Source organism: Candidatus Allofournierella merdavium (assembly GCF_944382735.1).
In the GTDB taxonomy this organism is placed as follows: Bacteria; Bacillota; Clostridia; order Oscillospirales; family Ruminococcaceae; genus Allofournierella_A; species Allofournierella_A merdavium.
Map to the genome: position 1 here is coordinate 1 of NZ_CALWND010000009.1, position 115,343 is coordinate 115,343.

95 protein-coding genes and 2 pseudogenes (1 of these 97 running past the window's edge) are annotated in these 115,343 nt (G+C 64.8%); 52 read left to right on the forward strand and 45 right to left on the reverse strand.

The genetic code is table 11. The features are described 5' to 3' along the window. Positions 1-245: pseudogene (locus ACH2A7_RS08685) on the reverse strand (suppressor of fused domain protein); the annotation flags it as partial. A gap of 501 nt (positions 246-746) precedes the next feature. On the opposite strand from ACH2A7_RS08685, the gene ACH2A7_RS08690 reads away from it, so the two are divergent. From ACH2A7_RS08690 to ACH2A7_RS08715, 6 genes are all read left to right on the forward strand, one after another. Continuing rightward, positions 747-1,364 carry a TetR/AcrR family transcriptional regulator gene (locus ACH2A7_RS08690; protein WP_394961418.1) on the forward strand — a complete coding sequence of 206 codons (618 nt, stop codon included), beginning with the start codon at positions 747-749 and terminating at the stop codon, positions 1,362-1,364. Between the two features lie 189 nt (positions 1,365-1,553). Then, on the forward strand, positions 1,554-2,990 hold the full coding sequence (locus ACH2A7_RS08695; RefSeq protein WP_394961419.1) for a DUF6138 family protein: 1,437 nt from the start codon (positions 1,554-1,556) through the stop codon (positions 2,988-2,990). A gap of 105 nt (positions 2,991-3,095) precedes the next feature. Continuing rightward, a complete protein-coding gene (locus ACH2A7_RS08700; protein WP_394961421.1) occupies positions 3,096-5,528 on the forward strand; it encodes a DUF6892 domain-containing protein in 2,433 nt (810 codons plus the stop codon). 11 nt (positions 5,529-5,539) lie between these two features. After that, positions 5,540-6,544 carry a hypothetical protein gene (locus ACH2A7_RS08705; protein WP_394961422.1) on the forward strand — a complete coding sequence of 335 codons (1,005 nt, stop codon included), beginning with the start codon at positions 5,540-5,542 and terminating at the stop codon, positions 6,542-6,544. A gap of 9 nt (positions 6,545-6,553) precedes the next feature. Beyond that, the gene (locus ACH2A7_RS08710; protein WP_087171877.1) at positions 6,554-6,802 is read left to right on the forward strand and encodes a hypothetical protein; all 249 of its coding nucleotides are present in this window, start codon (positions 6,554-6,556) and stop codon (positions 6,800-6,802) included. Positions 6,803-6,860: 58 nt separating this feature from the next. Continuing rightward, a complete protein-coding gene (locus ACH2A7_RS08715; protein WP_394961423.1) occupies positions 6,861-9,995 on the forward strand; it encodes a suppressor of fused domain protein in 3,135 nt (1,044 codons plus the stop codon). Between the two features lie 167 nt (positions 9,996-10,162). Here the strand turns inward: ACH2A7_RS08715 and ACH2A7_RS08720 are convergent, their stop codons facing one another. Then, positions 10,163-10,798: a helix-turn-helix domain-containing protein gene (locus tag ACH2A7_RS08720; protein ID WP_394961424.1), complete on the reverse strand. Its 636-nt coding sequence runs from the start codon at positions 10,796-10,798 to the stop codon at positions 10,163-10,165. A gap of 1,325 nt (positions 10,799-12,123) precedes the next feature. On the opposite strand from ACH2A7_RS08720, the gene ACH2A7_RS08725 reads away from it, so the two are divergent. The 7 genes from ACH2A7_RS08725 (at position 12,124) to ACH2A7_RS08755 (ending at position 21,980) form a co-directional block, all read left to right on the forward strand. Beyond that, on the forward strand, positions 12,124-13,584 hold the full coding sequence (locus ACH2A7_RS08725; RefSeq protein ID WP_394961425.1) for a C69 family dipeptidase: 1,461 nt from the start codon (positions 12,124-12,126) through the stop codon (positions 13,582-13,584). A 442-nt stretch (positions 13,585-14,026) separates the two neighbouring features. After that, positions 14,027-15,346: a 6-phospho-alpha-glucosidase gene (locus tag ACH2A7_RS08730; RefSeq protein WP_394961426.1), complete on the forward strand. Its 1,320-nt coding sequence runs from the start codon at positions 14,027-14,029 to the stop codon at positions 15,344-15,346. A 1-nt stretch (position 15,347) separates the two neighbouring features. Next, positions 15,348-16,898, forward strand: a complete 1,551-nt coding sequence (locus tag ACH2A7_RS08735; RefSeq protein WP_394961428.1) for a hypothetical protein — start codon at positions 15,348-15,350, stop codon at positions 16,896-16,898. A gap of 22 nt (positions 16,899-16,920) precedes the next feature. Beyond that, positions 16,921-18,720 (forward strand): PTS transporter subunit EIIC, encoded by a 1,800-nt coding sequence (locus tag ACH2A7_RS08740; protein WP_394961429.1) that lies wholly within the window; start codon positions 16,921-16,923, stop codon positions 18,718-18,720. Between the two features lie 215 nt (positions 18,721-18,935). Beyond that, positions 18,936-19,727, forward strand: a complete 792-nt coding sequence (locus tag ACH2A7_RS08745) for a LemA family protein (protein WP_394961431.1) — start codon at positions 18,936-18,938, stop codon at positions 19,725-19,727. A 10-nt stretch (positions 19,728-19,737) separates the two neighbouring features. Next, positions 19,738-20,694, forward strand: a complete 957-nt coding sequence (locus ACH2A7_RS08750) for a DUF3137 domain-containing protein (RefSeq protein ID WP_394961432.1) — start codon at positions 19,738-19,740, stop codon at positions 20,692-20,694. A gap of 47 nt (positions 20,695-20,741) precedes the next feature. Then, positions 20,742-21,980: a tetratricopeptide repeat protein gene (locus ACH2A7_RS08755; RefSeq protein ID WP_394961433.1), complete on the forward strand. Its 1,239-nt coding sequence runs from the start codon at positions 20,742-20,744 to the stop codon at positions 21,978-21,980. 241 nt (positions 21,981-22,221) lie between these two features. Here ACH2A7_RS08755 and ACH2A7_RS08760 read toward each other — a convergent pair whose 3' ends face one another. The 17 genes from ACH2A7_RS08760 to ACH2A7_RS08840 all read right to left on the reverse strand — a co-directional run bounded on the left by ACH2A7_RS08760 (position 22,222) and on the right by ACH2A7_RS08840 (position 43,780). Continuing rightward, positions 22,222-23,580 carry a methyl-accepting chemotaxis protein gene (locus ACH2A7_RS08760; RefSeq protein ID WP_394961435.1) on the reverse strand — a complete coding sequence of 453 codons (1,359 nt, stop codon included), beginning with the start codon at positions 23,578-23,580 and terminating at the stop codon, positions 22,222-22,224. Positions 23,581-23,888: 308 nt separating this feature from the next. Beyond that, positions 23,889-24,800: a hydroxymethylglutaryl-CoA lyase gene (locus tag ACH2A7_RS08765; protein ID WP_394961436.1), complete on the reverse strand. Its 912-nt coding sequence runs from the start codon at positions 24,798-24,800 to the stop codon at positions 23,889-23,891. A 109-nt stretch (positions 24,801-24,909) separates the two neighbouring features. Then, positions 24,910-26,100: a CaiB/BaiF CoA transferase family protein gene (locus ACH2A7_RS08770; protein ID WP_394961438.1), complete on the reverse strand. Its 1,191-nt coding sequence runs from the start codon at positions 26,098-26,100 to the stop codon at positions 24,910-24,912. A 455-nt stretch (positions 26,101-26,555) separates the two neighbouring features. After that, positions 26,556-28,076 (reverse strand): sodium:solute symporter, encoded by a 1,521-nt coding sequence (locus ACH2A7_RS08775; RefSeq protein ID WP_394961439.1) that lies wholly within the window; start codon positions 28,074-28,076, stop codon positions 26,556-26,558. Positions 28,077-28,539: 463 nt separating this feature from the next. After that, entirely contained in the window at positions 28,540-29,532 is a 993-nt protein-coding gene (argF, locus tag ACH2A7_RS08780; protein WP_394961440.1) for an ornithine carbamoyltransferase, read from the reverse strand. Positions 29,533-29,561: 29 nt separating this feature from the next. Beyond that, the gene (locus ACH2A7_RS08785; RefSeq protein ID WP_394961442.1) at positions 29,562-30,947 is read right to left on the reverse strand and encodes a dihydroorotase family protein; all 1,386 of its coding nucleotides are present in this window, start codon (positions 30,945-30,947) and stop codon (positions 29,562-29,564) included. 73 nt (positions 30,948-31,020) lie between these two features. Beyond that, the gene (locus tag ACH2A7_RS08790; RefSeq protein ID WP_394961443.1) at positions 31,021-32,247 is read right to left on the reverse strand and encodes an FAD-dependent oxidoreductase; all 1,227 of its coding nucleotides are present in this window, start codon (positions 32,245-32,247) and stop codon (positions 31,021-31,023) included. 14 nt (positions 32,248-32,261) lie between these two features. Then, on the reverse strand, positions 32,262-33,461 hold the full coding sequence (gene preA, locus ACH2A7_RS08795) for an NAD-dependent dihydropyrimidine dehydrogenase subunit PreA (protein ID WP_394961445.1): 1,200 nt from the start codon (positions 33,459-33,461) through the stop codon (positions 32,262-32,264). A gap of 55 nt (positions 33,462-33,516) precedes the next feature. After that, positions 33,517-34,014: a 3-isopropylmalate dehydratase gene (locus ACH2A7_RS08800; protein WP_394961446.1), complete on the reverse strand. Its 498-nt coding sequence runs from the start codon at positions 34,012-34,014 to the stop codon at positions 33,517-33,519. Positions 34,015-34,039: 25 nt separating this feature from the next. Then, a complete protein-coding gene (locus ACH2A7_RS08805) occupies positions 34,040-35,293 on the reverse strand; it encodes a 3-isopropylmalate dehydratase large subunit (protein WP_394961447.1) in 1,254 nt (417 codons plus the stop codon). 99 nt (positions 35,294-35,392) lie between these two features. Then, positions 35,393-35,968: a CD3072 family TudS-related putative desulfidase gene (locus tag ACH2A7_RS08810; RefSeq protein ID WP_394961448.1), complete on the reverse strand. Its 576-nt coding sequence runs from the start codon at positions 35,966-35,968 to the stop codon at positions 35,393-35,395. Positions 35,969-36,055: 87 nt separating this feature from the next. After that, positions 36,056-37,444, reverse strand: a complete 1,389-nt coding sequence (locus tag ACH2A7_RS08815) for an MmgE/PrpD family protein (RefSeq protein ID WP_394961449.1) — start codon at positions 37,442-37,444, stop codon at positions 36,056-36,058. A gap of 23 nt (positions 37,445-37,467) precedes the next feature. Beyond that, positions 37,468-38,628, reverse strand: coding sequence for a 2-methylaconitate cis-trans isomerase PrpF family protein (locus ACH2A7_RS08820; RefSeq protein ID WP_394961451.1), 1,161 nt, complete (start codon positions 38,626-38,628; stop codon positions 37,468-37,470). A 16-nt stretch (positions 38,629-38,644) separates the two neighbouring features. After that, positions 38,645-39,571 carry a carbamate kinase gene (gene arcC / locus ACH2A7_RS08825; protein WP_394961452.1) on the reverse strand — a complete coding sequence of 309 codons (927 nt, stop codon included), beginning with the start codon at positions 39,569-39,571 and terminating at the stop codon, positions 38,645-38,647. 108 nt (positions 39,572-39,679) lie between these two features. Beyond that, positions 39,680-40,510 carry a nitrilase-related carbon-nitrogen hydrolase gene (locus tag ACH2A7_RS08830; RefSeq protein WP_394961454.1) on the reverse strand — a complete coding sequence of 277 codons (831 nt, stop codon included), beginning with the start codon at positions 40,508-40,510 and terminating at the stop codon, positions 39,680-39,682. Positions 40,511-40,513: 3 nt separating this feature from the next. Further along, the gene (locus ACH2A7_RS08835; protein WP_394961455.1) at positions 40,514-42,166 is read right to left on the reverse strand and encodes a cytosine permease; all 1,653 of its coding nucleotides are present in this window, start codon (positions 42,164-42,166) and stop codon (positions 40,514-40,516) included. Positions 42,167-42,718: 552 nt separating this feature from the next. Further along, positions 42,719-43,780 (reverse strand): LacI family DNA-binding transcriptional regulator, encoded by a 1,062-nt coding sequence (locus tag ACH2A7_RS08840; protein ID WP_394961456.1) that lies wholly within the window; start codon positions 43,778-43,780, stop codon positions 42,719-42,721. 320 nt (positions 43,781-44,100) lie between these two features. Between ACH2A7_RS08840 and ACH2A7_RS08845 the strand changes: the two genes are divergently transcribed. Then, on the forward strand, positions 44,101-45,282 hold the full coding sequence (locus ACH2A7_RS08845) for a M20 family metallopeptidase (protein WP_394961457.1): 1,182 nt from the start codon (positions 44,101-44,103) through the stop codon (positions 45,280-45,282). A 44-nt stretch (positions 45,283-45,326) separates the two neighbouring features. Then, entirely contained in the window at positions 45,327-45,851 is a 525-nt protein-coding gene (locus tag ACH2A7_RS08850; RefSeq protein WP_394961458.1) for a hypothetical protein, read from the forward strand. Positions 45,852-45,955: 104 nt separating this feature from the next. On the opposite strand, the gene ACH2A7_RS08855 is transcribed toward ACH2A7_RS08850, so the two are convergent. From ACH2A7_RS08855 to ACH2A7_RS08865, 3 genes are all read right to left on the reverse strand, one after another. Further along, a complete protein-coding gene (locus tag ACH2A7_RS08855) occupies positions 45,956-47,020 on the reverse strand; it encodes a hypothetical protein (RefSeq protein ID WP_394961459.1) in 1,065 nt (354 codons plus the stop codon). Between the two features lie 351 nt (positions 47,021-47,371). Then, on the reverse strand, positions 47,372-49,633 hold the full coding sequence (locus ACH2A7_RS08860; protein WP_394961460.1) for a family 65 glycosyl hydrolase domain-containing protein: 2,262 nt from the start codon (positions 49,631-49,633) through the stop codon (positions 47,372-47,374). Positions 49,634-49,808: 175 nt separating this feature from the next. Then, a complete protein-coding gene (locus ACH2A7_RS08865; RefSeq protein ID WP_394961461.1) occupies positions 49,809-50,798 on the reverse strand; it encodes a LacI family DNA-binding transcriptional regulator in 990 nt (329 codons plus the stop codon). A gap of 258 nt (positions 50,799-51,056) precedes the next feature. On the opposite strand from ACH2A7_RS08865, the gene ACH2A7_RS08870 reads away from it, so the two are divergent. The 4 genes from ACH2A7_RS08870 to ACH2A7_RS08885 all read left to right on the forward strand — a co-directional run bounded on the left by ACH2A7_RS08870 (position 51,057) and on the right by ACH2A7_RS08885 (position 55,907). Then, positions 51,057-52,325, forward strand: a complete 1,269-nt coding sequence (locus ACH2A7_RS08870) for an extracellular solute-binding protein (protein WP_394961462.1) — start codon at positions 51,057-51,059, stop codon at positions 52,323-52,325. A 63-nt stretch (positions 52,326-52,388) separates the two neighbouring features. Next, positions 52,389-53,708: a carbohydrate ABC transporter permease gene (locus ACH2A7_RS08875; protein ID WP_394961463.1), complete on the forward strand. Its 1,320-nt coding sequence runs from the start codon at positions 52,389-52,391 to the stop codon at positions 53,706-53,708. Beyond that, positions 53,705-54,589 (forward strand): sugar ABC transporter permease, encoded by an 885-nt coding sequence (locus tag ACH2A7_RS08880; protein ID WP_394961464.1) that lies wholly within the window; start codon positions 53,705-53,707, stop codon positions 54,587-54,589. The genes ACH2A7_RS08875 and ACH2A7_RS08880 overlap by 4 nt, the downstream gene beginning before the upstream one ends. A 16-nt stretch (positions 54,590-54,605) precedes the next feature. Further along, entirely contained in the window at positions 54,606-55,907 is a 1,302-nt protein-coding gene (locus tag ACH2A7_RS08885) for an alpha-amylase family glycosyl hydrolase (protein ID WP_394961465.1), read from the forward strand. 129 nt (positions 55,908-56,036) lie between these two features. On the opposite strand, the gene ACH2A7_RS08890 is transcribed toward ACH2A7_RS08885, so the two are convergent. Further along, the gene (locus ACH2A7_RS08890) at positions 56,037-57,041 is read right to left on the reverse strand and encodes an NAD-dependent epimerase/dehydratase family protein (RefSeq protein ID WP_394961466.1); all 1,005 of its coding nucleotides are present in this window, start codon (positions 57,039-57,041) and stop codon (positions 56,037-56,039) included. Next, positions 57,038-58,756 (reverse strand): alpha amylase N-terminal ig-like domain-containing protein, encoded by a 1,719-nt coding sequence (locus ACH2A7_RS08895; RefSeq protein WP_394961467.1) that lies wholly within the window; start codon positions 58,754-58,756, stop codon positions 57,038-57,040. Before ACH2A7_RS08895 ends, ACH2A7_RS08890 begins: the two co-directional genes overlap by 4 nt. A 192-nt stretch (positions 58,757-58,948) precedes the next feature. On the opposite strand from ACH2A7_RS08895, the gene ACH2A7_RS08900 reads away from it, so the two are divergent. From ACH2A7_RS08900 to ACH2A7_RS08910, 3 genes are read left to right on the forward strand one after another with little or no spacing between them, the layout of a single operon-like run. Continuing rightward, positions 58,949-60,193, forward strand: a complete 1,245-nt coding sequence (locus tag ACH2A7_RS08900; RefSeq protein WP_394961469.1) for an HAD-IA family hydrolase — start codon at positions 58,949-58,951, stop codon at positions 60,191-60,193. Further along, entirely contained in the window at positions 60,190-60,888 is a 699-nt protein-coding gene (gene deoC / locus ACH2A7_RS08905; protein ID WP_394961470.1) for a deoxyribose-phosphate aldolase, read from the forward strand. Before ACH2A7_RS08900 ends, deoC begins: the two co-directional genes overlap by 4 nt. Then, a complete protein-coding gene (locus tag ACH2A7_RS08910; protein ID WP_394961471.1) occupies positions 60,885-61,718 on the forward strand; it encodes an aldo/keto reductase in 834 nt (277 codons plus the stop codon). The genes deoC and ACH2A7_RS08910 overlap by 4 nt, the downstream gene beginning before the upstream one ends. A gap of 71 nt (positions 61,719-61,789) precedes the next feature. On the opposite strand, the gene ACH2A7_RS08915 is transcribed toward ACH2A7_RS08910, so the two are convergent. The 4 genes from ACH2A7_RS08915 to ACH2A7_RS08930 all read right to left on the reverse strand — a co-directional run bounded on the left by ACH2A7_RS08915 (position 61,790) and on the right by ACH2A7_RS08930 (position 67,346). Beyond that, positions 61,790-62,854, reverse strand: a complete 1,065-nt coding sequence (locus ACH2A7_RS08915; RefSeq protein WP_394961472.1) for a hypothetical protein — start codon at positions 62,852-62,854, stop codon at positions 61,790-61,792. A 2-nt stretch (positions 62,855-62,856) separates the two neighbouring features. After that, positions 62,857-63,477, reverse strand: coding sequence for a hypothetical protein (locus ACH2A7_RS08920; protein ID WP_394961473.1), 621 nt, complete (start codon positions 63,475-63,477; stop codon positions 62,857-62,859). 103 nt (positions 63,478-63,580) lie between these two features. Further along, positions 63,581-64,708 carry an Ig domain-containing protein gene (locus tag ACH2A7_RS08925; RefSeq protein ID WP_394961474.1) on the reverse strand — a complete coding sequence of 376 codons (1,128 nt, stop codon included), beginning with the start codon at positions 64,706-64,708 and terminating at the stop codon, positions 63,581-63,583. Between the two features lie 223 nt (positions 64,709-64,931). Beyond that, on the reverse strand, positions 64,932-67,346 hold the full coding sequence (locus ACH2A7_RS08930; RefSeq protein ID WP_394961476.1) for an NPCBM/NEW2 domain-containing protein: 2,415 nt from the start codon (positions 67,344-67,346) through the stop codon (positions 64,932-64,934). A gap of 290 nt (positions 67,347-67,636) precedes the next feature. Between ACH2A7_RS08930 and ACH2A7_RS08935 the strand changes: the two genes are divergently transcribed. Genes ACH2A7_RS08935 through ACH2A7_RS08945 form a run of 3 tightly spaced genes read left to right on the forward strand, consistent with a single transcriptional unit; the run spans position 67,637 to position 72,769 of the window. Beyond that, entirely contained in the window at positions 67,637-71,290 is a 3,654-nt protein-coding gene (locus ACH2A7_RS08935) for a hypothetical protein (protein WP_394961477.1), read from the forward strand. Between the two features lie 30 nt (positions 71,291-71,320). Next, entirely contained in the window at positions 71,321-72,010 is a 690-nt protein-coding gene (locus tag ACH2A7_RS08940) for a VWA domain-containing protein (protein WP_394961478.1), read from the forward strand. Positions 72,011-72,040: 30 nt separating this feature from the next. Continuing rightward, positions 72,041-72,769 carry a PP2C family serine/threonine-protein phosphatase gene (locus tag ACH2A7_RS08945; protein ID WP_394961479.1) on the forward strand — a complete coding sequence of 243 codons (729 nt, stop codon included), beginning with the start codon at positions 72,041-72,043 and terminating at the stop codon, positions 72,767-72,769. A 57-nt stretch (positions 72,770-72,826) separates the two neighbouring features. On the opposite strand, the gene ACH2A7_RS08950 is transcribed toward ACH2A7_RS08945, so the two are convergent. The 6 genes from ACH2A7_RS08950 to ACH2A7_RS08975 form a co-directional block, all read right to left on the reverse strand. Next, positions 72,827-73,660: an energy-coupling factor transporter transmembrane component T family protein gene (locus ACH2A7_RS08950; protein WP_394961480.1), complete on the reverse strand. Its 834-nt coding sequence runs from the start codon at positions 73,658-73,660 to the stop codon at positions 72,827-72,829. Beyond that, positions 73,650-75,362, reverse strand: a complete 1,713-nt coding sequence (locus ACH2A7_RS08955; RefSeq protein ID WP_394961481.1) for an ABC transporter ATP-binding protein — start codon at positions 75,360-75,362, stop codon at positions 73,650-73,652. Before ACH2A7_RS08955 ends, ACH2A7_RS08950 begins: the two co-directional genes overlap by 11 nt. Before the next feature lie 131 nt (positions 75,363-75,493). Beyond that, positions 75,494-76,042: an ECF-type riboflavin transporter substrate-binding protein gene (locus ACH2A7_RS08960; protein WP_394961482.1), complete on the reverse strand. Its 549-nt coding sequence runs from the start codon at positions 76,040-76,042 to the stop codon at positions 75,494-75,496. A gap of 90 nt (positions 76,043-76,132) precedes the next feature. Next, entirely contained in the window at positions 76,133-76,987 is an 855-nt protein-coding gene (locus tag ACH2A7_RS08965; RefSeq protein WP_394961483.1) for an S-adenosyl-l-methionine hydroxide adenosyltransferase family protein, read from the reverse strand. Positions 76,988-77,104: 117 nt separating this feature from the next. Next, complete coding sequence (locus ACH2A7_RS08970) at positions 77,105-77,755, reverse strand: hypothetical protein (RefSeq protein ID WP_394961485.1); 651 nt, start codon at positions 77,753-77,755, stop codon at positions 77,105-77,107. A 3-nt stretch (positions 77,756-77,758) separates the two neighbouring features. Then, entirely contained in the window at positions 77,759-78,067 is a 309-nt protein-coding gene (locus tag ACH2A7_RS08975; RefSeq protein WP_394961486.1) for a DUF4176 domain-containing protein, read from the reverse strand. A 419-nt stretch (positions 78,068-78,486) separates the two neighbouring features. Here ACH2A7_RS08975 and ACH2A7_RS08980 point away from each other — a divergent pair, with 419 nt between their 5' ends. The 5 genes from ACH2A7_RS08980 (at position 78,487) to ACH2A7_RS09000 (ending at position 83,760) form a co-directional block, all read left to right on the forward strand. After that, complete coding sequence (locus tag ACH2A7_RS08980; RefSeq protein ID WP_394961487.1) at positions 78,487-80,088, forward strand: extracellular solute-binding protein; 1,602 nt, start codon at positions 78,487-78,489, stop codon at positions 80,086-80,088. Positions 80,089-80,161: 73 nt separating this feature from the next. Beyond that, complete coding sequence (locus ACH2A7_RS08985; protein WP_394961488.1) at positions 80,162-81,121, forward strand: ABC transporter permease; 960 nt, start codon at positions 80,162-80,164, stop codon at positions 81,119-81,121. 13 nt (positions 81,122-81,134) lie between these two features. Next, on the forward strand, positions 81,135-82,007 hold the full coding sequence (locus ACH2A7_RS08990) for a carbohydrate ABC transporter permease (RefSeq protein WP_394961489.1): 873 nt from the start codon (positions 81,135-81,137) through the stop codon (positions 82,005-82,007). Positions 82,008-82,020: 13 nt separating this feature from the next. Continuing rightward, the gene (gene murQ / locus ACH2A7_RS08995) at positions 82,021-82,941 is read left to right on the forward strand and encodes an N-acetylmuramic acid 6-phosphate etherase (RefSeq protein ID WP_394961490.1); all 921 of its coding nucleotides are present in this window, start codon (positions 82,021-82,023) and stop codon (positions 82,939-82,941) included. A 66-nt stretch (positions 82,942-83,007) separates the two neighbouring features. After that, a complete protein-coding gene (locus tag ACH2A7_RS09000) occupies positions 83,008-83,760 on the forward strand; it encodes an alpha/beta hydrolase (RefSeq protein ID WP_394961492.1) in 753 nt (250 codons plus the stop codon). 6 nt (positions 83,761-83,766) lie between these two features. Here the strand turns inward: ACH2A7_RS09000 and ACH2A7_RS09005 are convergent, their stop codons facing one another. Together ACH2A7_RS09005 and ACH2A7_RS09010 are read right to left on the reverse strand one after the other, a co-directional pair. Further along, complete coding sequence (locus ACH2A7_RS09005) at positions 83,767-84,639, reverse strand: MurR/RpiR family transcriptional regulator (RefSeq protein WP_394961493.1); 873 nt, start codon at positions 84,637-84,639, stop codon at positions 83,767-83,769. Between the two features lie 17 nt (positions 84,640-84,656). After that, positions 84,657-85,844, reverse strand: a complete 1,188-nt coding sequence (locus ACH2A7_RS09010) for an anhydro-N-acetylmuramic acid kinase (RefSeq protein ID WP_394961494.1) — start codon at positions 85,842-85,844, stop codon at positions 84,657-84,659. A gap of 123 nt (positions 85,845-85,967) precedes the next feature. Here ACH2A7_RS09010 and ACH2A7_RS09015 point away from each other — a divergent pair, with 123 nt between their 5' ends. The 7 genes and pseudogenes from ACH2A7_RS09015 to ACH2A7_RS09045 all read left to right on the forward strand — a co-directional run bounded on the left by ACH2A7_RS09015 (position 85,968) and on the right by ACH2A7_RS09045 (position 93,110). After that, positions 85,968-87,113 (forward strand): exo-beta-N-acetylmuramidase NamZ domain-containing protein, encoded by a 1,146-nt coding sequence (locus tag ACH2A7_RS09015; protein ID WP_394961495.1) that lies wholly within the window; start codon positions 85,968-85,970, stop codon positions 87,111-87,113. A 17-nt stretch (positions 87,114-87,130) separates the two neighbouring features. Next, positions 87,131-88,684: a beta-N-acetylhexosaminidase gene (gene nagZ, locus ACH2A7_RS09020; RefSeq protein WP_394961496.1), complete on the forward strand. Its 1,554-nt coding sequence runs from the start codon at positions 87,131-87,133 to the stop codon at positions 88,682-88,684. 13 nt (positions 88,685-88,697) lie between these two features. Then, a complete protein-coding gene (locus tag ACH2A7_RS09025) occupies positions 88,698-89,627 on the forward strand; it encodes a BadF/BadG/BcrA/BcrD ATPase family protein (protein WP_394961497.1) in 930 nt (309 codons plus the stop codon). 28 nt (positions 89,628-89,655) lie between these two features. Further along, the gene (locus tag ACH2A7_RS09030; RefSeq protein ID WP_394961498.1) at positions 89,656-90,147 is read left to right on the forward strand and encodes a GNAT family N-acetyltransferase; all 492 of its coding nucleotides are present in this window, start codon (positions 89,656-89,658) and stop codon (positions 90,145-90,147) included. 82 nt (positions 90,148-90,229) lie between these two features. Next, on the forward strand, positions 90,230-91,282 hold the full coding sequence (locus tag ACH2A7_RS09035) for a M42 family metallopeptidase (RefSeq protein ID WP_394961499.1): 1,053 nt from the start codon (positions 90,230-90,232) through the stop codon (positions 91,280-91,282). Positions 91,283-91,336: 54 nt separating this feature from the next. Continuing rightward, a pseudogene (gene fucI / locus ACH2A7_RS09040) lies at positions 91,337-92,335 on the forward strand (L-fucose isomerase); the annotation flags it as partial. 358 nt (positions 92,336-92,693) lie between these two features. Further along, positions 92,694-93,110 (forward strand): hypothetical protein, encoded by a 417-nt coding sequence (locus tag ACH2A7_RS09045; protein WP_394961589.1) that lies wholly within the window; start codon positions 92,694-92,696, stop codon positions 93,108-93,110. A 67-nt stretch (positions 93,111-93,177) separates the two neighbouring features. On the opposite strand, the gene ACH2A7_RS09050 is transcribed toward ACH2A7_RS09045, so the two are convergent. Next, positions 93,178-94,170 (reverse strand): LacI family DNA-binding transcriptional regulator, encoded by a 993-nt coding sequence (locus ACH2A7_RS09050; protein ID WP_394961500.1) that lies wholly within the window; start codon positions 94,168-94,170, stop codon positions 93,178-93,180. A 349-nt stretch (positions 94,171-94,519) separates the two neighbouring features. Between ACH2A7_RS09050 and ACH2A7_RS09055 the strand changes: the two genes are divergently transcribed. The 6 genes from ACH2A7_RS09055 to ACH2A7_RS09080 all read left to right on the forward strand — a co-directional run bounded on the left by ACH2A7_RS09055 (position 94,520) and on the right by ACH2A7_RS09080 (position 100,513). Further along, complete coding sequence (locus tag ACH2A7_RS09055) at positions 94,520-95,683, forward strand: ABC transporter substrate-binding protein (RefSeq protein WP_394961502.1); 1,164 nt, start codon at positions 94,520-94,522, stop codon at positions 95,681-95,683. A gap of 84 nt (positions 95,684-95,767) precedes the next feature. After that, a complete protein-coding gene (locus ACH2A7_RS09060; RefSeq protein ID WP_394961503.1) occupies positions 95,768-96,610 on the forward strand; it encodes an ABC transporter permease in 843 nt (280 codons plus the stop codon). Continuing rightward, positions 96,607-97,428: an ABC transporter permease gene (locus ACH2A7_RS09065; protein WP_394961505.1), complete on the forward strand. Its 822-nt coding sequence runs from the start codon at positions 96,607-96,609 to the stop codon at positions 97,426-97,428. Before ACH2A7_RS09060 ends, ACH2A7_RS09065 begins: the two co-directional genes overlap by 4 nt. Then, positions 97,404-98,165, forward strand: coding sequence for an ABC transporter ATP-binding protein (locus tag ACH2A7_RS09070; RefSeq protein WP_394961506.1), 762 nt, complete (start codon positions 97,404-97,406; stop codon positions 98,163-98,165). The genes ACH2A7_RS09065 and ACH2A7_RS09070 overlap by 25 nt, the downstream gene beginning before the upstream one ends. A gap of 16 nt (positions 98,166-98,181) precedes the next feature. Next, positions 98,182-98,943 carry an ABC transporter ATP-binding protein gene (locus tag ACH2A7_RS09075; protein WP_394961508.1) on the forward strand — a complete coding sequence of 254 codons (762 nt, stop codon included), beginning with the start codon at positions 98,182-98,184 and terminating at the stop codon, positions 98,941-98,943. Positions 98,944-99,028: 85 nt separating this feature from the next. Next, entirely contained in the window at positions 99,029-100,513 is a 1,485-nt protein-coding gene (locus ACH2A7_RS09080) for a lactate racemase domain-containing protein (RefSeq protein WP_394961509.1), read from the forward strand. A gap of 119 nt (positions 100,514-100,632) precedes the next feature. On the opposite strand, the gene ACH2A7_RS09085 is transcribed toward ACH2A7_RS09080, so the two are convergent. The 3 genes from ACH2A7_RS09085 to ACH2A7_RS09095 all read right to left on the reverse strand — a co-directional run bounded on the left by ACH2A7_RS09085 (position 100,633) and on the right by ACH2A7_RS09095 (position 102,177). Beyond that, positions 100,633-100,830, reverse strand: a complete 198-nt coding sequence (locus ACH2A7_RS09085) for a hypothetical protein (protein ID WP_394961510.1) — start codon at positions 100,828-100,830, stop codon at positions 100,633-100,635. Continuing rightward, the gene (locus ACH2A7_RS09090) at positions 100,827-101,840 is read right to left on the reverse strand and encodes a FeoB small GTPase domain-containing protein (RefSeq protein WP_394961511.1); all 1,014 of its coding nucleotides are present in this window, start codon (positions 101,838-101,840) and stop codon (positions 100,827-100,829) included. Before ACH2A7_RS09090 ends, ACH2A7_RS09085 begins: the two co-directional genes overlap by 4 nt. A 124-nt stretch (positions 101,841-101,964) precedes the next feature. Continuing rightward, positions 101,965-102,177: a FeoA family protein gene (locus ACH2A7_RS09095; RefSeq protein ID WP_394961513.1), complete on the reverse strand. Its 213-nt coding sequence runs from the start codon at positions 102,175-102,177 to the stop codon at positions 101,965-101,967. A gap of 243 nt (positions 102,178-102,420) precedes the next feature. On the opposite strand from ACH2A7_RS09095, the gene ACH2A7_RS09100 reads away from it, so the two are divergent. Then, positions 102,421-103,194, forward strand: coding sequence for a MurR/RpiR family transcriptional regulator (locus tag ACH2A7_RS09100; RefSeq protein WP_394961515.1), 774 nt, complete (start codon positions 102,421-102,423; stop codon positions 103,192-103,194). A 155-nt stretch (positions 103,195-103,349) separates the two neighbouring features. Here ACH2A7_RS09100 and arcC (ACH2A7_RS09105) read toward each other — a convergent pair whose 3' ends face one another. From arcC (ACH2A7_RS09105) to aguA, 4 genes are all read right to left on the reverse strand, one after another. Then, entirely contained in the window at positions 103,350-104,276 is a 927-nt protein-coding gene (gene arcC, locus ACH2A7_RS09105; RefSeq protein WP_394961516.1) for a carbamate kinase, read from the reverse strand. A 142-nt stretch (positions 104,277-104,418) separates the two neighbouring features. Then, positions 104,419-105,450, reverse strand: coding sequence for a putrescine carbamoyltransferase (ptcA, locus tag ACH2A7_RS09110; RefSeq protein ID WP_394961517.1), 1,032 nt, complete (start codon positions 105,448-105,450; stop codon positions 104,419-104,421). A gap of 121 nt (positions 105,451-105,571) precedes the next feature. After that, positions 105,572-106,945: an APC family permease gene (locus ACH2A7_RS09115; protein ID WP_394961518.1), complete on the reverse strand. Its 1,374-nt coding sequence runs from the start codon at positions 106,943-106,945 to the stop codon at positions 105,572-105,574. Between the two features lie 104 nt (positions 106,946-107,049). Continuing rightward, positions 107,050-108,141, reverse strand: a complete 1,092-nt coding sequence (aguA, locus tag ACH2A7_RS09120) for an agmatine deiminase (protein ID WP_394961519.1) — start codon at positions 108,139-108,141, stop codon at positions 107,050-107,052. A 539-nt stretch (positions 108,142-108,680) separates the two neighbouring features. On the opposite strand from aguA, the gene pyrB reads away from it, so the two are divergent. The 8 genes from pyrB to ACH2A7_RS09160 all read left to right on the forward strand — a co-directional run bounded on the left by pyrB (position 108,681) and on the right by ACH2A7_RS09160 (position 114,969). After that, positions 108,681-109,592: an aspartate carbamoyltransferase gene (gene pyrB, locus ACH2A7_RS09125; protein WP_394961521.1), complete on the forward strand. Its 912-nt coding sequence runs from the start codon at positions 108,681-108,683 to the stop codon at positions 109,590-109,592. Continuing rightward, positions 109,593-110,018 carry an aspartate carbamoyltransferase regulatory subunit gene (locus ACH2A7_RS09130; RefSeq protein ID WP_394961522.1) on the forward strand — a complete coding sequence of 142 codons (426 nt, stop codon included), beginning with the start codon at positions 109,593-109,595 and terminating at the stop codon, positions 110,016-110,018. Positions 110,019-110,271: 253 nt separating this feature from the next. Beyond that, the gene (prmA, locus tag ACH2A7_RS09135; RefSeq protein ID WP_394961524.1) at positions 110,272-111,189 is read left to right on the forward strand and encodes a 50S ribosomal protein L11 methyltransferase; all 918 of its coding nucleotides are present in this window, start codon (positions 110,272-110,274) and stop codon (positions 111,187-111,189) included. 3 nt (positions 111,190-111,192) lie between these two features. Further along, positions 111,193-111,912 carry an RsmE family RNA methyltransferase gene (locus ACH2A7_RS09140; RefSeq protein ID WP_394961525.1) on the forward strand — a complete coding sequence of 240 codons (720 nt, stop codon included), beginning with the start codon at positions 111,193-111,195 and terminating at the stop codon, positions 111,910-111,912. A gap of 106 nt (positions 111,913-112,018) precedes the next feature. Further along, the gene (locus ACH2A7_RS09145) at positions 112,019-112,291 is read left to right on the forward strand and encodes a hypothetical protein (RefSeq protein ID WP_394961527.1); all 273 of its coding nucleotides are present in this window, start codon (positions 112,019-112,021) and stop codon (positions 112,289-112,291) included. A gap of 57 nt (positions 112,292-112,348) precedes the next feature. Next, positions 112,349-113,047 carry a TVP38/TMEM64 family protein gene (locus tag ACH2A7_RS09150; protein ID WP_394961528.1) on the forward strand — a complete coding sequence of 233 codons (699 nt, stop codon included), beginning with the start codon at positions 112,349-112,351 and terminating at the stop codon, positions 113,045-113,047. A 292-nt stretch (positions 113,048-113,339) separates the two neighbouring features. After that, positions 113,340-114,209: a DegV family protein gene (locus ACH2A7_RS09155; protein WP_394961530.1), complete on the forward strand. Its 870-nt coding sequence runs from the start codon at positions 113,340-113,342 to the stop codon at positions 114,207-114,209. 70 nt (positions 114,210-114,279) lie between these two features. Continuing rightward, complete coding sequence (locus tag ACH2A7_RS09160; RefSeq protein ID WP_394961531.1) at positions 114,280-114,969, forward strand: L-2-amino-thiazoline-4-carboxylic acid hydrolase; 690 nt, start codon at positions 114,280-114,282, stop codon at positions 114,967-114,969. A 125-nt stretch (positions 114,970-115,094) separates the two neighbouring features. On the opposite strand, the gene ACH2A7_RS09165 is transcribed toward ACH2A7_RS09160, so the two are convergent. Beyond that, on the reverse strand, positions 115,095-115,343 hold the 3' end of the coding sequence (locus ACH2A7_RS09165; protein WP_394961533.1) for a glycerate kinase. It continues 987 nt past the right edge of the window; 249 of the gene's 1,236 nt are visible here — the last part of the coding sequence; the start codon falls outside the window, past its right edge — the gene reads right to left on this strand; it ends in the stop codon at positions 115,095-115,097.

Here is a 115,343-nt window from a genome sequence, read left to right on the forward strand (position 1 = left end):
TCATCTCCATAAAGCACGGTCATCCCGTAGGTGACCAGGTGCTTATAGCCTTTCGGAGAACTGTATACGGAAAAGCCATCCAGATACTCATCGCCGCCGAGGGCCGCCCTGGACGTCAGAAGCGTCCCGAAGTGTTCCGGCTGTTGCCCCGGATACAGCGCTTCAAAAGCGTCATCAATGGCCTGCCAGCCGGGCGCATAGGTTTCATCCTCTTGCATGCGCTTTAGAAATTCTTCCTTTGTCATCGTGTCATCCTCTCTCTTGGGGGTATAAAAAAGCGCCCTGCGGCGCACTGCCGTGCAGGCAGGCGGACACAAGGCGCAAAAAGGCCGCACGGGAAGGACCGCATTCGTTTGCCGATGCGGTGTTTTCCGCAGCCAATATTACTTTTTTGTGCTGCGATGCAGCGAGGGGAGGAACTGTGGCGTTTGTGTGCATTGTTTTGCTCCGACAGGTGTATATTTTTGCGGAACGGGACTGGATTTAAAATAAATTATACCATAGATGAAGGCGCATTTGATGAATTTTTGTGGTAAGACCCGAAGTGTTCCTGCTTGTTTTACGAATGGAGCAGAAGGTCGGACGCAAACCCGTGTACTCTGATCGGCACTGTGGGCATCCCGAAAGCAGCGCACTGCATCCCCCGGCGTATTTTTAAGGAACAGTCTTGCAATTCGGTCCAGTTTCGCTATAATACAAATAAATACTGTTTTTTGATTTTGTATTTTAAATGGCGGTGACGGCTTGTGGCAAGAAAGGCGTATTCCGATGAGGAGAGAGAACAGGTAAAGCAGGCCCTGATGGCCACCATGATCCGGTGCATCGCGGACCGGGGCTTGATCCACAGCAGCATTGATGTTCTGTGCAAAAACGTAGGGATCTCCAAGACCTTCTTCTACAGTTTCTTCTCCTCCAAGGAGGAACTGGTGCTCCACGCCCTGCGCTACCAGCAGCCCAAGCTGCTGGACTATGCCAGGTCCCTGATGGAGGACCCCGGGCTCAGCTGGCGGGCGGGGGTGGAGACCTTTCTGAAAAACTGCTGTTACGGAGCCAAAAGCGGAGTCGCTGTCCTGTCCATTGAGGAGGAGCAGCAGGTGCACCACTGCCTTTCCGAGGAGAATTTCCAGGCCTTCCGACAGGACCAGGTGGTTTTTTATGGGAAGCTGCTTTCCATTTTTGGCCTCCCTTTGGACAGTATTGACCCCCGGCTGTTCGGCAATCTGGCCCTCAGCATGATGATGGTGCACAAGGCCATCCCGGACACCATGCCGTTTCTGTTCCCGGAGGTGGCAGAGGACATGGTGGACTTCCAGATCAGGGCGCTGGTGGACGAGATGGAGCGGGTAAAAGAGGATGCGCGATAGAGGAAAGCAAATGGATAGAGATCGGTACCCCTGCTCAAACGGACGGGAAAGACAGAAGAATATCGTCGGGTACAGAGCCTTGGGATACAGGTCCTGGTTCTGTGCGGCCTTTTCACGCCCTGCGTCAGACTGTCCAAGTGACAGTGCGGCGCAGGACATTTTTTATTGTTTGGAAAGAGGTAGACTTATATGAATTTGCCAAAACGAAATAGTGCGGACGGACGCTGTTACTGGATGAAGCCCGAGGTACAGGAGGAACTGCAGCCGCTCTTTGACCAGTGCATCCAGGACGCCATCGACGGCAGGATCACGCGGCTTGATTCCCTCTGGCCGCCGGTAGTGGTCAGCAGTCAAGGTGCGCCCTTTGAGGTGCACACTCTGGTGAGAAAATGGACCGAAGCGCAGCGAGCCGAGACTCTCGATGCGGAAAAGGCCATTGCTTTCAGCGAAAACCTGCGCCGCCAGAGCCGGTGGGGTGAAATTGACCACTATTTACTTAATATGCTGAAACGGGAGCTGCAGGAGAAATATTTTGCCGTGACAGGCAATGAAGATGATCACTTCTGGGATCGGGAGTATTCCCTGAAACCAGGTATCCGTGCAGAGGAGGTCCCGGAGCCGCTGCTGCGTTTCGCCTGCTATGTGGCGGTGAGCTATAAGGTATATGGTATGGACTTTCAGTATCTGGACACCAATTACCTCTTTGGACTGGTGGAGAAAGTCCGTCCTGATATGGTGAAAAAGCTCCGGGAAAATGGGACCGGCAGGCTACCGATCTCTCTGCAAAAGAGAAAAACAGAGCACTTCACCGCGTCGGCCAACGATGCCTTTGCCGTTATCCGGATCACTGCCAGGGACAACACGGAGGAATGCTGCCGTGAAGTGCTGAACTACCTGTGTGAGGTTCTGGAGCAGGAGGATTTTCCCCGCAGCTATGCGGTGGAGTTCAAAGGGCCGGAAAAGAGGTATCTTCCCATCACAGGCCTGCCCAAAAAGGGAATAAACCAGCTCTTTGCCTGTGCCGTGCAGTACCCCGGCCTCCACTCCCTGATGGAACGGTACGCCCGGCTTGCCATGCGGCAATATGAGCAGTACACCAATCTCAGCGATGAGCAGTGCGCGCTCCCCGGAAGTTTTGCCGTGTTCGCCCTGGGAATGCTGGGGCAAGAGTGGCGGCAGCTGGTATGGGATTATCTCGATCTCTGTGATGATGAGCACTCCCACTTACAGGAAAAATTCCTCCGGGAGTATGTGAAACAGTTCGGATTTACCGCCGATACCGTCCCTGTATTTGTCCGTGGGGTGCTGTCCATGCAGAACATGAAGTATTCCAAGGACTATGCCGCGTGGATGGCAAACGCAGAAAGCTTGGATGCTCTGCTGGAGGCAAAAATCCACCTGTTCGAGATCGTTCCAAGCGGTTTTTCCTCCGACGAGGATGACGATGATGACGAGGACGAGGAACCCGCCGAAGAAACAGAAGCCAGCCCGGAGGAAGTGCTGCAATACGCATGGGAAACGGTCTGCTATGTGATCTGGGGCAAAGCCAGCGCCAAGGGCGGCAAGAACGTGGTGGAAACCGCCCCGGAGGAACTAAAGGAGCGGTATTCGGAAATTTTTCGGTAGGACGAAATGGAGGAGGCCATCCGGGAACGGGACTGGTAATTCTTCCGTGCTTTGACCACAGGATTGTCGCTGTGATGCAGGAATCGGACAAAGGAGAAACTACCCATGGCAGAGTTCAAACACATCATAGAGGATGCGCTGGACATTCTGAAATTTGACGGAGCCGTACAGGACACGCTGGCCCGGCTTCGAGAAAAATGGGGCCCACAGGTCCCGGCGCTGCTGGATGAACGCTTCGATGCCGTCGGTGTCCAATATATGAAACTGCCCCATGAAAAAGGGGCGGCGGCGTTGGGGCAGGAACTCTCTGCCTTCGGCTGGGCGTTGTATAACCTGGACGATGAGGACGAGTATCTGTTTGCCTTGATCCCAGAAGAAGAACGCAACGAATGGGAACGCTACTGCAAAAAGCAGGGGCAATATTGTCACCTGATGAAACAGCAGAGGCGAAAATGGGGCGACCATGCCAAGGAGCAAGATCCTGGTGCGCTGATGCCCTGCGAGGAATACATACTCCAAGATGAGTACGATTATTTCTTCAATTCTCTGGCGGGTGATTTTGCGGCGGGCGAGTGGAAAAATCAAAACGCGGAAGAATGGAAAAATGGCTGTGTGGCTGATCTGCGTTGCCGTCCACCCCAAGTAACCCGCTCCCACAGCTTGCCGCGCCTTGGGTGCCTCACCTATTCCCCGGAACATGAACTCTATGCCGCGTCCAGAGCCGCTGGTGGCGGAACCATCGGCCGGGCATTGCTGAGCAAGGATCCGGCCACCCTCAACTGGGCCGAACCGTCCCCCATCGGGTACGACGGCCCGCCCCGCACCCTTTGCTGGGCGGACCATTCCTTCTGGGTGGGGGATCCCACCAACGCTACACGGATCGAACTGACTGACCGGGGCACCTGCCGGGATGTGAAAAACTGGACTCTGCCGGAAGACGGATGGAGCACCAAATACCATTGCGGCATTGTGGCGGACGGGCTGGGCCGGGTCTACTTTTCCAACGAGTGGTACAAGGGGCAGATCTACCGCTGGGAAAAGGGCAAGGTGACAAAACACACCTTCCCTTTATACGGATACGACCATCTCTCCGAGGCCGTTCCCGTTCCCGGCACAGGCCGCATTACCATGATCCACGCCGTCAGCGGCAAGGGGCGGGTGGAAGAATGCCTGCTGGACCTGGACATGGACACCGGGCGGTGCCGCGTCGCTCCCCTGCCCGGTATGGGCGAGGGGCTGAAACTGCGCCGGTTTGCCGGGGACTGGCTGCTGGTGCAGGGAAACGGTGAGATTCTCTCCGATGACTTTGCCCAGCTTGTCAACAGCAACACCCGTGAAGTGCTGCGCATCCGTCCGGGAATGTTCGGCGGGGAGAAAATGCAGCACATCGGAATACTCACCGACGGCACGATGGTCATCGTCACCCGGCGGGATGGGGTCGGGCCGGTGTTCCGTTACCCCATCGACTTCTGGGGCTTTTTGCGCTCGGCCAATAAGCCCAAAAAGCTGGAATGGCGGGAGTACAAAGAAGTGTACCCGAATCTGCCCGTCTTTCTGCCGCCCAGGGCCACGGAGCGAAAAATCGTTCTCAAAAAGGACAGCCTGACCATTCTGGGGTCGGCCTTTATGCCGCCGTTTACCCTGTCGCAGCTGGCGGAAAAGCTGGGGCCCGCCCGCATTGTCCTGCAAAACGGAACACGGAAAAGCCCAATTACAGGCCGAGAGAGTTCCTATACCCAGGCCCTTGCTTTGTGGGACGAGCTTGGACTACAGGGCTGGTTGGATGAAGATGAGCAGACCATCAAAACCCTTGGCGTCCGAGTGGCGGCCCAGGGCGAGTATGCGGTGCGGCAGCCATTTGACGGAGCGGTCTGGATCGGGTCCAGGGACTACCGGGAGGCCAGCTGGAAGGAGTTCGCCGGATTTGCCCACACCCTCAAATTGGGCGGCTTTACCGTTTATACCCGCCTGCCGGGCCCTGTCCCGGAAGAGCGGTCCGCCCAGAGAACAAAGCTGGAGGCCCTCTCCGCCATGGTGCAGATCAGCTGGAAAGAGCCGGAGAAAAAGATGGCGAAAGTGCAGAAATACAAGCTGCCCAAGCCGACGGAATCCGTGCTGCACTTTGATACCTTCAACTTCAAGCTGGCGGTCATGGAAGTGCTGATGTACGAAAAAGGCTTGCTGGCCCCGAAACTGGATGCCCATGGGTTTGCCAGAGAGTATCGCCGCCGCAAGATCGACCTGGACGCGGAAGGGTATGAACCCATCCCTGAGATTCGCAAGTGGCTGGAACAATACCCGATCCCGGCGCGGCTGGCCCGGGAGGTGACAGAGATCGAGATGGATGGCGGCAGCGAGATCTATACCCAGCTCTGCCCGTTCTGGGATGGCGAGGACGGCGCCTTTGATCTCAACACCATTACCGAGGCGGAACTGCGCCAGTTCCCCAGTCTCAAACATATAACTCTCATGTCCTCCAAGCCGGAACAGGTGCTGCCGGTGCTGGAACGGTGCGGTATCAAGGCGGACTTGCTGTGAGGTGCGCGGCTATGAACGAGAATTTATTTCGCCCACAATTTGATACATTGAAACTGTCCGATAAGCTCTGGCTGATGCAGACCCTGGGGGCTCGTTATGGCCTTGCCTTCAAGGAGCTGTACACCTTTGCCCGCTGGGGGCAGAGCTGCACCACCGGCCTGTTTGAAAAAGACGGCCGGGAGTTTGTTTTTGTCCCGGGCGACACCGTGACCCTTGGCTGGGAGAGCTTTGCCCAGGGGATGGACAAGGCCAGCCAGGAGGAACTGGCGGATTTTTTCGCGGAGATCGAATATGAGGGCACTGCGGAGGAATTTCTCCGGCAAGGCATGGCCCCGGTACGCCGGGTGGCCATCGGCCCCCTGTTTGTGGGTAGAAAACCGGAGGAGATCGGCTGGGAGAGCGTGCCCATGAACGACCCCCGCATCACCGCCCACCCGGACTGGCTGGATGCTTTGCGAAAGTGGGCGGGCCGGGACGGCCGGAGCTTTGAGATACACGAAACGGTCCGCTTTGAACGCAATGGCGACAGCTGGCGGGCGTGGCTGTGCCATCCGATGACCTACCCGGAGTTTCAGCGGTCCCTGTTGTGGGAGCTGGCAGCCAGCCTTCCCACGCCGGATGAGTGGGCCTATCTGTGCGGGGGCGGATGCCGCACCCTGTTCCCCTGGGGGGATGGGCTGGACTGCTCCCTGCATCTGCACCACTATGAAGGCGAGGAAGAGCAGGGCAAGCCATACGATATGGAGCAGCCCAACTTCTTTGGCCTGTCGATTGCTTACGACCCCTATAAACGGGAGCTGGTGGACGGGAAAACCCTGACCACCTGCGGCGGCGACGGCGGCTGCAATATCTGCGGCGGCATGGGGCCTTTGCTTGGGTATCTTCCCTGTTCCCCCCACTGTAAACCGGAGGCGCGGGAGGATAACGAAATACACAATGGCTATGACGTTTTCCGCCCTGTGATCCGGGTGCAGACATCCGGGTGGAGAATGGTATCGCCCGGAGATGAGAGGTGATATTACCAGATGATCGAAGCAATTATGAAAATCCATACCACTTCTTCTTCGGTTACATTTGTATGTGGCGATGTTGCTATTATTGGAAATGGTGAGTTTCGGGCTTCATCAGGAAAAGTGGATGGTTTTATCCTGTATGCCGACACTTTGCGGTATGAAAACGGAGCGAAGCTCTCACGGGATGAACAGGAAAATTTGAAGTGCCTGTATCAGCACTTTGTATTGAACCGTGAAGATTTCATAGACTGGGATATTTGAATGATGATTTACAGTAAAGCAACGACCGCATAGAAAGTCAAAACACGGAGGTACGGATATGGATTTGTTGCAACAGTGCCGGCAATGGTTTGACCAGAATGAAATTCAGAAGGTGATCGACACTCTGGAGGCCATCCCCGCCGGGGGGCGCACCCCGGAACTGGACAGCGAACTGGCCAAGGCATATATCGCCGTTGCCGATGCAGGAGAACGGGAGCCTTATGAAAAGGCGCTGGAACTTCTGGCGCCCCATGAGGAGCATTTTGCGGGCGATCACTGCTGGAATTACCGGATCGCCTGCGCCTATTATTACCTGGACGAGGAAGGCCCCGCCCTGCGGTACTTTGAAAAGGCGCTGGAAGCCCGCCCCGGAGACAAGGACACCCAGGAATACATAGACGATTGCCGCCATCGTTTGGCCCTGCCCCGGTTTACAAAGAACTTCCGGGAAAGGACCCGGGAGGCCTGGGCCGCCTTTGCCCGTATCGAGGGGACGCTGCGCCAGATCATGGACACCGACAAAATGCACGCCCGCGGCGAGGAACTGATCGAAACCTGCAGCCGGGCGCTGGAGATCGCTCTGAGTAACACCGCCTTTGAACTGGGCTTCAACGGGGAAAAATACGAGCTGATCCTCAGCCCGGAGGGTCTTCGCTCCCGCCTGTTCCCGCTGGTGTATTTCCAGCAGCAGGCCCCGGAATCGGTGCTTGCCCATTGGAATATCCGGGTGGGCCGCCAGCCCGCCCCAGGCTTTCTGCTGCGGACCGGAGAGATAGAGGTCCGGGCCGAGGATGTGCGGATGTGGGCAGAGAAAACAGAGGATCAGAGGGTGAGCCTGGGCCTTTACTGCGAGAAGTTGATTCCGCTTTTGAAAGAGGACACAGACAAGGTCTGGTGGGCGCTGTCCATGCTGGTGGATCAAACCGTTGGCGAGATTTCCTCAATCGCCTTTGTGGCCGGGTTTGATGTGTATGCCCGGCCGAAAGAGGAACCGGCCATGTGCCTTTCCCAGCTGCCGGAACTGCTGCAAGGTATGGGGCTCCCCCTCTGGCGGGATGGCAGCGACTATCTGGAAAACAGCTATGTGGCCTATGAGCGGGAGCCGGTGAAGGACCCGGATGCCGATTGGCGGCTGGATGTCTATGCCGGCAACTGCCGCCTGCCGGTGCTCATCAACGACTATATGGCCGCCCGCAGCGATATGGTGGACGAGTACCATAAAGATGGCATCGCGGCGGGGTTCCTCTGCTACCCCTTGGAAAGCTTTACCGGCGAGGAGCGAAGCAAAGCCATTCTGGACTTCCGGGATGCTCTGCGGGATGCCGTTCTGGGGGAGGCGGGAGTACAAGCCGTGACCTTCCTGGGTGATGCCACCGGCCTGTACTACGGGTATCTGGATTTCATCGCCTGGGATCTGCCCGCCGTACTGACAGCGGCGCAGGCCTTCTTTGGAAAAAGCGGCCTGCCCTGCGCTCACTTCCATGCCTTCCGGCGGAATGTGGGCGGTGTGCCGCTGCTGGAAGAGGAGGAACCGGCGCCTGCCGTTCACGAGGAAACCGGCTCCCTGCTCTCGGCGGAGGATATCGAAACGCTGGCATCCTTTGACGAAGGAACTGCCGGCTACTTTGGGAGAATGCTCCGCTGGCTGGAGGATTTTATCAAAAGCGGCGTGGAAGAAGGACGGTTCACCGAAAAACAGGCTCACCAGGATCTGCAGATCGCCCTCTGGTATGCCTTCGCCTGCAACAATCTGGATGATTATATCCATTATTACCAGGCGGCAGAGTGGATGAAGGATTCGGAGAAAAACGCCGCCGGCTGCGCCACCTGGTACTACCGCTATTCTGTGGCGCTGATGTACTGCGGCCGACTGGAAGAAGCGCGGGAATATGCGGAGCAGGGCGCCCGGGAGGAGCCGGATTACCCCTGGATCTGGCTGCAGGTGGGCAAGCTGCGGGCGCATTTTGGCGATACAGCCGGCGCGCTGGACGCTGTGACGCAGGGCCTGGCCCTGGAACCGGGCGACTATGAGTTCCTGACCCTGCAAAAAGAGATCAAAGCCGGAGCAACCCTGGAACAGATGGAGTACCACTGGATCGACCCGGATGCCGATCAGGCTCTCCAGCAGGGGCTGGGCCAGGATGTGGACGACAAACAGCGCGCCCTGGCCTGTATCCGGGTGGACGAAGCGGGCCTTGCCGCATTTTATGAGCTGTTCAGCCCGGAGTGGTGCGGCTATGAGAAGAATGCCCCCTGCTGTGAATTCCAATACCCGGTGAAGGAACAGCGGGTGGAGCTCTCCTTCCGCATGAACGAAGCCGGCCTCTCCAAGATGGGAACAGACTGGCTGCGGCAGTTCAAGGAACGGTTGGACAGCGGGGAATGGCTGACCCACACTCCCGAAGGCGAGCCGGAGGGAACCTTGATTGCGGTGTTTGTGGAGCAGAACTACCGTATCAGCCTTGTCTACCAGCAGCCGGGAGAGGATCAATATTTTCAGATCTTCCTGAACCCGGACGGCACAAAGGCGGATGCTATCTGGTCCTCAAGGAAAAACAGCGCGCCGGAGGTGTACACAGAGGAGGAGATGTCGGCGATCGAGCGGCACATTCAAAACACCTTCGGCGCCTTTGAGAATGTGTTCCATGAGCTGGTTTCCCCCGACATCCATGTGGACATCTGCGTGGTCCCTCCCACAGAGGAGCGGGACTATTACACACTGGTGACGATGGGCATGGGGGCCCACCGGATGAATGTGCCAAAGGAACTGGCGGAATACAAGCTGGAGCGGGCGGAGCTGGCCATCGCGCTGCCGCCGGACTGGAAACTGGATGCGGAATCCCTGAAGGAGGAGCGGTGGTACTGGCCCATTGGCTTCTTGAAGGTGCTGGCCCGCCTGCCCATTTCCGGCGATACCTGGCTGGGCTTTGGCCACACGATGGACAAGCAATCGCCCTTTGCGGAGAACACGGCTCTCTGCGGCGCAGTTCTGGTGGGCCCGCAGGATGTTGTATGGGAAGGCGGCGAGGTCTGCCCGTTGCCCGGCGGTGAGGAGGTCAACTTCTATCAGGTAATTCCTCTCTATCGGAACGAATTGCAGTATAAACTGGAGCATGACGCGGACGCTCTGCTGGAAAAGATGGCAGGCATCAGTTTTGTGGTCGATCCCGCTCGTCGGAATGCCGTCACCTGAGGAACGCTTGCGGAGAAGACAGTGGAGCAATAGGGATTCTGCCCGGATGTGGTCGGCCAAGGCCCGGAGGAATCCACCGTGGGCCCATTGGCCGCTGTGCTGCGGCAGTCCGCCGGCAGGCGACACTTAGAATCAGGCGGGAAAGAAGCAGCTCCAAAAGGTACAAATCATAGTTTTTTCCTTGGCTTTCTCGGTTTCGTCCCCACCGCCGTGATCATGGCATAATGCTCCTTGCTTTTCCGGGTAATGCTGTTGTAGTCCTCGGAGGTGAGGAACTCCAGCAGCCACTCCTTTGGTACCTTATAGGTGTGCTGGTAGGGGAACGCCTTGAGCCTGCCCTCGGTGCACCAGCGGCTGACGGTGCGGGAGGCGTAGCCGGTAACGCGGGCGATCTGGCGAGCATCCAGCACGTCGGGCTGGCGGGCCAGCAGCCGCTCGTACCAGCGGCGAATCCGCTGGCGGGTGGCGTCGGTGAGCAGGAGCGCGCCGTTCAGGCCGAAGGCCGGGGGCTTGTGGTTCGGGTAGTTCTTGTACCAGCCGCTGGGCGGGGTGTAGTACGCCGGCTCCGCCAGGCGGCGGCGCAGGTAGGCGGCCACGTCGGCCTTGGCGATCTTGTAGCAGCGGGTCTGCTTGCCGGTGTTCTCGCAGGGCACCAGCCCGCTCTGCAGCAGATACAGCGAGGTGCGGGTGCCGATGCGGCAGGCTTTGCGGAAGTCGGTGCGGCCCATGGGATCGGGATAGGGCGCCAGCAGGTCCTGGATCTCCCGCTCCAGGGCGTCCTGAACGGGGTTTGCTTTCTTCATCTTCGGTTCTCCTTTGTTTTGAATTTGGACCCGGAGAACCACTGTATTTTCCACTGAAATTATACAAATTGTTGAATAACGAAGAGATACTACACAAAATCGGCCCGAAATCTTGCATTTGGCGGAATCCGCTTTCCGGCGGCGGGGCGCAAACCCAGTGTTTATCCGGAATATCGGCCCCTAATTATCTTGCATGAAATCTTGCATTTTTCCAAAAAATCTTGCCAAACGGGGCCAAAACGAGGGATGCCGGTTTGATTCGTACCAAAGCCATTTTTCGGGCTTCGGCTCCTCGAAAACGGCTTGAACCCGCCAAAAATCCGGGGACAAACTGACCAGCTCTGACCCGCCCTGTTCCGCAAGAGCCTTTTCGGCGCAGGACTCGAAATCTCGTAGGGTGTTAACAGCACCGCCAGGGTTCAAATCCCTGCTACTCCGCCACGTCGCCGCAAGCGTTCGCTTGCGGCGGCTTTTTGTATTTTGCGCGACGTGACGCGCACGCTGGTATTTTAGGGCTATGCCCGCATATGAAAAAACGGCTTGGCCGCGGGATGTTCATTTGTAAAAAGTCACCGAGCGCTCGCTCCGCTGCGGTTCCTTTTCTCCCCCCAATTTTGCTGCCCAAACTTTCGGGGTCCGTTGTCTTGCGCCATACCGCTGCTTTGCGGCGGCGCGCCTTTTTTTAAGGCGCGCCGCCGACAACATTTTTCTTGCTTCAGGCGGCCACATCCGCCTTGACGATCTTGCAGCGGCGGGTCTGTCTGCCGGTGTTCTCACAGCTCACAGGGCGCAGCCGCTTTGCGGCGGGTAGAGCGAGGCGCGGGCAGCGCTGCGGCGGGTTTTGCGGAAGTTTGTGCGGCCCATGGGGGCGGGCCGGGGGCGGCAGCTTGTGTATCTGCCGCTCCAGGGCGCCCTGCGGGGGCTCGTCTTGAAGGAGGCTGGCGAAGGGGGGCTCGGCCCAAGATCTCCCTTTCGCTCATTTGCCTGTACTCAGTCATCCGAACAGCGCGGCGCCGGCCAAGAGAACAGCCGCTGCCTCCAGCAAATCCTTGAAAAACCGCGATAAACGGCCATTCGGGCGGCACATCCGCCGCCCCGGACCTTGCAAAGATACGGTTCGCAATACTCCTGGGACACAGGGCGGAAAATTGAAACCAGCGGCAACCCGGGGCTGGAAACAGCGCGGCATCCGTGCTATGATAAATGGGTCGCATAAGGGCGAAAAACCTGTTTTTTCGTCGATTCCCGGTTGCGGGAAATCTTCTGCGCAGTGAAAAAAGCTGTACACGATTCCAAACAGATGTACATAGAAAAAGGAGAACGATATGCCCTGTACCACGATTCTGGTGGGAAAACAAGCCAGCCATGACGGCTCCACCATCATTGCCCGCAACGACGACGGCGCCTTTGAGGCCAAGCGGCTGTTGACCCACCCCGCCCGGGAGGGCGCCGCATCCTACAAAACCGTCATCTCTCACCTGACTGTTGCGCTGCCGGAGAAGGCCCTGCGCTACACCGACTGCCCCAACGTGTCCAAGTCCAACGGCGTGTGGCCCGCCTGCGGCATCAACGGGGCCAACGTGGCCATGACCGCCACCGAGACGATCACCAGCAACGCCCGGGTGGTGGGCGCGGACCCCTATGTGCGGTATCAGGAAAAGAAGGGCCGCGGCAGCAAAGAGGTCCCCGGCGGCATCGGCGAGGAGGACCTGGTGACCCTGGTGCTGCCCTACATCCATTCTGCCCGGGAGGGGGTACTGCGCACCGGCGCGCTGCTGGAAGAGTACGGCACCTACGAGCCCAACGGCATGGCCTTCGCGGACGCGGATGAAATTTGGTGGCTGGAGACCATCGGCGGCCACCACTGGATCGCCCGGCGGGTGCCGGACGACCGGGTGGTCATCATGCCCAACCAGTTCGGCCTGGACCATTTCGACTTCGCGGACGCCTATGGGGAGCAGCGGGAGCACCTTTGCTCCAAAGACCTGCGGGAGTTCGTGGAAAAATACCGCCTGGCGCTGGACACCGGCGCCGGGTTCAACCCGCGGCTGGCCTTCGGCTCCCATTCCGACGCGGACCACATTTACAACACCCCCCGCGCCTGGTTCATGGCCCGGTATTTCCTGCCCCGGACGTACAAGTGGGACGGGGAGAACGCCGACTTCACCCCCGAGAGCAACGACATCCCCTGGTCCTTTGTGCCGGAGCGCAAGGTGACGGTGGAGGACGTGCGGTATCTGCTGGGCTCCTATTACCAGGGAACGCCCTACAACCCTTACGACAGGACCGCCGCCTGCAAGGGCAAGTACCGCACCATCGGCGTGCCCAACAGCGACGTCTGCGGCATCATGCAGATCCGCGGCTGGCTGCCCGAGGCGATTCAGGGTGTGGAGTGGCTGTCCATGGGGGGCAGCGGCTTCACCGCCTGCTTCCCGGTGTACGCCAATGTGACCGAGTTCCCCAAATACCTCAGCGGCACCACCGAAACGGTGTCCACCGACAGCATGTACTGGCACAGCCGGCTCATCGCCGCGCTCACCGACGCCCATTTCGGCAATGCCCTGCTGTTTGACGAGCGGTATGTGAACGCCGTGATGAACCGCGGCCAGCAGCTTCTGTACGAGTACGATGAGAAGGTGCGGCAGGGCGCGCCGGCGGAGATCTTGAAGGAGGCCAACCGCAAGATCGCCGCAATGGTGCAGGAAGAGTCGGACAAGGCCCTGGCCCGGATCCTCAAAAACGCCTCCGAACACATGAAGATCCGGTATCACCGGGGGGACAACTGACCGGACGATACACAAAAGAAAGCAGCACCGGCCGCCGGAACAGCGGGCCGGTGCTGCTTTCTTTTTGCTGTTTAGGGAAGAACGGCAGCCGCGTCCAAACCTTGTAAAACTACCGGGATGATGCGCCGGCAGAGAGCGGATCCCCCTGTTTTCGCAAGGCGTTTTCCCGACGGGGCGGACAACACAAGGCCCCGCCCACCGGCAGGGGGGCGGGGCTGCACACCAGCCGGGACAGGGTGGCGCAGGAGTGCGCCAGCAGTTCCGGGCGCTTGAGCACCCGCGGCATCATGGCCTTCGCGGCCTGCGAAAATATACAGTAAATTTTTTCTTCCTTTGAAAAAAATACGGAAAGCGCAAAACGTCTTTTACAATGGCGGCGGGTGTGTTATAGTCGACCCATCCCGAACAACAAACCCCGGCGGAGGAGCAAGGAGAAAACGGTATGAAAAGCTATCAACTGGTCATCTGCGGCGGCGGCAGCACCTATACTCTGCCCATGATCAAAACACTGTGCGACTTCAGGGAGGTGTTCCCCCTCCGGTCCATCGTGCTCTTCGACGTGGACCCGGACAAGCAGCACATGGTATACGAGGCCGCCAAAGTCATGGTGGAAGAAGCCATGGGCGGCGTGGAGGTGAGGGAGTGCTACACACTGGACGCCGCCTTTGCAGACGCCGACTTTGTGTTTATGCAGATCCGGGCCGGCGGCCTCAGGATGCGGGAGCAGGACGAGAAGATCCCCCTGCGCCACGGCTGCATCGGCCAGGAGACCTGCGGCGCCGGCGGGTTTGCCTACGGCATGCGCAGCGTGCCCCAGGTGGCGGAGATCGTCAGGGCGGTGCGGGCGCAGAGCCCCCGGGCCTGGATCATCAACTACTCCAACCCGGCCGCCATTGTGGCGGAGGCCACCAAGCGCCTTTTCCCCGGCGACCGGCGGCTGATCCATCTCTGCGATATGCCCATCGCCATCATGGACGCCTTTGCCGAGAGCCTGGGCATGAAGCGGCAGGACCTCACCCCCCGCTACTTCGGGCTCAACCACTTTGGCTGGTTCACCAACCTGTACGATCCCCGGGGCAAGGACCTGCTGCCCGCCATCCGCACCATGCTCAAAAGCGGCAGCGCGGCGCCCGAGGAACTGAAAGGCGACGCGGACTGGGTGGAGACCTTCGCCCAGCTGGGTGAGATGGTGCGGGACTTCGACGGCGAGGGGTATGTGCCCAACACCTACCTGCAATATTACCTCTACCCGGAAAAGATGGCCGCCCATATGGACCCCCGCTACACCCGGGCCAACTTCGTCATGGATCACCGGGTGGCGCATGTGCGGCAGATGTGCGAGTACATTGTGGAGCACGGCAGCATCCGGGGCTCGGGGCTGGAAAAGGGGGTCCACGGCACCTACATCGTGGAGCTGGCCTCCTCCATCATCCGCAACGAAAACCGCACCTTCATCATCATCACCCCCAACAACGGCATCATCCCCAACCTGCCCCCGGAGGCCATGGTGGAAGTGCCCTGCCTGGTCAACGCCAACGGCGTCACCCCCCTGCATATGGGAAACATCCCCACCTTCTACAAGGGGCTGCTGGAAAACCAGTACGCGTACGAGTGCCTGACGGTGGACGCCCTGCTGAACGGCGACAGGGACGCCGCCCTGAAGGCCCTGGTGCTCAACCGCACAGTGACGGATACCGGCAGGGCCAAGGGCATCCTGGAGGATCTGATCCGGGCCAACCGGGACTACTGGCAGGTGAAGTGAGATGGAGCACAAGGTTTATTTCAGCGATTATCACTCCAACATCCATTCCAACCAGCTGGACGACCTGGACCGCTGGTACGACTTCGCCAGGGATATGCTGGATTTCTGGGCGCCGGTGTACTATCCCTTTTTCATCAACGAAAACGCCGCCGGCTTTCACTTTGAGGACACCTGGCCCCCCGCCCGGTACGACGAGGACTTTTCCCGGCTGTGCCGGTATCTGGAGGAAAAGAAGGACGGCTTTGTCACCTTCCCCGCCTACGAGTGGCAGGGCAGCGGAGCCGACGGCGACCACAACGTGTTTTTCAAACACTACGACAGCCGGATGAAAATGCCCCTGACCTACCGGGAACTGGTGGAGCAGCTGCGCCCGGCGGAGTGCATCGGCATACCCCACCACACCGGGTACATGCCCGGCCACCGGGGCAAGAACTGGGCCACCAACGACGAGGCATTTTCCCCGGTGATGGAGATCTACTCCAGCCACGGGTGCAGCGAATCCAGCGACTGCGCCATTCCCCTCAACGTCCACATCCACATGGGCCCCCGCACCGAGCAGGGCACCGCCCTGTACGCCATCCGGCAGGGCATCAAGGTGGGGTTTATCGCCTCGGGGGACAACCATGTGTGCCCCGCCATCGCGGGCAACGGCTTTTTCGGGGTGGTGGCCGGCCGCTACGACCGCGACGAGATCTACAGCGCCATCCAAAACCGCCACACCTACGCGGTGACCCGGAGCCGGATGCTGCTGGACTACCAGGTCAACGGGGCCATTCTGGGCAGTGAGATCCCCTCCCGGGGCGAGAACCGCCTGCGGGCGGAGGTGGTGGCCGGGCAGGCGGTGGACCGCATCGAGCTCTACCAGAACGGGGTGGTGGCGCGGGTGTACACCCACGCCGGCACCTACGAGCGCACCAGGCACACCGGGCCGGTGACCTTCAAGTTCGAGCTGGAGGCGGGCTGGGGGCCCGACCGGCGCAACTTCCCCGACATCTGCCAAAAGACCTGGGACATCCAGGTGAAGACCCGGGGCAGGATCGAATCGGTGGAAAAGCTGTGGACCTCGCCGGGCAGCGCCATCCTCACCCAAAGCGAGGGGTGTCTGTCCATGCGGGTGGTGAGCAGGAAGGACCTGCCCGGCCAGGGCAAGCTGTCCCAAAAGAATTATTTCAGCCCCAACATTCAAAACCAGTCGGTGATCGTGGAGATCACCGATGACATCCGGCACAGCATCGAGGTGTGGATCGACGGGGTCAGACAGGAGATCCCCATCGCCCGGCTGCTGGAGGAGTCGGTGCTGTTCGCCCAGGAGCAGGAGGCCCGGCAGCTGCTCGAAGAGCGGTTCGGCTTTGGCGAGTACTACCGGGAAGACCCCTTCTGGCACAACGCCTACAAGGTGCTGGTGCACCGGGCCTGCCCAAAGGAGGCCTACCACATGACGGTGGAGGACGTTCTGCCCCCCCTGGAGCGGGAGGAGGACAGCTTTTTCATCAAAGTGCTGCTGAAAAGCGGAGAGGCCGGATGGGCCAGCCCCATCTGGATAAAAGCCTGAAAAAAGACGGAGGAGGATAACCATGAGCGAATTCAGAACCACAGCCGAAGCCATCATCCGGCAAGCGGGCGGCCTGAACAACATCGTCAGCGCCACCCACTGCATGACCCGCCTGCGATTGGAACTTCATGATGAATCCTTGCTCGACCAGGAGGGGATGCGCGGCGTCAAGATGGTCAAGGGCCTGAACAAGGTGGGAAACCAGTACCAGATCATCCTGGGCACTGGCATCGTGAACAAGGTGTACGCGGAAGTGGACAAGATCTTCCAGGAGAACAACAAGGTCTCGGAGAACGGAAAGTCCGGCGGCACGGTGCTGCAGAAGGTGTCCCGCCTGTTCGGCGACATTTTCATCCCGGTGATCCCCGTCATCGTGTCCAGCGGCATTTTGATGGGGGTGCGCACCTTCCTCACGGAGAGCGGCGTTCTGGGCACCACCGGCGCCTGGTACACCGTGCTCTCGGTGCTCATTGACACCGGCTTCACCTTCCTGCCCGCTTTGGTGGCCTACAGCGCCGCCAAAAAGTTCGGCGGCAACCCCCTGTACGGCTTCGTGCTGGGGCTGATGCTGCTCTCCAGCAGCCTGCCCGCCGGCGGCGCGGTGGGCAAAGGCAACGCCGAGCTGCTTCAGGTGCCCTTCTTTGACCTGTTTACCATCAGCGTCAAGGGCTACCAGGGCTCGGTGATGGTGGCCATCGTGGCCGGGTACTTCGTTTCCCTGTTTGAGCGGCTGTGGCGCAAGGTGGTGCCCAATGTGGTGGACATGATCCTGACCCCCATCCTCACCCTGGCCTGCAGCTTCTTCCTGATCCTGTTCGGCGTGGGCCCCGTCATTCAGCTGGTGGAGGCGGGCCTGCTCCAGTTCTTCCTCATGGTGCTGCAGCTTCCCATCGGGCTGGGCGGCTTCATCTGCGGCGCCCTGCAGCAGGTGCTGGTCATCACCGGCATGCACCACGGCCTGTGGTTCATTGACATCAACATGCTGGCGGAGACCGGCCGGAACTTCTACCAGCCCATCCGCAACGCCGGCATGATGGGCCAGGCGGGGGCGTGCATCGCCTTCGCGCTGCTGGGCATGCGAAGCTACTCCAGCCTGAAAGTGAAGGACATCCAGGACATCTGCCACGTCTCCTCCACCACGGTGTTCCGCTTTTGCAAGAAACTCAACGTCAGCGGGTTCAGCGAACTGAAATTCCTGCTGGACAGCGAGCAGGGCCGGGAGGTCATCGAGATCCGGGACAACTACGCCCTGTCCTCCAAGACCAACATCCACCTGACCAACATCACCAAGTCCTTCATTGCCACCCGGGACCTGATGACGGACCAGCAGATCGACACCGTGGTGGCGTGGATGCAGCAGGCGCGGAAGATCAACATCTTCGCCAACGGCAGCACCTCCCTCATCGGGCGGGACCTGGAGTACAAGCTGGACCGCATCGGGGTGACGGCCAAAACCTATGACGAAGACAACTCGCAGTATTTTGCCGCCATGAACGCCACCCCCGAGATGCTGTGCTTCGGCATCTCCTACTCGGGGCAGACCAAGTCGGTGCTTCGCAACCTGCGGTATGCCCGCGGGCAGGGCGCCAAGACCATCCTCATCACCAACGTGGACAACCGGGGCAGGTTTCAGGACCAATACGACCTCATTCTCTATGTGGCGAGCAACGAGGCCATCAACCGCCTGATCACCACCACAGCCCGGCTGACCATGCTCTATCTGGTGGATCTGATCTTCTACAGCTTTATCTACAGCGACTTCGACCGGTTCAACCGCATCCTGCTGAACAACCGGGTGCAAAACAAGGTGCCGCTGGACTGAGACAACAAAAGACAGGGAAGGGAGTGCGCCGCACCCCCTTCCCTGTTCGTTTGTGCGCCGGCGGCCGGCCCAAGGCAAACGGGGCACAAATCCCCACGAAAGCCTTGCCCCCTCGCCGGCTATCTATTATAATAGAAGAAACGGCGCCCGCCCGGGACACAAACGGGGCGGGCGTTTTGCAAGGCAGGACCAAGGTTCGGAAAGGGAGGAACAGGATGGGAACTGCGGGGATCGTTGCGCTGGCGGTGGCCGGCGTGGTCATACTGCTGGCGGCGGGGTATATCCTGGCGTACAACCGGCTGCAGCGGCTGGCGGTGAAGGTGGAGGAGGCGGGCTCCGGCATCGACGTGGCCCTGGAGAAGCGGTGCGACCTGCTGGGCGAGCTGCTGGCGGCGGTGAAGAAGTACCTCTCCCATGAGTACGAGACGCTGACCGGCGTGACGGCGCTGCGCAGCGGCACGGCGGGCGAGCAGCGCCGGCTGGATCAGCAGGAGGCGGCCTCGGCGGAGGCCATGCGCAGCATCGATCAGGAGATCGACCGGCAGAGCCGGAACGTGGAGGAGATCCGCCGCAAGCTGGAGCGGGGGCGCTTTCGCCAGGGGCGCGGGTCCCGGGGCCGGGAGCGGGCCCGGGAGCTGCGGGCCCAGGCGGACGCCAGCATGCAGCAGGCCCGGCAGGACCGCAGTTCGGCGGTGAACCAGAAGATCGGCACGCTGGCCTCCGCCCACCGGGACCTGAACGGCGTCTCCTCGGGCATCGACGCGCTGTACGAGCAGTATCCCCTACTGAACTCCTGGATCTCCCTGGACCAGTTCCAGCGGGCGGCGGTGAACGTGGAGGAGCATCTGCAGGCGGCCCGGCGGCTGTACAACGCCAACGTGTCGCTGTACAACCAGACGGTGCGCACCTTCCCCTGGATGATCGTGGCGGGCCTGTGCCACATGGAGCCCGCGGATTTCTACGAGGCCGAGGAGAGCAAGCGCACCTTCCAGGCCAACTTTGACTGAGGTGAGGCCCATGAGCGAGAAAGAGATGGAACAGCTGCGGCTGCGCGCCCGCAAGCTGGACCGCATCGCCATCGCCGTGTCGGCGGCGGCCTTTGTGGTGCTGGTGTCGGCGACGGTCCGGCTGGCTGTCGCGGCGGGGGAAAAGGTCACCACCTCGAACCTGGCCAGCCTGGCGGGCGGGGTGTTCCTGCTGCCCCTGCTGCTGGCGGTGGGGCTGTACGCGCTGCTGTATTTTGGGATGGTCCACGGCGCCTACCAGAAATTCAACCTGGCCTTTAAACAGACCTATGTGGTGGACACCATCCGCGCCATGGGCGGCTTCGAGGACCTGCGCTACGCCCCCGGCAAGGGGTTTTCCTACAACGAGGTGTGGGACAGCTGCGTGGTGGCCACCGGTGACGCGAAGTATTACGGGAGCGAGGACCTGCTCACCGGCGTTTACCGGGGGCTGCCCTTCGCCTGCGGCGACGTGGTCACCAAGTATCTCAAGCGCAGCGGAAAAAAGACCCGGGAGGAGACCATCTTCTGCGGGCAGATCATGCGCTTTTCCCTGCCCCGGGAGGCCAAGTGGAGCTTCGGCCATCTGCAGATCTTCGAGAAGGAACTGCTCAGCGACCTCAAGGGCCGCACCGCGCCCCACCGGGTGCAGGTGGAAAACGAGGCCTTCAACCGCCGGTTCCAGGTGTTCGCCGCGGACGAGCACAACGCCTTTTATCTGCTCACGCCGCAGATGCTGGAGCAGATCGTCCGGTTTGCCGACGCGGCGGGGAGCCAGACCGCCATGGCCTTTGTGGGGCGGTCGCTGTATGTGGCGGTGAACAACGACCGCAGCGTGTTTGAGGCGTCGGTGAAAAAGCCCGTCGCCGGGCAGCGGCAGGACATCCGGGCCGAGGCGGAACTGCTGTGCCGGGCCGGGGAACTGCTGGTGCTGGAGGCGGACGGCCTTTCGCAGCCGGCCCGCAACTGAACCACAACTGAACCATTCAAAATCACAAAGAAAGAAGCGAAGCGAACATGGGAAAATTTTTCAGTGACGAAGTGGAACAGGCCCTGCAGTACATCTACTACGACAACCGGCTGGGCGGCCGCCGGGGCCAGGAGGGCTTCGACCTGCTGGTGAAGGCCTCGGAGGCGGGCGACGGGGACGCGGACTGCGTGCTGGCCCGCTGCCTGAGCGGCGTGCAGTACGTCTGGTCGGGCCACCACTTCCCCGAGGACGACCAAAAGGTGATGAAGCTGCTGCACCGCTCCATCCAGCGGGGCAGCGCCCTGGGGGTGCTGGTGGGCAAGCGCAGCGGCGCCCTCACCCCGGTGTGGCAGTCCAAGTGCCCCATCACCCTGCAGCAGGCTTTCAAGCAGGTGCTGGACAAGGCGGCCGGCGGCGACGCCTTCTGCCAGTACACCATCGGTAACGTCTACTTCTGGTGGGATTTTCTGTCCATCGACGGCAAGAGCCGGCAGGACTTTGCCGACGAGGCGGCCTCCCACGCCTACATCGCCGAGAATGTGGCCAAGTGTGAGGACTGGTTCTGGCGGGCCTTCCGGGGCGGCATGTACCTGGCGGGCAACAACCTCTGCCACTACTACCAGAACGGCGACGGGGACTATGTGGCCCCCCAGCCGGAGAAGGCGGCGGGCATCTACCGGGAGGGCGCGGAACTGGGCTATCCCGTGCACCAGTTCTTCTACGCGCAGCAACTGGAGGAGGCCGGCGACAAGGCGGGCGGCGTGCAGTGGCGGCTGAAGGCCGCCGAGGGCGGCCAGCCTGGCCTGTGGTACAATCTGGCGCTGGCCTTTGAGAAGGGCGAGGTGGTGGAAAAGGACCCGGCCAAGGCCCTCTACTGCTACGAGCATGCCCTGGAAGAGGGAGAGAGCCTGGCCTACAGCGCCCTGGGGCTGGTCTACTTCTTCGGCAAGGGCGTCCCCGCGGACCCGGCCAAGGCATTCGGGTACTTCAAACAGGACCTGGAGGTGTGCAAGGACACCTTCAGCTGCCCCTACCTGGCCCAGTGCTATCTGGAGGGCTGGGGCACCGCCCCGGACTACCAGCAGGCCTATCAGCTTGCCTGGCAGACCAAGGACAAGGAGCGCAGCTGCTATGTGCTGGGGCGCATCTACTGCGAGGGGCTGGGCATGCCCCAGGACATCGCCATGGGGGTGGATTTCCTGAACCGGGCGCCGAACATCGCCCGGGCCCGGGAGGAGCGCGCCCACTACAAAAAGAGCCTGCTGGGCCGCTGGAAGCGGGTCTGAGCGCCCGCTGCGCGGCGCGGCGGGCAGGCCCGGCGCCGGGGAGGCAGTCCCCTGCCCTGCGGGCCTCACCGCGCCGATCCTGCCGCAGAGAGCCCGCAAAACCGCCGGGCCCCCGCGGCGCACCCTTCGGGACGCATGAAAAAACCGCTGACCGTTCACAGGTCAGCGGTTTTTGCGCGTTTGGGGGGATTTATGCCCCGCCCGCCGCCGGGCGGGGCCGCGCCGGGGTCCGGCCCGGGGCTCAAACCGACGCCGGACCGGTTTTGGAGCGGCTGAGCGCGCGCAGCTGTTCGGCCTGCTGCTGCAGCATCCGGCTGGTGGAGGAACTCTCCTGGGCGGAGGCGGCGGTCATCTGCACCACCTGGGAGACCGACTCGATCTCATTGTGGATGTTCAGGACCATATCGCTCTGTTCGGCCGCCATGTCCGAGATCTCGCCGGTGTGGGCCGCCACCATGTCCACGCTCTCCTTGATGGAGTTCAGGGCGGTGGCGGTGTCGCCGGCCACCTGGTTGCCGTTCTCGATGGCCTGCAGGCACTGGTCGATCAGTTCGCCGGTGCCCTTGGCCGCCTCGGCGCTCTTGCTGGCCAGGCTGCGCACCTCGTCCGCCACCACGGCGAACCCCTTGCCCGCCTGGCCGGCCCGGGCGGCCTCCACCGCCGCGTTGAGGGCCAGGATGTTGGTCTGGAAGGCGATGGAGTCAATGGTCTGCATCACCCGCTCGATGGCCAGGGAACTCTCCCGGATCCGGGACATGGCCCGCAGCATCTCCTGCATATGCCCGGCGCCCGCCTCCACCTGGCCCTGCATGTTCTGGGCCTCCTGGCGCATCTGCTGGGCGCGGCCGGCGGTGTCCTTCACCTTGTCGGTCATCTGGCCGGCGGCGTTGCTCAGCCGCTCCATCGAGGTGGCCTGCTCCGACGCGCCCCGGGCCAGGTTGTCGGACTGGTCCGCCAGGGTGTGCGCGTCGCTGTTCACCTGGTCGGCGATCTGATCCATCTGTTTCAGCAGCGCGCCCTGGCGGGCAAAGGCCTCCTGCTCCTCCCGGCGGCTGGCCTCCAGCTCCTCAAACAGCTTGTTCGCCTCCTGATGGCTCTTGTTGGCCTCGGCCAGGTAGCGAAGGGCGATCCGCAGGGTGCTCTGCATCAGCAGCGAACTCACCAGGATGGCCACCAGGCACTCCACCAGCAGGATGACGGGCGCCACCAGCGCCCCGCCGGTGACGCTCAGCAGCACCACCTCCGCCAGAAAGGCCGCCACGCTGAACCCGGTGCACAGCATCACCAGGCCGGGGTCCAGCAGCAGGGTGCTGAGGGCGATGGCGCAGATGTACAGGGGGGTGCTGGGCAGAAAATTGCCGGTGGACGAGGCCGACAGCAGCACGATCATGTTCACATACACCGCGTAAAGCCGGGCAAAGACCAGGGCGTTGCGCTCGCTGGCCCACAGCAGGGTGGGCACCACCAGCAGCGCGGTGATGGCAAGCAGGAAGAAGGCGTTGAGGAACTTGCCCTCCACCAGGTACATGGCGGCGAACAGCAGGCAGGCCCCGCCCAGAATTTTCGCGCACAGTTTCAGCGGTTTTACACGTTCGATCAAAGCGTATCCCTCCAGCGGTACGGCCGCGGCCTGCCGCAGCAGACGGCGTTCCGTTCAGTTGCTTCCATTATCCACCATTTGTGGAAAAAAGAAAAGGGGGCGCGCAAAAAAAGCCCGGTCGGCTGACCGGACTTTTTTGGAATGCAGGGTTTTGGGCGGGCAAAGCGGCGCGCAAGGGCGCCTTGCGCCATGCACGCGCGGGCGGGGGCACCACATCGGGCATTTTTTGCCTGCGGAAACCTTCCGCCGCGCACGCCCGGGCGGAGGGCCTCCCCCGGGAAGGCGGCGGCAACGCCCGGCCGCCGGCCTCAGCCCATGGTGCACTGGGGCTTCTGGATGTTGATCTGGTGGCCGGAGTAGTTGCCCGGCACCTTCTCCCGCAGGTATTTGGCGGTGTCCAGCAGCTTTTCAAAATCCACGCCGGTGTCGATGCCCATCTTCTGCGCCATGTAGACGAAGTCCTCGCTGGCGGTGTTGCCGGAGGCCCCGGGCGCGAAGGGGCAGCCGCCCAGGCCGCCCACCGTGGTGGAAACGCGGGTCAGCCCGCACTGCATCGCCACCAGGCTGCAGGCCATGCCCATGTTGCGGGTGTCGTGGATGTGCACCCCGAAGGTGACGTCGGGGAATTTTTCCCGCAGCGCCAGCACCGTGCGCTCCACCTGCACCGGCGTGGCCACGCCGATGGTGTCGCACAGGTCGATGTCGCGGATGCCCAGGTCATAGGCCCGCTGCACATAGTCCATCACCTGCTGCAGGGTCACCTCGCCGTCGAAGGGGCAGCCGAAGGTGGTGGCCGCGTCCAGCACCACCTTCATGTCCGGGTAGGTGGAGAGGATGGTGCCCAGCTCGGCAAAGGACTCGTCCAGCGTGCGGCGCACGTTGGCCATGTTGTGCCCCGGGCTCACCGAGATCACATAGCTGATCTCCCGCAGGCCGGCCTCGTAGGCGTTCTGGGCGCCCCGCAGGTTGGGCACCAGGGCGTAGGCCCGCAGGCCGGGGTATTTCTCCAGCACATACTGTGCCACCTCCCGGGCGTCCTGCATCTGGGGGATGGCCTTGGGGTGCACGAAGCTGGTCACCTGCACGGTGGTGCAGCCGGCGTCCACCAGCCGGTCGATGATCTCCTTCTTCAGTTCGGTGGGAATGAACTCCTTGATGCTCTGGAAGCCGTCCCGGGGGCCCACCTCCACCAGTTCCACCTTGTTGGGATATGTGTTCATCACAAAACGCCTCCTGTTGTTGTGCGCGGCGCGGGGCGGCCCTGCAAAGGGCCGCCCGCCGCCCTGTGTGCGAACGCGGGCCTGCCGTGCCCGGCGCGGGGCGGCGCCGTTACAGCACGCCCTCCTCCTTCAGCTGGGCCACCTGCTCGGGCGTGTAGCCCAGCTTCTCGCCCAGCACCTCGGCGTTGTGCTGGCCCAGCAGCGGCGCGGGGCGGCTGATGTCCACCTTCTTGTTGGTGAACTTCAGCTGGTTGCCCGTCACCTTCATCTTGCCGGCCACCGGGTGCTCCAGTTCCACGAACATCTGCCGGGCGTCGGCGATGTGGGGGTCGGACACCACGCGGTCGATGGTGTTGATGGGCCCGGCCGGGATGCCCACGGCCAGCAGCATATCCACCGTCTCGTCGATGGTCTTGTCCTGCAGCCACTCCTCGATGATGGGCTTGAGCTCGTCGTGGTGCAGCACCCGCTCGTTGTTGTCGGAGAAATGGGGGTTCTCCAGCAGTTCCGGCTTCTTCATCACGTCCACCAGCAGATCGAACAGCTTGTTGTTGCCGCAGGCGATGATCACATAGCCGTCCTTGGCCTTGAAGGAGTCGTAGGGATAGATGGACTCGTACCGGTTGCCGATGCGGCTGGGCACCCGGCCGGTGCACAGGTAGATGATGTTGATGATCTCCAGGGCGGACACCATGGAATCCACCAGGGACACATCCACCTTTTCGCCCTCGCCGGTCTTCAGCCGGTTCACATAGGCCGCCAGCACGCCCACGCAGCAGCTGATGCCGCCCATCACGTCCGAGATGGCGGTGCCGGTGCGGGTGGGCGGGGTGTCGGGCCAGCCGGTGGTGCTCATCAGGCCGCTCATGGCCTGGCCGATGATGTCGTAGCCCGCCCGCTTGGAGTAGGGGCCGAAGTGGCCGAAGCCGGAGACCGCGCCGTAGATGATGGCCGGGTTGATCTTTTTCAGGTCCTCATAGCCCAGGCCCAGCTTTTCCATCACGCCGGGGCGGTAGTTCTCCAGCACGATGTCCGACTGCTTCACCAGCTCGCGGAAGATCTCCTTGCCCTTTTCGCTCTTCAGGTTCAGGGTGATGCCCCGCTTGTTGCGGTTCAGGTTCATGAAATAGGCGCTCTCGCCGTTCACCAGGGGGAAATTGCGGCGCGCGTCGTCGCCGCGGCCCGGCAGCTCGATCTTGGTCACTTCGGCGCCCATGTCCGCCAGCATCATGCCGCAGTAGGGGCCCGCCAGAACGCGGGTGAGGTCCAGAACTTTTACTCCATCCAACAAACCTGCCATGATAAGGTCCCTCCAATCTTTACTTTCGCCGCGGTGCGGCGTTCATTCACAAAAGAAAACGCCCCTCGGCCTGTGCCGATGAAAATGCTGTATCATGAACGGCCGGCGCTGCGCCTGCCGCTTGCTCTCTTCGCCAATGGCCGGCCCAAAGGCCCGCGCCCTCCGGGCGCGTCCCCGCTGACCGGCGGTGCGGTCCGGGTGTGCGTGATGTTGTTGCGGCTTTCACCTTCCCGGTTCGAAAACGTGTGTGGCGCATCCGCGCCGTGCTCCGCGTGCGGGATCCGGCGGCGGGCGGGTACCGCCCGCCGCCGTTTCCGATGCAGGGGTCCGCAGAGCGCCCCGCGTTCCGTCGGGCGCTCTGGGGTGGGCGCCGGCGCGGCCCGAAAGGGCGGCGCCGGCGCGGGAGGTCGCGGGGGCCCCCATGACCGTTGGGGCCCCGTGCGGGAAAACGGGTGTTACTTCTCGGAACCGATCTCGATGTTCTCAGAGGCATAGGCGCCCTCCTCGGCCTCCTTGGAGAACAGGTCTTCCACAAAGGCCTCGGGCAGAGGCTGGGTGTACTTGCTCACCACGAAGAACACGATGGTGGAGACGATGGCGCCGGACACGAACGGCGGGCAGCCCAGGATGTAGTTGCCGCCGGGCATGACCATGTAGAAGAACAGGGTGCCCAGGCCGCCGGCCAGCATGGAGGCCACGCAGCCGGCCGTGGTGCCCTTCTTGGAGTACACGCCCGCGAACACGGGCACCACCAGGGTGCCGGCGATGACGCTGAACGCGTAGGAATTGAGGTAGGAGAGCATGGGCAGTTCCATGAACGAGCCCACGATGACCACCGCGATGATCACGAACATCGTGATGTTGGAGACCAGGATGGTCTGCTTTTCACTGGCGTCCTTGCGGATGAACTTCTTGTAGATGTCCACGCCGAAGGCGCTGCCGCTGGTCATCAGCACGCCGTCGATGGTGCTCATGGCCGCCGCGATGACGGCCACGATGACCACCGCGCCCAGAATGTTCGGGAAGAAGGTGAGCACCAGGTTCGGGAACACCAGGTCGGGGTTGTCGATGAACTGGTCGCCGAAGTAGGCGCGGCCCATGTTGCCGATGATCATGCTGCCGATCAGGATGGCGCCCAGCCAGATGGAAAGCACGATGGAGGAAACGTAAATGGTCTTTTTGTCCTTGATGGTGAAGTTGGTCTGCACCAGCTGGGGCAGGCCCCAGGGGGTGAGGGCGTAGACGGCGGAGAACAGGAACAGGTTGCTCCAGCCCATGGGGCCCGGGGTCTCCAGCAGGGCCGGGTCGGAGGCAGCCACGCCGGCGGCGATCTCGGTGGGGCCGCCCACGATGAAGAAGCCCGCCACCAGAACGGCCAGCATGCCGAAGGCCATCAGCAGGCCCTGGATCACGTCGGTGTAGCAGCGTGCCATGTAGCCGCCGAAGATCAGGTACACGCAGGCGACGCCCGCCACCAGGAAGACGGCCACCTCATAGCTCAGCCCCAGCAGGCTGGCCAGCGAGAGGGCGCCGCCCTTGATCACGCCCACCATGTAGGGCACCATGAAGATGATGATGACCACGGAGGCGATGATGCTGGCGAAGTTGCTTTTGAAACGCTTGCTGATGTACTCGGGCAGAGTCATCGCGTTCAGCCGCACGGAGACCCTGCGCAGGCCGTGGGAGAAGAAGATCAGGCCCAGCGGCAGCAGGACCACCTGCGCCACGGGCATCATCAGGTAGGCCATGCCCGCCTTGTAAGCCGTGCCGGTATTGCCGATGAAAGTGGAAGCGCTCAGGTAGGTGGAGCCGTAGGTCAAGGCAAAGACCCACGGGCCCAGGTTGCGGCCCCCCGTCAGGAAGCCGCTGAGGTTGTTTGCGTACTTTTTGTTGCAGTAAACACCAATGCCCAACATACCGATGATATAAATCGCCAGCACGATCAGGCCGATCACTTCAAGAGAGCCAGATAACATGGTTCCATCTCCTTTGTTCGCGTTCGCACGTGTGGGGGGCGCGCGCCCGCATTGCCGCGCGGCAAAGGCCTTTGGCGCGGCACCGCAGCGGGGCGGCCCGTTCGTTCCTCAGCTCAGTCCCCGGTCTTCAGGTATTTCACATACCGATAGGTGCAGTACGCCGCGGTGAGCACCGTCAGGATGGGGCCGACAAACCAGCCAAGATACGTCGGGAAAGGCAGACCTAAGATCATAATCGTTCCTCCCTCATGGTTTCTTCATGGTCGTTGTTGCGGTTCATTTGTCAAGGTAAAGAAGGTAAACGTTTACGCAAAAAACAAACGGACGCGCCCGCGGCCGCAAAGGGGGCGGCGCGCCGCTGTTTTGCCAGGAAAGGCGCCCGCCGCGCGGCGGCGGAGCAATGCCGCGCGGCGGCGGAGCAATGCCGCGCGGCGGGGCCGGGGGATGTTGTGCCGGGGGCTGATTACTTCTTCTTCATCAGCAGGGCCAGCACGGCCTTCTGGGCGTGCAGGCGGTTCTCGGCCTGGTCATACACGATGGAGTGCTCGCCGTCGATCACCGCGTCGGTGACCTCCTCGCCGCGGGCGGCGGGCAGCGGATGCATGTAGTAGGAAACGGGCTTGGCGAGCTTGAAGTGCTCGTCGGAGATGCACCAGTCCTTCGCGAACTGCTTGCGGTACTCCTTGTCCTCCGCCTTGTCCATGCCGTGGGTGCTGCCCCAGCTCTTCGCGTAGATCACGTCGGCGTCGGTGCTGGCCTCGTAGATGTCGTTGGTGATGGTCAGCTTGCCGCCGGTCTTCTTGTAGGCCTCGTTGGCAAAGGCCATGTACTCGTCGTCCAGCTCGTAGCCCTTGGGATAGGCCAGGGTCAGGTCGGCGCCCAGCAGGCTGCAGGCGATCAGCATGGCCTGGGGCACGCCGGGGGACTTCACGCGGTCGGAGTAAGCCCAGCTCATCACGATCTTCTTCTTCTTCCAGCCGGCGCCCAGCTTCTCCTGCAGGGTCATGATGTCGCCCATGCACTGGCAGGGATGCTCTTTGTCGTCCAGGCCGTTGATCACGGGGATGGTGGTGGCCTTGCGGATCTCGTTCATGATGTCGCGGGCCATGCCGTATTTCTCCAGGTCATACAGACGGACCATCAGCGCGTCCAGGTAACGGCTCAGAACAAGGCCGGTGTCCTCCCAGGTCTCCTTGTTCTTGCGCTGCATGTTGTCCTCGCTGTAGTACTGGGCATGGCCGCCCAGCTGGGTCATGCCGGTCTCGAAGGAGACGCGGGTGCGGGTGGAGGGCTGGGCGAAGATCATGCCCAGGGTCTTGTTCTTCAGCAGCTCGTGGGAAGCGCCCATGGCGTTCTGCCGCTTCAGGTCAAAGGCCACGTCCAGGATGGTCTGGATCTCTTCACCCGTGTAGTCCATCAGGGTAACAAAGTCTTTGCCGCGCATGTCGGTCCTCATAATGCTTACCTCCTATGTTATAAAAATATCTATTCGGCAGGGCTGACGAATGTTCCCCAGCCTTGCTTTCCGGTAATGGTGCCTTCCTGGAACACCTTTTCGCCCCGCACATAGGTGCGGACGATGGTGTAGTGCATGGGAAGGCCTTCGTAGAGCACGGCGCTCTCCCGCGCCTTGGTGAACAGCTTTGAGATATCCAGCGGCACGGGCACGGCGTTTTTCTTCACCAGCACCACGTCCGCGTCGGCGCCCTCGGCCAGCCGGCCCTTGCGGGGCGCCAGGCCCAGCATCCGGGCGGTGCTCTCCGCCGTGGCTTCGGCGATGGCCTCACAGGTGAGGGTGCCGTCCGCCACCGCGTTCAGCAGAAGGGGCAGCGAGAGCTCCAGCCCCGGCAGGCCGTCGAAGGTGTGCCAGATATCCTGGCCGTTCTTCAGCTTTTCCTCCTTGAGGTAGGGCGCGTGGTCGCTGCCCGTCATGGCAAAGGCCCCGTCCCGGTACATCCGCCGCAGCTCGGCCATGCGCTGCGGGTCCCGCAGCGGCGGCTTCATCCGGGCGAACACGCCCGCGTGCTCGGCGGTGTCCTCGTTGAAGAGGATGTACTGGGGGCAGGTCTCGGCGTACACCTGCACCCCCTCCGCCCGGGCCGCCTGGATCATCTTCACCGCCTCCGGCGTGCTCACATGGCACACGCTGGCGCGGCAGCCGGTCTTGCGGGCCGCCTCGATCACCCAGGCCACGGCGGCCGTCTCGGCCTCCACCGGGCGGGAGCGGCAGAACGCCTTCAGCCCGTTTTCGCCGGCGTCCATCCGGCGCTTGGTCTCGGCGGCGACGTACTGGTTCAGCTCGCTGTGCACCGCCAGCAGCCGGTCCGTGGGGGCCACCCGCTCCATCACGGCGCAAAGGGCGTCCTGGGTCTCGCTGCACAGGCCGTAGAACTCGGCCTCCCGGCCGGGCACCGGCGGCATGGTGAAGGTCTTGTAGGCCACGGCGCCCTGCCGGGCCAGCCGCCCGATGTCCTCCAGGTTATCCGCCCCGGCGCCGCCGTACAGCGCCACGTCCACATAGGCCGCGGCCGTCGCTTCGGCCTTGCGGGCCAGGAACGCCTCCTCGGTGGAGGCCGGCGGGTTGGCCACCGGCATCTCCGCCACGGTGGTGACGCCCCCCGCCGCGGCCGCCATGGTGCCGCTGGCGAAGTCCTCCCGGTGGGAGAGCTTGCCGCCGCGGATGTGCACATGGCTGTCGATCATGCCGGGGAACACCAGCATCCCCTCGGCGTTTACCGTCTCCTTCGCGGGGTCGGGCGCTTCGCCCGGCTTGAGCACCCGCACGATCCGGCCGTCCTTGATCTCCAGGCCGCCGGCGAGGCAGCCTTCCGGCCTCACGAGGGTGCCGCCCACAATGTTCAGATCGTTCATCTGCATCCCCCTTTCGCACTCCGGCCGCGGGGGCTCCGGCGGGGATGGCCGCCGGCGCGCCCGGGGCCGACGGTCACTTCAGCATCGCGTCGATGGCCTGGGCCGCCTTTTTGCCCTCGGCCACCGCCTTGACCACGGTGGCGCCGCCGCTCAGCCAGTCGCCGCCCGCAAAGCAGTTGGTGCCCTCCACGCGCAGCGTGTCGGGGTCCACCTTGCCGGCCACCAGCGTCGTGTCCGCCTTCTTGCCGATGGCGAACACCACCCGGGAGAAGTTCAGGGTGAACTCGCTGCCGGCAACGGCCTCAAAGCCCTTGCGCGCCTCGCCCGGCTTTTCCACCAGGCGGTTGCGCACGAAGGTGACCGCCGCGCCCTCCGCCGTTTTGGCGATGGCCACCGGCGACACCATGTACATCAGTTCCACGCCCTTGTCGGCGGCGGAGAAGAACTCCTCGTCGCAGGCGGGCATCTCCGCCCGGGAGCGGCGGTAGGCCAGCACGGCCTTTTCCGCGCCCGCCGTCAGGCTGGCGCACACCGCGTCGATGGCGGAGTCGCCGCCGCCCACCACCAGCACGGTGCCGCTGACGCTGGGGGTGGCGCCGCTCTTCAGATCGGCCAGATACTGCGAGCAGCCCACCACCGGCGCGCCCTCGGCGATGTCCACGCCGCTGATGCGGTCCTGGGCGAGGCCGGCGCCCACGAACACCGCGTCGTAGGTCCTGGAGAGCTCCTCCAGCCGGGCGGCGTCCACCGGGGCGTTGTAGTGGAAGCGGATGGTGTCGGCGGCCAGTTCGGCCAGGTCGTTCTCCACCACGGCGGCGTCGATGCGCTCGGCCGGGATCTCCTTTGCCACCACGCCTGCGGCGGCGGACCCCTTCTCGAACACATCCACCTCATAGCCCAGCCGGGCCAGGATGGCCGCGCAGCCCAGGCCCGCGGGGCCGGCGCCCACCACCGCCACCTTTTTGCCGTTGGCCGGGGCCAGTTCCGGCCGGAAGGCGGCGTTGGCGCAGGCGAACTTCTGCAGGTCCCGGATGTGGATGGGGGCGTCGCAGTAGTTCATGGTGCAGTTTTTCTGGCACAGGTTCTCGCTGGGGCACAGCGTGCCGCAGATGCCGCCCAGGGGGTTGGCCGTCTTGATCACCCGCTTGGCGCTCTTGACGTCCGCGTAGCGCAGATGGCGGATGAACTGTGCCACGTCCACGTCGGCGGGGCAGCCCTGCTGGCAGGGGGCATCCACACAGTACAGGCAGCGTTTGGCCTCCGCCTGCACAGCGGCCAGGGTTTGCTTGATCTCGCTCATGCTTTCCGCCTCCTTTACCTGCGTACCATCGTCATGCAGCTGACGGGGCACACCTGGGTGCACAGCCCGCAGCCGTCGCACTTGTCCTTGTCCACCACGGCCTTGCGGCTCTCGTCCATGTGGATGGCGCTGTAGGCGCTGTCGGCGCACACCACCGCGCAGCGGCCGCAGCCCACGCACTTGTCGCGGTCGGGGCTGGAGTACAGCTTGTAATCCCGGGACAGGTCGTTGTGGCGGAAGATGTTGGGCAGCGCCTTGCCGCTGAAGTCGGAGATGCTCTCAAAGCCCATCTCCTCCATGTAGTTCAGCAGGCCCGCCGTCATGTCGTTGATGATGCGGTAGCCGTGGTGCATCACGGCGGAGCACACCTGCAGCGAGGAGGCGCCGGCCAGGATGAATTCCACCGCGTCGTGCCAGTTGTAGATGCCGCCGATGCCCGAGACCGGGATGTTCACGGCCTGGGCCACCTGGGCCACCGTGCGCAGGGCGATGGGCTTGATGGCCGCGCCGCTCAGGCCCTGGAAGGCGCTGCGGCCGTCCACGTTGGGATAGGGCACGAAGGTGTGGATGTCGATGCCCGGCAGGCTGTTCAGGGTGTTGATGGTGGCGATGGCGTCGGCGCCGGCGGCCTCGGCCGCCCGGGCCTTGCCGGGGATGTCCTGCACGATGGCGGGCAGCTTGGGCATCACGGGCTTTTTGGTCTCCTCCCGCACCCAGGTGGTCACCATCTTGATGGCCTCCTCGTTGCCGCCCACCGTGGCGCCGCCGCCGGACTCGGCCATGCCGTGCGAGCAGGAGAAGTTCAGCTCGAAGCCGTCCGCGCCGGCCTGGTCGAACATGCGGGTCACCTTGCGCCACTGCTCCTCCACAAGGCCCTCGGTGTGCAGCAGGCTCACCCACACGCCGTGTTCGGGAAAGCGCTCCTTGAGCCAGCGGGTGTCCTCGGCCCATTTTTCAATGTGCTTGGGGCTGCCCAGCTCGAAGTTGGTGAAGCCCACGATGTCGCCGTCGGCGCTCTTCACCGCCGTGATGCGGGGGTTCACGTTCCGCGCCTGGCTCAGGGTGTAGGCCAGTGTTTTCAGCACCGCGCCGCCCCAGCCTTCCTCAAAACACCTCGCCACCATTTCCACATTGGTGGTGGGAGGGGCCGAAGAAAGCATGAAGGGGTTGGGCATGGAAACACCGGCAAAGTTCACTTTCAGGGACGGTGCCATTTCAGTTCCTCCTTCGTGTCGTTCTGTTTTTTTCAGAGGGTGCGCGCACCCTGCCTCAGTCTTTTTTCAGGATCTTCTTCAGGTGGTTCTTCAGCCCGCCGTCCTCCACGATGCTCAGCACATGCTCGGGCAGCTTGCTGCCGTAGTAGGTCTTGCCGGTGGTGAGGTCCTTGATCTCACCGGTCAGCAGGTCCACCTGGATCTCGTCGCCCTGGTTCAGCTCGCTGGTGTCGGCCAGCGTGACCACCGGGAAACCCACGTTGATGCAGTTGCGGAAAAAGATGCGCGCGAAACTCTGGGCGATCACCCCGCCCACGCCGGCGTATTTCAGCGCGATCTGCGCCGTCTCGCGGCTGGAGCCGGGGCCGAAGTTTTTGCCGGCCACGATGATGTCGCCCTTTTCGATGGCGTCCGCGAAGCCGGGATAGGCGCGCTCCATGGCGTGCTTGCCGATCTCCTCGTAGCTGGCGTCCATGTATTCGCCCGGGGAGATGATATCGGTGTTGATGTCGTCCCCGAATTTCCACACCTTGCCTTTGATCTGCGAATTCATATCCTGTTCCCCCTTTGCGGCGCGCTCAGAAGTAGGCGCGCGGGTCTGCGATGCGGCCCTCGATGGCGCTGGCGGCCACCGTGGCGGCGCTGCCCAGGTAGACGCTGGCGTCCTTGCTGCCCATGCGGCCGATGAAGTTGCGGTTGCTGGTGGAGATGCAGCTCTCGCCGCCCGCCAGGATGCCGGTGTGGGCGCCCAGGCACAGCCCGCAGCTGGGAGCCACGATGGTGGCGCCGGCGTCGATGAGCACGTCCAGGATGCCCTCCTTCATGGCCATGCGGTACACCTCGCGGGAGGCCGGCGAGACCAGAAAGCGCAGGCCCTTGGCCGCCTTTTTGCCCTTCAGCACATGGGCTGCGGTGCGCAGGTCGGAGATGCGCCCGCCGGTGCAGGACCCGATGTACACCTGGGTCAGGTGCGCGCCGGCCACCTCGGTGACGTCGTGCACGTTGTCCACATGGTGCGGGCAGGCCACCTGGGGCACCAGCGTGGCCGCGTCGTTCACATAGTTGCGCTCGTACTCGGCGTCGTCGTCGGGGTACAGCAGCGCGTAGGGCCGGGTGGAGCCGTGGGCCTTGAGGTAGTCCAGCGTCCTTTCGTCCGGCGGGATGTAGCCCGCCTTGGCGCCCATCTCCACCGCCATGTTGGAGATGGCCATGCGCTCGTCCATGGACAGCGCGCGGATGGCCTCGCCGCAGTACTCCAATGCTTTATAAGTAGCGCCGGAATGGGTGATGGTGCGGCAGTCGTACAGCACCATGTCCTTGGCGAACACGCCCTTTCCCAGCGTATTTTTCCACTCGATGCGAAAACTCTCCGGGACCTTCAGCCAGATCTGGCCGGTGGCCACAACGCCCAGCATCTCGGTAGAGCCGATGCCCGTGCCGAAGGCGCCGAAGGCGCCGGACATGCAGGTGTGGGAGTCGGTGCCCACCACAAGCGTGCCGGGCTGGTCGTAACAGGCTTCCGCCAGCACCTGATGGCAGGGCCCCTCGTATTCGTGATAGTCCACGTTTTTGGACAGGGACCAGTCCTTCGTGAACTTCACCGCCTCCGCCTGCTTGATCTCGCAGGGCGGGGTGTAATGGTCGCTGATCACCACGACCTTGCTCTTGTCCCAAATGTCCACGCCCAGTTCCTTGAGCCCCTGGGCGATCTCGATGCGCGGGCCCAGGATGTCGTCCATCATGGCGACGTCCACGTTGGCGTTCACGATCTCGCCGATCTCCACATAGTCCTTGCCGGCGGCGCGGGCCAGCGCCTTCTGTGCAAATGTCATGCCCCTCATTCGTCTACACCACCTTTAAATAGAAGGGCGGCGCGGCGCGCGGTGTGCGGGCGCGCCGCCCTCTGTTTCACAACCGTTCGCCCGCGCTGGTCACGACAGCCGGCCCCGGATGAACTCGTCGAACTCCGCGATGATCTGCTCGTTGGTCTTCTCGCGGTCGTCCATCAGCAGGCCGTACATGGGCGGAGCCTGGATGCCCCGGGCCTGGATGGCCTTGAGCAGCTCCTCCGTGTAGATGCCCGGCTGTTTGCGCAGGCTGCGCACCGGCTCGGCAGGGTGGCCGCCGCCGTTCTCGTAGTAGCTGGACACGGTGAGCCCGCAGGTGGGCGAGCCGTCGCACACCAGCACGGCCACCACGTCGTAGCCCACGATGGCGTAGTTTTCCATGTAGTCCACCATCTGCTCGGCGAGGGTGCGGCAGAAATGCCGGAAACCGGCGTTGTCGTACAGATTGCGGGAGTGCCACCACCGCTGGCAGCCCATGTGCAGCACCTCGGGGCAGGGCATCTGGATCAGGCCTACCCCGTATTTGTCCAGTGTCTGCACCACCTGGGTGAACATACCGGGGTAGCGCGCGAACTCCTGCACCTTGTTGCTGGCGTTCAAAAGGCAGTTGGAAACGAACACGATCTTCTTGGAGCGGTCGTCCTCATTGCGCTGCGGCATACGGCGTCCTTCCTTCCTCCCCGTATGGGGGCCCGGGCGAACGGGGCAAGGCCGCGCCCGCCCGGGCAGATCCGTATCGAAAACGGGTTATTTCACTTCGTTCACAAGCTCCATCAGCTTGGCCATATCCGGCTGCTTCTCCAGGTTGTTCACGAACTCCACGATCTTCTCGGTGCGCTCGGTGTCGTTGCCGTAGGTGCGGTTGGCCAGATAGCGGAACTTGTTCACCACGTCCTCGTAGGTGACGGGGTTGCGCCAGTCGCCCTTGGGATCGTCCACGGTGGCGGAGTACTGGGTGCCGTCCTTCATGGTGATGGTCACCGCGCTGGAGTAGTGGGAGGGATAGCGGCGCTCGAACTCCTCGTCCATGGTGACGGTGGTGGCGGCGATCAGCCGTTTGACCAGCTCGTCGTTGATGTAGTCGGTGTTCAGCTCATCCACGGTGAACTTGCCGTTCTTGAAGGCGATGGCCGCCTGGTAGGGCATGCTGAACTGCAGGTCCACGATGTTGCGGGGCGCCCACTTGCAGGGCTCGGCCAGCAGGTGCATGGTGTACTTGGAGGAGCGGATCTCGATCTTCTCGATGTCCTCGGCCTTGGGATGGTACTTGTTCACGATCTCCAGGCAGGCGTCCAGGTGACCGCCGGAGTAGCGGCAGCAGGGATAGACCTTGATGGAGGACTTGGTGAAGGTCCAGTCTTTGCCCAGGCCCTCGGTGATGTACTTGGAGTCGTAGTGATCCTGGTAAGAATATGCGTGGAGCAGGCCGTCCTTGCTCTCAAAGATGTCGGAGGGGCCGTTGAAGCCCTTTTCCGCCATGCGGGCGGCGATGATGGAGTTCATGGCGGGGTGGCCGGCCTGCAGGCGCTTGGTGAAGGAGCCCTCGGTGTTCCAGGCCATCAGGCCCGCCACCATGCTGCCGGCGATGCCCTGGGTGTAAACGGTCTTCTGCTCGTCCAGGCCCATCAGCTTGGCGGCGGACACCGCGGCGCCCATGGTGCCGCAGGTGCTGGTGGGATGGAAGCCCTGGTAGTACATGTCGCCCAGGTAGGCGGTGCCCATGCGGCAGACCACTTCGTTGCCCAGGGAGACGGCCTCGATGTACTCCTTGCCGGTCTTGTGCAGCATCTCGCTCAGGGCCATGCTCACCGGGAAGGTGGCGGGAGAGGGGTGCGCGTTGGACTCGTTGTGGTCGTCCACGAAGTCCAGCCCGTAGCACTGGATGGCGTTGGCGAAGGCGGCGTTGGGGGCGGCGACCTTGTCCTTGCAGCCCACGATGGTGGACTCGGCGGGGCCGCCCATCTCCTCCGCCACTTCCCGCGCGATCACGCTGGAGATCACGTCACGCGTGCCCAGCATGGAGGCCAGCACATCCAGCGTCAGCGTTTTGGCCTTCACAACAGCCTCTTCGGGGAGGTTCTCAAACTTGGTGTTCACCGCTACTTCGGCGATCTGGGTTGCGATGGTCTTGCTCATTTTTCGTTTCCTCCTTAGAAAAATTACTGGATACGGGATTTGCGCACATATACCTGCCCGTCGAGAATGATGCGGGCGGTGCGGAGGATGGCGGCGGTCTTCAGGTCATACTGACCGTCGTGGGCCTCCAGCTCCGACACCACCGGGATCACGCCGGCGGGATGTCCGATGATGATCTTGCGGTCGTTCCGGCCGCGCTCGCTGAGCACCTGGTGCACGATGCTGCCCGGTACCCGGGCGGCGGTGCCCATGCACACCGTGCCGGTGACCGGATGGGTCTTGTGCATCATCTGCATGAACACCAGCCGGCTCACAAGGTCGATGTCCTCGGCCTTCACGTCCTTGCCGTCGAAGGTGTGGTAGGACTTGGAGGGCGAGACGATGGCGAAGAAGGGAGAGTAGGGGCACTTTTTGGTGGAGTTCTGCCACACGTCGGTGAGGCCGATCTTCTCGGCGCAGCGGCCGCGGATCTCCTCGATGCGGGCCATCAGCGCGGCGTTGCCCTCGATCTCGGTGGGGGTCTCGGTGCCCTCCATGCCCAGGCTCTCGGCCTTGATGAACACGGTGGGGGTGCCGGCGTCCACCACCGACACCTCGTACTGTTGGCCGTCGCTGGTGGTGATGGTGTCGGTCACGTTGCCGGTGGGCAGCATCTTGCCGGTGATGCCGCCCACGCTGTCGGAGAAGTCCAGCTCGATGGTGGAGCCCAGGGTGGGCACGCCGTCGATGTGCAGGTCCCCCTCCACCACCGCCCGGCCGTCCTTTACGGCCACCTTGGCGTTGATGATGGAGTCGGTGTTCACCTGGTGGATGCGCACGGTGGTGTAGGGCTCCACCGCCTTCACCAGGCCGTGATCGATGGCGTAGGGCCCCACGCCCGCCGAGATGTTGCCGCAGTTGGATTTGTAATCCACCTTGGCGTCCACGAAGCTCACCTGGCCGAAGGTGTAGTCCACATCCGCGTCCTCCCGGCTGGGGGGGGCGATGATGGCCAGCTTGCTGGTGAGCACGTCCGCGCCGCCCAGGCCGTCGATCTGGCGCACGTCGGGGCTGCCGAAGATCTCCAGGATGTACTTGTCGCGCAGGGCGGGGTCCTGGGGGAGTTCATTTTCCATGATGAAAATGCCCTTGCTGGTGCCGCCGCGCACGATGGAACAGTTTACGCTGATCACTTCATCTTTCATGAAAGCTCGCTTCCTTTCATTTCACGATGCGGGTGCCGCTCTCGCCCCGCAGGGCCGCGGCGGCGTTGGCCAGGCTGGCGATGATGGCCGTGCCCCCCGCCTTGGCAAAGGACATGGCGGCCTGCACCTTGGGCAGCATGCTGCCCGGGGCGAAATGGCCCTCGCCGCAGTACCGCTCGGCCTCGGCCACCGTCATCTCGGCCAGCTCCTTCTGGTCGGGCTTGCCCCAGTTGATCGCCACCCGGTCCACCGCGGTGAGGATCACCAGCATATCCGCGCCGATCAGCTCGGCCAGCCTGGCGCTGGCGAAGTCCTTGTCGATCACGGCGGGGGTGCCCACCAGGCGCCCGTCCTTCTTCACCACCGGGATGCCGCCGCCGCCCACGGTGATCACCACGAAGCCGGCGTCCACCAGGGCGTTGACCATGTCCTTCTCCACCACGTCCACCGGCTTGGGGCTGGGCACCACCTGGCGCCAGCCGCGGCCGGCGTCCTCCACCATGGTGTAGCCCCGTTCGGCGGCGATCTTGTCGGCGGTGGCCTTGTCGTAGAAGGCGCCCACCGGCTTGGAGGGCTTCTGGAACGCCGGGTCCTTCTCGTCCACCAGCACCTGCGTCACCAGGGTGCCCACGGTCTTCCGGATGCCCCGGGCGGCCAGCTCGTTGGCGATGCTGTTCTGCAGATGGTAGCCGATGTAGCCCTGGCTCATGGCGCCGCACTCGGGGAACGGCATATCGGACTTGATGGCGCCGGCCTCCGCCGCGGTGGACATGCCCAGGTTGATCATGCCCACCTGGGGGCCGTTGCCGTGGGCGATGATGACCTGATTGCCCGCCTCGATGAGGTCCACGATGGGTTTGGCGGTCTGGCGCACCAGTTCCAGCTGTTCCGCGGGGGTATTGCCCAACGCGTTGCCGCCCAGGGCGATCACGATCTTTTTCAATCTGCTCTCCTCCTAAACGTTTTATTTTATGCGGGACGACCCCGTTTCAGGATCCTGCCGGCCCCGGCGGCCGGGGCCCGCCGGGGCCCCGGGTCCGCGCCGCGGGTTTCAGTACTGGTCTTTGCGCGGCGCGCAGAACACGCCGTAGTCCTCCGGGTGGCGGTCCTTCAGGCTGGGCATGGTGGCCCGGCACCGGGCGATCTCCTCCAGGTCCAGGGTCTGCACGATCTCGCCGCCCGCCTCCTGGGTCAGCTCCTCCAGGATCTGCCCCCGGGGCCCGGCCACCATGCTGTGACCGAACAGGAACAGATCGTCCATCCTGCAATAGGTGTTGCTCACCGCCAGGAACACGTTGTTCTCAAGGGCGTGGGTGCGGATCAGCAGGGGCCAGATGTCGGCTTCCTGCACCCGCCACGCCGCCGGCATGAAGATGATCTCGGCGCCCTTGAGCGCCAGGATGCGGGCGGGCTCGGGGTGGTTGTTGTCCGCGCAGATCATCATGCCGATGCGGCCGTATTTCGTCTCGAACACCGGGTACTCCCCCGTGCGGGTGAAATAGTTGCACTCGTCGCCGAACAGGTGGTTCTTGGAGTACACCCCCTGCACCTCGCCCCGGTCGTCGATCAGCACCGCCGCGTTGTTCAGCGGCCGGGTGGTGTACACCTGCAGGGCGAGGGGGGCGATGATGTAGATCCCCAGTTCCTTCGCCAGGCTCCGCATGGCCAGGATGGTGGGGCCGGAGAGGCCCTCGGCCAGGTCGTACAGCCCGTCGCCGAACACGTTCAGGTTGTAGCCGGTCACGAACAGCTCCGGCAGGCAGACGATCTTCGCTCCCTTGGCGGCCACCTCCCGCACCTTCCGCTGCGCGAGGGCCAGGTTGTATTCCTTGTCGCCCAGCCGGTTTTCCAGCTGGATCAGGCCGATGGTAACCTGTCTCATCTCTCACGCCTCCTTCGCGGCGGTCTCCGCCTGCAGCGCCTTCAGGTGCTCCGCCTTCTTGGCCGCCATGTAGCCGCTGTCGCCCAGCTTCATCAGCAGGTAGTACAGCGCCATGCCCACCACCGTGCCCACGATGATGGAGGCGTCATACAGCCAGTGCAGCGCGGGCACCCACAGGCCCAGGAAGATCACCAAAAAGCTCAGCGCGATGGCGATGATGCTGATGGGGTTCACGCCGCCCTTGCGGTTCAGATACATCAGCAGGCCCAGCAGGGCGATGATCACGGCCATGCCGATCATCGAGAACTGATGGGTGCAGCCCAGGGTGCAGACGGTCTGGGACCAGCCGGAGGGCAGCAGGAAGGACAGCGCCACCAGCACCGCCGCGGTGACAAAGCAGAAGATGTAGGCGGGGGCGTTGAATTTCTTGAGGTTGGTGTAGAGGGATTCGTCCTCCGGCACATACAGGCTGCGCAGGTTCAGCTCGGTGTGGCACACGAAGAAGTAGTGGCAGATGGTGATGCCGATGATGGGCCCCAGCAGGGCGCCGCCGCCGTTCAGGAAGAAGTTCATGTACACGCCCATGTCGTTGATGAGCACCCACGGCCGCATCAGAACGCCCACCACGCCCAGCACGATGGCGGCCCACTTGAAGTTGATCTTGCCGCCGGTGAGGTGAACGATGGCCACCGCCGGCGTCAGCGCGTTGGCGGCGATGTTGGTGGTGAGGGTGGCGATCATCAGGAAGGCCATCATGCCGATGACCAGGGGCACGTTGTCGATCATGCCGGTGAGGGCGACGGGGTCCCAGATGGCCTCGCCGAACATCACCACGGTGCAGCTGGTCACCAGCGAGCCCACCAGGGCCAGGCCCACGATGCCGGTGGGGATGCCCACGAACTGCCCGACCATGTGGGACTTCTGATCCTTGGCGACCTTGGTCAGGTCGGTGACGGTCAGCGGCATGGAGCCCCAGTAGCTGATGTTGGAGTTGAGGCCCACGATAAAGAAGGTGAGGAACTCGGTGGTGGTGGCGAAGGTGTTCTCCTGGCGCACCAGCGGGCCCCAGCTGCCGGCGGAGGTGCGTGCCCACACCAGCAGCACGATCATCCAGATGATCAGCATCGGCGCGCACCAGTGTTCCATCTTCTGAATGGCGCCCATGCCCTTGACGAGGATAAAGATGTTCAAAACCAGGAACACGCCGAAGCACACCCATTTGCCCGGTGCCCAGGCGGCCCAGGCGGGGAACAGCAGGCCCAACACGGTGTTCAGCGCGCTGCCGCCGATCCAGAACTGGATGCCGCACCAGCCCGCGGCCACCACGCCGCGCAGGATGGCGGCGATGCTGGCGCCGTTAAAGCCGAAGGCGCTGCGCCAGTAGATCGTGGAAGGGATGCCGTACTTCGCGCCCGCGTGGCCGTTGGCCAGGATGGGGAACGCGATGATGACGTTTGCCAGGAGAATGTTGATCATGGCCCACTTCAGGTCCATGCCGCCCACGATCAGGCTGGAGGCCAGATAGTAGGTGGGGATGCCGATGTCCATGCCGATCCACAGTGCAAAATAACTGTAAATGCCCCAGTTGCGCTCGCCCGGTTTGGTGGGCAGCAGGTCCGGTGCCACTTTCGCGTTGCCGAGATTCAGATCTTGCATTGGTAAACACTCCTTCTTCCTACGTTGTTCAAGCGTCGACGAATGGTCATATCCCCCGGGGACCCAGCCGCACGCTGCGTTCCCGTCGGCGGGATGCCCGCCGGTGACGGCGGGCGCCGTTTGGTCGGTCGTCAGAGCTTCGCGGTGGATCGTTCCCCCCTTTTCCCGGTGTGGTCTGTTTGTGACAAAAGCAAGCGTTCACGCTGGCGTGTGCTCCCTGCCCCGCCCGCCGTTGGACCGGACAGGGTTCGACGGGAACCTCGCCACAAATGTAAACGTTTACAAAATTGCCGATCCTTCGCCTGTTTTTCGGGCGGAAGTGCACGCGGCTTCCGGTTTTTTCGCTGTTTTCACCGGCCCGCCCCGTGCGCTCGCAGTTTTACGGTGCTTTTCTTGTAAATTTCCCGCTTTTTTCAGTGCCCCGCAGTCCGCTTAAACAGAGGGCTGCAACACCATTTTAGTAAACGATTACAATTTTATGCATTAGCATCGGCCTTATCGTCCTGCGGGGTTCGCAAAGGGATAAGGCCGATGGGATGCGCGGGAGATAAATCATGTGCAGGTCAGGTCCTTCACGCTGGTGCCCTTGATCAGGGTGCAGGGGCAGACGTGGCGCTTTTCGCGCAGAAGGGGGCTCACCTCGCCCTTGATCTGGGCCATCAGGATGCGCCCCGCCGTGGTGCCCACCCACTCCTCGTGCTGGTACACCCGGTGGATGGCCGGGTTGGACAGGTTCGCCCAGGCGGGCGTTCCCACCATGATCACCGAGATGTCCTCCGGGATGGAATAGCCCGCCTCCGACAGGTACTGCACCCCGCCCTGGGCGTGCCGGTGATAGCCAAAGAAGAGCGCCGTGGGCCGCGCGCGCTGCAGCAGCGCCTTGGTGAGCCGATAGCCCTCCTCGATGCTCAGGTCGCCGGAGGACTCCACCTCCATGGAACCGCCCTGCTCCATCTGTTCGCGCACGGCGTCGTAGAACCCCAGGTCGCGCTCCACCGCGCTGGACACCTGGCCGTTCCACTCCACCACGCCGATGTGCTTGTGGCCGTTTTGCGCCAGGCACTGCCCGGCCAGAAAGCCGGCCTGGTAGCTGTCATCGCCGGCGAAGTAGGAGTCGTTGGTCTCCCCGGCCTTGTGGGGGGCGATCTCGCGCCCGATCACCACATAGGGGATGTTCATCCGGCGCAGCATGTCGGTGTTTTCCCAGCCCGCGTTGGTGGGCCCCAGGATCACCCCGTCCATCCGCTGCGCGATGGCGTTTTCCAGCAGCCGGCGCTCCCGCTCGGGGTCCTCGCGGGTGTCACAGATCATGGGCGTAAAATCATTGGCGAACACCACGTCCTCCACGCTCTCGCAGGCGCGGGTGAAGTAGATGTTGCTGAACTGCGGGATCAGCACGGAGATGAGGCCCCGCTGTTTCGCGCGCAGGCTGGAGGCCACCGCGCTCTTTCTGTAATGTAATGTCTGGGCCGCGTCCAGCACGCGCTGGCGCAGCTCGGGGCTCATCACCCGGTCCGTGCTGCCGTTAAGCACATACGACACGGTCGCGGTGGAAGTACGGGCCAGCCTGGCCACATCCTTGATGGTGGCGTAATACGCCTTCTGCCCTGCCAAAAGGTCGCCCTCCTCACAAAGCCGAAGCTTTCAGTTCTCGGGCGCGGGGTGCGCGCCGCGGTTCCAGACTGCGCCTCTCATCCATTGTAAACGTTTTTCTACACACAAGGATAACAGGTTGCCTGTCAAAACGCAATGGTAAGTTTCCATAAAGTTTCGGGGGGTTTTTTGTCATAAAATTTTGGACGTCCGGGCGGTTTTGCCCCCCTTTCGCGCTTGAAAAAACGGGGCGATGCTCGTACAATGTAATCGTTTCAACAAGGTGTTTGGCGCCGCCCGCCCGGCGGGCCGGGGCCAAAGCACAAAAAAGGAGGATCGTTATGGTCATCACACCGGCCTGGTGCGGCGAGGCGTTCGGCGAGCAGCTGCACCGGCTTTTGTCGGATCTGCACAGCCACCCGGAACTCAGCTGGGAGGAGACGCGCACCACACAGCACATCCTCTCGGCGCTGGGGCAGCTGCCGGGGGTGGAGATCCTGGACATCGGCGCGAAAACCGGCGCCGTGGCCCGCCTGGCGGGGGGCAGCGGACCCGCCGTGGCCCTGCGGGCGGACATCGACGCCATTCCCCAGCACGAGGCGGCGGACCGGCCGGACCGCTCGGTGTGGGAGGGCAAGATGCACGCCTGCGGGCACGACATCCACACGGTGAGCCTGCTGGGGGCCGCCATGGCGCTGTGCAAAGCGCGGGAGCAGCTGCGGGGGGACGTGTACTTTGTGTTCCAGCCCGCGGAGGAGGCGCTGTCCGGGGCGCGGTACCTGACGGAGGACTGCCGCCTGTTCGACGCCATCCACCCCCGGGCCATGTTCGGCCTGCACAACTATCCGGAGCTGCCGGTGGGCACCGTGGGCGTGAAGGAGGGCATCCTGATGAGTTTCAAGGATGTGTTTGAGATGCGCTTCATCGGCCGCAGCGGGCACAGCAGCATGCCCCAGAAGAACATCGACCCCATCGTGGCGGCGGCGGCTTTCATCCAGTCGGCGCAGACCATCACCAGCCGCAACGTGGGGCCGCTGGAGTCGGCGGTGGTGTCCATCTGCCAGGTGCACGCGGGCACGCCCCGCAACCTGGTGGTGGACGACGTGCTGCTCTCGGGCAACATCCGCACCCTGGACGAGGCGGTGCGCAAGCGGGTGCTGCGGCGCTTCGAGCAGATCGCCCGGGGCACGGCGGAGGCCTACGAGTGCCGGCTGGAACTGGACCTGCACCCCATCGTGCCGGGGGTGGACAACGGCCGGGAGATGTACGAGATCGCCCTCGCCGCCGCCCGGGCGTCGCTGGGCGAGGCGGCGGTGGCGGTGCCGCCGGTGAACCTGGCATCGGAGGATTTTTCCGTCTACGGGCAGTATGTGCCCACCTTCTTTTATTTCCTGGGGTCAGGCGCGCCGGGCCGGCCGTTCTACTCCTGGCACAACGCCTGCTTTTACCCCGACGAGCGCACGCCGGTGTACGGCGCGGCGCTGCTGGCCCAGAGCGTGCTCTCGGCCCAGGCGGCGCTGTGACGGGCGGGGAGAGCGGACCGGGAAACGGGAAAGGAGTGCAGAGCATGGAGATCCATCGCATCGAGCCGTCCAATGCGGGGGCGGTGGCGGCGCTGATGTCCACCGTCAAACCGGACTGGTGGGATCTTGAGGGCGCCAGCAGCCAGCTGCAGGACGTGGGCCTGCTGGCAAGGCTGGTGGGCTGGTATATGGAGCAGGACGGCGCGCCTAAGGGCTGGGTGCTGTGCGCCGAGTTCGAGGGCTATTCCACGATGACCATCGAGAACCTGGGCTATGACGAGGACGGCGCCTTTGTGATGGAGGGCCAGCTGGAGCCGCTGCTGCGGCAGGCGGAGCAGTACGCCCGGCAAAGGGGGCTGCGGAACCTGAAGTATGTCATCGGCTCCACCGGGATGTCCTGCCACGGCCGGCCCATCACCGACTACGGGGAAGAACTGCGGACGCTGCGCTCCAACGGGCGGGCGCATTTCGACTATTTCCGGTCCATCGGCTTTGTGCCCGCCGGATTTCTGCCCAACTGCTACGGGGAGAACTACCACGGCATCATCATGGTGAAAACGCTGCTGTAAAGCGCGGCGCGGCAAAGAAAAAAGGGGGGAGCCGGGCAAACGCCCGGCTCCCCCCTTTTTTCGATGTGGCGGCATAAGGTGGCCGCCCCCGCCCGCGCGGCGGGTCAGACCCGCCGGTCCAGGCCCGGGCCCGCCGGCGGCGTGAAAACGGGCTGCCGCCCGGGGCGGGCCGGCAGGTTGGCCAAAAAGCGGTTCAGCAGCGTGGCTCCGGGCGTGTCCTTTTCGGAGAAGGACACCAGGTCCGCCACCGTGCGGATCGCGTCGCAAAAGCGGAACCGGGCGCTGAGCCAGTGGCTCGTGCCGTCCTCGTCGGTGCAGGAGACCCACGTCCGCGCCCGGGAGGGGTCGGTCGGGTCGAAGGCGGCGTCGGCGTAGCGCAGGACGGTCTCGCCGCCGCCCTCATCGGTGATGGTGAGCGAGTCCATCCGGACGATGGCGCTGCGGGCGTCCCCGCCCTGCTCAAAAAACCACCTGAAGCCCTGGGGCGGCACCGCGTCGGGGTCGGTGACGCAGCGGCCGTCGAAAGCCACGAACGGGTCGCCGCGCAGGGCGGTGTTGAAGTTGTAGCAGTCGGTGGCGCCCTGCGCCAGGTAGTCGGGCGCCGTGAAGGAGGAGCCGTGCTCCCCGGCCACGCTCTGCGCGCCGGCGGTGATGGCGGAGATCGCCGCCTCGCTGGCGTAGTACCAGTGGGAATCGTAATAGCTCCAGCTGCGCTGCGGGTCCATCTCCCCGGTGAGATAGCGGGCCCCCTCGGCGTTGTTGCGGGCCGCCGCGGCCTGCAGGATCTGCCGGCGGAAGGCGCTGTAAAAGTCCGTCGCGGTCTCCTTCTGCCAGTCGGACAGGGGGGCGGCGGGATCCGGCATCGTGCCGAAGAGCTCCTGCTTCAACAGCCGCTCGTATTCCGCCCGCAGTTCCTCCTCCGACAGCTGCCCGTCCAGGAACCGGTCGACGCAGCGCTCCATCGGGCTTGCCTGCGCCGGCCGGTCGCCCTCCAGGTAGGCCCGGAGCGCCGCGGTGGCCTCCGTGTCCCTGTACGCGGGCGCCGCGCGGACGAAGGCGTCCCCATCCACGGAGCCCGCGGGGACCTTCCGGATCTCGGGGGAGAGGTCCAAAAAGTCCCTCTGCCCAAAGGCGGCGCGGGGATAATGGGTCGTGCCGATGCCGTCCATTCTCTGTTCTCCCCTTTGCGCGGCGAGCCGCGAGAGTTCGCGCCGGCAGCCCCGTCTTCGCGCGGCGGGGGCAAACAGGCGCTTCTGCTTTTTCTATCGACACAAACGCCGGAAAACATAAGGCCGGGCGGCCTTGCGGGGCGCAGGCCTGCCCCCTCCCCGCCCGCCGCCTTGTGTGCGCTGGCCGGCCGGCGGGGCCGTGCGGCAAAAAAGCGGAGCGGTGCGCAGCAATGCGCACCGCTCCGCCGGAACAGACAGAGGACGGCCCTCCGCCGGCCTGTGCGGACCGGGACAGGCAGCGAGATCTGAAGCCGCTTTGGGCCGCAGCTCTGGCCATAGCCAGTGAACTTCTCAGCCCAGGGGGCAGTCAAGAATGGTCTCCACCTTGTGCGAAACGCCGTCCACCTCGATCTCGAGGGGTTCGCCCTCCAGCAGTTCGCAGTGGAAGGCCCGGGCATTGAAGCGGATCTCCAGCAGCCGGCCCCGGTACACCAGGCGCATCTTCAGCTGCTTCCAGTGCTGCGGGCAGCGCGGGGCGAAAGCGAGCACGCCGCGCTGGTAGTCCATCCCCGCGAAGCCGTGGGCGAGGGCGATCCATGAACCCGCCATGCTGGTGATGTGCAGGCCGTCCTCGGTGTCGGCGTTGAAGTTGTCCAGATCAAGGCGCGCCGCTCGCTGGTACAGCCTGTATGCGTCATCGGCAAACCCGCACGCGGAGGCCACGGTGCTGTACATACTGGGCGACAGCGAGGATTCGTGGACGGTGAAGGGCTCGTAAAAACGGAAGTTTGCCTGCTTTTGCTCCAGCGTGAACCGATGAGGGAAATAGTAGAACGCCAGCACCACGTCGGCCTGTTTGATGAAGCAGGAGCGCAGGATGCGATCCCACGACCAGTGCTTGCACAGCGGCAGTTCCTCTTCGGGGATCCGGGAGGCGGGCACGAGCTCCTTGTCCATGAAACCGTCCTGCTGCATGAACAGCTTCGTCTCTTCGTCGTAGTTCAGATACATCTTTTCGGCAACTTCCCGCCAGTGCCGCGCCTCCTCGGCGGGCAGCGGATAGGCAAACTTTTCCACATATTCCAGCGCGTACTCGATGCACCATTTCGCCATATAGTTGGTGAGGAAGTTGTTGTTGACGTTGTTGTCGTATTCGTTGGGGCCGGTCACGCCCAGCAGCATATAGCAGTCCTTCCGCGGGTTGTAGCTGGCGCGGCACGCCCAGAAGCGCGCCACCTCCACCATCACATGAATCCCGAAATCGCGGATGTAGCTCTCGTCGCCGGTATAGCAGGTGTAGTTGTAGATCGCGTGGATCATCGCGGCGTTCCGGTGAAGCTCCTCAAAGGTGATCTCCCACTCGTTGTGACACTCCTCGCCGTCGAACGTCACCATGGGATAGAGCGCGCCGCGCATTCCGATCCGTCCGGCGTTCTCCTTTGCCTTGTCCAGGATGTTGAAGCGGAATTTCAGCAGGCTGAGGGCGATCTCGGGCGAGGCCGTGGCCAGGAACATGGGGAAGCAGTACCCTTCCGTGTCGTAATAGGCCGCGCCGCCGTACTTCTCGCCGGTGAATCCCTTCGGGCCGATGTTGAGCCGCTCGTCGGAGCCGTCGTATGTGCTCCACAGCTGAAACAGGTTGAAACGGATGCCCTGCTGGGCGGCAACGTCGCCCTCGATCTCCACATCGCATTTCTTCCAGCGGGCGCGCCACGCCTCGCTGTGCCGCGCCCGAAGCAGTTCCGCCCCGTCAGATGCCGCCCGGCGGAGGATTTCCGCGCCCGCTGCCCGCAGTTGGCCGCGCTCCATGTCCCGGGAGGTGACAACGCTCACGACCTTTTCAAGGCGCAGGGCCTCGCCGGGAGCGAGCTGTGCCTCAAACTGGTCGAACACGGCCCGCTCGCTCCGCACCGTCTCGCGGCGGACGTCGCCCTCCGCGCACCGGGTCAGGGCGGAAAAGCCCACGGCAAAGCGCGGCACGCCGAACGCATTCTCGATCGTCTCGCTCTCCAGATACAGCGGCGAGCCGGCCTCCACCGCGTTTACGTCCCAGAATTGTTCGCCGTAGTTGGCGTCGGCGTTCCGGACATTGGCGTCCAGACCTGTTTCCACCGCGACCGACGCGGTGCCGTCCAGCGCCTCCACCGCGTATTCCATGCAGGCGATCTGACGGATGTCGATGGAAAAGAAACGGGACGAGGTGATCCGCAGCCGGCCCCCCTCCTCGGTGCGCAGCACCATTTCCCGGTCCATCACACCGGTCCGCATATCCACCGTGCGGCGGAAGGTCTCGATGTCGGTGCGCGCCAGGTCCACCCTGCGCCCGTTTACATACAGATGGAACATCAGAAAATCCGGCGCGTTGATCACCTTGCCGTAATAGCGCGGATAGCCGTTTTTCCACCAGCCCACCCGGGTCTTGTCCGGCATCCACACGCCCGCCACATAGATGCCCTTCAGCGTGTCACCGGTGTAGTCCTCTTCGTAGTTTCCCCGCGCGCCCATGTATCCGTTGCCCAGACTCATGACCGCTTCCGTCGGGCGGTTCTCCCGGTGGTCCACCGAGGTCTGGATCAAACGAAAGGGGTCAAGTTCTGGCAGTATGCGTTTCAAAGTATCCTCTCCTCTCGCGATTTATTATCGATAATTTATCGATAATATGATAGTTACAGTTAACCACGGTCGCGAGAAAAAGTCAATATGCAATCCTGCAAAAAAACGGCGCTTCCTTTGGGCACAAAAGAAAAAACCGGGAGCCGTTGAAAATGGCTCCCGGTCAGGAAAGGCGTCAGGCGTTTGGCGGCGGCGCGGTGGATTCCCGCACCATCAGGCGGGGCGTTTCCACCACACGCGCCGCGTTTTTGTATTCGATCAGGTCTTTCAAACACATGAACGCGCGATAGCCCACATCCTTGATGTTGATGCGCACGGTGGTGAGGGTCGGTGAGATGTAGGTGGCGATGCGGATGTCGTCGAACCCGGTCACGCTCATGTCCCGCGGGACCTGAAGCCCCAGGGCTTTCAGGCGGCGGATGGCGCCGATGGCCATGAGATCGCTGGCGCACACCAGCGCGGTGACGCCCTTTTCCAGCAGCGCTTCGGCGCAGACGCCGCCGGAATGCTCGCTGAAATCGCCGTTCATAACAAGCGCGGGATCATAGGTCAGGCCCCCGAGGGTGATGGCGTTCAAGTAGCCGGCAAAGCGCTCGCGGCTGGTGTGGCTGAACTGTTCGCCGTTGATGAAACCGATCCGCTTGTGGCCCAGCTGGATCAGATGCGACACGACCATCCCCATGCCCAAAAGGTTGTCGGATGTCACGCAGGAGATCATCTTGCTCTCCACATAGTTGTCCACCAGAACGGCGGGATAAGCGATCCGCTCCAGCTGTGAAAAGAAGGAGCTGCTGTCGTTGGGGCCCAACACCAGGGCGCCTTCGAAGTGACCCTGCTCCATGATCTTATTATAGGAAAGGCTGTCCTCGTCCTCCAGGCTGCGGATGATCACCTCGTACCCGTATTTCTCCGCCACCTGTTTGAACGCGATCATTACCTCGTACAAGTAATAGGTGACGTGCGGCGCCTCCATGCGGCCCATGAACACACACGCCCGCTTTGAAAACCGCTGGCGCGGCCGGCCGGTGTAGCCCATCTCGGCAGAGGTCTCCAGGATCGCCGCGCGCGTCTCCTCGTTGATGTCCTCCGCGCCGTTGAACGCCTTGTAGATGGTGCTGACGCTCACGCCCATGCGGTCTGCCACGTCTTTCGCTTTTACACTCATGAGATCACCTGCCTTGGCAAATCGACGACAACTATATGAATCCAGATTAATTGTATCATAATTATCTACAAATTTCAATAACTTTTTTCTACGTTTTAATGAACATATTATCGATAAAATAGATTGATATTATCGATAAATGCTGGTAGGCTAATAGTGTCAGGCGGATGCGGGCGTGCAGTGCCCCGCATCCTGTGCCCATCGTATACCGCGGGCTTTCTGTTCGGGCCGCGGTAAAAATAAAGGAGGAGTATCACTATGAAACGTTTTGTGGCATTGCTTGCTGCAGCGGCCATGATGGCGACCCTGCTTGCGGGCTGCTCCCAGGCGCCTTCCGCACCGGCCTCTGCGTCCACTGCTGCTTCCGGCGGTGATGGGGCCGGCGGCACCATCGCCGTCTGGGCCGATCCCTCGTGCTATGCCTGGCTCGAGGATATGAGCGCCAAGTGGGAAGAAGCGACCGGCAACCATGTGGAGCTGACCGAGATGCCGATGGTGGACGGCGACTACAAGCACGCGCTGGACGGCCCCGCCGGCATCGGCCCCGATCTGATGTTCGGCCCGCACAACGATGTGGGTGACAAGAGCGCCCAGGGGATGTATGCCCCCATCGAGTTGAGCGAGGAGGCGCTGGCCTGCCTGGTGCCCTCCGCGGTGGACGCCTGCACCTTCAACGGCAATCTCTATGTGGTGCCTTTGTACATGAGCACCAACCTGCTGATCTACAACAAGGATCTGGTGCCCACCCCTCCCGACACCTGGGACGACCTGATGGCGATCATCAACGACCCGAAGTTCGATAACAACGGCGACGGCTCCCTGGGCTTTTTGTGCAACCTGGGCGACTTTTACAATTCCGCCGGTTTCCTGTGGGCCGCGGGTGGCTATATGTACGGCAACAACAACACCGACCCCTCTGACATCGGTCTGAACAACGAGGGGGCCGTGCAGGGCGCCACCTATGTGAAGGAACTGTTTGAGCTGATGCCGAAGGGCATGGGCGACCGCACCACCGCCAACGACCTGATGCTGGGTCTGTTCACCGAGGGCAAGGTGGGCATGATGGTGCGCGGCACCGACGTTCTCCCCTCGCTGAAGGAGGCGGGCATCAACTACGGCCTGGCCCGTATGCCCAAGCTGCCCAACGGCAACGTGATCGCCAACTACTCCGGCTTCACCGGCCTTGCCATGAGCGGCTTTGCCCATGAGCCGGAACTGGCCACCGAATTCCTGAACTTCATTGTGCAGGATCAGTACGCGGCCTCCTTTGCCGAGACCACCGGCCTGATCCCCTGCAACCAGAAGTACCTGGACGATAACAGCGCGACCGATGAGACCATCAAGGCGTTCAACGAGCAGATCCAGTACTGTGTGCCGATGGTGAAGATCATCGAGGGCAACCAGACCTGGGACCCGATGCACGCCGCCATGGGCTCGCTGGCCACCGGTGCTGACCCGAAGACCGCTCTGGATACCGCGGTGCAGCAGATCAAGGACAACATTGCCGCGCTGCACGCCGACAGCTGAGCACAGTATCGCCAAAGCATACCGGAACCGCGGTTCCGGTATGCTTTTTAAGGATGGGGTGTTATGAACCACAAAAAAACGAATCACAAGACCATTGCCACCCTGCTGGCGCTGATACCGGGCTTTGGCCACTTTTACAACAAGCAGTACTGGCAGGGCGGAGCGATCCTGACAATCCTGGCGGCCTATGTGTGTCTGACGATGAATACCGTGGTCCGGGGCACACAGGGCGGCGGCATCGCGGGCCTGTTCACGCTGGGCACGGTGCCGGGGCAGGATCATTCGCTGTTCTTTCTGGTGGAAGGGCTGCTTTCGCTCTTCTTGATCGCCGTGGGGCTGGGCATCTATCTGTTCAGCATTTATGACGCGCGCAAGAACGGCCGCCGGCGCGACGAGGGCGAGCCGCTTTACAGTATGCGCGATCAGTACAAGGCGGTCATGAACCGGGGCTTTCCCTATCTCATCATGGCGCCCGGCCTGATCGCGATGACGCTGGCCGTGGTGTTCCCGATCATCACCACGGTGATGATCTCCATGACCAACTACAACATCAACCATATGCCGCCCAAAAAGCTGTTCAGCTGGGTGGGGCTGAAAAACTACGCGGATATGTTCACAATGGATTCGTGGAAGAACGCGCTGCTTTACACCCTGTCCTGGACGCTGATCTGGACGGTCTGCGCCACACTGCTCACCATCGTGATGGGCATTCTGGTGGCGGTCACGGTCAACCAGAAGGAGATCCGCTTCAAGCGGTTCTGGCGCACCGTCATCATCCTTCCTTGGGCGGTGCCCGCGTTCATCTCGATCCTCATGTTCGCCGTGTTCTTCAACGACTCGTTCGGCGCGATGAACCAGCAGGTCATCCCCTTCTTTGACAAGCTGCTGCCTTTTCTGAATCTGCACACGCTGCCCTGGAAGACGCAGGTGGCCTACACCCGCCTGGCTCTGATCCTGATCCAGGGGTGGCTGGGTTTCCCCTACATCTTTGTCATGGTGACCGGTGTGTTGCAGTCCATCCCGGGCGACCTTTACGAGGCGGCGCAGATGGACGGCGCGAGCCGGTTCCAGCAGTTCCGCAGCATCACCCTTCCGTGGATCCTCTCCGCGACGGCGCCCGTGCTGATCACCCAGTTCACCTTCAACTTCTCCAACTTCAACATCATCTACCTCTTCAACAGCGGCGGCCCCGTCATCGCCGGGCAGCTCACCGGCGGAACGGACCTGCTGGTGTCGTGGGTCTATAAAATCACCACCGAAAGCGTCACCCGCGAGTTCGGCATGGGCGCGGCCATCACCGTGTTCGTCTCGCTCATCGTCATGGCGATCGCCCTGACGCAGTACGTCCGCACCGACGCATTCAAGGGAGGGAACGAGCAGTGAATTCAAAAACGCGCGGCAGCACGGCGCGCAAGGCCAAAGAGGGCCTGCGGGTCACGGGAATGTACGTTTTTCTCGTGGTGATCTGCGTCGTCATCATCTATCCGATCCTCTGGATCATCTTTTCCTCCTTCAATCCGTCCCAGTCGATGTTCTCCTCTACGCTGATCCCCAAGGAGATGTCCCTGAGCAACTATGTCTGGTTGTTCACCAGCCCGGACAGCGATTACCTGCTCTGGTTTTGTAATTCGATGAAGATCTCGCTGACCGTGATGGTGCTGCAGGTGGCGCTGGTGTCCTTCACCGCCTATGCCTATTCCCGGTTCTCCTTCCGGGGCAAAAAGTTCGGCCTGCTGATCTTCATGGTGCTGCAGATCCTGCCGCTGACCTCCGCGATGATCGCCTTCTACGCGCTGGGCATCCTGCTGGGTCTGGTGCAGAACCACGCCCACGCATACCTCATTGCCATTTATGTGGGCAGCGCCATCCCCGGCAACACCTACCTGGTGAAGGGGTATCTGGACAACATCCCCAAGGAGCTGGACGAGGCCGCGTATCTGGACGGCGCGGGCAATTTCACCACCTTCTTCCTCATTGTGATGCCGCTGGCCAAGCCCATCCTGGCGGTGCAGGCGCTGTGGGCGTTCATGACCCCTCTGCAAGACTTTGTGATCGCGAAACTCATCATCCGCGAACCGGAGCTCAACACCCTGGCGGTGGGCCTGCAGTCGTTTGTCTCCGGCAGCATGACCGGCGGCACCCAGATGCAGTTCACAAAGTTCGCGGCCGGTTCGCTGCTGATCGCCCTGCCCATCGCGCTGCTGTACATCTTCCTGCAAAAGTATCTCATCAGCGGGTTGACCGCCGGCGGGACCAAAGGCTGAAAGGAGTGGTATGACCATGGCGCAGACGACGCCGGGCTGGCTGCGCGCCAGCACCATTTACTGTGTTTATGTGCGAAGCTACGGCCCGAATGGAACGCTTCGCGAAGTGGAGGCGGACCTGGACCGCATTCAGGCCCTGGGGGCGGACATCCTCTGGCTGCTGCCCATCTGCCCTGTGGGAACGGTGAACCGCCTGGGAACGATGGGCTCGCCCTATTCCATCCGCGATTACCGCGCCGTCGCCCCGGAGTACGGCACGATGGAGGATTTCCAAAGCCTCTGCGCGGCGCTGCACGCCCGGGGGATGCGGTGCATGATGGACATCGTGTACAACCACACCGCCTGGGACAGCCTGCTCTTTGAAGAGCATCCCGACTGGTTCTACCGCACGCCGGAGGGGCGACTGGGGAACCGGGCCGGCGCCTGGACCGATATCATCGACCTGGACTATGACCGCCCCGGGCTGTGGGAGTACCAGATCGAGACGCTGTGCCGCTGGGCGCGGCTGGGCGCGGACGGGTTCCGCTGCGACGTGGCGTCCGCCGTGCCGGTGGAGTTCTGGCGCGCGGCCCGGCGGGCGGTAGCGCAGGTGAAGCCGGACGCCGTCTGGCTTGCGGAGAGCGTCCACGGCAGCTTTGTTCGGGATCTTCGGTCCCGGGGCTTTTATTGCGCCAGCGACGGGGAGCTGTACAGCGCGTTCGACGTCACCTACGACTACGATATCTTTCCCCGATTTGAGGCCGTGTTTGAGGGCACAGGCAGCATAGCGCAGTATCTGGAGGCGCTCATCGCCCAGGAGAGCACCTACCCCGCGAACTACCTCAAGCTGCATTTCCTGGAAAATCACGACCAAAGGCGGGCCGCCTCCTACCTGACGGACCCGCGGGCCCGCCGGATGTGGACCGCGTTCTTCTGGTGCATCAAGGGCGTGGGGCTGATCTACAACGGCCAGGAGGTGCTGGCGACCCACACCCCGAGTTTGTTCGAGCGCGAGCCGATCGACTGGCACTGCTCGCCGGAAGCGCAGGAGTATTGCGAGCTGCTGCGCCTTCTCACCGGGGTGAAAAAGCTGCCGGCGGCGCGGGAAGGGCTTTACTCGCTGGAGGCCGTCGGGCCGGACCGCTCCACAGCGGTGGTGCGCTACGAGGCGGGCCCCCGGCGGCTGTACGGCGTTTTCAGCCTTTCCCTGGCGCAGAGCCGGGTGCAGCTGCCGCTGGCCGACGGCGTATATCCGAACCTGCTGGGCGGAGAAGTCCGCGTGGAGGACGGTATGCTCGCCTGCGGTCAAGAGCCGGTGATCCTTTCCATTTCCGATTGACGCAAGCAACGTGGAACGCCCCGGGGGAACCTCCTCCGGGGCGTTTGCCGTGCCGCGCAAAGGGGACCCGCTTCTGCGTTTTCGCTGAAGCGGGTCCCCTTTGCGTTGTTTTTTCGCGTCCGCGGCGGGTCAGGCTTGGAATCGGGGCAGGGCGGCGTAGCCCCGCTTTGCCGCGGCGATGATCTCGTCCTCCCAGGTCTCGAGGCTGCTGTCGGGGATGCGCCCGGCCTGCTCCATCTCGCCGAACACGCGCCGCATCCCCTCCTCCAGAGTGATCTGCGGCTGCCACTCGGGCACGTCGCGGCGCAGTTTTTCGTTGGACGCATAGGTGTGCTGGCCGAAGATCTCGTAGCACAGCGAGAACCGCTGAGGGTCGATCTCCATCAGCTGCGCCAGGGGCAGGCCCACCATCTCCACCTGCCGGCCCAGCACGCGCATGGCGGTGCGGTGGTATTCCGCCCAGGTGGTAAAGCCCGTCTGGGTGAGGTTGTAGATCTGGCCGATGCAGTGCTGGCGGCCCATCACGCCCACAAAGCCGCGGGCGGTGTCCTCCGTGTGCATATACTGGTGCAGGATGTCGCCGTCGCCGCAGATCAGGATAGGCTTGCCCTTCTTGACCCGGTCGATCCAGGTGTGTTCGGTGGTGAGGCTGCGCAGCATCCCGCTCATGCCGCTGTACGACGTGCAGGGCTTCATGATGGTGACGGGGAAGCCCTCCCGGCGGAACGCCTCCAGATAGACCAGGTCCGCCGCGTGCTTGTTGATGCCGTATTCCGTGCAGGGCTCGAACCAGTCCTCCTCCCGCATGGGGAAGTGGCTGAAATTCTTGCCGTAGGTGCACACGGTGGAGGCGGTGATGAAATGCTTCACCCCGCGGAAGGCCTCCACGCTCACCTTCGCGTCCTGGGCGTTGAAGCAGGTCAGCTCAAAGGCCACGTCGGGGGCCAGGCGCTGCATGGTCTCGATGTATTCGCGCTCGTTGTGTCTGTCGCCCACAAGGCACTGCACCTGGTCGGGATGGCCCGGGCGCTCCGTGCGGTCGAAGCAGACGATGTCGTCATAGCCACGGCGCAAAAGTTCCCGAATGATATGCGTGCCGATATTTCCGTTTCCTCCGGTGACAACGATTTTCATAATACGACCTCCTGATCCTTTGCAAAGATCTGATATTCCATCGGCGCGAGGGAAACTGTCTTCTCCGCCCCGTCCTTCCATGTCAGCCGGCATTGCAGCGGCCGCTCGCCGCTGTTCCACACCAGGGTGAGTTCGTCCCCCGGGCAGGAGCGCCGGAACGCCAGTGCCGGCGGCCCCTCCACCCACACCGGTTCCACCCAGCGGAAATCCCCTTTCGTCAGCGCGGGATGCTCCCGGCGCAGTGCGGCCAGCGCCGTGTACAGCCGGAGCAGCCGTCTGCCCGTCTCGGTGGGGGGGTCAAAGCACATACAGCGGCGCGCCTGGATAAAATCGGCACCGGTCATGCCGGTCTCGTCGCCGTAATAGATCGCGGGCATCCCCACGAACAGGAACTGGAACACAGCGGACAGCGCCGCCGGCTCGAACCGGTCCTTCGCCAGGGTCAGCCAGCGGGCCGTGTCGTGGGAGCCCAGCAGATTGTACATACAGCGGGTCATGGGCGCGGGGTAGTGGGTCAGGATGCGGTCGATCTCCCGGCGGAAGCGGGCGCCGTCCATCGTCTTTTCAAGGAAGCAGGCGCGGCACAGCGACGCAAAGGGGTAGTTCATCACGGTGTCGAACATATCCCCCGCCAGATAGGGCTGCGCGTCGCCCCAGACCTCCCCGAGAATGAGGGCCTGGGGGTTGATCCCCTTTACCTCGGCCCGGAAGGCACGCCAGAAAGAGAGATCGATCTCGTTGGCCACGTCCAGCCGCCAGCCGTCGATGCCCATTTCGGTCCAATAGCGCGCCACCCGCAGCAGATAGTCCCGAACGTCCGGGTCCTCGGTGTTCAGCTTGGGCATATGGCGCTCAAAGGCGAACCGCTCATAGCTGTATTCGCCGTCCACCGCAAAGGGATACCGGTTGATGAAGTACCAGTTGTAGTACTCCGAGTCCCTGCCCCGGGCCATCACATCGCGGAACTGCGGAAAGGTGTCGCAGGTGTGGTTGAACACCGCGTCCAGCACCACGCGGATGCCGCGGCTGTGGCAGTCGTCCAGAAAGGCGCAAAAGTCCTCCAGGGTGCCCAGGCGGGGGTCGATGGAGAAATAGTCGTAGGTGTTGTATCGGTGGCAGGTATTGGAGCGGAAGATGGGGCACAGATACAGCGCGTTGATCCCCAGCGCGCTGAGATGATCCAGATGGTCGCGCATCCCGGCAAAGTTTCCGCCCAGAGGCTTGACGATGTCCGGCTCGCTTCCCCAGGCGGGGAAGGTCTCTCCGGTGGGGACCGGCTCGCGGCGCGCGAACGAATCGGGAAAGATCTGATAAAAGATCGCGCTTTCCGCCCATTCCGGCACGCGGATGGCGTCCCCCCGGTTCAGATAGGGCATCTGGAAACACGCCTCCGTGCAGCCCTCCGGGCTCCGGTGCGTCCCCTGCTCGTCCAGATACCACACCTCTCCCCCGGCGTCCTCCAGGCGGAAATAGTATTGCAGCCGCCGGTAGGGCGGCGTCACCTGCGCGCGGTAATAGGCAAACAGATCGTCTGTCAGAAAGCACTCCATCTCCGTGCGGGCATGCGGCTGGTCCTCCACATACTTGTCGAACCAGCACAGCGCGGCCCCGCGCAGATCGCCGCAGGCGGCCCGCAGAAGCAGCGTCACGGTCCCCTGTTCGTCAAAATAGGCGAACTCGTTGCGCGGACGATGGTAGATCGCCTCAGGATTCATGTTTTTTCTCCTTTTTATCGAAACTTTATCGAAGCGGATGTTGCCGCTTGATTCACCTATATAATCATAGCCTTTCCCGAGTGCCAAGTCAACGGGATATTTCAAAAAATGAGGGTTTTTATCGCTTTTTTATCGATAAATTATTGATAAAATCTCGAACCATTGCTATAATGAAGCAAAGGAGTGATGGAGATGCATCTTCGCGTTGCCGTTTTTGATCTGGACGGCGTCATCGTCAGCACCGACACATTTCACTTTGAAGCGTGGAAGCGCCTGTTCGCAAAGCGGTGGGGCATCGTCCACACCCCCGCGGCGGAGGAGCTGACCAAGGGCGTGGCGCGGTTTGAGTGCATGAAGCTGCTGGCGCGCTACTACGGCATCCGCGCCGACGAGGAGGAGCTTCACCGCGCGGCGGAGGAAAAGAATCGGATCTATCAGCAGCTGCTGCAGGAACAGCTCTCGCCGGCGAACATCCTGCCCGGCATTCCGCAGACGCTGGCACTGCTGAAGGAACGGGGCGTGCGCACGGCGCTGGCCTCGTCGAGCCGCAACGCGCCCTTTATCATAAACCGGTTGGGCCTGACGTTTGATTACTGTGTGGACCCGGCGGCGATCCCCCACGGAAAACCCGCGCCGGACATCTATCTGGCCGCGATGGATCATTTCGGCGTGTCGGCACAGGAGTGCGTGGGTGTTGAGGACGCGGTCAGCGGCGTGGCCTCGATCCTTGCGGCGGGGATGCCGGCCATCGGCATCGGGCCGGCGGTCATCGCCGCCCGTGCCGACGTCGTGCTGGAGACCACGGCACAGCTGCCGCAGACCTTTGAAGAACTTCTGGACGGCCCCCGGCAGCTGGACTGGGCGGGCGGCTTCTGCGCCGCGCTGGCCGCGCCCGCCCGGCTGCGCGCCCCCACGGAGCAGCGACGGCTGAGCCAGCTGACGGGATATTTTGAGGACCGGCGGGCGGCGGAGAATATCCTTGCGTCGGGCAGCGATCCGCTGGTGTATGAATACCACCAGCTGAACGCCCCCCGGGACCCGGGCGACGTCGCCTTTGGAGTGACCACCCTGTATCCGGGGGTGGTGGGCAGCGAGTTCTACATGACCAAGGGGCATTTTCACGGTGTGCTGGAAACGGGCGAGGTGTATTATGCCCTGCAGGGCAGCGGCCTGCTGCTGACGGAGGACCGGCACGGGCACACGCGCTGGCTCCCGCTGGCGCCGGGCCGGGCGGCCTATGCCGCGAAGGGGTTCGCGCACCGCATGGTCAACACGGGGGACGAGCCCCTGGTGTGCTTTTTCGCCTATCGCGCCGACGCCGGCCACGATTACAAAACGATCGAGCAGTCCGGGTTCCGGAAACTCGTGCTGCGCACCGAGGGCGGCGGCGTTTCGATCCAGGACAATCCCAAGAAAAAACAGGAGGAAGAAGTATGATGGATGTACAGCATTTGACGCCCGAAGCGCTCGCAGCGATCTTTGACCACACGCTGCTGCGCGCCAGCGCCAGCCTTTCCGAGCTGGCGCAGCTGTGCGCCGAGGCCCGGCAGTACGGGTTCGGCATGGTGGCGATCAACTCCGCCCCCGTGGCCTTCTGCCGCGGGCAGCTGGAGGGCAGCCCGGTGCATGTGGGGGCCGCCGTCAGCTTTCCCCTCGGGCAGACGACGCTGGACGTCAAGCTGTTCGAGACCGAGAAGGCCATCCGCGACGGCGCGGACGAGATCGACTATGTGACCGATCTGACCCATGTCAAGGAGGGCGACTGGAACGCCGTGGAGGAGGAGATGAAGCGCATCACGCGGATGTGCCGCGAGGCGGGCGTGATCTCCAAGGTGATCTTTGAGAACTGCTATCTGACCCGGGACGAGATCCGCAGGCTGGCACAGATCGCGCGGGAGGTGGAGCCGGACTTCATCAAGACCTCCACCGGCTTCGGGCCCTCCGGCGCGACGGCGGAGGATGTGCGCCTGATGAAGCAGACCGTGGGCGACCGCGTCCGGGTGAAGGCCGCGGGGGGCATCCGCAGCTGGGAGAGCTGCCGCGCGATGCTTGAGGCCGGCGCGGAGCGCATCGGCACCTCCAGCAGCATCCGCATCCTGAACGAATTCATCGCGTGGAGGGACCGGAAATGACCTTTGATTGCTCCATCGAACTGAACAACGGTGTAAAGATCCCTCAACTGGGATACGGCACAGCGCTCATCAGCGAAAACAGCGACGAGACCGTGCGCGCCGTGTCCACCGCCATCGAACTGGGCTATCGCCATTTCGACACCGCTTCGATCTATCACAACGAGCGGGAGGTGGGTCGGGCCGTGCGGGAATGCGGCCTGCCCCGCAGTGAACTGTTCGTGACCACGAAGCTGTGGACCACGGATATGCGCGCCGCGCGCGAGTACGACGCGTTTCAGGAGAGCCTGGAGCGGTTGGGGCTGGATTATGTGGATCTGTATCTGATCCACTGGCCGGTGCGCGGACGCTACCAGCAGAGCTGGGAGGTGCTGGAGCGCATCCTGGAGCAGGGCCTGGCGCGGGCCATTGGCGTGAGCAATTTTAACCCCCATCACATCGACGATCTGATCGCGATGGGAGGGACGGTGCCCGCGGTGAACCAGTACCAGCTGCACCCGCAGATGTCCTGCCCCACGCTGCGCAGCTACTGCCGGAATCACGGCGTGCAGATCGAGGCGTGTCAGCCTCTGGGGCAGGGGCTGTATGTCGGGGATCCCGTGCTGAGCGAGATCGGCCGCAAATACGCAAAGAGCGCCGTGCAGGTGGTGCTGCGCTGGGAACTGCAGCACGGGATCGTCACCCTGCCCAAGTCCTCCCGGCCCGACCGCATCCGCGAGAACCGGGACCTGTTCGACTTCGAACTCAGTTCAGAGGATATGGCGGTGATCGATCACATGAACATAAACCGCAGCATCACCCCGGACGCCGACCCCGAGACCTTCACCTTCTGAGCCCGGTCGAAAAAACACAAAACAGGCGCCTGCCGCGGCAGGCGCCTGTTTTTGTGCTTCGTTCGCGGCGGTCAGCCCCGCTGGTCGGCGGCCAGCGCCCGCATGGCGGCGGCGTAGCGCTTGCGGCGGTAACTCACCGCTGCCGGCGTCACCCCTTTGAAGGCGGCGATGGTGGCGTCCCGCAGGGGGCGGCACAGCCGGGCCAGCAGCAGATGGCGCAGGGTGTCCGGCGCGGGGGGCGGCTGGAACACATACTCCACATACCCCCGCACGAAGACCCGCTGCCACAGCAGCGCCTCCTGCCGCTCCAGCAGGGCGCAGTAGGAGGCGGGGTCCACCTGGGGCGGCTCCGCCCGCATGGGGGCCAGCACGTCGTTGGTGAAGAACAGACGGGGGTACTCCGCCGCGTCCCGCTCGGCGAAGAGGGCGATGGCCCCCATCGCCTCCTGGGCCAGCTCCAGCTGCGCCAGCTCCGCCCGGGCGGCGGGGTCCTCCGGCTCGGGGGCCGGCTCCTCCTCCCCGTCCCGGTCCAGCGAGGTGACCCACCGGGCGGCGCTGCACCGGCGCAGCAGCCGCTCCACCTGCTCCCGGCTCACCCCCAGCAGGTCCGCCAGGGTGGCGTAGTAGCCCGGCGGCAGCTGCCGGGCGTCCAGCCCCAGCTTTTCGGTCAGGCGGCACAGCTCCTTCCACAGGTTCGTCTCCCCCCGGGTGAGGGGGCGCGCGCCCTCCTGCCGCTGCCCCTGCTCCCGGTTGGCCGCCCGGTGCAGGTCTTTTTCATAGATGGCGTCAAAATAGGCCAGAAAGGAGCCGCCCCGGTCCGGGTCGTACCCCTTCACCGCCGCCCGCAGGCTCTCGGCAAAGGCGCAGCTGTCGTACAGGCTCCGCCGCCGCCCCGCCCGGCTGTAACGGGCGTTCAGCAGTTCGTTCTCGTCCAGGGCAAGGGCGCTGTCCCGGCTTTGAAGGCGGTTTTCCACCTTCTGCAAAAACCCCTTCCAGCGCATCACCAGCAGATACAGGTCCTGCCACTGGGCGGCGTCCGCCAGCCGCTCCGCCGCCGGCCTGCGCCACAGGGGGTGCTCCTCGATGCGCCGGGCCAGTTCCTGCCGGCGGGCGTCCTCCCGCAATGCTTGCTCCATGCTCACGCCTCCCGGTCCGGGTGCAGCAGCAGCCGCAAAAAGGCCTGCCGGTCGGTCACGCCGGCCTCGGCGGCCAGGTCCACGATGGCGTCCAGCGTGAACAGGGCGCTCACGTCGTACTGGGCCGCGCCGGTCTGCTCCCCCGCCCGGCGGGTGATCTCCCGGTAGTAGACCCCCTTGATCTCGGCGCCCTCCAGCAGCTTTTCGGCGTAGTGCAGCGCCGAGGAGAGCACCAGCGGCCAGGTCTTTGTGCCGAAGGTGACGCAGGCGTAGTAGCAGGCGTCCGGCTCCATGCAGCCGGTGAGGGCCTCGAACAGGCCCAGCAGGGCGTTTTTCTGCTGGGTCTCCTCCACCGTCAGGTCGGTGAGGGCAAAGGGCAGGCCCAGCTCCTCCAGCTCCCGGCGGAAGACCTCCAGGTTCTCGCTGCGGGGGGCGTTGGTCTGGCGCACCGCGATGACCCGCACCTCGTCGCCGGGGCGGGCGGTGTCCTCGATGATGGGCACGATGGGGTAAAAGGCCGGCCGGGGCGGCCGGCGGGTGGCGTAGTTGGCCGGCAGGGCCAGCTGGCGCTGGATGGCGAAGTTGCTGTCCAGCGGGACGGCGGTGATGTAGATTCGTTTCATGGCATAGACCTCACAAACAGTGGGCGGCCCGGCGGGCCGCTCTTTGCTTCAGTATAGCAAAAACGCCGGGCCGTTTCAACGCGGCCCGGCATTTTTGACCCGGTCACCAGCAGCCGTTCTCACAGCCCAGCACGGGGCCCTGGCCCTTGATGACGATGTCGCCGCCGCACTGGTCGCAGGTGTAGCCCATGCTGCCGCCGCCGGGGATGATGATGTTCAGCGGCGCGTCGGTGGCGTTGCAGGCGTTGCGCCAGGCCTGGATCAGCTCATCCGAGAAGCTGTAGCCGTTGGTGGGCTCCTGGTACATCCAGTGCAGGCCGGCCAGGGCGCAGCTGCCGTCCGCCAGCAGGGTGGACTGATCCACCGGGCAGGTGCCGCCGGTGGCGGGGGCCTCGGGCACGGGGGTGGGGGCCGGGGTCTCCGGGGCGGGCGTCTCGGGCGCGGGGGTGGGCGCGGGGGTGGGCGCGGGCGCCTGGTTCCCGGGCGTCTGGGCCTCCGGGGCGGAGGCTTGCGGGGCGGAAGCCTGGGGCACGGCGGTGGCCGCGGGGGCGGCGGCCGGGGCGGTCACGGTGACGTGGCACACCGCGGAGAAGCCCCGGTAGCGGACGGTGACATCGGCGGCGCCCTCCGCCGACGCCTGCAGGGTGACGCGGCCCTCGCCGCTCACCGACGCGGTGACCACCGCCTCATCGCTGCTGGCGCAGGCAAGGCCCGCCGCCTCGGGAGCGGCCGCCTCCCGGGGGCTGGTGTAGACCGACAGCGCGGCGCTCTGGCCGGGGGCCAGGGCTTTGGAGGAGGCGGAGAGGCGCAGCCCCGTCACCGCCACCGTCACCGTCACCCGGGTCTCGCCGGAGAGGCTGCCCGCCTGGGTGCGCACCACGCACTCCCCGGCGCCCACGGCGGTCACGGTGCCGTCCTCGCTCACAGTGGCCACCGCCTCGTCGCTGGAGGTGTAGCGCAGCGGCTCGCCCGCCGCCCCCTGGGGCAGCAGCGCGGCGTTCAGGGCGGCGGAGCCGTCGCCGCCCGCCTCCAGGGCCAGGGACTCGGGGACGGAGATGCCCTCGGCCGCCGGCAGGGCGGGGGCGGGGCTGGGTTCAGCCTGGGCCGGCTCGCTGGCCGCCGGGGCAAAGGAGGCCGCCTGGGGGGCGTCGGGGGCGCCGGCGCAGCCGGCCAGGGCGGAGAGCAGCAGCAGGCAAGCCGCGGCCAAAGCGAAAGGTTTCATGCGTTTCATGGTGTTTCCTCTTTTCTTTTTTAGTGTTTTGGGCCCGCCCCGTCGCCGGGGAAGGGGCCCGATCGCTTACACCCTCTGTATAGGGCCGGCGGGGCGGGCAGTTAAAGAGAGGGAAAAACTTTTTTTCGAAAGTCCGCCCGCGCGGGCGGCAGCGAAAAGCGCGCCCCGGTCCCTGGGGGACCGGGGCGCGCCTGCGCATGAAAGGGGGTGGGCAGGAAGCCGCTCACAGCGGGTAGTGGGACAGCCGCGCCCCCGCCAGGCCGATGCTGCCCCAGGCGGAGGAGTTGTCCGGATCGGAGAGCAGGAAGCGGATGGTGAGCTGTTCGCAGCCCTGGAGATCTACCGAGAAGGGCGCGCTGCCGCTGACCATGGGCGAGGTGGAGGCAAGCAGAACGTCGTCGCCGTAAACTTCCAGATACATCGGCCCGCCGTTGGCGTCCACCAGCAGATCGCCGCTCAGGCTCTCGTACTCGCCGCCCAGGTAGAAGGTGGCGGACTGCTCTTCACGGTCGTAGTAGGAGAGGTAGCTCATCACCGAGTGGCCGCTGTCGCCGGAGGTGAAGTTCCCCTGCATCAGGTTCACGGTGCTCAGCCAGGCGCCCGGCTGGGGCGGCGGCAGGGTGGCCGTGTCCGCCTTGAGGCCCAGGCGGTTCTCCAGCGAGGCGCCCGCCAGGCGGGCCGAGCCGTCGGCGTTTTTAAAGATGATGGTCATCAGGTTGCAGCCGGCCAGGTCCACCTCCACGTCGCAGGGGGCGCTGCCGGCGGTGATCACCGGCGACTCGTAGACGCTGCGGCCGTCGGCGTAGACCACAAAGCTGCTCTGGCATTCGGTGTTGATGTGGTTGGAGTCGATGCCCCAGCGGCCCTTCAGCGTGTCGTACTTGCCTTCCAGCAGGTACTCCACCGCCTGATAGCCGGAGGAGGCGTAAAGGGCGCTTTCGTAACTCTCCCCGGTGTTGAAGGAGCCCGCCTCGGTGAGCGCCACCACGCCCTCGTCCAGGGCGTAGGTGGAGCGCCGGGCCAGGGTGTTGTCGCCGGCGGACGTGCCGACCCCGTCGAGGAACCCGAAGATGCCGGGCTGCTCCCCGGTGGGGAGATCGGTGCGCAGGCGGTTGGCCAGTTGCGAGAGCCACTGGGAGCCCAGCGACAGAACGCAGAACGCGGCGAAGACAAAGCAGAGAAGGATGATGCGCCGGTCCCGCTTGCGGGTGGCGGCGATGGCGGCCTGCCGGGCCGCTTCCGTCTGGCCGGCATTGGCCTGAGGGGCGGTGCTGGCCTGTTGGGCGGTGCTGGCCTGTTGGGCGGTGCTGGCCGGCCGGGCGGTGTTGGCCTGTTGGGCGGTGTTGGTCTGCCGGGCGGTGCTGGCCGGCCGGGCGGTATTGGCCGGCCGGGCGCGGCGGGCTTCCTCGGCGCGGCGGGCCTCCTCGGCCTGGCGGGCCTGTTCGGCGCGGCGGGCCTCCTCAGCCTGGCGGGCCTGTTCGGCGCGGCGGGCCTCCTCGGCACGGCGGGCCTCCTCGGCACGGCGGGCCTCCTCGGCACGGCGGGCCTCCTCGGCGCGGCGGGCCTCCTCGGCGCGGCGGGCCTCCTCGGCACGGCGGGCCTCCTCAGCCTGGCGGGCCTCCTCGGCCTGACGGGCCTCCTCCTTCGCGCGGCGGGCCCGCTCAAGGCGGCGGGCTTTCTGGCGCCGCCGCAGTTCCCGCTTGGAATCGTCGTCCCCCTGGCGGGCGGCCAGCGCCAGCCAGGCCTCCTGGTCGTCGCCGGGCTGCCGGGCCATTTGGACCAGGGCGGGCAGATCCGCCTCGGTGAGCCATTCGGGGTTCCGGGTGCAGGTGTCCAGCAGCAGGGCGGCCACCGAGGGCTCCTCCGCCGCCTGCCAGGCGCTTTGCAGCAGGGCCTGGGGCAGCGCGCCGCCGTTTTTCAGCGCCTCCAGTTGGAGCGAGGCGCAGCGGCGCAGCGCCTCGTCCTCCTCCGTCTGGCCCAGGGCGGCCAGCGTTTGCTCCAGCAGCTGCTCCGCCTGGCGGGGGGCGGTGCTGCGGCGGGCCACGGCGGTGTCGTATTTCAGCCGGGCCGGCCCCAGCCGGGCGGCGAGAAGCAGCATCGCCTCGCTCTCCGCCTCGTTGGCGGGGCAGCCGTAGCCGCGGTGCAGGTAATCCGCGCAGCGCAGCGCGGCGGCGCTGCTGCCCAGCTCGGTGGCCATGCAGCAGCGGGCGTAACTCTTTTCCGCGTCCTCCAGGGGGCCGGGCTGGGCGTACAGTTCCCCCAGCCGCAGATGGATGGCCTGTTTGTCCTGGGTGGTGTAGGGGGAAAGGGCGTTCCGCGCCCGCTCCAGCGCGGCGATCTCCCCCGCCGTGTCCCCCGCCGCCCGGCAGCGGTCGGCGTCCTCCAGGCAGGGGTCCCGGCCCTCCGCCTTTTCGTCGGCGGCGGGGCGGCCCTCCCGGGCCTCCAGTTCCTGCCGGGCCGCCTCACTGCCGGCGTCCCGGGCCTTGCGCAGGTATTTCAAACAGACCTCCTCGTCCGGCTGCACCCCCTTGCCCAGGCGGTAGCACTGGGCCAGGGCGTACAGGGCGTCGGGGCTCTCCTCGTCAAACGTGGGATCTTCCAGCAGGTCGTCCAGCGTCAGTTCTTCGTATCGGTACATCTCTCGTTCCTCCTCGCATCCCGGTGAGGGGACATGCTTATTATAGTGCAGACCGGCCGCCGGGCGCAATAGGGGGCGGCCTTTCGGCAGGTTTATAGGGCCGGGGCGCCGCGCAGTTAAAGGACTGAAAAAATTTTTTTGGGGGCCTTTAACTTCCTCGGGGCCGCGCCCTATATAAAAGAGGAACAGGCCGGGCGGCGCATTGAAATGGGGGCTTTGAATGCTATATAATGAGGAAAGTGAAAGGCGGCGACAGCGAGCGCCGCCCCGGCGGGAGGCTTGCAGAGAAAATGGAAGAAAAGATCTCGAAAGAGGCGAGGATGGAACTGCACAAGCGAGCGCGCTCCGACGCCGCCCACCGGGCGGAGGAGGAGGTGCGGGAGTACCTGCAGCAATTTTACTGCCGCATCATCCCGGAGGAGGAGTTCGAGGCCTTTCTCGGGGCCTGCGCGGAACTGGAGAACCACCGCCGGGACGGCGGCGCCCCCGCCGACGGGCGGCGGGCCGCCAGGCGGTTCCCCCCGCTGGTGGACCGCAAGACCCTGCTGGAGGAACTGGGGCTGCCGACGGCCACCGATGTCTCCCAGTCCGGCGCGCAGTTCGCCGCGGCGGTGAAGCGGGCGCTGGGGGGCGGCTTTTCCGCCGCCGACCGCCGGCGCATCGTCCAGTGCTTTGACCTGGCGGGGCTGTTCAAGGTGGGCTCGCTGCTGGCGGATTTCGACGTGGCCGCCTACGACGTGTTCCCCCATGTGCGGGCGGCCTGCCCCGAAGGGGTGCGGGCCCTATGCCCCGACGGCGCCGAGGAGGACCGGCGGCAGCGCTGGCAGGCGCTGAACGCCCGGGGCAGCCGGGTGCGCAACGTCTGGTTCGGCCACCCCAACGCCCACACCTTCGCAAAGATGGACCCGAACCGCTGGCAGGCCGACGTGGCTGTGATGGAGACCCTGGTCTCCACCCTGCGCACGGAGGAACTGGCGGAGGCCGCCGACCGGGCCGCCGCCTGCCTGGCCCGGGCCCGGGCGCTGGAACTGGTGGGCGTGAAGACGCTGGCCCAGCGTGCGGGCTGCGGCGAGGCCGACGTCCTGGCCGCCCTGAAGGCGGCGGGCGTGGCCGTGGAGGAGGGAACGTACTGCGGCGTGGAGGCGGAACTGATCTCCCGCGTGGGCGGCTATGCGCGGGCCCGGGAGCAGGAGCGCCGGGGCCGGCAGCTGCAGACCGAACTGGAGCAGGCCCGCACCGAACTGGAGCGCCGGGCCAAAGCCGACGCCGGCCTGCAGCGCGTGCAGGAGCGGCTGTTCACCCAGAAGCTGTCCGCCGTGCCGCCGCTGGACCTGCTGGAAAACTACGCCGGCGGCACGCTGGACCGGCGCGCGCTGCAGGAGCTGGCCGCCACCCACCGCTTTCTGCTGGACGACAGCCTGCTGCGGCGGGACGACGAGCGCCGGTTCGTGGAGGGGCCGCTGCTGGACGCGCTGCGGCGGGCCGGGCGGGACCCCCGCCAGGCGCTGCTGGTGGAGGCCACCGCCCTCTACCGCCTCATGCGGGACACGGAGGAGCGGGAACGGCTGTACAGGGGGATGCTGCGCTGCGCCGGCGACGGCAGCCGCGCCGCTGAACTGGAAGAGCTTCAGCGCCGCCGCGAGCAGCTGACCCCCAGCAAAAACGCCTATCTCTTTGTGCGCAACAGCCTGAAGCTGGGTCCGGCGGGCTACCCCGACCCGGGCCGGAGCAACGACGCCGCGCTGCTGGAGTTTCTGGAGGACCACTGTTTTGAGCGCATCTGCGTGCTCACCGCCGGCCCCACGGCGCTGACCGGGCTGCTGGACCGGGAAAAGACCCCCTTCGCGGTGATCGCCCGGGTGAGCCGGGGCCCGGCGGGGGCCGAGGCGGAGTGCGTCTGCCGGGTGTTCCGGGCCAGCCTGCCCTTCGCCGGCGTGCGGCAGGACGACCCGCTGCTGCAGGGGCTGCGCCGCAAGACCGAACGGATGTACCGGCAGGCCCTGGACGCGGCCCAGCGGGCCCGCTGGCAGAAGGAGGACGTGCTGGGCGAGATGCACCGGATGGTGGCGGAGCGGGAGGCGGCGGTGCCCCTCTCCCAGCGGCCCGCCGCCCCGGCGGGGGCGTCCCGCTCCCGGGGCGCTGTCGCCCCCGGGCAGCCGTCCGCTGTCGATCCCGGGCAGCCGTCCGCTGGCGATCCCGGGCAGCCGTCCGCCGCTGCCCCCGATCCGTCGCCCGCCGACGATACCCCCCTGGCGCTGGCCCGGCCGGTGCAGCCGGGGGATGAGCTTTTCACCGAGGAAGGGCGGCCGGTGCGCCTTGCCGCGCCCCTCACCGAGGGGGGCGAGGCGGCCCGGGGCGGCGAGGGAGCCATCTACCTCTGCCAGGGGCAGCAGGGCCTGGTGGCCAAGATCTACCACCCCGACCAGCTGACGGCGGAGCGGCGGGACAAACTGCGGGCCATGCTGGCCCGCGACCCCGGCCTGCGGGGGCTGTGCTGGCCGGTGCACCTGCTGAACAACGGCGAGGGGCAGTTCGTGGGCTATCTCATGGAGCGGGCCCCCGAAGGGGCGATGCCCTTTTCCAAAACGGTGCTGAAGATCGGCGGCCGGGCGGTGCACGAGGAGCTGCTCAAGGGCTGGACCCGGCGGGACCTGATCCGGTCGGCCCTGCGGGCGGCGCAGCTGATGGACAGCCTCCACCGGCAGAATATCCTGATGGGCGACGTGAACGCCGGCAACTTCATGGTGGACCTGACCAACAGCGGCAGCGTCTGCATCGTGGACACCGACAGCTTCCAGTTCGGCGGCTATCCCTGCCCGGTGGGCACCGACGAGTTCACCTGCCCTTTTGTACGGCAGGGGGGCGAGAACGTGCCCCGGCCCCGGGGCCCGGTGCGCTACGGCAGGCTGATGCGCAGCCTGGAGGAGGAACAGTTCTCCCTGGCGGTGCTGCTGTTCGAGATCCTGTTCTGCGGGCTGAACCCCTTTGTGAACAAGGGCGAGGAGGATTTCCTCACCTGCATGCGGGAGCGCAGGTTCCCCTACGCCGCCCAGAACGGCGTGCCCTGGTCGGTGCCGGACGGCGACAACTGGATGATCTGGAAGAACCTGCCCGCCGCGGTGACCACCGCCTTCACCGACACCTTCGTGGCCTGGCGGCCGCGCAGCGCCGGCCAGTGGGCCAGGGTGCTGCGGCGGTATCTGGAACTGGTGGAGAAGGGGATCTTCACCGACGAGTTGACGCCGGTGAAATACCACGAATTCAACCGGGAGAACCCCTTCTTCGCGGACGTGCGCTGCCCCAGCGCCCTGTGCGGCCACCGGGAGTTCAACATGCCCCGGGAGCAGCTGGCGGGCATCGCCGCCTCCCGCTCGCCCCAGGGGCGGGACGCGCTGTTCTGCCGCTCCTGCCGCAGCTTCCTCGCCCTGCGGGGAGAGGAGCGCGCGGGCGAGACGGTGACGTGCAGCGTGTGCGGCAAGCCTTTCTACCCCACCATCCGGCAGGTGTTCTACCACGACGCCGACGCCCCCCAGTTCGCCGACGCCGCCTACATCTGCGACGACTGCGCCAACCCCACGGTACGCTGCGCCTGCTGCGGGCAGACGATGCGGGTGACCCGCCAGCGGCTGCTGCAGGCGCGGGAGAAAAAGTGGGACCTCTACTGCCAGGACTGCCTGCAGCCGGCGGAGGCCAGCTGCGCCTGCTGCGGCGCGCCGGTGAGCGTGCCCCGGTGGCAGCAGGCCCAAAGCGAGCGGGGCAGCCGGGTGCTGCTGTGCGAGCGCTGCAACAGCGCCGACACCCTCACCGCCCGGTGCGGCAGCTGCGGGCAGACCTTCGAGGTGGCGAAAAATGTGTTTATCGGGGTCCGGCGCGGCGGCAAAACGCTGCTGTGCCGCAGCTGCCTGCGGGGCAGCCGGCCGCCGCGGGCGCCCCGACCTGAGTGAGTTTGGGCATTGCCCGGAAAGGATCTCTCCATGGACAAGACGATCGAAAGCCTGTATATCTCCCACGAGGAGCTCAGCCGCAACCGCACCAAGCGCATCCTGCTCTGCTTCTGCGTGGACGCCTCCGCCTCCATGGCGGTGAGCGGCATGATGGAAAAGGTGAACCAGGGCATCGAGAGCTTTTTCCGCCGCACCCGGTCGGAACTGCTTGCCCGGGACGCCGCCGACATCTGCATCGTCACCTTCGGCGACCGGGTGGAGGTGGTCTGCGACTTCGGCTCCTTCGACGACGCCTGCGAGCAGGTGCTGCGCAACCCCATCCGCGCCACCGGCTCCCTCACCCGGCTGGCGGCGGGGGTCAACTGCGCCCTGGACCGGCTGGAGAACCACCAGCGGGAGCTGGCGCAGGTGGGCAACAACGCCTATGTGCCCTGGCTCATCATCCTCAGCGACGGGGTCTCCACCGAGCCGGAGGAGGAGGTGCGCAAGGCCTCGGAGCGGGTGTTCGCGCTGCTGCGGGCCAACCGGCTGCGCACCCGGTGCCTGTCCACCGACGACGGGTACGAGAGCCTTCGGCACTTCACCGTGGGCAAGGTGGACCGGCTGGAGGAACTGTCGGTGACCGACTTCTTCGACGTGGTGAGCCGCAGCGTCAGCCTGGCCAGCAAGCACACCATCGAGCGGCCGGATTTTGAACTGGAAGAAGGCGGCGGGCGGTGAGCCGCCCCGCCGGCAAAAGGAGATGATGGCATGGCCATGAAGACGGCGGCGGCGGTGCGCCGGGGGCTGGCCCACCAGCTGCGGGGCATCCCCTGCCAGGACGAGGCCCGGGCGGCCCACACCGGCGACTGCGCCGTTGCCGCGGTGTGCGACGGCGCGGGCAGCTGCCCCCGCTCGGAGGTGGCGGCCCGGGCGCTCTGCGGCTGGATCGTGGAGTGGCTGCCCCCCCGCTTTGAGGAGTTGTATGCCCTGGAGGAGGGTGCGCTGGTGGAGCGGGTGCTGGCGGAGGGCCTGCGCCGGCTGGACGACACCGGCCTGGACCGGTGGGAGAGCAGCTGCACGCTGGTGTGCGCCGCCCGCCACCGGGACGGCCGGCTGCTGGTGCTCCATGTGGGGGACGGCTTCGCCTTTTCGGGCCAGGAGGTGCTCTCCCACCCGGAGAACGGCCGGTTCGCCGAGGAGACCTATTTCTTCAGTTCCCCCGACGCGGCGCGGCACCTGCGGGTGCTGCGCCGGGTGGAGGCGGGCGACACGGCGGTGCTGCTCACCACCGACGGCTGCGGCGACGCGCTGTACGACGGCGAGGCCCGCCGCCCCGCCGCCGCCGTGAAAAAGCTGTGCGACGGCATCGCCGCCTGCACCGAGGAGGAGGTGGCCGCCGCCCTGCGCCGCAACCTGGAGGAGGTGTTCGCCCAGGTGAGCGAGGACGACCTGAGCCTGGCGATGCTGTGGTGCGGCGCCGACGGCCCGGAAACATGAGACGAAAAAAAGGAGCCCGGCGGCTGCCGGGCTCCTTTTTTTGTCTGTCGGGGGACGTCACACAAAGGGGTTGTAGAAGCGGTCGCCGTCCCAGAAGGTGATGATGAGGCTGGCCGCCAGCAGGGCCACGCCCAGGCCCAGCACCAGGTAGTCTCTGCGGGCGAAGGGCCGCTGCACATACCAGGTGCGCTTTTTGTGCTTGCCGAAGCCCCGCAGTTCCATGGCGTTGCTGATGGTGTCGATGCGGGACAGGCTGGACAGGATGAGGGGCAAAAGGATGTTCACCGAGTTCTTCAGCCGGGCGCTCAGCTTCTCCTTTTTGCCCAGTTCCACCCCCCGGGCCTGCTGGGCCTGGCTGATGCTGTGGTAGTCCCGCTGGATGTCGGGGATGTAGCGCAGGGCGATGGCCACCGAGTAGCCCACCCGGTAGGACACGCCGATGGAGTTGAGGCTGGCGGCGAACTCGCTGGGGTTGGTGGCCGAGATGAACAGGATGGCCACCGGCAGCGCCACAAAGTACTTCAGCGAGATGTTCAGGGTGTAGAACAGCTGCTCCCAGGTGATGGTGTAGCGCCAGAACAGGGTGGCGATCACATGGCGGGTGCCGTAGATCTGCACCCCCTGCTCGGGGCTGAACAGGTAGATGAACAGGTTGTTCAAAATCAGGAACACCAGCATGAACACCAGCATGAAGCGCACCTCCCGCAGCTTGATGCGGCTGGCCCGGAAGGCGGCGAAACTCACCGCCATCAGGCCGATGAGCACCCGGGTGTCGTAGGTGATCATGCTGGCGAAGGTGAACAGCAAAAAGAAGGCCAGCTTGGTGGTGCCGGTGAGCCGGTGCACGAAACTCTGGCGGGGCAGATAGTTCAAAACGGTGTTAGCAGCCATGTTCCCGCACCTCCCGGTCGTAGTCGATGAACCGCTGGACAAAGGCCTCCGGCGGCTCGATGCCGCAGCGCCCCGCCAGGGTGAACAGGCTGGTTTCCTTCAGGGCCGCCCGCTCGATGAGCTCCGGGTCGCACAGCACCCCGGCGGCGGTGCGGTCGGCGATGAGCCGCCCGTCGCTGAACACCAGCGCCCGGGGGGTGTACTCCAGCATCAGGTGCATGTCGTGGGTGATCATCAGCACCGTCACCCCCCGCCCGTTCAGCCCCCGCAAAAACTCCATGATCTCGGTGTAGTGGCGGAAATCCTGCCCGGCGGTGGGCTCGTCCAGAATGATGACGTCCGGCCCCAGCACCAGCACGCTGGCGATGGTGACCCGCTTTTTCTGGCCGAAGCTCAACGCGCTCACCGGCCAGTTGCGGAAGGGGTAGAGCCCGCAGATCTTCAGGGTCTCCTCCACCTTCTCCCGCACCTGGGCGGCGGAAAGCCCGCTCTTGGCCAGGCCCAGGGCCACCTCGTCGAAGATCATGGTCTTGGAGATCATCTGGTTGGGGTTCTGCATCACATAGCCGATGCGCGCCGCCCGCTGGCGGATGGTGTCGCCGGTGATGTCCCGCCCGTCCAGCAGGATGCTGCCGGAATCGGGGGCCTCAAAGCCGCAGATGAGTTTCGAAAGGGTGGATTTGCCCGCGCCGTTGCGGCCCACGATGCTGGTCATCTCCCCTTTGCGCACGGTGAAGGAGACGTTCTGCAGGGTGGACCGGTCCTTGGTGTAGCCAAAGCACAGGTCCTTCACCTCCAGCAACACCGGCTGCTGGGGGGCCGGGGCGGGGGCGGGGGCGCCGTGGTACCAGGCGCGCACCGCCTCTTTGTCGGCGTCGGTGAGGTCCAGCGTGTCCGGGTGGGCGGGGCGCTTCTCCGGTGTGAGGGCCACCCCGGCGTATTTCAGCGCGGTGAGATAGAGGGGCTCCCGGATGCCGGCTTTCGTCAGCAGCGGGGTGCACAGCAGCTCGTCGGGGCGCAGGTCGGCGGCGATGCGCCCCTCCTCCATCAGCACGATGCGGTCCACACTGCGCCACAGCACGTCCTCCAGCCGGTGTTCGATGATGAGCACGGTGGTGTCGGTCTCCTTCTGGATGCGGTCGATCAGTTCGATGGTCTGCTTGCCCGCCGCCGGGTCCAGGTTGGCCAGCGGCTCGTCGAACAGCAGGATCTTCACCGCGTCCACCATCACCCCCGCCAGGCTCACCCGCTGCTTCTGCCCGCCGGAAAGTTCGTGGGGGGCAAAGCCCAGGTGCCGCTCCACCCCCACCAGGGCGGCGGCCTTGTCCACCGCGGCGTGCATCTCCTTTTGGGGCACGCAGTCGTTTTCCAGCGCGAAGGCGATGTCCTCCGCCACCGTCAGGCCGATGAACTGGCCGTCCGGGTCCTGGAGCACCGTGCCCACCGACTTGGACAGCGCGAAGATGCTCTCCTTCTTCGCCTCCATGCCGTCCACCGTCAGGGTGCCGGAGGACTCGCCAGGATAGCTGAAGGGGATGAGGCCGTTGATGCAGCTGGCCAGGGTGGATTTGCCCGAGCCGGAGGGCCCGGCGATGAGGATCTTCTCGCCGGGGTAGATGTCCAGGTCGATGTTGCAGAGGGTGGGCCGGGCCTGGGCGCGGTATTGGAAGGTGAAATCCCGGAAGGAAATGATGGGCTCCATAAAACAGCGCTCCTCGCAGTTCAAAATCAAAGGAAACGGGGGCAGGGCACTGCCCTGCCCCCGATGCAAAACGCACCGAAACGGCTTGCCGCACAAGCGTTCCGACGGGCGATGTGCCGGGAAAAAGGAGCTTACTCCTTGTCCAGCGAGCCCTTCTTGGCGATGGTCTTGCAGAAAGCAGCCACCAGCAGGCCGCCCACGATGACGGCGGTCAGGCTGTTGACGATGGCGGCAAAGGCGCCCTGGGTGAACACCTTGTCGGCGGGCTCGGCGTAGATGAGGATATCCAGGCCGGGGGCCACCAGCAGCCAGGAGACGGCGTTGGCCACCACGTTGGCCACGGCGAACAGGGCCAGCTTGCCCTTGCCGAAGTCGCCCTCAGACAGAGCCATCTTTTTGGCGGTCAGGCCCACGATCACGCCCACCAGGGTGGAGGCGATGACCCAGCTCCACCAGGGGCTGCCGCCCCAGGACAGGTCGATCAGGGTGTGGCCGATGAAGCCGATCAGGCCGCCGGCCACGGGGCCGTACATGGCGGCCAGCATGCCCAGAATGGCGTACTGCAGGCTGATGTTGGTGTTGGGGATGCCGCTGGGGATGGCCACAAAGCGGCCCAGCACAAAGAACAGGGCGGCGCCGATGCCCACCGCGACCACGGTCTTGATGGAAGAATTTTTCATGTTGCACACTCCTCACATTATAAAAAGAAAAACTATTCGCCGGCGGAAGGGCCTGTCCCCTCCGCGGAGAATCAAACAGGGCGCACCGCCTTATTCGTAGACGATGCGGGGCGCCTTGCGCAGGGCGATGCGCCACTGGATGCCGGTGCCGATGTTGTAGGCCTTGGAGAAGCTGCCCTGGTTGATGGCCACGGCCACGCAGTCCAGGCTGTTGACATACAGCAGCGGCTCGCCCACGTTCACGTCGGCAAAGCTTCTGGCATAGACCATGATGTTTTTGTAGAGGGTGCGGGTGTCGTTGGCGATGGACACCTCCACCCGCCCGCCGTGGGAAACGCCCAGTTTTGCGAACATCTCCCGGGGGATGTTGGTCCACAGCGAGCCGAAGCGCACGTCCAGCACGTCGATGGTGCCGGTGATGACGTCGTTTTCAAACTCCGCCTCGATGACCGGCAGCTCGATGACGCTCTCCACGGGCACCTGAGGCCCCACCTGCTCGAAGGTGATGACCCCCGAGGCCAGCCGCGCGCCGGTGTAGGCGTAGATGTCACGGCCGTGGAAGGTGTAGCTCTCGCCGGAATTGGGCAGGCGGTTCACGCTCTCGTCGATGATGCGGGCCTCTTCGATGCCGCACATCCGCTTGATGTGGGTCAGGGTGCCGTTGTCCGGCGTGATGATGTAATGGCCCCCGGCGGTCCTCACCGCGATGCTGCGCCGGGTGGAGCCCACCCCCGGGTCCACCACGCTCACGAACACGCTGTTCTTCGGCCAGTAGCTCACCGTCTGGATCAGGCGATAGCTGGCCTCCCAGATGTCGTACTGGGGGATGTCGTGGGTGAGGTCGAACACCCGCAGATCGGGGCACACGCCCTGGGCCACCCCGTACATGGCGCACACCGCGCCGTCGGCATAGCCGAAGTCGGACTGAAGGATCAACGGATTCATTCTCTCAACACGCCTCCCGCACGCAAAAATTACACTTAAGTATACGCTTTTCGGGCAAGGCTTGTCAAGGCCGGCGCCCCGCGCAGCGGCGGTTTTGCGCGGTTTTTCGCCCCGGCGTCAGGGCCCCTGCAGCGGCGCCGCCCGGCGGTGGAACCCGGGGTCGTATTTTGCCTTCACCGCCTTGTTGAAGGTCAGAAGACAGCGCTTTTCCACCGAGGCCACGGCGATCTGCCCCCGGCGGGCGTAGGCCCGGGCGTCCAGATACAGGCACAGCAGCACCGCCGCCCGCTGGGCCCACTCCCCCAGGGAGCACAGGGTGCAGGCGTCCAGGTTGTCGCGCGCCACACAGGGCTTTTCGATCTGGGCGATCTGCCGCCCGCCGGCCCAGATGGGGTACGCCACCCCCTGCCGGCCCAGGCCCATCTCAAACATCTCCAGCTGCGCCCCGTCCAGGGTCATGGCGGTGTAGCCGTAGCGGGAAAAGGGCCCGCTGCGGGCCAGTTTGTCGCACATCTCCCCCACCGTCTCGCCGCCGCGGGCCACGGTGTAGGGGGCCCACACCCGCTGCTCCACCGCCTTGCCCAGGTTTTGCAGCGGCGGCTGGCGGCGGTAGGAGAGATACAGCTCCTCGCCCCGGTAGCGGCAGGCGCAGGGCCCGCCGAAGAGGAAGTTGTCCGGAAAGAGGGCGCCGCCGATGGCCTCGCCGCCCTCCAAAATGGCGAACTCGGCCCGCAGGCCGCTCGCCGTCTGCCTCACCTCACACAACATGGCTCACACCTGCCCTTTGCTCACGATGCGGCCGTCCCGCACCTCCAGCTCCCCCAGCCGGTCCAGCACGGCGGCGCGGAAGTCCAGTTCCTCCTTGTCCTGAAAGCCCACGAAGAACACCGTCTCCACCGCGTCCCGGTCAAAAAAGAACATCTCGTCCGGCCGGGTGATGCCCTCCGGGTACCAGCAGGCGGAGTAGTCGTATATCCTGTCGCTGCCCGCCCGCGCCTGGATGCGCCCGCAGATCATCACCCGCTTGGTGCCGCCCCGCAGCAGCACCACCGAGCCGATGGGCAGAAGGTTTTTGTACATGGAAAAGCCCTCCTCCTGTATAGTATAAGGAAAACCGTCGCCTTGCCTTTTATGATAGGGCGTTTTCGGGCGGTGTCAAGGCCCGGCCGCCCGCCGGCGCGGCGGAGGGCCGAAAGTTTTGAGCAGAATGAAATAAAATTACATAGTTTTGTAAAAAAATCTCCGCAAATTTGTACTTTTCGGCGACATTGGGCCGCAGGATATCCAACAATTCCAGAGTTCCCTTTGGCAGTTATACAAATCGGACGGCGCGTTGTTGACACTGTGATGAAACAATGTTACTATTGCGTCGCTGGAATACAGCCGAGTAAGATCGCTTTGTTACCTGCGTTTTTGCATCGTCCCAAGACGGCGCCCGACGCGCCGTCATCGGCACAGACCCCCGGGAAAAGCGGATCATGAAAAGGAGGATTTTTGCAATGCGTATCCATCTGAAGAAGCTGCTGTGCACAAGCATGGCCCTTGCCATGGCACTCACGGTGCTCTCCGGCTGCGGAAGCACCGGCGCCTCCGGCAGCACCGGCGCCGGCGGTTCCGGCACCGCGTCTGCCGCGGGAGAGGGCGATCCCATCGAGATCACGCTCTCCTATTCAGACAACGCCACCCTTCCCTTCAAGGAGGACTGGCTCACCATCCAGGAGGTGCAGAAGCGCACCAACAGCAAGCTGAAGTTCGAGGTCATCCCCATCGCGGACTATGACACCAAGGTCAGCCTGATGCTGAACACCGGCGAGAATGTGCCCGACGTGATCCTGTATCAGGGGACCAAGGGCGAGAACGCCAGCCTGGCGCTGAACGGCGCCATCGTGCCCATCAGCGATTACTCCGAATGGACCCCCAACTTCAACGCATGGGTGGAGAAGTTCGGCATGGAAAAGGACCTGGACGACCTGCGCCTGAAGGACGGCAAGTATTACTATATGCCCAGCCTGTTTGACGTGCCCTTCTACGACGGCGGCCTGATCCTGCGCCAGGATTTCCTGGAGGCCAACAACCTGGAGGCCCCCACCACCTACGACGACCTGTACAACATCCTCAAGCTGTACAAGGAGCAGAACCCCGACTCCTATCCCCTGACCATTCTGTCGGGGCCCCGGGTGCTGTACCGCATGACCATGCCGGCCTGGGGCATCAGCCTGGGCAAGAACAGCTCCTCCGGCAGCTACGTGCTCAGCTGGGACTATGACAAGCAGGAGTACTTTGCCGGCGCCACCAGCGAGCAGTTCAAGGAGTATCTGCAGTTCTTTGCCAAGCTGTATGCCGAGGGCCTGCTGGATCCCGAAATGGCCGACCCCATCGACGGCGACAAGTGGACGCAGAAGATGGCCAGCGGCGCCGCCATGGCCACCTACGCCTACTATGACCAGATCGGCGGCGTGGAGGCTTCCTCCACCATCGACGGCTTCAAGCTGCAGATGTACCCCGCCCTGGCCGGCCCCGCCGGCGCCCATCACCAGCCCAAGAGCCGCACCGGCGCGGGCATCATGTTCCCCGCCAAGACCGCCGAGCGTGAGGACTTCGAGCAGGTGGTCCGCACCATCGACGAGATCTTCTTCTCCGAGGAGAACGCAAAACTCTGGTGCCTGGGCGTGGAGGGCGAGACCTACACCGAGGATGAGAACGGCAACATCGTCTACTCCGACGAGATCACCAGTTCCCCCGACGGCATCTACAAGACCATGCAGGTCAAGTACGGCTGCGGTTCCGACGTGACCCAGATGGTCTGGATCAACAAGCGGGAGATGACCAAGTACGACGAGAACTACGCGCAGATCAACGCCACCGTGGAGAGCATGGGCGACGTGATCCAGGGCATTCCTCCCACGCCGATGTTCGACGACCTCACCTCCGAGGAGGCCGGCCTGCTGCAGACCCCGCTGGCCGACACCTGGGAGCGCTGGACCAACGAGTTCCTCACCGGCAGCAAGAGCCTGGATACCGACTGGGATACCTACGTGGCCGAGATGCAGAGCAAGGGCATTGACCAGTTCTGCGAGCTCTACCAGAGCAACATGAACTGATCTTTCACACATCACGCGGCGGGGCCATATTTCGAAGGGAATAGGCCCCGCCTTTTATTGAGGGGGGACTGGCATGACCAAAACAAAAACCGCCAAAAACAACCCGCCGCAGACCGGCCTGCGCAAGGTGGGCCTGCGCCGCTACATGAAAAAATACTGGCCGCTTTACGCCATGATGGTGCTGCCGGTGATCTATTTCATCGTGTTCAAGTATCTGCCCATGTTCGGCAACATCCTGGCCTTCCGCCGCTATCGCCCGGGCATGAGCCCCTGGGGCGAGGAGTGGGCCGGCCTGCGGTATTTCAAGCTGTTCATGCGGGACCCTATGTTCTGGAGCGCCTTCAAGAACACGCTGGTGCTCTCGCTGCTGAACCTGCTGGTGAACTTCTTCCTGCCCATCCTCTTCGCCATCCTGCTGAACGAGGTGCGGGCCAAGCGGTTCAAAAAGTTCGTGCAGACCATCTCCTATATGCCCCGGTTCATCTCCACCGTGGTGGTCATCACCATTCTGGGCGAGCTGCTCTCGCCCAGCAGCGGGCTGGTGAACCTGTTCCTCAAGAACGCCTTCGGCATCGAGCCCATCTACTTCATGAACGAGCCGGGCTGGTTCCGCATCATCTACATCCTCACCGACAGCTGGCAGTTCACCGGCTGGACGGCCATCATCTACCTGGCGGCCATCACCGGCATCAGCAGCGACCTGTTTGAGGCCGCGGAGATCGACGGCGCCGGCCGGCTGCAGCAGATCATGTACGTCACCATCCCCTCCATCATGCCCATCATCATGGTGATGCTGATCATGAACGTGGGCCGTATGCTCACCCTGGGCTTTGAGAAGGTGCTGCTGATGTACACGCCCAACAACGCCTCGGTCAGCGATATTCTGGACACCCTGGTCTACCGCACCGGTCTGGCGAATCAGAACTATTCCTACGCCACCGCCATCGGTCTGTTCACCGGCGTGATCGGCGTCATCCTGGTGACCGGTGCCAACGCGCTCAGCCGCAAGGTCACCGGCGAGAGCGTGTATTGAGGGGGGAACGGAAATGACGCGTCGTTACAAGACCTGGCAGAACCGCCTGTTCGACGGCATCATCTATCTGGTGATGGTGCTGGTGCTGCTGATCTGCCTGGTGCCGTTTATCTATATGCTGGCCATCTCCTTCTCCTCCACCTCGGCCATCGTGAACAACGAGGTCTTTCTGTGGCCGGTGGGCTTCACGGCGGAGTCCTACAAGCAGATCTTTGAATATCCCAAGTTCTTCCACGCCTACGGCAACACCTTCTTCTACACCATCGTGGGCACGGCCATCTCGCTGGTGATGACCATCCTGTTCGCCTATCCCCTGTCCAAGCCCGAGCTGTTCGGCCAGAAGTTTCTGATGAAGATGGTCATCTTCTCCATGTACTTCTCCGGCGGCCTCATCCCCAACTACCTGCTGGTCTCCAGCCTGCACATCACCGGCACCCGGCTGGCCATGCTGCTGCCCTTTGCCATCAACCAGTTCAACCTGATCATCATGATCAATTTCTTCCGCTCGCTGCCCAAGGAGCTGGAGGAGGCCGCCCTCATCGACGGGCTGGGCTACTTCGGCATCCTGCGGCGCATCGTGGTGCCCCTGTCCACCGCCGCCATCGCCACGGTGGGCCTGTACTACGCGGTGTTCTTCTGGAACGACTGGTTCAACAGCCTGATCTACCTGAACACCGACCAGTTCCCGGTGATGCTGTTTTTGCGCAACATCGTCAACGGCACCACCATGGTGGGCGACGGCGCCGGCTCCGCCGACAAGACCACCATCGCCCTGTCCATCAAATCCGCCGTCATCATCGTATCCACCGTGCCCATCATCGTGCTGTATCCCTTCCTGCAAAAGTATTTCGTGAAGGGCATGACCGTCGGTGCGGTGAAAGGATAAGGAGGACCCGCAAATGGTGAAACTGGACTCCATCTCCACCGAGCAGAGCAACCGGAACACCGCCCACATCGACCAGCTGGACACCCTGTCCATGGTGCAGCTCATCAACCGGGAAGATCAGAAGGTGGCTCTGGCGGTGGAAAAGGTGCTGCCCCAGGTGGCACGGGCGGTGGACGCTATCTGCGAAAAGATGAGCGAGGGCGGGCGGCTGGTCTACTGCGGCTGCGGCACCTCCGGGCGGCTGGGCGTGCTGGACGCGGTGGAGTGCCCCCCCACCTTCGGCACCGACCCCGGGCAGGTGGTGGGCCTGATCGCCGGCGGCCCCGGCGCCTTTGTGAAGGCGGTGGAGGGCGCCGAGGACGACTTTGACCTGGGCCGCGCCGACCTGGAGGACATCGGCTTCTCCCGAAAGGACATCCTGGTGGGCATCGCCGCCAGCGGGCGCACGCCCTATGTGCGGGGCGCCATGGAATACGCCCGCAGCCTGGGCGCCCCCGTGGTGGCGGTGACCTGCTGCCCCGGCAGCCCGGTGGACCGCCTGGCGGACATCGCCATCGCCCCCACCCCCGGGCCGGAGGTCATCACCGGCTCCACCCGGCTCAAGAGCGGCACCGCGCAGAAGATGGTGCTGAACATGCTCTCCACCGCCAGCATGATCAAGCTGGGCAAGGTGTACGGCAACCTGATGGTGGACGTGAAGGCCACCAACCAGAAGCTGCTGGCCCGCACCATCTCCATCGTCAGAAGCGCCGTGCCCTGCACCGACCAGCAGGCCCAGGCCGCGCTGGAGCAGTGCGGCTGGTGGGCCAAGCCCGCCATCCTGATGGTCAAGTGCGGCGTGTCCGCCCAGAGCGCCCAGCAGCTGCTGGAGCGGGCCGGCGGCCGGGTGAGCCGGGCCATCGAACTGTTCGAGGCGGACGAGAGCGCCTCATAAAACAACAAAAACAGCTGAGCGGCGGCACCGCTCAGCTGACTTTTTAGGGAAGGGAAGGATGACCCCATGGCGTTTGTTCGCTGTGATATGATGAGCCATGCGCTGCAGATGAACACCAGCTTTCTGGCGGTGCTGCCCGAGGACCGGCCGCTGGAGACGGCGCCGGTGGTGTACCTGCTCCACGGCCTCACCGACAACTGCACCGGCTGGCACCGGTTCTCCCGGGTGGAGGCCTACGCCCGCGCCAAGGGCGCGGTGCTGGTGATGCCGGAGGTGCAGCGCAGCTTTTACACCGACATGCAGGCCGGCGGGGCCTACTACACCTATGTGAGCGAGGAACTGCCCCGCTTTTGCGAGGGGCTGTTCCGCCTCTCCTCCCGGCCGCGGCAGCGGTATGTGATGGGCCTTTCCATGGGGGGCTACGGCGCGCTGAAGTGCGCCCTGCGCGCCCCGGAGCGCTACGCCGGCTGCGCCGCCTTCTCGGCGGTGACCGACGTGAACGACTATCTGGAGCAGCGCCGCGCCGACCCCGGCCCCCTGGGCCGGGAGGCCGCGGCCCTGTTCGGGCCGGGCCGCCCCGCCCCCCGGCAAGACGACCTGTTCGCCCTGGCGGAGGACCTGCCCGCCGGCGCGGCGCTGCCGTCCCTCTACCTGACCTGCGGCGAGCAGGACGGGCTGTTCGCGATGAACCGGCGCTTCGCGGACCATCTGGAGCAGCGGGGCATCCCCTTCGCCGCCGAGTACTGGCCGGGGGCCCACAGCTGGGATTTCTGGGACGAGTCGGTGCGCCGCGCGCTGGACCGCCTTCTGCCCGGCTGAGCCCCCTCAGCCGGAGGCCTTGTGGCTGGCGCAGCTCTCGTAGCTGTCTTCCAGCATCTGCCGCACGTTGTGGTAGTCCCGGTTGGCGATGGTGGTGAACAGGATGTCCACCATGATGAGCTGGGCGATGCGGCTGCTCATGGCGCCGCTGCGCCGGTAGATCTCCGGCGAAGAGGTGTACAGCGCGCACTGGGCCTTGCGGGCCAGCGGGTTTTTGGAAAAGCGGGTCACCGAGATGGTGGGGCACCGGTGCTTGCCCGCCAGTTCCATCAACTCCAGCATCTCCCGGGTGGTGCCGCTGTCGGAGAAGAACACCGCCGCGTCCCGCCCGGTGAGGGTGGCCACATAGGTCAGCTGGATGTGGGTGTCCTTGCTGAAGAACACGTTCTTGCCGATGCGCAGCAGCTTGCCGTAGAAGTCTTCGGCCACCAGCGCCGAGGCGCCCACCCCGAACAGCTTGATGGAGTCGGCCTGCAAAAGCAGCTGCACCGCCTGCTCCAGCACCCCCTCGTCCAGGATCTTCTCGGTCTCCTCAATGGCCTGCACGCTGCTCAAACAGATGGTCTGCACCGTCTGCCGGATGGTGCTGGGGTCCTTGATGTCGGCGTAGATCTGTTCCACCGTCTCGGCGCCCCAGCTCCCCGCCGTCTCGTTCAGCTCGGCGTACAGCCGCTTTTTCAGATCCTTCAGGCCCCCGAAGCCGATGGTCTTGCAAAAGCGCACCCAGGCCACCTGGCTCACCCCCGCCTCCTGGGCCAGCCGGGCGATGGGCATGCTGAACACCTGGTGGATGTTGTCCAGGAAATAGTCCGCCACCTGCTTTTCCACCGGGCTCAGGCTGCTGTAGATGGCCCGGGCGCGGATCTCGATGTTGGTCATCTCCTCGCCGCCTCCCCTCACGCCAGCGTCAGCTTGCCCATCACCACCGGCCGCGCCGCGCCGGTGGCCCGGGGCGCGTTGTTGGGCACCCCGTGGCAGAATTCGTTGGCCAGCACCGCGAAGGCCACCGCCTCCTTGGCGTTGCCGTCCAGCCCCAGTTCCTCGTTGGTCATCACCCGGCAGCCCGGCAGCCGCCGGCGCAAAAAGGCCATCAGGGTGGGGTTCAGCGCCCCGCCGCCCCCCACGATCAGCCGCTGGGCCCGGTGGGCGCAGAGGTGTTCCAGCGAGTACTGGATGGTCAGCGCCGTGAAATCGGTGGCGGTGGCGAGCATGTCCTCCCAGGAAAGGCCCCGGGCGCGGCCCTCCTCCACCAGGCGGGCCACATAGTCCTGCCCGTAGTACTCCCGGCCGGTGGTCTTGGGCGGGGGCAGCCGCAGGTACTCGTCCCGGGCCAGCCATTCCAGCAGCCCCGCGTCCACCCGGCCCCGGGCCGCCAGCCGGCCGCCTTCGTCCCAGCGCCGCGCCCCGCCGGTGGCCCGGGCGGCCAGCGCGTCCATCACCATGTTGCCCGGGCCGGTGTCGAAGGCGTACACATCCTTAAGACCGCACCCGGCGGGCAGCATGGTCACGTTGCCGATGCCGCCGATGTTCTGCAGCGCGATGTTCTCGCTCTCGCTGCGGTAGAGCAGATACTCGGTGTAGGGCACCAGCGGCGCGCCCAGCCCGCCGGCGGCCATGTCCCGCACCCGGAAGTCGCCCACCACCGGGCAGCCCAGCCGCTGGGCGATCACCGCGGCCTCCCCCAGCTGCAGGGTGCCCCGCCCGGGCGCGCCCAGGTAGTCCTCGGCCACCGGCACATGGTAGAAGGTGTGGCCGTGGCTGCCCACCAGGTCCACCTCGCCGGGGTCCACGCCCGCCGCGGCGCACACCGCCTCGCAGGCGTCGGCGAACAGCGCCCCCAGCCGGAAGTTCACCAGGCACAGATCCCGGCTGCCCCCCGCCCCGCCCGCCGCCAGCCGCAGCAGTTCCCGGCGCATGGGCTCCTCGTAGGGGATGCTCACAAAGCCCCGCTGGCGCACCCGGGTGGCGGTGCTCCAGCCGGTGATCTCCACCAGCGCGGCGTCCACCCCGTCGGCGCTGGTGCCGCTCATCAGCCCGATGGCAAGAATGGTCTGCTTGCCCGCGGGCAGGATCGACAACTCCATCTCTCTCCCGTCCTTTCCTGCTGAAACAAAATTCCGCATAAAACGCGGCAATGCGTTTCTTTTATTTCAACTGTACAGGCAAACGGCCGGGTTGTCAACAAAAAAGAAAAGGAGGGTCCCCCCATGACCCACTGTGGATTGGAAAACATCCCCGCCTGCGACCGCGCCCTCAAGGGCAAGCGGCTGGGGCTCATCACCTCGGTGTCCGGCGTGGACGCCAGGCTGGAGAGCGGCATCGAACTGCTGCACCGGCGCTACGGCCTCACCGCCCTCTTCGGGCCGGAGCACGGCCTGCGGGGGGAGGCGGGCGCCGGCGAGACGGTGGACAGCAGCCGCGATCCGGTCACCGGGCTGCCGGTGTACAGCCTCTACGGCCGGGATTCCCGCCGGATGCCCCCCGAGGCGCTGGAACAGCTGGACGCGGTGGTCTACGACATGCAGGACCTGGGGGTGCGGTACTACACCTTCATCGCCACCCTGCTGGGCGCCGTGGAGGACTGCGCCGCCGCCGGCAAGGAGCTGATCGTGCTGGACCGGCCCGACCCCCTGGGGGGCGTGGCGGTGGAGGGCGGCGTGCTCCAGCCGCAGTACGCCAGCTTTGTGGGCCCCTGGCAGCTGCCGGTGCGCTACGGCCTCACCGCCGGCGAGCTGGCGGGGATGTACAACCAGCGGGAGCACAAGGGCTGCCGGCTCACCGTGGTGCCGCTGGAGGGCTGGCGGCGGGAGATGCTCTGGCCGGACACCGGCCGCCTGTTCATGCCGCCCAGCCTGGGCATCCCCCGCTTTGAGACGGCGCTGGTCTACCCCGGCACCTGCCTTGTGGAGGGCACCAACCTGTCGGAGGGCCGGGGCACCAGCTCCCCCTTCGAGGTGGTGGGCGCGCCCTGGGTCGACGCCCGCCGGCTGACCGACGAACTGCGCCGGCGCGAACTGCCGGGGGTGCTGTTCACCCCCGCCTGGTTCACCCCCAGCGCCTCCAAGCACGCGGGCGAGGCCTGCCAGGGGGTGCGGCTGCATGTGGCGGACGCCCACGCCTTCCGGCCGGTGCGCACCGGGCTGGAACTGCTGGACGCGGTGCGCACCCTCTGGCCGGAGCAGTTCGCCCTGCTGCCGCCGCCCAAAGAGGGGGCGCGCCCCTTCATCAGCCTGCTGGCCGGCTGCGGCGACCTGCAGGACCCCCACTGGGACAAGGACGCCCTGCTGGAGCGCTTTGAGCGGGAGAGCGAGGCCTTTGCCCGGGAAAAGACCGCCTATCACCTGTATGAATAAGGAAAGGGAGAACGGATATGTCTTTGCTTGATGACCGCCGCAAGATCGGCCAGCGGATCGTGGCCGGGTTCCCCGGCCCCGCCATGAGCCCGGAGTTCGTGGAGCTGGTGCGCCGCCACAAGGTAGCCAACGTCATCCTGTTCCGCGCCAACGTGGAAGACCGCGCCCAGCTGCGCCGCCTGTGCGGCGAGATACAGGAGCTGGTGCGCCGGGAGACCGGCGCCCCCGCCTTCATCACCATCGACCAGGAGGGCGGCATGGTCACCCGCCTCTCGCCGGACTGCGCCAACGTGCCCGGGGCCATGGCCTTGAGCGCCGGCGGCGGCGAGGAGGACGCCCTGCGGGCCGGGCGGGTCACCGGCCGGCAGCTGCGGGCGCTGGGGGTCAACTTCGACCTGGCGCCGGACATGGACGTGAACTCCAACCCGGCGAACCCGGTGATCGGGGTGCGCAGCTACTCCGACGACCCCGCCCGGGTGGCCCGCATGGGCACCGCCATGATGCGGGGCCTGCTGGAGGAGGGGGTGCTCTGCTGCGCCAAGCACTTCCCCGGCCACGGCGACACCGACGTGGACTCCCACCTGGGCCTGCCCAAAGTGGACAAGAGCCTGGAGGAGCTGGAGCGCACCGAGCTGGTGCCCTTCACCGCCGCCATCCGGGCGGGCATCCCCGGGGTGATGAGCTCCCACATCCTCTTCCCGCAGCTGGAGCCGGAGGGCAAGCCCGCCACCATGTCCCGGCGGATCATGACCGACCTGCTGCGCCGCAAACTGGGCTTTGAGGGCCTGGTGGTGAGCGACTGCATGCAGATGCAGGCCATCCAGAAGTTCTACGGCACGGTGAACGGGGTGGTGCAGGCGGTGAAGGCCGGGGTGGACCTGGTCTTCGTCTCCCACGACGCCGCCCTGGCGGGCCAGGCCGCGGAGGCCCTGCTGGAGGAACTGAACGCCGGCAAGCTGGACCGGGCGGAACTGGACGCCTCGGTGGACCGCATCCTGGCCTACAAGGAGCGCTACGCCCTGGAGCCGCTGCCCCTGGAGGAGTGCGGCACCCCGGAACAGATGGCCTTTGTGCGCGAGGCGCTGGACCGGTCGATGACGGTGGTGCACAGCCCCGCCGGCGGCATGCCCGCTTTGGGGGCGGCGCCCCTCTTTGTGGGCTGCCGGGCCTTCCGGCCCACCGAGGCATCCAACTCGGAGGACGCCTCCTTCAGCTTTGCCGAGACGCTGGCCGCCAGGCTGGGCGGCCGGGCGCTGGTCACCACCCCCGACCCGGACGAGGGGGAGATCGGGCAGGCGCTGGAGCTGGCGAAGGAGGCCAGCTGCGTGGTGCTGGGCAGCTACAACGGCCATCTGAAGCCCGGCCAGCGGGCCATGGCCCGGGCGCTGGCGGGGTGCGGCCGGCCCATGATCCAGGTGGCCCTGCGCAACCCCTACGACCTGGCGGACACGCCGGAGCAGGTGTGGGCGCTGGCGGCCTACGAGTACACCCCGCAAAGCCTGGACGCGGTGTGCCGGGTGCTGGCCGGCCGGCTGCGGCCCGCCGGCGTGCTGCCGGTGAAACTGAAATGACGAGGTGAGGGCCATGGAGGCAAGAGCTTACGTTGCCGGCTGGGACGGCGGCGGCACAAAGACCACCCTGGAGGTGCGGGACCCGGAAGGCGCGGTGCTGGGCCGGGCCGGGGCCGGCGCGCTGAACCCCAACGGCGGCGCCGCGGGCCAGACCGAACAGACCGTGGCCGCGCTGCTGGCGGAGATGGAGCGCATCGGCGGCCCGCTGGCCCAATGCCGGGGGCTGTGCGTGGGGGCGGCGGGGGTGTCCAACCCGGAGACCGGCCGCCTGCTGCATGCCGCCCTGGAAAAGGGCGGCTGGAACGGCCCGCTGCGCCTGGCGGGCGACCACGAGACCGCCCTCTACGGCGCCCTGGGCCGGGGCGAGGGGGCCATCCTCATCGCGGGCACCGGCTCCATCTGCTTCGGCCGCGCCGCCGACGGCCGCCAGCGCCGCTGCGGCGGCTGGGGGCACCTGCTGGACGACGGCGGCAGCGGCTATGCCGTCGGGCGGGACATCCTGGCCGCGGTGGTGCGGGCCGAGGACGGCCGCGCCCCCGCCACCTGCCTGCGGGGCCCGGCCCTGGAGGCGGTGGGTGCAAAGGACGTGCCCGGCCTCATCCGCTTTGTTTACAGCCCGGCCACCGGCAAGCGGAAGATCGCCGCGCTGGCCCGCCTGCTGGAGCCGGCGCTGGAGGCGGGCGACGAGGCCGCCAAGGCCATCGCCCGCCGGGCCGCCGAACAGCTGGCGGAACTGGCGGGCCCGGTGGTGGAGGGCCTTTCGCTGCAAGAGGGCGAGCTGGCGCTGCTGGGCGGCGTGCTCACCGGCTGCGGGCCGGTGCGCGATCGGCTGAAGGCGCTGCTGGCGGCCCGCTGGCCCGGCCTGCGGGTCATCCCGCCCCGGATGGACGCGGCGGCGGGGGCGGCCCTGCTGGCGCTGGAACTTTACGAAAAGCGGGCGTGAGCCCGGAACGAAAAAGGAGGAAACGACCATGCCGGATATGCTGGTAAATCTGCTGGACCTGCCCAGCGAGGCCCCGTGCCTGGAAAAGCTGCTGGAACAGGGCGTGCACATCCGCCGCGCCATGGCCCCGGACAAGTTCCGGGTGGTGGAGTGGGTGAAGGAGCACTCCAGCCTCAGCGGCGCGGGCGAGTGCGACGTCTGCTTTTCCCACACCCCCATCAGCTGCTTCATCGCCACCCGGGGCAACCAGATCCTGGGCTACGCCTGCTACAACGCCACCGCGCCGGACTTCTTCGGCCCCACCCGCGTGCTGGACAGCTGCCAGGGCCTTGGCATCGGCAAGGCGCTGCTGCTGCGCAGCCTGCGGGCCATGCGGGAGGAGGGCTATGTCTACGCCGTCATCGGCGGGGTGGGCCCCCAGGAGTTCTACAAAAAGTGCGTGGGGGCCATCCTCATCCCCGATTCCACCCCCGGCGTCTACCGGGATTTTCTGGGCGGGATGAAGCCCGACACCCCCTGACCGGCCGCCGCCCCCTTGCCAAGGGCGGCGTTTTTTTGTAAGATGGAGCCGAACACTGTTTGTTTGGGGAGGATGACACGCTATGAACGACGAAAAGAATCTGGAACAGGAGCAGCAGGCCTTCCTGCTGGACACCCTGCGGGCGCTGCTGGCGCAGGACAGCCCCAGCGGCTTCACCGCCGGCGCGGTGGAACTGGCGCAAAAGACGGCCCGGGACCTGGGCTTTGAGACCCGGGTCACCGGCAAGGGCAACCTGGTGGTGAAGGTGCCCGGGCGGGAGACGGGCCGCACCGTGGGCCTGTGCGCCCATGTGGACACCCTGGGGCTGATGGTGCGCTCGGTCACCGACAAGGGGATGCTGATGGTCACCCGGGTAGGCGGCCCGCTGATGCCCACGCTGGACGGCGAATACTGCCGCATCTACACCCGGGAGGGCAAGGTCTACACCGGCACGGTGCTCAGCCTCTCGCCGGCGGTGCATGTGCAGGACGACGCCGCCACCCGTCCCCGGGACGAGAAGAACATGGCGGTGCGCATCGACGAGAAGGTGCGCGGCAAAGAGGACGTGCTGGCGCTGGGCATCGCCCCCGGCGACTACGTCTGCTACGACCCCAAGACGGTGGTGACCGACAGCGGCTTTGTCAAGTCCCGCTTTCTGGACGACAAGGCCAGCTCCGCCTGCCTGCTCACCCTGCTGTGGCGGATGCACCGCACCGGGGCGCGCCCCCGGTTCGACACCTTCTTCACCCTCACCGTCCACGAGGAGGTGGGCCACGGCGGGTCCACCCTGCCCCCGGTGGACGAACTGCTGGCGGTGGACATGGGCTGCATCGGCGAGGATCTGACCTGCACTGAATACCAGGTGTCCATCTGCGCCAAGGACTCGGGCGGCCCCTACGACTACGGCATGGTCAGCCGGCTGGTGGCGCTGGCCAAGGCCGGCGGCGTGGACTACGCGGTGGACGTCTACCCCCACTACGGCTCGGACGTGGGCGCCGCCTGGCGCTCCGGCATGGACGCCCGGGGCGCGCTGATCGGCCCGGGGGTGCACGCCTCTCACGGCATGGAGCGCACCCATCTGGACGGCCTGAACGCCACCCTCCGGCTGGCGGGGCTGTATCTGGAACTGGCGTGAGCGCCCGCCGGGCGGCGCAAAGGGCGAAGGGAGAGGATCGGCATGGATGAGACGATGTTTCCGGGTCAGCGCCCCGCCATCGGGGTGCGGGCCATTGTGGACGGCCGGGACAGCCTGCGCCCGGCCCACACTGGGCCCGCCCGGGCGCTGGCCCGGCAGGTGTGTGAACTGCTGCGCCGGACCGTGCGCTACGGCGACGGCGAGCCGGTGCGGTGCGTGCTGGCCGACGAGGCGGTGGGCAGCGCGCAGGACGCCCTCCGGGCGCAGGAACAGTTCCGCGCGCAGAACGTGGGCGCGGTGATCAGCGTGGCCAGGGCGTGGTCGTACCCCTTCGAGGTGATGTGCCTGGACGACCGCCTGCCCCAGCTGGTGTGGGGCTTTTCCGGCAGCGACGCCCCCGGCACGGTGTTCATGGCGGCGGCCACCTCCACGGCGGCCCAGCACGGGCTGCCCTTCTTCAAGGTGTACGGCCGGGACATCCGCCCCGCCGCCGACACCCACATCCCCCCGGACGTGGCGCAGCAGCTGGTGCAGTTCGCCCAGTGCGCGCTGGCGGTGGCCACCATGCGGGGGCGTACCTATCTGCGGCTGGGCAACACCTGCATGGGCATCGGCGCCTCCATGCCGGACGAGCACTTCTTCCGGGCCTATCTGGGCATGCGGGTGCAGTCGATGGACATGACCGGCCTGCTGCACCGGATGCAGGCCGGGATCTACGACCGGCAGGAGTTCGAGACCGCCCGCGCCTGGGTGCGGGAACACTGCCGGGAGATGGAGGACCCCAACCCGCCGCAGCTGCGGCTGTCCCCGGCGGAAAAGGAGCGGGTGTGGGACGACAGCGTGCGCATGGCGCTGATCTTCCGCGACCTGATGGACGGCAACCCCCGCCTGGCCGACGCCTTCGGCCCGGAGGCCGCCGCCGGCCACGCCGCCCTGACCGCCAGCTTCCAGGGCCAGCGCCAGTGGACCGATTTTCTGCCCACCGCCGATTTTGCCGAGAGCATCCTCAACGCCGGCTTCGACTGGAACGGCCCCCGGCGGCCTCATCCGGTGGCCACCGAGAACGACGCGCTGCAGGCGGCGGCCATGCTGTTCGGCACGCTGCTCACCGGCGCGGCCCAGCTGTTCTGCGACGTGCGGGGCTACTGGAGCCCCGCCGCCATGGAGGAGCGGCTGGGCCGGCGGGGCGCGGACGTGCCCGACGGCTTTCTCTACCTCACCAACTCCGGCTCCATGGCGCTGGACGGCTCCATGGAGGCGCTGCGCGGGGGCAGCCCGGCGATCAAGCCCTTCTGGGAGCTCACGGCGCAGGACGCGGCGCGCTGCGCCGCCGCCACCCGCTGGGGCCCCGCCAAGCGGGGGGGTGTTCCGGGCGGGCGGCTTCTCCGCCTCCTTCCGCGCCCGGGGCGGCGTGCCGCTGACCATGGTGCGGCTGAACCTGGTGAAGGGCCTGGGCCCGGCGCTGCAGATCGCCGAGGGGCGCACGGCGGACCTGGAGCCGGCCCTGGCGCAGGCCGCCGCCCGCCAGACCGACCCCACCTGGCCCCAGGTGTTCTTCGTGCCCCGGCTCACCGACCGCTTTGCCAGTTCCAGCGTCTACCGGGTGATCGAGAGCTGGGGCAGCAACCACTGCGTGCTCTGCCCCGGCCATGTGGGCGGGCAGCTGGTGACCCTGGCCTCCATGCTGCGCATCCCCGTGAGCTTCCACAACCTCGCGCCCGAGCAGCTGATGCGCCCGGACGTGTGGAGGCAGTTCGGCGCGGACGACCCCACCGGCGCCGACTACCGCGCCTGCGCCGCCTTCGGGCCCCTGTACGGCCGCTATTGAGCAAAAAAACGCCCCGCCCGCGCACTGTGCGCGGGCGGGGCGTTTTTTCGTGTGGCGCTCTGGCGGCTCAGGCGCTCTGGCGAATCACCGTCTTGTAGGGCAGTTCCACCTTCATGGGGATGCTGTGGTGGCCCGCGATGCGGTCGATGAGCAGCCGGGTGGAGATGTTGCCCATCTCCGCCAGGGGCAGGCGGATGGTGGACAGGGCCGGCTCGATCATGGCGGCCTGGGTGATGTCGTCGATGCCGATCACCGCCGGCAGCGGCTCGTCCGGCCGCAGCCGCTTGAGCGCCTCGATAAAGCCGATGGCGCTCACGTCGTTCACGCAGAACACCGCGGTGGGCCGGTCCTCCGAGACGATGAAGCGCCGGGCCGCCTCCCGGCCGCCCTCGGCGGTCTGGGGCACGTCGAACACATAGGGGGTGTCCATGTCCAGGCCCACGTTCTTCACCGCCTGGCGGTAGCCGAAGTAGCGCACGTCGCCGTTGCACTCGCCCACATAGCCGATCTTCTTGTGGCCCTGGGCCAGCAGGTGCTGCACCGCGGTGCGGGCGATGTGCTCGCCGTTGCAGTACACCTGGTCGATGTCCAGCTGGTAGGGGTTCATGCCGGTGCAGGACAGGTTCTTGCAGATGGCCCGCAGGGAGGTCAGGTTGTGCACCTTGCACTTGCCCAGCAGCACCAGGCCGTCCACCCCTTCCAGCCGCCGGGGCTCCTCCAGGGCGGTGCGCAGCATCAGGGTCTCCCCCAGCTGGTGCCCCTCCCGCAGCACGGTGGCCCGCACGCTCTCCTCGATGCGGGCGTAAAACTCGTCCTCCAGCGACTCCAGCCCCCGGGCCATCACAATGCCGATGCGCCAGCTTCTGCCCGCCGCGGCCTCCGGCGAGCGGCCGGTCTTGAGGCTGGCCGCGGCCCGGTTTTTCTGGTAGTGCAGCTTCTGCGCGGCGGCCCAAATCTCCTTCTCGGTGGCGGAGGAAGCGAACTTCCGCCGGCTGTTCAGCACCCGGCTCACGGTGGAGACGGAATAGCCTGTCATCTCCGCGATTTCCTTCAGTCCCATAAAAACCTCCCTTTTGCTGTGACGCAAACGTTTGCATTTGGGCAATCTGTAAAAAAGCGGCAAATTCATGTGTCAAATGCACTAAATTTCGGGGAATAAATTGTACAAAATGTTCGAGTTTCTGTGATTTTAGTATAGCAAAAAACAAGGAAAAGTGCAATATTTTGGGAAAGACGCAAACGTTTGCGGTTCTTCGCGTTGCATCCGCCATACGCCCGTGATAGAATTTCGTTGAGGAAATCGTTCGAAAAATGCAACTTGATGCAATAAAATGTCACGAATTGCGTGATTTGGACGAAAAAGGCAAATTTCATTGTGTTCTATTGTGTTCTAAGGAGGAAAGTACATCATGAAAAAACTGGTTGCCACGATTCTTGCGCTTTCCATGGCGCTCAGCCTGGCCGCCTGCGGCGGGAACAGCCCCGCCAGCACCGCCAGCACCGCCGGGTCCGGCTCCACCGCCGTCACCGAGGCCGGCGAGACCACCTATGGCCTGACCCCCTTCGCCGAGCGGCAGACCCTGCGGGTGGGCTACTTCGCCGGTTCCGCCCACGCCATCCCCTTCTACATCGCCGAGCAGAAGGGCATCTTCGATGAGCTGAACATCGACATCGAGTACGAGCCCTACACCAACGGCCCCGCCATGATGGAGGCCAGCAGCAGCTGGGATGTGGCCACCGCCGGCGCCGCCGGCGACCTGGTGGGCATGCTGGGCTACGACCTGATCTGCATCGGCTCCACCGACTATGAGACCAACATGGGCCTGTTCGTCCGCGCCGACGGCCCTCTGGCCGACAAGAAGGCCGAGGACTGGAAGGGCACCACCTGGCTGTACCCCAGCGGGACCAACGCCCAGATGGTGCTGGGCGGCGAGCTGGACAAGATGGGCCTGACCTTTGACGACATCGAGTCCGTGAACATGGACATCGCCAGCGCGCTCACCGCCTTCAAGGGCGGCCAGGGCGACGGCATCGCGGTGTGGAACGCCATCGCCACCTCCGCCGAGGACGCCGGCTTTGTGCGTGTGGACGACGCGGGCAGCCTGGGCATCACCGTGTTCAACGGCTTCATGGCCACCCCCGAGGCGCTGGCCGAGCGCCGCGACCTGGTGAAGACCGCCTGGGAAGTTTACTACCTGACCTGGCAGTGGTGCAACGAGTCCGACGAGAACATGGCTGAGGCCGTGGCCTACTATCTGGAGAGCTGCGAGAACGAGGGCATCGCCTGCGACGAGCACATCGCCGAAGTGGTCATGAGCTACTGCGCCATCCCCACCCTGTCGGAGGCCGTCTCCATCATGACCGAGACCAGCCCCGACGACCAGGGCCTGTACACCTCCCGTGACCTGCTGCAGGCCGAGAAGGACCTGCTGGTCACCATGGACTTCCTGATCAGCATCGGCAAGTACACCAGCGATGACCGCAACACCATTCTGGACAATCAGATGGTGGACAACTCCATCGCTACCGAGTGCCTGGCCGATCTGGATGCGCTGGGCGTTCAGTACAACTGATGAAATAAGCATCAGCCCTTCTCTGCCCGCGATTTGCACAAAATCGCGGGCAGAATTTTAAGAGGAAAGAGAGGAGAACGATTCATGAGCGTTGTCCCTGAAAGCGACAAACAGGCGGCGGTGGAACAGCGGATCGCCATGGTGCAGAAGAAAAAGCGCCAGGAAAAACGCACCTATCTGCTGCTTTCCATCCTTGGTATCGCCGTGTTTCTGGGTGTGTGGGAGCTGGCGTCCGACCTGAACCTGGTGAACAGCCGGTATCTGGCGGCGCCCTCCACCATTTTGAAGCTGTTCTTTACGAAACTCACCGACCCCAACCCCGACGGCGCCGTGCTGGGTGTGAACGTGCTGGCCAGCCTGCAGGTGTCGCTGACCGGTTTCTTCCTGGCCATCATCATCGGCATCCCCCTGGGGCTGCTGATGGGCTGGTACGGCGGGTTTGAAAGCTTTGTGCGCCCCATCTTCGAGCTGGTGCGCCCCATCCCGCCGGTGTCCTGGATCCCCCTCACGATCGTGTGGCTGGGCATCGGCCTGCCGGCCAAGGCCTTCATCGTGTTTTTCTCGGCCTTCGTGCCCTGCGTCATCAACGCCTACACCGGCATCAAGCAGACCAGCCCGGTGCTGATCAACTTCGCCAAGACCTGCGGCGCCTCCAACTTCACTACCTTCTGGCGCATCGGCATCCCCTCGTCCATGACGATGGTGTTCGCCGGCGTGCGGGTGGCGCTGGGCAACGCCTGGGCCACCCTGGTGGCCGCTGAGATGCTGGCTGCCTCCTCCGGCCTGGGCTACATGATCCTGATGGGCCGCCAGTTCGCCCGCCCGGATCTGATCCTGCTGGGCATCGTGGTCATCGGCGTGATCGGCGTGATCTTCACGGCGATCCTCGGATGGGTAGAGAACAAAGTATTGGGGTGGAAAAAATGAGCAAAAAAAGTGCAGAGATCGTTCTCAGCAAGAGCGAGCTGCAGGAGCGGCGCAGAAAGATCCTCTACCGCATCCTGCCCGTGGTGTCTGTGCTTTTGCTGATCATCGCCTGGGTCGTTGCCTCCGGCGGCGACCAGTCCGCCTTTCCCTCGCCCATGGCCGTGTACGAGCGGTTCTTGAAATTCCTGGAAAAGCCGGTGCAGAAGCTCAGCCTGGGCCAGCACATCCTGGCCAGCCTGGGCCGCGTGCTGGCGGCGCTGATCTCCTCCTGGGTGCTGGGCATCTCCTTCGGCATCCTCATCGGCTGGAACAAAAAGGCCAACGCCCTGCTGGGGCCCATCTTCACCGCTTTCCGCGTGGTGCCGCCCCTGGCCTGGATCCCCCTGATCACCATCTGGTTCGGCACCGGTGAGTTCCCCAAGATCCTGGTGGTGTTCATCGGCGCCGTGATGCCCGTGGTGGTGAACACCCAGGCCGGCATGAGCAATGTGGACCAGCAGTATCTGGACGTGGGCCGCATCTTCAACGCCAACAAGCGCCAGCTTCTTCTGGACTTCGCCATCCCCTCCGCGCTGGACGCCATCTTCGCCGGCGTGCGCACCTCGGCCAGCGCCGCCTGGATGGTGGTGCTTGCCGCCGAGATGCTGGGCGGCAAGTCCGGCGTGGGCTTCCTCATCACCCGCGGCATGGAGTCGGGCGATCTGCCCCTGGTGCTCCTGTCCATGATCTGTATTGGTGTGATCGGCGCGATCCTGGCCATCGCGATGCAGCTTATTGAAAGGTGGGTCTGTCCTTGGACGGTAAAAAAATCAAACTGAGCCTGGAGCACATCTCCCAGAGCTACATTCTGAACAACAAGGCGTTTGACGCCGTGCAGGACGTGAACTTTGACGTGTACGACAACGAGTTCCTGGTGATCCTGGGGCCCGGCTACTGCGGCAAGACCGTTCTGCTGAACATCCTCAGCGGCCTGGAAGCGCCGGTGGAGGGCACGGTGCGGCTGGACGGCGAGGTGATCACCGGCAGCGACCCCCGCATCGGCATGGTGTTCCAGAAGACCTCGCTGCTGCCCTGGAAAACGGTGATGGAAAACGTGGAGGTCGGCCCCAAAATGGCGGGCGTTCCCAAGGAGGAGCGCCGCAAGACCGCCCAGAAGTACATCGACATGGTGGGCCTGCAGGGCTTTGAAAAAAGCTATCCCAGCCAGCTGTCCGGCGGCATGAAGCAGCGCGTGGGCATCGCCCGCGCCTACACCAACAGCCCCGAGATCCTGCTGATGGACGAGCCCTTCGGCGCGCTGGACGCCCAGACCCGCTACGCCATGGAGGAGGAGGTCCAGAAGATCTGGCAGAGCGAAAAGCGCACCATCATCTTTGTGACCAACAACATCGAGGAGGCTGTGTATCTGGGAGACCGGATCGTGCTGCTGAGCAACCGGCCCGCCCATGTAAAGGCGATCTACGACATCGACCTGCCTCGCCCTCGTGACACGGTGTCGGAGGAGTTTCTGCGCATCCGCAAGGAGATCTCCGACAACACCGACCTGGCGCTGTAAATAAGGAGGCAACAACATGGGTGAACAATTTGTGCACAACCCCGAGTACAAGGTAGAGGTGCGCAACCTGACCAAGAACTTCGGGGACCTGAAGGTGCTGAACAACATCTCCTTCAACATCAAAAAGGGTGAGTTCGTCTGCGTGGTGGGCCCCACCGGCTGCGGCAAGACCACCTTCCTGAACCTTTTGACCCGCATCATCCAGCCCTCCTCGGGCGATCTGTACATCGACGGCGAGCCCGCCGATCCCCACAAGCACAACCTGGCCTTCGTGTTCCAGGAGCCCTCGGCGATCCCCTGGAAGACGGTGGAGCAGAACCTGCGCTTCGGCCTGGAGCTGAAAAAGCTGCCGGAGGAGCAGATCCGCGAGCGGGTGGAAAAGATCATCAAGCTGCTGGGCCTGGAGGAGTTCCGCAACTCCTACCCCCACCAGCTGTCCATGAGCTGCGCCCAGCGCGTGATCATCGGCCGCGGCTTCGCCATGAACCCCGACCTGCTGCTGATGGACGAGCCCTACAGCCAGATGGACATCAAACTCCGCTTCTACCTGGAGGACGAGGTCATCCGCCTGTGGCGCGAACTGGGCAGCACCGTGGTGTTCATCACCCACAACATCGAGGAAGCCACCTACCTGGCCCAGCGCATCCTGATCCTGTCCAACAAGCCCACCACCATCAAGGAGGACCTGTATGTGGACCTGCCCCACCCGCGGGACGTCACCGATCCGGAGTTCATCCGCATCCGCAAGTATGTGACCGACCAGATCAAGTGGTGGTAAATCAAACCGCGAGGGCTGCCGCTCCGTTCCGGCGCGGCAGCCCTTCTGTGTGCACGGCACGCGAAAGTATAATGAGGTGAGAGCAATGAAACTGGATTTTGAATACGGCCACGGCCTGATGAGCGCCGAGCTGCCCGACACCACCGACGTGTTCATCCCCGGTACCACGGTGGCGGACCCGCCCTGCATCCCCGAGGACAAGCTGGAGGAGGCGTATCTGGAGAGCCTGCGCAACCCCATCGGCATGAAGCCGCTGAGCGAACTGGCCTTCCCGGGGGCGAAGGTGGTGTTCATCGTGCCCGACCGGGTGAAGGGCGGCGAGCAGCCCACCAGCCACCGGAAGGTGAGCATCAAGCTCATCCTGAAGGAGCTGTACGCGGCGGGGGTGAAGAAGGAGGACATTCAGTTCATCATCTCCAACGGCCTGCACCCGCGGGCAAAGCCGGAGGACTACAAGGCCATCTTCGGCGAGGAGCTGTTCCGAGAGTTCTGGCCCACCCACCAGATGACCAGCCACGACTCGGAGGACCCGGACAACATGATCGACCTGGGCACCACCAGGCGGGGCGACCCGGTGTTCATGAACAAGACGGTGTTCGAGGCGGACCTGCCCATCCTGATCGGGCATGTGCAGGGCAACCCCTACGGGGGCTATTCCGGCGGCTACAAGCACTGCGCCACCGGCATCACCAACTGGCGGTGCATCGCCAGCCACCATGTGCCGGAGGTGATGCACCGGGACGACTTCACGCCGGTGAACGGCGGCAGCCTGATGCGCCACAAGTTCAACGAGATCGGCATGCACATGGAGGAGAAGATGGGGCATCCCTTCTTCTGCTGCGACGCGGTGCTGGACACCAAGAGCCGGCAGATCGCCATCTACTCGGGCTACGCGGCCGAGATGATGCCGGAAAGCTGGAAGATCGCGGACAAGCGCACCTATGTGCACTGGGCGGAAAAGAAGTACGACGTGCTGGTGTTCGGCATGCCGCAGAAGTTCCACTACGGCGACGGCATGGGCACGAACCCCATCATGATGATGCAGGCGCTCAGCGCCCAGGTGCTGCGCTTCAAGCGTGTGATGAGCGACCGGTGTGTGATCATCTGCTCGTCCATCTGCAACGGGTTCTTCCACGATGAGCTGTGGCCCTACCTGCGGGCGCAGTGGACGGACTTCCAGCACGACTACATGAACACCCTGCCGGACATGAACCGGCTGGGCGAGTACTACGCCACCAACGAGGAGTACATCCGCAAGTACCGGTTCACCAACGCGTTCCACCCGTTCCACGGGTTCTCGATGATGAGCTGCGGGCACATCGCGGAGATGAACACCAGCGCCATCTACATCGTGGGGGCGCAGGAGCCGGGCATCGCCCGGAGCATGGGCCTCAAGACCCGTGCCACCTTCGAGGAGGCGCTGGCGGACGCCAAGAAGAAGTATGTGGGCGAAAACCCCAACATCCTGGCGCTGCCCCAGACCTTCAAGCTGGCGGCGGTGCATCTGTGCATGAAAGACCCCAGCCGGGACTGCATGGACGAGTACGGCCATCACCCCTGCTGCGGCTGAACCAGAGAAAAAACGGGAGCGGACCTGAAAGGGTCCGCTCCCGTTTTTTGGCCGTGACGGCCTTCGGAGAGAGAAAATGCCCGTTGGCAGCGCCGCGTTTCGCGGCGGGGATGGTGTTGTCAGCGGGGGGCGTGCTTTTCGCAGCCCGGACAGCCGCCGCAGCAGCCGCCGGAACAGCCCCCGTGGCAGCCGGAGCAGCCGCCCGCGTCGGGGCAGCCGATGCAGCCCTTGCCGCTTTTCTTCGCCCGGTAGACATAGAGGGCGGCGGAGAGCACCGCGGCGGCGATGAGGCCGCCGGCAATGAGATCGGCCATCATGCGGCGCTCACCCCCTTCAGGGAATAGGTCTTCTCCAGCGAGCGGTCGGCCCGCAGGCACAGCCAGGCGAGCACCGCCCCGAAGACGGCCACCGCGGCCAGGCCGGGCAGCGCCCCCGCGCCGAAGCTGCCGGTGGTGAAGAGGGTGCCGAACTGGTAGACCAGCACGCCCACCGAGTAGCCGGTGCCCAGCTGCAGGCCGATGCCGGCCCACAGCCACTTCGCGCTCTTCATCTCGCTGTTCATGGCGCCGATGGCGGCGAAGCAGGGCGGGGTGTAGAGGTTGAACATCAGGTAGGCCAGGGCCGCCACCCGGGTGATGGCCAGGATGCCCGCCACCTGGGCGCCCGAGCCCTCGATCATGGCCAGTTCGTCGGTGTCGATGAAGTTTTGCAGCCCCACGAAGCAGACCGCCAGGGTGCCCGCAAAGGTGAAGCGCCGGCGGTCGGCCTCCTCCACCGCCTTCTTGTCGGTCAGTTCCACGCCGCTCTGCACATAGGGGGCCTTCTGCCCCCTGCCCCGCAGGGCGGCCGCGGCGGCCACCGCCTCCCCCAGCCCTTCGCCGGAGGTGGAGACCGTTTTGACCACCGGGCAGCCCAGCGCCGCCGAAAGGGCCGCCGCGTCGATGGCGGTGCCCTGCTTTTCACTGGCGTCGCTCTTGTTCAGCGCCACCACCACCGGCACCCCCAGCTCCAGCAGCTGCGTGGTGAAAAACAGGCTGCGGGAGAGGTTGGTGGCGTCCACGATGTTGATGATGGCGTCCGGTTTTTCGTGCCGCACATAGGCGCTGGTGATGCTCTCCTCCGAGGTGAAGGGCGACATGGAGTAGGCGCCGGGCAGGTCCACGGCGATCAGCTCCTCCCCTCCGGGGGCATAGGCCTTTTTGATGGGGTGCTCCTTCTTTTCCACCGTCACCCCGGCCCAGTTGCCCACCTTCTCGCTGCGCCCGGTGAGCGCGTTGTACATGGTGGTCTTGCCGGAGTTGGGGTTTCCGGTCAGTGCGATCCTCATAAGCGTTCCTCCTGTTGAAGTTGTGCGCCCCGTGGGGCATATCGCCGGCGCCGAGCGGTTAGATATAACTAACCTCCCGGCGCGCCGTACGGTCAAAACAGGGCCGGGCAAGGGCGGCACCCGCTCACACCCGGATGGCCCCGGCCAGCTGGTCGTCGATGGTGTAGCGGCCGTCCTTGATGGCCACCACGCAGCCGCCCCTGCGGTGGGCGATCACTGTGATGGGCTGGCCGGAAAAGCAGCCGAGGGAGAACAGAAAGGCGTCCATCTCCTCGTCGTCGGTCTGGATGGCCCGCACGATGTATTCCCGGCCGGCCTCGGCGTTGTTCAAAGTCATATCCTTCCCTCCCTTCGGCGTCGGCACCGTCGAGGTTAGCTTGTGCTAACCGCTGCCGCGAAGAAACGGCCGGCGTGCCGGCCGCGAAAAGAGTTAGTGCTTGCTAACTGCCTTTTGATGATACTTCATCCCCGGCGATTTGTCAACCCTTTTTTGCAGGAGGCGGGGGTTCCGGGGGCGCGGGTTGCAGGAGAACGGCGCCCTTTGGTATAATGGATAAAAACGCCGAGGGAGGGGTGCGCCGTGGATTTTTACACCGACACCAGCGCCCGGCTGGACAAGCTGTCCGGCACCGAGCGCAACGTTTTCAACTTTGTCATCAAGAATATGCACCGGGTCAAGAACATGAGCATCCGGGAACTGGCGGCGGAGTGCTATGTGTCCACCACCACCCTGTTCCGGCTGGTGAAAAAGCTGGGGTTCGAGGGGTACAGCGAGTTTGTGGCCGCCATCCGCGACACCGAGGCGGACAGCCGCCGCATCGACATTCCGGACGTGGTCTTCGGGGCGGACTACCAGAGCAGCTACCTGAAGAACATCACCGAGGCGGTGCAGGTGATCACCCCGGAAAAGAAGGAGACCTTCGACCGCATCATGAGCCGGTACCCCAAGATCTACATCCTGGCCCAGGGCCTGTCGCAGGATGTGGGCTGGTATTTTTACCGGCTGCTCACCACCTGCGGCTACGAGGTGGAGTTCCCCGAGCAGGAGTATCAGTTCAAGGCCATTTTGCGGCGCATCAAGCGGGACGATGTGCTGCTGGTGCTCAGCTACACCGGCAACAACCAGGCGGTCATCCGCCAGATCGAGGAGATCTTCGCCATCGCCACCCCCACCATCATCTCCATCACCCGGGCGGACAACAACGTCATCCAGAACATGAGCGACCTGAACTTTTATATGTTCGCCGACGAGGTGGAGTATCTGGGCAGCGACGTGACCAGCCGCTGCGGCATGATCGCCATTCTGGAGAGCCTGATGTACAGCCGGATCACCGCCGCCCAGAAGGGCGGCTGAGGCACAGGGCGGACAGCGGGCGGGGCGGCGCGCTCTTTCGGGGCGCGCCGCCCCGCCTTCGCGCACGGAAAACGGCGCCGGGGGCAGGCCCCCGGCGCCGTTTTCCAGCCGTTCAAGAGGATGAAAAATGCGCGGATCGCGTAAGGAGAGGGGCCTCAGCCCACCACCCGGGTGCCGCTCTCGCCCCGCAGGGCCGCGGCGGCGTTAGCCAGGCTGGCGATGATGGCCGTGCCCCCCGCCTTGGCAAAGGACATGGCCGCCTGCACCTTGGGCAGCATGCTGCCCGGGGCGAAATGGCCCTCGCCGCAGTACCGCTCGGCCTCGGCCACCGTCATCTCGGCCAGCTCCTTCTGGTCGGGCTTGCCCCAGTTGATCGCCACCCGGTCCACCGCGGTGAGGATCACCAGCATATCCGCGCCGATCAGCTCGGCCAGCCTGGCGCTGGCGAAGTCCTTGTCGATCACGGCGGGGGTGCCCACCAGGCGCCCGTCCTTCTTCACCACCGGGATGCCGCCGCCGCCCACGGTGATCACCACGAAGCCGGCGTCCACCAGGGCGTTGACCATGTCCTTCTCCACCACGTCCACCGGCTTGGGGCTGGGCACCACCTGGCGCCAGCCGCGGCCGGCGTCCTCCACCATGGTGTAGCCCCGTTCGGCGGCGATCTTGTCGGCGGTGGCCTTGTCGTAGAAGGCGCCCACCGGCTTGGAGGGCTTCTGGAACGCCGGGTCCTTCTCGTCCACCAGCACCTGCGTCACCAGGGTGCCCACGGTCTTCCGGATGCCCCGGGCGGCCAGCTCGTTGGCGATGCTGTTCTGCAGATGGTAGCCGATGTAGCCCTGGCTCATGGCGCCGCACTCGGGGAACGGCATATCGGACTTGATGGCGCCGGCCTCCGCCGCGGTGGACATGCCCAGGTTGATCATGCCCACCTGGGGGCCGTTGCCGTGGGCGATGATGACCTGATTGCCCGCCTCGATGAGGTCCACGATGGGTTTGGCGGTCTGGCGCACCAGTTCCAGCTGTTCCGCGGGGGTATTGCCCAACGCGTTGCCGCCCAGGGCGATGACGATCTTAGCCATAACGATTTCTCCTTTTCGGTGTAAATTGGATGGTGGCAAGGGGCGAAAAAGGCTGCCTCGCCCGAAAAAAGGGAACAAAAAGCCCCGCGGCCCTTGGCCGCAGGGCTGCCGTTTTAAAACGGAATGGATTTTCCTCGGAGGGTCAGATCATGTTGCGGCTGGCCATAAAGCTGTCCAGCTCCTCCTTGGCGGCGGCGATGGCCAGCTCGGTGGCGGCCTGCTCCCGCTGGTACTGGGTGAAGTACACCAGCAGGCCCCGCATGGCGGTCAGGCGGTTGCCGGCCTCGTCCCAGCACAGGGAGGCCTCGGAGTCGGCCACCTCATCGGTCACGTCCTCGCCGCGGGTGGCGGGCAGGCAGTGCATGAACTTGCAGCCGATGTTGCCCAGCTGCATCATCTCCCGGTTCACCTGGTAGGCGCCGAACACCTGCACCCGCTCCTCCTTGGGCATCTCGTTCTCGTACAGGCCGTACCACACGTCGGTGTAGATGAAGTCGGCCCCCTTCACCAGGCCGCGGTCGTCGCCCTCCTCAAAGGTGGCGCCGCTCTCGGCGCAGTTCTTCTGGATAACGGCCATGCAGGCGGCGCTGGGGCTGTCGGGCAGCAGGTGGCCCTTGGGGCCGTAGTGGGCGAACTTCATGCCCAGCTTGGTGCAGATCATGGCCAGCGAGGCGCACACCTGGGTGGCGTCGCCCACGAACACCACCCGGCAGTCCTCCAGCTTCTTGCCCCGGGGCAGGTTCTCCACGATGGTGCACAGATCGCCGATCTCCTGGGTGGGATGGTTGTAGTCGCTCATGCCGTTCAGCACGGGGATGGTGCAGGCGTTGGCCAGGTCCACCACCGTCTTGTGCTCGATGACCCGGGCCATCACGATGTCCACCAGCTGACTGAGCACCTTGCCGGTGTCGCCGATGGTCTCGTGGCCGCCCAGCTGGATCATGCCGGGCCCGAGATACTGGGCGTGGCCGCCCAGCTGGCTCATGGCGGTCTCGAAGGAGACGCGGGTGCGGGTGGAGGACTGCTGGAAGATCATGGCCAGGGTCTTGTCCTTCATCAGGGGCGGATAGTAGCCGGCCTTGATGCACTTTTTGATCTTCAGGGACAGCTCGATGATGTCCAGCAGTTCCTGCTTGGTGAAGTCGCTGGTGTCGATGAAATGGCGCAGTTGCATGAAAGATTCCTCCATTTGAGTGGTAGTGAATGGTGTTTCGGCGCCGCGGCCGCGGGCCGCTTGCCGAACGGGAAAAAGAAGGGCCCGGAACGGGCGGCCGCCTGTGCCCGGGCCCCCGGGGTCATTGCTTTTTGCGGCAGGCGGCGATGATGGCCTCGCCCGCGATGATGCACACCACGGAGCCCACGGTGATGGGCAGCGTGGCGGACAGCGTGGCGGCGTCAAAGGACAAGGGCACGGCGGTGAACAGCACCGCGATGGCGATCAGCACCATGGGCAGGTAGGCCAGCAGCTTCAGCAGGCCGGGGCCGCCGGGCACGCGGAAGGGGCGCTCGGTGTCCGGGTCCTTTTTGCGCAGCGCCAGAAAGGCGGGGAACACGGGGACGTAACTCAGCAGGAGCATCACCAGGTTCAGCGCGAAGAAGGTCCAGAACAGCTCCGAGTCGGGGGCCACCATCTGAATGATCACCCCCAGCACGCACACCAGGCTGGCCACGATGCCGTTGGCCAGCGCCGCGCCGGTGGGCATGTTGTTCTTGGGCGAGCGCCGGGCGAAGAACCGGGGCAGGTCGTGGTTCTCGGCCGCGTAGCAGGCGGTGTTGTTCACCCCCATGGACCAGGAGATCATGTTGCCGAACAGGGTCACCATGAACAGCAGCGCCACCAGGGACACGAACAGCCCGCCACTGCGGCCGGTGATCAGCATCACGGCGTCGATCAGGCCGGAATCGGTGCTGATGGAGGCGGTGGGGATGGCCGCGCCGATGCCGAAGGCGCCGAACAGGTAGATGGCGGCGATCACGATGCCGCCCACGATGATGGACTGGGGGATCTGCTTTTTCGGGTTTTCCATGCTGTCGGACATGGTGCAGATGACCTCAAAGCCCAGGCAGTTGAAGACGATGACCGAGATGTAGGACAGGCTGTTGGCGTCGAAGGAGGGCAGGAAGGTGGACGGGGACATGTCGTTCACAAACCCGTTGTTCGCCACATAGTACACGCCCAGCGCGCCCACCACCACGGCCAGCAGCACCTTGATCACCGAGCAGATGTTCAGGATCAGGATGTTGTCGCACACCGGCGAGAAGGCCACGAAGGTGACGATCCAGATAAAGGCCAGCTGGATGAGCAGCGAGGCCGCCGCGTTCAGCTGCACGCCGGTGGCGGTGGTGATCAGGTCGGGGCACATGACGGCCAGCGAGGCCATCCACAGGGGGAAGTTGATCCAGTACCACCAGGCGGCGCGGGCGCCCCATTTGGTGCCGGGGAAGGCCTTGGAGATCCAGTCGTACAGGCCGCCGTCGCCCTCGTAGGTGGTGCCCAGTTCCGAGGCGATCAGGCCGTAGGGGAGAAGGAATGCCGCGATCATGAAGATCCACCAGAAGTACTGGCTGTTGCCGATGGAGGCCACCGGGGCGGCGGCCTCCGCCACGAACACCACGCAGATGACGGTCAGGATCGCGTCGGTCAGTTTGAATTTCTTGGTACTCTGCATTTTCTGCCTCCTCACAGAATGCGGCGCCGTCCGCCGGCCCCCGCCCTTCGGGGCGCGGGGGCCGGCGCGCGCCGGTCAGGGGATCGGTCCGGGGCGGGCGGGGCTCACTTCACCTGCTGCTGGGTGATGCAGTGGATGTTGCCGCCGCCGTAGACCACTTCGCGGGTGTAAACGCCCACCGCCTTGCGGTCGGGGAACATGGCCTGGATCTGCTCCAGCGCCAGCGCGTCGTTCTCGTCGCCGTACTGGGGCACGATCACGCCGCCGTTCACGATGAGGAAGTTCATGTAGGAGGCGATGCAGATGTCGCCGTCCTCACGGGGCAGGGTGCCCTCCACATAGTCGATCTTGAAGTCGCCCCGGATGGTCACGGGCACCTTGGGCATGCACAGCTTGTGCACCTTCAGCTTGCGGCCCTTGGCGTCGGTGGCCTCGCTCAGGGTCTTGTAGGCGGCCTGGCACTCGTTGTAGAATGGGTTCTCCGGGTCCTCGGTCCAGATGCAGGCCACCTCGCCGGGCTTCACAAAGCAGGCCACGTCGTCGATGTGGCCGTTGGTCTCCTCGGGGTCGATGCCGTCCTTGATCCAGATGATCTTCTCCAGGTTCAGGTATTCCTTCAGCTGCTCCTCGATCTGCTCCCGGGTCATGTGGGGGTTGCGCCCCTCGCTGAGCAGGCACATCTCGGTGGTGAGCAGGGTGCCCTCGCCGTCCACATGGATGGAACCGCCCTCCAGCACAAAGCCGGGGGTGTGGTAGGTGTCGATGCCCTCGATCTCGCAGATCTTCCGGGCGATGGCGTTGTCGTTGGCCCAGGGGAAGTACAGCCCGTCCACCAGGCCGCCCCAGGCGTTGAACTCCCAGTCGACGGCGCGCACATCGCCCTTGTCGTTCTTCACAAAGGTGGGGCCGCAGTCGCGGCACCAGGCGTCGTCGTTGCTCATCTCCACCACCCGGATCTCGCTGGGCAGCACGTTCCGGGCGTGGGCGTACTGGGCGGCGGAGGCGATCATGGTCACCGGCTCAAACTGGCTGATGGCCTTGGCCACCTCGGCGTAGGCTTCCTGGGCGGGCTTGGCGCCGTCGCGCCAGTTGTCCGGGCGCTCGGGCCAGATCATCCAGATCTTTTCCTGGGGCTCGAATTCACCGGGCATACGGTAGCCGTCCTTCCTGGGGGTGCTGTCGATTCTCTTTGCCATAGTGCTCCACCTTTCCTCCCCGCAGTGCTGTGCTTTGTGTATATTTATGTATACAAATTTGTGAACGCCGGCTGTTCCTGCGGGGACACAACAACCGACGGCGCGCCATGAGAGAAGGGGCCGCGACGAAAAAAGATTTTTCGCAAAGGCCGGATGATTTTGGGTGAATTGTGCAGAATGCTCCGGGATGTTCCGGCCGATTTCGTTTTTCCACCCAAATCCTACCCCCGGGGCAGGGGATTGTCAATGGGCTGACGATGGGAAGGAACAGCGGAACGCCGGGATGACATCTGTTACGCGCTTGTGAACGAGGCGTTACACGGGGCGGGAAAAAATGTGAATATACCGAATATTTGATTTTTTCACCGCGGAAGGGCAGCGGAAGGCGCCTTTTTTCCTGCCGTTCGCCGGCGGGCGGGGGGGAACGGGAACGGGGCCGCCGCCGGGTTGGCAAAAACGAAAAAAATTTTTTCCGGGGGCTTGCATTTTGCCGCCCGGCGTTGTAGAATGAAAAAAATTTGCAAAGGAGGCCCCCCTGCGTGAAGAAATTGATCAGTCCGTTGGATTTGACCACACAGGAGATCGACGAGCTTCTTTCCCTCGCCGACCGAATCATCGAAGACCCCCAGGCTTTTGCTCACAAATGTGACGGCAAGATCCTGGCGACACTGTTTTTTGAACCCAGCACCCGCACCCGTTTGAGCTTTGAATCCGCAATGCTCAGTCTCGGTGGCAAGGTGTTGGGTTTTTCTTCGGCCAATTCCAGCTCCGCCGCCAAGGGTGAGAGCGTGGCCGACACCGTGCGAACGGTGGAGTGCTACGCCGACATCATCGCCATGCGCCATCCCAAGGAGGGCGCGGCCACGGTGGCGGCGGCCAAGGTGGACTGCCCGCTGATCAACGCCGGCGACGGCGGCCACCAGCATCCCACCCAGACCCTCACCGACCTGCTCACCATCCACCGGCTGAAGGGCCACCTGGACAACCTCACCGTGGGCCTGTGCGGCGATCTGAAGTTCGGCCGCACGGTGCACAGCCTCATCCGCGCCATGATGCGCTATGAGAACATCAAGTTCGTGCTGGTCAGCCCCAAGGAGCTGCAGGTGCCCGACTACATCCGGGACGACCTGGTGCGCAGCGGCTACGAGTTCGAAGAGGTGGAGCGCCTGGAGGACGCCATCGGCAAGATGGACATCCTCTACATGACCCGCGTGCAGCGGGAGCGCTTCTTCAACGAAGAGGACTACATCCGCCTGCGGGACAGCTACATCCTGAACAACGACAAGATGAAGCTGGCCAAACAGGACATGATCGTGATGCATCCCCTGCCCCGCGTCAACGAGATCAGCGTGGAGGTGGACGACGATCCCCGCGCCGCCTACTTCCGCCAGGCCCGGTTCGGGCGGTTCGTGCGCATGGCGCTCATCCTGAAAATGCTGGAGGTGGAGTAAATGCTGAACATTGACAGTCTGGAAAAAGGCGTTGTGATCGACCATATCGAGTCCGGCAAGAGCATGGAGATCTACCGTGTGCTGGAACTGGACAAGCTGGATTGCAGCGTGGCCATCATCAAGAACGCCCGCAGCAAAAAGTCGGGCCGCAAGGACATCATCAAGATCGAGGACCGGCTGGACATCGACCTGGACGTGCTGGGCTTCATCGACCCCAACATCACCGTGAACATCATCGACGGCGGCCGCATCATCGAGAAGAAGCACCTGCAGCTGCCCGAGCGCATCGTGAACGTGGCCAAGTGCAAGAACCCCCGCTGCATCACCAGCGTGGAGCAGGAGCTGGACCATGTGTTCGTGCTCACCGACCCCGAGAAGGGCGTCTACCGCTGCCTGTACTGCGAACAGGAGTACGAGCGCCGCTGAAGGCGCCCGCTGCCGCCCCGCCGGCGGAAACAGCGCCGCGTCCCGCCCACCCCGCAAGCAGGGCGGAACGCGCCAAACCGGCCTTTCGGCCCCCGTGTTTTTCACACGGGGGCCGTTTTTTGTTGAAACCTTTCCCCTCCCCGCCTCGTTTCGTGGGCAGAGGGGCCATTTGTTTTCGCTTTTTTCACAAAAACGCCGGCGGGGATGCTATAATAATACATTAGAACAAAAACCGACGCAGGAGGGCCCCTTTATGCAGTGGACCGACATCAAGATCACCGTTCCCAAGCCCCAGGCGGACACCGCCGAGGCCATCGCCACCGGCGTGTCCGGCGGCGGCATCTACATCGAGGACTACTCCGACCTGGAGGAACAGGTGGAGCGCATCGCCCATGTGGACCTGATCGAGCAGGACCTGCTGGACAAGGACCGCCAGCATGTGACGGTGCACCTCTACCTCTCCCCCGACGAGAACCCCGCCGAGGTGCTGGACCTTTTGCAGGGGCGGCTGGAGGAGGCCGAACTGGAGTACACCCTCGCGGCGGACGGGGTGGAGCAGCAGGACTGGGAGAACGCCTGGAAGGCCTACTACCACGCGCTGCCCATCGGCAAGCGCCTGGCCATCGTGCCCAGCTGGGAGCAGTACGACACCGACCGCACCGTCATCCGGCTGGACCCGGGCCTGGCCTTCGGCACCGGCACCCACGAGACCACCGCCCTGTGCCTGGCCGCGCTGGACGAACTGGTGCAGGGGGGCGAGCGGGTGCTGGACATCGGCACCGGCAGCGGCATCCTGGCCATCGCGGCCCTCAAGCTGGGGGCGGCCAGCGCCGAAGGGGTGGACATCGACCCCATGTGCGTGCGCACCGCCGGCGAAAACGCCGCCCTCAACGGGGTGGCGGACCGGTTCACCGTGCTGGTGGGCGACCTGTCCGACAAGGCCAGCGGAAAATACGACATCATCACCGCCAACATCGTGGCCAACGCCATCCTGCACCTGGCCCCCTGCGTGCCCGGCCTGCTGGCGGAGGGGGGCACCTTCATCGCCAGTGGCATCATCGACACCCGGGAAGAGGAGGTGTGCGCCGGCCTTGCCGCCGCCGGCCTCACGGTGGCCCAGGTGCGCCGCAAAAACGGCTGGGTGGCCATCCTCTGCAAGGGCGGGGTGTGAGAGATGCCCCACCGCTATTTTGCCGCGGAGTTCACCCACACCACCGCCGCCCTCACCGGGCCGGACGCGCATCACCTGGGGCGGGTGATGCGGGCAAAACCCGGCGACACCGTGATCCTGTGCGACGGGGCGGGCTTTGACTACACCGCCGCCGTCACCGCCGTGGCCCCCGACCGGGTGGAACTGCGCCTTGTGGAAAAGCGCCCCACCGCCGCCGAGCCGTCGGTGGAGGTGACCCTCTTCGCCGGCTACCCCAAGCAGGACAAACTGGAATTCATCGTCCAGAAGGCGGTGGAACTGGGGGCGGCGCGGGTGGTGCCCTTCTTCAGCCGCTTCTGCGTGGCGGCCCCCAAAAAGGAGGAGCAGAAAAACGCCCGCTACGCCCGCATCGCCGCCGAGGCGGCCAAACAGGCGGGCCGGGGCGTCATCCCGGCGGTGGAACTGCCCCTGGACATCAAGGACCTGCCCGCCCGCCTGGCGGAGTTTGACCTGGCGCTCTTTTGCTACGAGGGGGGCGGCAGCCCCCTGCGCACCCTGGTGAAGGGGCAAAAGCGCATCGCCCTCATCACCGGGGCGGAGGGGGGCTTTGCCCCCGAGGAGGCGGAAAAACTCACCGCCGCCGGCGCCGTGCCGGTGAGCCTGGGGCCCCGCATCCTGCGCTGCGAGACCGCACCCCTGGCGGCCCTGGCGGCGGTGATGACCCTCTCCGGCCAGCTGGAATAAGCGCGCGGCGCATAGCCGCCGCCCTTTTGTGGAACACTACCGGTGGTTTTATACCACAGACGGCGGCGCCGCCGCCTGAACACTGTTCTGCAAAGGAGCATCGTTTATGAAACGCATCGCAATCATCGCGGCGACCTGCGCCCTGGCGCTGAGCCTCGCCGGCTGCTGGAACGACGACAAGCCCGCCTCCGGCAGCACCAAGCCCACCCCCACCCCCGCCGTGAGCAGCAGCACCTCCGGCAGCACTTCCGGCAGCACCTCTGGCAGCATGTCCGGCAGCACTTCCGGCAGCATGCCGGGCAGCGCGTCTCAAAGCGGCAGCCTTTCCGCCAGCGAGGGGATGGGCAACAGCGCCGTCACCTCCGGCAGTGCCGGCTGACCGTGACCCTCGGCCCGACGCCCTGCGGGCGCCGGGCCGTCATCCTGGGAGGAGCCTATGAACAAAAGCAAAAAACAGCTGGCCTCGGCGGCGCTGCTGATCCTGCTGACGGCGGCGGCCGGGGCGGCGGCGGTGATCTTCCGGGCGGAGATCTGGGCCCTCATCACCAGCCAGGGCGCCCGGGACGAATTTGTGGAGTGGGTGCGCTCCCACGGGGCGTGGGGGATGCTGGTCTTTCTGGGGCTGGAGATCTTTCAGATCGTGGTGGCGGTGGTGCCCGGCGAGCCGGTGCAGATCATGGCCGGCGCCCTCTACGGCCCGGTGGGGGGCCTTGCGCTGTGCATGGTGGGCATCCTCATCGGCAGCACCATGATCTATTTCTTCGTGCGGGCGCTGGGCGCCAAGGCGGTGGACCCCTCGGTGCTGCACAAATACCGCTTTTTGCAGGACGAGCGGCGGGCCCGCAGCGCGCTGTACTTACTGTTCTTTCTGCCGGGCATGCCCAAGGACCTGCTCACCTACATCGGGCCCTTTCTGCCCTTAAAGCCCGGCGAGTTTTTGTTCATCTGCACCCTGGCCCGCTTCCCCTGCCTGCTGGCCAGCACCGTGGCGGGCGACAGCCTCTTCGAGGGCAACCTGGCGCTGCCGCTGGCGCTGCTGGCCGCGGCCGGCGGCCTGGGCCTGGTCTGCATCCGCAACGAGCAGCGCATCGTGGACTGGCTGCACCGCCGCCGGGATAAACTGTCCCCCAAGTGAGCGCCGGGCGCTTTTTCCCGCCCGCCGTGTGCCGCCGGGCACGGTGTTTTTGGCGCGCCGCGTCCTTGTCTTGGCACAGCGCGCTTTTTTCGGCGCGGTGCGTTCCTTTCGGCAGGGCGCTATATCCGCGCACCGCGCCTTTTTTCGCGGTGTGTCCTCCCCCCGCGCGTCCCTGTTTCGGCCGGCCGACGCCGGCGGAGTTTGTTAAAAAAATGACTTTTCGGGCCTTTTCAAACCGGGCCGGAATGTGGTACAATCTCACCAGAAGACACCAGAAGGAGTGTGTAACAGAATGGCCGAATATGTATTGTTCACCGAGTCCACCGCCGACCTGTCGGTGGAACTCGTGCAGGAGCTGGGTGTGGAAGTGCTGCCCATGCGCTTTTCGCTGAACGGCAAGGAGTACAACAACTATCCCGACAACCGGGAGCTGGACCCCCACGATTTTTACGACGCGCTGCGGGCCGGCGGCATGAGCACCACCAGCCAGATCAACCAGGCGGCCTTTGAGGAGGCCTTCGGCCCCGTGCTGGAGGCGGGCAAGGACATTTTGTATCTCAGCTTTTCCAGCGGCCTGTCCGGCACCTTCCAGTCGGCGCGGCTGGCGGCGGAGGAGCTGGCGGAAAAGTACCCCCAGCGCACCGTGCGGGTGATCGACACCCTGCAGGCCAGCATGGGCGAGGGGCTGGCGGTGTACTACGCCGCCACGTTGAAGAACGAGGGCAAGAGCCTGGAGGAAGTGGCAAGCTGGTTTGAGGCCAACAAGATGCGGGTGTGCGCCTGGTTCACGGTGGACGACCTGATGTTCCTGAAGCGGGGCGGCCGCCTGGGCGGCGGCGCCGCGGTGGTGGGCACCCTGCTGGGCATCAAGCCCATCCTCCATGTGGACGACGACGGCCACCTGATCGCCATGGAAAAGGTGCGGGGCCGCCGCGCCAGCCTGGACGGCCTGGTGAAGCACCTGGCCGCCAGCGACGTGCCCGTGTCCGAGCAGGTGGTGTTCGTCAGCCACGGCGACTGCCCCGAGGATTGCGAGTATGTGGTGGAGCGGTGCAAGGCCCTGGGCGCGAAGAAGGTGTATGTGAGCACCATCGGCCCGGTGATCGGCGCCCACTCCGGCCCCGGCACGGTGGCGCTCTTCTTCCTGGCCGCCAAGCGGTAAGAGAAAAACGGCAAAAAGCCGCCGTTCCCCCGGGGGGAACGGCGGCTTTGCACAAAAAAGGAGAACGGCAATGGAATTTACCGAGAAGACGCAGGTGTTCCTGGTGGCCGCCTGGTACAAAGAACTGGTGCGCGCCTTCGGCGAGCGGGGGCGGCGGGCCTTTGTGCTGGCGGTGAAGCACTACGCCCGCCAGCGGGGCGAGCGGATGGCCCAGCGGGCGGTGGGGGACGGGCAGCCTCTGGACTACGCCTCCTACTGCGCCTACCGGGAGTGGGCCCCCTCGGAGGAATCGGTGCGGGAGGGCACCGCCAACGCCACGACGGTGTGCTCCACCGCGCCGGATTATGTCTACGAGGTGCGCGCCTGCGCCTGGTACGACGCCTTTGCCGCGCTGGACGCGCTGGAGGCCGGGCAGCTTTACTGCCGCCATCTGGACGAGGCCATGGCCCGGGCCTTCAGCCCGTCGCTGGAATTTTACACGGTGGAGACCCGCCACTGCGCCGACCGGTGCGTCTTTTGTATCCGGAACGCGGGCTTTGACCCGCAGCAGGAACGGCCCCGCCGCCCGGAGCAGCTCCGGGGCTTCGATTACCACTGCGCCCACACCTTTTACGCCTTCGGGGAGGTGGCGGCGGGGGCCTTCGGCCGGGCGGGCGCGGCCCTGGCCGCCCGGGTGCTGGACTCTTTTGAACAGGCGTGGGGCGGCGAGGCGCGCCGGCGGCTCACCGCCTTCGCCGCCGAGAACTTCGACCGGGCCTGAGGGGCGGCGGGGGCCGGCATGGAAAAACGGCGGTCCCGCCCCGGGATGCCGGGCGCGTAAAACGCACAGAGCGGCCCCGCAAGCCATCCGGGCTTGCGGGGCCGCTCCCTTTGTATGGTCCTGGCTCAGCCGTCCAGCAGGGCCACGGCCACGTCGTTCACGTTGGTGCCGGTGGGGCCGGTGACGATCAGGCCGCCGGTCTTTTGCAGGGCGTGGTAGGCGTCGTTGTCCTGCAAAACGGCGTAGAGGTCCAGCCCGGCCGCCCGCAGTGCGGGCAGGGTGTCGCAGTCGGCGTAGCCGCCGGCCGCGTCGGTGGGGCCGTCGGTGCCGTCGCTGCCCACGCTGAACACCGCGCCCCCGGGCACGCTCTCCAG

Coding starts and splice junctions, on each gene's coding strand:
- ACH2A7_RS09075 (WP_394961508.1), top strand. CDS start 98,182: ATGGGTGAACAATTTGTGCACAACCCCGAGTACAAGGTAGAGGTGCGC.
- preA (WP_394961445.1), bottom strand. CDS start 33,461: ATGGCACCGTCCCTGAAAGTGAACTTTGCCGGTGTTTCCATGCCCAAC.
- ACH2A7_RS09155 (WP_394961530.1), top strand. CDS start 113,340: ATGGCCGAATATGTATTGTTCACCGAGTCCACCGCCGACCTGTCGGTG.
- ACH2A7_RS08720 (WP_394961424.1), bottom strand. CDS start 10,798: ATGAAGAAAGCAAACCCCGTTCAGGACGCCCTGGAGCGGGAGATCCAG.
- ACH2A7_RS09000 (WP_394961492.1), top strand. CDS start 83,008: ATGGCGTTTGTTCGCTGTGATATGATGAGCCATGCGCTGCAGATGAAC.
- ACH2A7_RS08695 (WP_394961419.1), top strand. CDS start 1,554: ATGAATTTGCCAAAACGAAATAGTGCGGACGGACGCTGTTACTGGATG.
- ACH2A7_RS08855 (WP_394961459.1), bottom strand. CDS start 47,020: ATGGACGGCATCGGCACGACCCATTATCCCCGCGCCGCCTTTGGGCAG.
- ptcA (WP_394961517.1), bottom strand. CDS start 105,450: ATGCAACTGCGCCATTTCATCGACACCAGCGACTTCACCAAGCAGGAA.
- ACH2A7_RS08765 (WP_394961436.1), bottom strand. CDS start 24,800: ATGAACACATATCCCAACAAGGTGGAACTGGTGGAGGTGGGCCCCCGG.
- ACH2A7_RS09140 (WP_394961525.1), top strand. CDS start 111,193: ATGCCCCACCGCTATTTTGCCGCGGAGTTCACCCACACCACCGCCGCC.
- ACH2A7_RS08750 (WP_394961432.1), top strand. CDS start 19,738: ATGAGCGAGAAAGAGATGGAACAGCTGCGGCTGCGCGCCCGCAAGCTG.
- ACH2A7_RS08970 (WP_394961485.1), bottom strand. CDS start 77,755: ATGTTGTGTGAGGTGAGGCAGACGGCGAGCGGCCTGCGGGCCGAGTTC.
- nagZ (WP_394961496.1), top strand. CDS start 87,131: ATGTCTTTGCTTGATGACCGCCGCAAGATCGGCCAGCGGATCGTGGCC.
- ACH2A7_RS08875 (WP_394961463.1), top strand. CDS start 52,389: ATGAACCACAAAAAAACGAATCACAAGACCATTGCCACCCTGCTGGCG.
- ACH2A7_RS09030 (WP_394961498.1), top strand. CDS start 89,656: ATGCCGGATATGCTGGTAAATCTGCTGGACCTGCCCAGCGAGGCCCCG.
- ACH2A7_RS09035 (WP_394961499.1), top strand. CDS start 90,230: ATGAACGACGAAAAGAATCTGGAACAGGAGCAGCAGGCCTTCCTGCTG.
- ACH2A7_RS09005 (WP_394961493.1), bottom strand. CDS start 84,639: ATGACCAACATCGAGATCCGCGCCCGGGCCATCTACAGCAGCCTGAGC.
- deoC (WP_394961470.1), top strand. CDS start 60,190: ATGATGGATGTACAGCATTTGACGCCCGAAGCGCTCGCAGCGATCTTT.
- ACH2A7_RS09115 (WP_394961518.1), bottom strand. CDS start 106,945: ATGCAGAGTACCAAGAAATTCAAACTGACCGACGCGATCCTGACCGTC.
- ACH2A7_RS09015 (WP_394961495.1), top strand. CDS start 85,968: ATGACCCACTGTGGATTGGAAAACATCCCCGCCTGCGACCGCGCCCTC.
- ACH2A7_RS08770 (WP_394961438.1), bottom strand. CDS start 26,100: ATGGCAGGTTTGTTGGATGGAGTAAAAGTTCTGGACCTCACCCGCGTT.
- ACH2A7_RS08895 (WP_394961467.1), bottom strand. CDS start 58,756: ATGAATCCTGAGGCGATCTACCATCGTCCGCGCAACGAGTTCGCCTAT.
- ACH2A7_RS08725 (WP_394961425.1), top strand. CDS start 12,124: ATGCCCTGTACCACGATTCTGGTGGGAAAACAAGCCAGCCATGACGGC.
- ACH2A7_RS09145 (WP_394961527.1), top strand. CDS start 112,019: ATGAAACGCATCGCAATCATCGCGGCGACCTGCGCCCTGGCGCTGAGC.
- ACH2A7_RS09095 (WP_394961513.1), bottom strand. CDS start 102,177: ATGACTTTGAACAACGCCGAGGCCGGCCGGGAATACATCGTGCGGGCC.
- ACH2A7_RS08890 (WP_394961466.1), bottom strand. CDS start 57,041: ATGAAAATCGTTGTCACCGGAGGAAACGGAAATATCGGCACGCATATC.
- ACH2A7_RS09065 (WP_394961505.1), top strand. CDS start 96,607: ATGAGCAAAAAAAGTGCAGAGATCGTTCTCAGCAAGAGCGAGCTGCAG.
- ACH2A7_RS08930 (WP_394961476.1), bottom strand. CDS start 67,346: ATGTACCGATACGAAGAACTGACGCTGGACGACCTGCTGGAAGATCCC.
- ACH2A7_RS08885 (WP_394961465.1), top strand. CDS start 54,606: ATGGCGCAGACGACGCCGGGCTGGCTGCGCGCCAGCACCATTTACTGT.
- ACH2A7_RS08980 (WP_394961487.1), top strand. CDS start 78,487: ATGCGTATCCATCTGAAGAAGCTGCTGTGCACAAGCATGGCCCTTGCC.
- ACH2A7_RS08710 (WP_087171877.1), top strand. CDS start 6,554: ATGATCGAAGCAATTATGAAAATCCATACCACTTCTTCTTCGGTTACA.
- ACH2A7_RS08830 (WP_394961454.1), bottom strand. CDS start 40,510: ATGAGACAGGTTACCATCGGCCTGATCCAGCTGGAAAACCGGCTGGGC.
- ACH2A7_RS08755 (WP_394961433.1), top strand. CDS start 20,742: ATGGGAAAATTTTTCAGTGACGAAGTGGAACAGGCCCTGCAGTACATC.
- ACH2A7_RS08990 (WP_394961489.1), top strand. CDS start 81,135: ATGACGCGTCGTTACAAGACCTGGCAGAACCGCCTGTTCGACGGCATC.
- ACH2A7_RS08790 (WP_394961443.1), bottom strand. CDS start 32,247: ATGAGCGAGATCAAGCAAACCCTGGCCGCTGTGCAGGCGGAGGCCAAA.
- ACH2A7_RS08940 (WP_394961478.1), top strand. CDS start 71,321: ATGGACAAGACGATCGAAAGCCTGTATATCTCCCACGAGGAGCTCAGC.
- ACH2A7_RS08740 (WP_394961429.1), top strand. CDS start 16,921: ATGAGCGAATTCAGAACCACAGCCGAAGCCATCATCCGGCAAGCGGGC.
- ACH2A7_RS08950 (WP_394961480.1), bottom strand. CDS start 73,660: ATGGCTGCTAACACCGTTTTGAACTATCTGCCCCGCCAGAGTTTCGTG.
- ACH2A7_RS09160 (WP_394961531.1), top strand. CDS start 114,280: ATGGAATTTACCGAGAAGACGCAGGTGTTCCTGGTGGCCGCCTGGTAC.
- ACH2A7_RS08735 (WP_394961428.1), top strand. CDS start 15,348: ATGGAGCACAAGGTTTATTTCAGCGATTATCACTCCAACATCCATTCC.
- ACH2A7_RS08845 (WP_394961457.1), top strand. CDS start 44,101: ATGGTCATCACACCGGCCTGGTGCGGCGAGGCGTTCGGCGAGCAGCTG.
- argF (WP_394961440.1), bottom strand. CDS start 29,532: ATGAGGACCGACATGCGCGGCAAAGACTTTGTTACCCTGATGGACTAC.
- ACH2A7_RS09150 (WP_394961528.1), top strand. CDS start 112,349: ATGAACAAAAGCAAAAAACAGCTGGCCTCGGCGGCGCTGCTGATCCTG.
- ACH2A7_RS09025 (WP_394961497.1), top strand. CDS start 88,698: ATGGAGGCAAGAGCTTACGTTGCCGGCTGGGACGGCGGCGGCACAAAG.
- ACH2A7_RS08960 (WP_394961482.1), bottom strand. CDS start 76,042: ATGAAAAATTCTTCCATCAAGACCGTGGTCGCGGTGGGCATCGGCGCC.
- ACH2A7_RS08945 (WP_394961479.1), top strand. CDS start 72,041: ATGGCCATGAAGACGGCGGCGGCGGTGCGCCGGGGGCTGGCCCACCAG.
- ACH2A7_RS08915 (WP_394961472.1), bottom strand. CDS start 62,854: ATGGAGCAAGCATTGCGGGAGGACGCCCGCCGGCAGGAACTGGCCCGG.
- ACH2A7_RS08815 (WP_394961449.1), bottom strand. CDS start 37,444: ATGAGCAAGACCATCGCAACCCAGATCGCCGAAGTAGCGGTGAACACC.
- ACH2A7_RS08700 (WP_394961421.1), top strand. CDS start 3,096: ATGGCAGAGTTCAAACACATCATAGAGGATGCGCTGGACATTCTGAAA.
- ACH2A7_RS08985 (WP_394961488.1), top strand. CDS start 80,162: ATGACCAAAACAAAAACCGCCAAAAACAACCCGCCGCAGACCGGCCTG.
- ACH2A7_RS09055 (WP_394961502.1), top strand. CDS start 94,520: ATGAAAAAACTGGTTGCCACGATTCTTGCGCTTTCCATGGCGCTCAGC.
- ACH2A7_RS08775 (WP_394961439.1), bottom strand. CDS start 28,076: ATGTTATCTGGCTCTCTTGAAGTGATCGGCCTGATCGTGCTGGCGATT.
- ACH2A7_RS08920 (WP_394961473.1), bottom strand. CDS start 63,477: ATGAAACGAATCTACATCACCGCCGTCCCGCTGGACAGCAACTTCGCC.
- ACH2A7_RS08820 (WP_394961451.1), bottom strand. CDS start 38,628: ATGAAAGATGAAGTGATCAGCGTAAACTGTTCCATCGTGCGCGGCGGC.
- prmA (WP_394961524.1), top strand. CDS start 110,272: ATGCAGTGGACCGACATCAAGATCACCGTTCCCAAGCCCCAGGCGGAC.
- ACH2A7_RS08800 (WP_394961446.1), bottom strand. CDS start 34,014: ATGAATTCGCAGATCAAAGGCAAGGTGTGGAAATTCGGGGACGACATC.
- arcC (WP_394961516.1), bottom strand. CDS start 104,276: ATGGCTAAGATCGTCATCGCCCTGGGCGGCAACGCGTTGGGCAATACC.
- ACH2A7_RS08925 (WP_394961474.1), bottom strand. CDS start 64,708: ATGAAACGCATGAAACCTTTCGCTTTGGCCGCGGCTTGCCTGCTGCTG.
- murQ (WP_394961490.1), top strand. CDS start 82,021: ATGGTGAAACTGGACTCCATCTCCACCGAGCAGAGCAACCGGAACACC.
- ACH2A7_RS09085 (WP_394961510.1), bottom strand. CDS start 100,830: ATGATGGCCGATCTCATTGCCGGCGGCCTCATCGCCGCCGCGGTGCTC.
- aguA (WP_394961519.1), bottom strand. CDS start 108,141: ATGGCAAAGAGAATCGACAGCACCCCCAGGAAGGACGGCTACCGTATG.
- ACH2A7_RS08835 (WP_394961455.1), bottom strand. CDS start 42,166: ATGCAAGATCTGAATCTCGGCAACGCGAAAGTGGCACCGGACCTGCTG.
- ACH2A7_RS08870 (WP_394961462.1), top strand. CDS start 51,057: ATGAAACGTTTTGTGGCATTGCTTGCTGCAGCGGCCATGATGGCGACC.
- ACH2A7_RS08965 (WP_394961483.1), bottom strand. CDS start 76,987: ATGAATCCGTTGATCCTTCAGTCCGACTTCGGCTATGCCGACGGCGCG.
- ACH2A7_RS09090 (WP_394961511.1), bottom strand. CDS start 101,840: ATGAGGATCGCACTGACCGGAAACCCCAACTCCGGCAAGACCACCATG.
- ACH2A7_RS08810 (WP_394961448.1), bottom strand. CDS start 35,968: ATGCCGCAGCGCAATGAGGACGACCGCTCCAAGAAGATCGTGTTCGTT.
- ACH2A7_RS08975 (WP_394961486.1), bottom strand. CDS start 78,067: ATGTACAAAAACCTTCTGCCCATCGGCTCGGTGGTGCTGCTGCGGGGC.
- ACH2A7_RS09130 (WP_394961522.1), top strand. CDS start 109,593: ATGCTGAACATTGACAGTCTGGAAAAAGGCGTTGTGATCGACCATATC.
- ACH2A7_RS08715 (WP_394961423.1), top strand. CDS start 6,861: ATGGATTTGTTGCAACAGTGCCGGCAATGGTTTGACCAGAATGAAATT.
- ACH2A7_RS09080 (WP_394961509.1), top strand. CDS start 99,029: ATGAAACTGGATTTTGAATACGGCCACGGCCTGATGAGCGCCGAGCTG.
- ACH2A7_RS09010 (WP_394961494.1), bottom strand. CDS start 85,844: ATGGAGTTGTCGATCCTGCCCGCGGGCAAGCAGACCATTCTTGCCATC.
- ACH2A7_RS08730 (WP_394961426.1), top strand. CDS start 14,027: ATGAAAAGCTATCAACTGGTCATCTGCGGCGGCGGCAGCACCTATACT.
- ACH2A7_RS08865 (WP_394961461.1), bottom strand. CDS start 50,798: ATGAGTGTAAAAGCGAAAGACGTGGCAGACCGCATGGGCGTGAGCGTC.
- ACH2A7_RS08935 (WP_394961477.1), top strand. CDS start 67,637: ATGGAAGAAAAGATCTCGAAAGAGGCGAGGATGGAACTGCACAAGCGA.
- ACH2A7_RS08785 (WP_394961442.1), bottom strand. CDS start 30,947: ATGAACGATCTGAACATTGTGGGCGGCACCCTCGTGAGGCCGGAAGGC.
- ACH2A7_RS08705 (WP_394961422.1), top strand. CDS start 5,540: ATGAACGAGAATTTATTTCGCCCACAATTTGATACATTGAAACTGTCC.
- ACH2A7_RS08910 (WP_394961471.1), top strand. CDS start 60,885: ATGACCTTTGATTGCTCCATCGAACTGAACAACGGTGTAAAGATCCCT.
- ACH2A7_RS08900 (WP_394961469.1), top strand. CDS start 58,949: ATGCATCTTCGCGTTGCCGTTTTTGATCTGGACGGCGTCATCGTCAGC.
- ACH2A7_RS08805 (WP_394961447.1), bottom strand. CDS start 35,293: ATGACATTTGCACAGAAGGCGCTGGCCCGCGCCGCCGGCAAGGACTAT.
- ACH2A7_RS08955 (WP_394961481.1), bottom strand. CDS start 75,362: ATGGAGCCCATCATTTCCTTCCGGGATTTCACCTTCCAATACCGCGCC.
- ACH2A7_RS08745 (WP_394961431.1), top strand. CDS start 18,936: ATGGGAACTGCGGGGATCGTTGCGCTGGCGGTGGCCGGCGTGGTCATA.
- ACH2A7_RS09050 (WP_394961500.1), bottom strand. CDS start 94,170: ATGGGACTGAAGGAAATCGCGGAGATGACAGGCTATTCCGTCTCCACC.
- ACH2A7_RS08850 (WP_394961458.1), top strand. CDS start 45,327: ATGGAGATCCATCGCATCGAGCCGTCCAATGCGGGGGCGGTGGCGGCG.
- ACH2A7_RS09060 (WP_394961503.1), top strand. CDS start 95,768: ATGAGCGTTGTCCCTGAAAGCGACAAACAGGCGGCGGTGGAACAGCGG.